This is a genomic window from Saccharothrix sp. DSM 118769 (genome assembly GCF_052936295.1).
Window position 1 is genome coordinate 564,865 of the sequence record NZ_CP193627.1, and the last position, 110,993, is coordinate 675,857.

108 protein-coding genes, 2 tRNA genes and 1 riboswitch (2 of these 111 only partly in view) are annotated in these 110,993 nt (G+C 73.8%); of the genes, 57 read left to right on the forward strand and 53 right to left on the reverse strand.

What is annotated here, in order from left to right:
• The 4 genes from ACRAKJ_RS02765 to ACRAKJ_RS02780 form a co-directional block, all read right to left on the reverse strand.
• Nucleotides 1-2,405: the 5' portion of an FtsK/SpoIIIE domain-containing protein gene (locus ACRAKJ_RS02765; RefSeq protein WP_438925554.1), read on the reverse strand. It extends 355 nt beyond the left edge of the window; only the first 2,405 of its 2,760 coding nucleotides appear in the window; the start codon lies at nt 2,403-2,405; its stop codon lies beyond the left edge, outside the window.
• Between the two features lies 1 nt (nt 2,406).
• Nucleotides 2,407-2,649 (reverse strand): hypothetical protein, encoded by a 243-nt coding sequence (locus ACRAKJ_RS02770; RefSeq protein WP_438925553.1) that lies wholly within the window; start codon nt 2,647-2,649, stop codon nt 2,407-2,409.
• A gap of 10 nt (nt 2,650-2,659) precedes the next feature.
• Entirely contained in the window at nt 2,660-2,920 is a 261-nt protein-coding gene (locus ACRAKJ_RS02775; protein WP_438925552.1) for a hypothetical protein, read from the reverse strand.
• A 138-nt stretch (nt 2,921-3,058) separates the two neighbouring features.
• Nucleotides 3,059-3,853: a hypothetical protein gene (locus ACRAKJ_RS02780; RefSeq protein WP_438925551.1), complete on the reverse strand. Its 795-nt coding sequence runs from the start codon at nt 3,851-3,853 to the stop codon at nt 3,059-3,061.
• Between the two features lie 218 nt (nt 3,854-4,071).
• Between ACRAKJ_RS02780 and ACRAKJ_RS02785 the strand changes: the two genes are divergently transcribed.
• On the forward strand, nt 4,072-4,449 hold the full coding sequence (locus ACRAKJ_RS02785; protein WP_438925550.1) for a hypothetical protein: 378 nt from the start codon (nt 4,072-4,074) through the stop codon (nt 4,447-4,449).
• 94 nt (nt 4,450-4,543) lie between these two features.
• On the opposite strand, the gene ACRAKJ_RS02790 is transcribed toward ACRAKJ_RS02785, so the two are convergent.
• The 4 genes from ACRAKJ_RS02790 to ACRAKJ_RS02805 all read right to left on the reverse strand — a co-directional run bounded on the left by ACRAKJ_RS02790 (nt 4,544) and on the right by ACRAKJ_RS02805 (nt 7,585).
• Nucleotides 4,544-5,329 (reverse strand): alpha/beta fold hydrolase, encoded by a 786-nt coding sequence (locus tag ACRAKJ_RS02790; protein WP_438925549.1) that lies wholly within the window; start codon nt 5,327-5,329, stop codon nt 4,544-4,546.
• Nucleotides 5,330-5,977, reverse strand: coding sequence for a DUF4232 domain-containing protein (locus ACRAKJ_RS02795; protein ID WP_438925548.1), 648 nt, complete (start codon nt 5,975-5,977; stop codon nt 5,330-5,332).
• A 98-nt stretch (nt 5,978-6,075) separates the two neighbouring features.
• The gene (locus tag ACRAKJ_RS02800; protein ID WP_447008864.1) at nt 6,076-7,077 is read right to left on the reverse strand and encodes a gamma-glutamylcyclotransferase; all 1,002 of its coding nucleotides are present in this window, start codon (nt 7,075-7,077) and stop codon (nt 6,076-6,078) included.
• Between the two features lie 133 nt (nt 7,078-7,210).
• Nucleotides 7,211-7,585 (reverse strand): winged helix-turn-helix transcriptional regulator, encoded by a 375-nt coding sequence (locus tag ACRAKJ_RS02805; protein WP_438925546.1) that lies wholly within the window; start codon nt 7,583-7,585, stop codon nt 7,211-7,213.
• Between the two features lie 95 nt (nt 7,586-7,680).
• Between ACRAKJ_RS02805 and ACRAKJ_RS02810 the strand changes: the two genes are divergently transcribed.
• A complete protein-coding gene (locus tag ACRAKJ_RS02810) occupies nt 7,681-8,475 on the forward strand; it encodes an NAD(P)H-binding protein (RefSeq protein ID WP_438925545.1) in 795 nt (264 codons plus the stop codon).
• 208 nt (nt 8,476-8,683) lie between these two features.
• Here the strand turns inward: ACRAKJ_RS02810 and ACRAKJ_RS02815 are convergent, their stop codons facing one another.
• Entirely contained in the window at nt 8,684-9,670 is a 987-nt protein-coding gene (locus ACRAKJ_RS02815) for a LysR substrate-binding domain-containing protein (protein WP_438925544.1), read from the reverse strand.
• Nucleotides 9,671-9,888: 218 nt separating this feature from the next.
• Between ACRAKJ_RS02815 and ACRAKJ_RS02820 the strand changes: the two genes are divergently transcribed.
• Nucleotides 9,889-10,314, forward strand: a complete 426-nt coding sequence (locus ACRAKJ_RS02820; RefSeq protein WP_438925543.1) for a nitroreductase family deazaflavin-dependent oxidoreductase — start codon at nt 9,889-9,891, stop codon at nt 10,312-10,314.
• Between the two features lie 16 nt (nt 10,315-10,330).
• Here the strand turns inward: ACRAKJ_RS02820 and ACRAKJ_RS02825 are convergent, their stop codons facing one another.
• Nucleotides 10,331-11,146: a PhzF family phenazine biosynthesis isomerase gene (locus ACRAKJ_RS02825; protein ID WP_438925542.1), complete on the reverse strand. Its 816-nt coding sequence runs from the start codon at nt 11,144-11,146 to the stop codon at nt 10,331-10,333.
• A gap of 76 nt (nt 11,147-11,222) precedes the next feature.
• Between ACRAKJ_RS02825 and ACRAKJ_RS02830 the strand changes: the two genes are divergently transcribed.
• Nucleotides 11,223-12,041 carry a LysR substrate-binding domain-containing protein gene (locus tag ACRAKJ_RS02830; protein WP_438925541.1) on the forward strand — a complete coding sequence of 273 codons (819 nt, stop codon included), beginning with the start codon at nt 11,223-11,225 and terminating at the stop codon, nt 12,039-12,041.
• A 104-nt stretch (nt 12,042-12,145) separates the two neighbouring features.
• Here the strand turns inward: ACRAKJ_RS02830 and ACRAKJ_RS02835 are convergent, their stop codons facing one another.
• From ACRAKJ_RS02835 to ACRAKJ_RS02845, 3 genes are all read right to left on the reverse strand, one after another.
• Nucleotides 12,146-13,528: a GTPase domain-containing protein gene (locus ACRAKJ_RS02835; protein WP_447008865.1), complete on the reverse strand. Its 1,383-nt coding sequence runs from the start codon at nt 13,526-13,528 to the stop codon at nt 12,146-12,148.
• Nucleotides 13,525-15,327, reverse strand: a complete 1,803-nt coding sequence (locus tag ACRAKJ_RS02840; protein WP_438923100.1) for a dynamin family protein — start codon at nt 15,325-15,327, stop codon at nt 13,525-13,527. Before ACRAKJ_RS02840 ends, ACRAKJ_RS02835 begins: the two co-directional genes overlap by 4 nt.
• 95 nt (nt 15,328-15,422) lie before the next feature.
• Nucleotides 15,423-16,340: an IniB N-terminal domain-containing protein gene (locus ACRAKJ_RS02845; RefSeq protein ID WP_438923099.1), complete on the reverse strand. Its 918-nt coding sequence runs from the start codon at nt 16,338-16,340 to the stop codon at nt 15,423-15,425.
• A 269-nt stretch (nt 16,341-16,609) separates the two neighbouring features.
• Here ACRAKJ_RS02845 and ACRAKJ_RS02850 point away from each other — a divergent pair, with 269 nt between their 5' ends.
• Together ACRAKJ_RS02850 and ACRAKJ_RS02855 are read left to right on the forward strand one after the other, a co-directional pair.
• The gene (locus ACRAKJ_RS02850; RefSeq protein WP_438923098.1) at nt 16,610-17,929 is read left to right on the forward strand and encodes an Hsp70 family protein; all 1,320 of its coding nucleotides are present in this window, start codon (nt 16,610-16,612) and stop codon (nt 17,927-17,929) included.
• Nucleotides 17,926-20,295: a LuxR C-terminal-related transcriptional regulator gene (locus ACRAKJ_RS02855; RefSeq protein WP_438923097.1), complete on the forward strand. Its 2,370-nt coding sequence runs from the start codon at nt 17,926-17,928 to the stop codon at nt 20,293-20,295. Before ACRAKJ_RS02850 ends, ACRAKJ_RS02855 begins: the two co-directional genes overlap by 4 nt.
• A 61-nt stretch (nt 20,296-20,356) precedes the next feature.
• Here ACRAKJ_RS02855 and ACRAKJ_RS02860 read toward each other — a convergent pair whose 3' ends face one another.
• From ACRAKJ_RS02860 to ACRAKJ_RS02870, 3 genes are all read right to left on the reverse strand, one after another.
• Entirely contained in the window at nt 20,357-20,893 is a 537-nt protein-coding gene (locus ACRAKJ_RS02860; protein ID WP_438923096.1) for a DUF2165 domain-containing protein, read from the reverse strand.
• Nucleotides 20,894-21,061: 168 nt separating this feature from the next.
• Nucleotides 21,062-25,123: an nSTAND1 domain-containing NTPase gene (locus ACRAKJ_RS02865; RefSeq protein WP_438923095.1), complete on the reverse strand. Its 4,062-nt coding sequence runs from the start codon at nt 25,121-25,123 to the stop codon at nt 21,062-21,064.
• Between the two features lie 664 nt (nt 25,124-25,787).
• Nucleotides 25,788-26,507, reverse strand: coding sequence for a DUF2306 domain-containing protein (locus ACRAKJ_RS02870; RefSeq protein WP_438923094.1), 720 nt, complete (start codon nt 26,505-26,507; stop codon nt 25,788-25,790).
• 132 nt (nt 26,508-26,639) lie between these two features.
• Between ACRAKJ_RS02870 and ACRAKJ_RS02875 the strand changes: the two genes are divergently transcribed.
• The 3 genes from ACRAKJ_RS02875 to ACRAKJ_RS02885 are packed head-to-tail and all read left to right on the forward strand — an operon-like array spanning nt 26,640 to nt 28,758.
• On the forward strand, nt 26,640-27,224 hold the full coding sequence (locus ACRAKJ_RS02875) for a helix-turn-helix domain-containing protein (protein WP_438923093.1): 585 nt from the start codon (nt 26,640-26,642) through the stop codon (nt 27,222-27,224).
• Between the two features lie 2 nt (nt 27,225-27,226).
• Nucleotides 27,227-27,943 (forward strand): SRPBCC family protein, encoded by a 717-nt coding sequence (locus ACRAKJ_RS02880; protein WP_438923092.1) that lies wholly within the window; start codon nt 27,227-27,229, stop codon nt 27,941-27,943.
• The gene (locus ACRAKJ_RS02885) at nt 27,940-28,758 is read left to right on the forward strand and encodes an alpha/beta fold hydrolase (RefSeq protein ID WP_438923091.1); all 819 of its coding nucleotides are present in this window, start codon (nt 27,940-27,942) and stop codon (nt 28,756-28,758) included. The genes ACRAKJ_RS02880 and ACRAKJ_RS02885 overlap by 4 nt, the downstream gene beginning before the upstream one ends.
• A 131-nt stretch (nt 28,759-28,889) precedes the next feature.
• On the opposite strand, the gene ACRAKJ_RS02890 is transcribed toward ACRAKJ_RS02885, so the two are convergent.
• Complete coding sequence (locus ACRAKJ_RS02890; protein ID WP_438923090.1) at nt 28,890-29,723, reverse strand: SAM-dependent methyltransferase; 834 nt, start codon at nt 29,721-29,723, stop codon at nt 28,890-28,892.
• Nucleotides 29,724-29,939: 216 nt separating this feature from the next.
• Between ACRAKJ_RS02890 and ACRAKJ_RS02895 the strand changes: the two genes are divergently transcribed.
• The 3 genes from ACRAKJ_RS02895 (at nt 29,940) to ACRAKJ_RS02905 (ending at nt 31,475) form a co-directional block, all read left to right on the forward strand.
• On the forward strand, nt 29,940-30,815 hold the full coding sequence (locus ACRAKJ_RS02895) for a Scr1 family TA system antitoxin-like transcriptional regulator (protein WP_438923089.1): 876 nt from the start codon (nt 29,940-29,942) through the stop codon (nt 30,813-30,815).
• Between the two features lie 131 nt (nt 30,816-30,946).
• Nucleotides 30,947-31,186, forward strand: coding sequence for a DUF397 domain-containing protein (locus ACRAKJ_RS02900; protein ID WP_438923088.1), 240 nt, complete (start codon nt 30,947-30,949; stop codon nt 31,184-31,186).
• Nucleotides 31,170-31,475 (forward strand): hypothetical protein, encoded by a 306-nt coding sequence (locus ACRAKJ_RS02905; RefSeq protein WP_438923087.1) that lies wholly within the window; start codon nt 31,170-31,172, stop codon nt 31,473-31,475. Before ACRAKJ_RS02900 ends, ACRAKJ_RS02905 begins: the two co-directional genes overlap by 17 nt.
• A 237-nt stretch (nt 31,476-31,712) precedes the next feature.
• Here the strand turns inward: ACRAKJ_RS02905 and ACRAKJ_RS02910 are convergent, their stop codons facing one another.
• From ACRAKJ_RS02910 to ACRAKJ_RS02935, 6 genes are all read right to left on the reverse strand, one after another.
• Nucleotides 31,713-32,321 carry a TetR/AcrR family transcriptional regulator C-terminal domain-containing protein gene (locus ACRAKJ_RS02910; RefSeq protein WP_438923086.1) on the reverse strand — a complete coding sequence of 203 codons (609 nt, stop codon included), beginning with the start codon at nt 32,319-32,321 and terminating at the stop codon, nt 31,713-31,715.
• A gap of 611 nt (nt 32,322-32,932) precedes the next feature.
• Nucleotides 32,933-35,713 carry an AAA family ATPase gene (locus tag ACRAKJ_RS02915; RefSeq protein ID WP_438923085.1) on the reverse strand — a complete coding sequence of 927 codons (2,781 nt, stop codon included), beginning with the start codon at nt 35,711-35,713 and terminating at the stop codon, nt 32,933-32,935.
• A complete protein-coding gene (locus ACRAKJ_RS02920; protein WP_438923084.1) occupies nt 35,710-36,339 on the reverse strand; it encodes an MBL fold metallo-hydrolase in 630 nt (209 codons plus the stop codon). Before ACRAKJ_RS02920 ends, ACRAKJ_RS02915 begins: the two co-directional genes overlap by 4 nt.
• A gap of 69 nt (nt 36,340-36,408) precedes the next feature.
• Entirely contained in the window at nt 36,409-37,584 is a 1,176-nt protein-coding gene (locus tag ACRAKJ_RS02925; protein WP_438923083.1) for a cytochrome P450, read from the reverse strand.
• 92 nt (nt 37,585-37,676) lie between these two features.
• Nucleotides 37,677-38,516 (reverse strand): DUF4097 family beta strand repeat-containing protein, encoded by an 840-nt coding sequence (locus ACRAKJ_RS02930; RefSeq protein ID WP_438923082.1) that lies wholly within the window; start codon nt 38,514-38,516, stop codon nt 37,677-37,679.
• Between the two features lie 46 nt (nt 38,517-38,562).
• Complete coding sequence (locus tag ACRAKJ_RS02935; protein WP_438923081.1) at nt 38,563-39,081, reverse strand: toxin-antitoxin system HicB family antitoxin; 519 nt, start codon at nt 39,079-39,081, stop codon at nt 38,563-38,565.
• 404 nt (nt 39,082-39,485) lie between these two features.
• Here ACRAKJ_RS02935 and ACRAKJ_RS02940 point away from each other — a divergent pair, with 404 nt between their 5' ends.
• Entirely contained in the window at nt 39,486-40,724 is a 1,239-nt protein-coding gene (locus ACRAKJ_RS02940; protein ID WP_438923080.1) for a Fic family protein, read from the forward strand.
• Nucleotides 40,725-40,816: 92 nt separating this feature from the next.
• On the opposite strand, the gene ACRAKJ_RS02945 is transcribed toward ACRAKJ_RS02940, so the two are convergent.
• Both ACRAKJ_RS02945 and ACRAKJ_RS02950 read right to left on the reverse strand, forming a co-directional pair.
• A complete protein-coding gene (locus ACRAKJ_RS02945) occupies nt 40,817-41,686 on the reverse strand; it encodes a hypothetical protein (RefSeq protein ID WP_438923079.1) in 870 nt (289 codons plus the stop codon).
• A 173-nt stretch (nt 41,687-41,859) separates the two neighbouring features.
• A complete protein-coding gene (locus tag ACRAKJ_RS02950; RefSeq protein ID WP_438923078.1) occupies nt 41,860-42,105 on the reverse strand; it encodes a helix-turn-helix domain-containing protein in 246 nt (81 codons plus the stop codon).
• 160 nt (nt 42,106-42,265) lie between these two features.
• On the opposite strand from ACRAKJ_RS02950, the gene ACRAKJ_RS02955 reads away from it, so the two are divergent.
• Entirely contained in the window at nt 42,266-42,574 is a 309-nt protein-coding gene (locus ACRAKJ_RS02955) for a helix-turn-helix domain-containing protein (protein WP_438923077.1), read from the forward strand.
• 152 nt (nt 42,575-42,726) lie between these two features.
• On the opposite strand, the gene ACRAKJ_RS02960 is transcribed toward ACRAKJ_RS02955, so the two are convergent.
• Nucleotides 42,727-42,799, reverse strand: a tRNA-Arg gene (locus tag ACRAKJ_RS02960).
• A gap of 199 nt (nt 42,800-42,998) precedes the next feature.
• On the opposite strand from ACRAKJ_RS02960, the gene ACRAKJ_RS02965 reads away from it, so the two are divergent.
• Together ACRAKJ_RS02965 and ACRAKJ_RS02970 are read left to right on the forward strand one after the other, a co-directional pair.
• Nucleotides 42,999-43,937, forward strand: a complete 939-nt coding sequence (locus ACRAKJ_RS02965; RefSeq protein WP_438923076.1) for a hypothetical protein — start codon at nt 42,999-43,001, stop codon at nt 43,935-43,937.
• Between the two features lie 32 nt (nt 43,938-43,969).
• On the forward strand, nt 43,970-44,731 hold the full coding sequence (locus ACRAKJ_RS02970) for an FkbM family methyltransferase (protein ID WP_438923075.1): 762 nt from the start codon (nt 43,970-43,972) through the stop codon (nt 44,729-44,731).
• A 122-nt stretch (nt 44,732-44,853) separates the two neighbouring features.
• On the opposite strand, the gene ACRAKJ_RS02975 is transcribed toward ACRAKJ_RS02970, so the two are convergent.
• A complete protein-coding gene (locus ACRAKJ_RS02975) occupies nt 44,854-48,093 on the reverse strand; it encodes a penicillin acylase family protein (protein WP_438923074.1) in 3,240 nt (1,079 codons plus the stop codon).
• Nucleotides 48,094-48,233: 140 nt separating this feature from the next.
• Between ACRAKJ_RS02975 and ACRAKJ_RS02980 the strand changes: the two genes are divergently transcribed.
• On the forward strand, nt 48,234-48,914 hold the full coding sequence (locus ACRAKJ_RS02980) for an N-acetylmuramoyl-L-alanine amidase (RefSeq protein ID WP_438923073.1): 681 nt from the start codon (nt 48,234-48,236) through the stop codon (nt 48,912-48,914).
• A gap of 153 nt (nt 48,915-49,067) precedes the next feature.
• Nucleotides 49,068-49,715: a response regulator gene (locus ACRAKJ_RS02985; RefSeq protein WP_438923072.1), complete on the forward strand. Its 648-nt coding sequence runs from the start codon at nt 49,068-49,070 to the stop codon at nt 49,713-49,715.
• Between the two features lie 22 nt (nt 49,716-49,737).
• Here ACRAKJ_RS02985 and ACRAKJ_RS02990 read toward each other — a convergent pair whose 3' ends face one another.
• From ACRAKJ_RS02990 to ACRAKJ_RS03000, 3 genes are all read right to left on the reverse strand, one after another.
• The gene (locus tag ACRAKJ_RS02990) at nt 49,738-51,273 is read right to left on the reverse strand and encodes a diguanylate cyclase (protein WP_438923071.1); all 1,536 of its coding nucleotides are present in this window, start codon (nt 51,271-51,273) and stop codon (nt 49,738-49,740) included.
• Between the two features lie 74 nt (nt 51,274-51,347).
• Complete coding sequence (gene bluB, locus ACRAKJ_RS02995; protein WP_438923070.1) at nt 51,348-51,980, reverse strand: 5,6-dimethylbenzimidazole synthase; 633 nt, start codon at nt 51,978-51,980, stop codon at nt 51,348-51,350.
• Nucleotides 51,981-52,248: 268 nt separating this feature from the next.
• Nucleotides 52,249-52,896 (reverse strand): histidine phosphatase family protein, encoded by a 648-nt coding sequence (locus ACRAKJ_RS03000; RefSeq protein WP_438923069.1) that lies wholly within the window; start codon nt 52,894-52,896, stop codon nt 52,249-52,251.
• A gap of 54 nt (nt 52,897-52,950) precedes the next feature.
• On the opposite strand from ACRAKJ_RS03000, the gene ACRAKJ_RS03005 reads away from it, so the two are divergent.
• Genes ACRAKJ_RS03005 through ACRAKJ_RS03030 form a run of 6 tightly spaced genes read left to right on the forward strand, consistent with a single transcriptional unit; the run spans nt 52,951 to nt 58,090 of the window.
• Nucleotides 52,951-53,280 carry an EthD family reductase gene (locus ACRAKJ_RS03005; protein ID WP_438923068.1) on the forward strand — a complete coding sequence of 110 codons (330 nt, stop codon included), beginning with the start codon at nt 52,951-52,953 and terminating at the stop codon, nt 53,278-53,280.
• Entirely contained in the window at nt 53,277-54,098 is an 822-nt protein-coding gene (locus ACRAKJ_RS03010) for a 3-hydroxyacyl-CoA dehydrogenase NAD-binding domain-containing protein (RefSeq protein WP_438923067.1), read from the forward strand. The genes ACRAKJ_RS03005 and ACRAKJ_RS03010 overlap by 4 nt, the downstream gene beginning before the upstream one ends.
• 31 nt (nt 54,099-54,129) lie before the next feature.
• Entirely contained in the window at nt 54,130-55,257 is a 1,128-nt protein-coding gene (locus tag ACRAKJ_RS03015) for a GNAT family N-acetyltransferase (protein ID WP_438923066.1), read from the forward strand.
• A gap of 11 nt (nt 55,258-55,268) precedes the next feature.
• Complete coding sequence (locus tag ACRAKJ_RS03020) at nt 55,269-55,898, forward strand: TRIC cation channel family protein (RefSeq protein ID WP_438923065.1); 630 nt, start codon at nt 55,269-55,271, stop codon at nt 55,896-55,898.
• A 51-nt stretch (nt 55,899-55,949) separates the two neighbouring features.
• A complete protein-coding gene (locus ACRAKJ_RS03025) occupies nt 55,950-56,642 on the forward strand; it encodes a response regulator (protein WP_438923064.1) in 693 nt (230 codons plus the stop codon).
• 20 nt (nt 56,643-56,662) lie between these two features.
• Nucleotides 56,663-58,090, forward strand: a complete 1,428-nt coding sequence (locus ACRAKJ_RS03030) for an ATP-binding protein (RefSeq protein WP_438923102.1) — start codon at nt 56,663-56,665, stop codon at nt 58,088-58,090.
• Here the strand turns inward: ACRAKJ_RS03030 and ACRAKJ_RS03035 are convergent.
• From ACRAKJ_RS03035 to ACRAKJ_RS03045, 3 genes are read right to left on the reverse strand one after another with little or no spacing between them, the layout of a single operon-like run.
• Complete coding sequence (locus ACRAKJ_RS03035; RefSeq protein ID WP_438923063.1) at nt 58,065-58,922, reverse strand: ABC transporter permease subunit; 858 nt, start codon at nt 58,920-58,922, stop codon at nt 58,065-58,067. The two genes, ACRAKJ_RS03030 and ACRAKJ_RS03035, sit on opposite strands and share 26 nt — an antisense overlap.
• Entirely contained in the window at nt 58,919-59,881 is a 963-nt protein-coding gene (locus ACRAKJ_RS03040) for a carbohydrate ABC transporter permease (protein ID WP_447008866.1), read from the reverse strand. Before ACRAKJ_RS03040 ends, ACRAKJ_RS03035 begins: the two co-directional genes overlap by 4 nt.
• A 4-nt stretch (nt 59,882-59,885) precedes the next feature.
• Nucleotides 59,886-61,175, reverse strand: a complete 1,290-nt coding sequence (locus tag ACRAKJ_RS03045; RefSeq protein WP_438921134.1) for an extracellular solute-binding protein — start codon at nt 61,173-61,175, stop codon at nt 59,886-59,888.
• 158 nt (nt 61,176-61,333) lie between these two features.
• On the opposite strand from ACRAKJ_RS03045, the gene ACRAKJ_RS03050 reads away from it, so the two are divergent.
• From ACRAKJ_RS03050 to galT, 3 genes are read left to right on the forward strand one after another with little or no spacing between them, the layout of a single operon-like run.
• The gene (locus ACRAKJ_RS03050; protein WP_438921135.1) at nt 61,334-63,331 is read left to right on the forward strand and encodes a beta-galactosidase; all 1,998 of its coding nucleotides are present in this window, start codon (nt 61,334-61,336) and stop codon (nt 63,329-63,331) included.
• A 2-nt stretch (nt 63,332-63,333) separates the two neighbouring features.
• On the forward strand, nt 63,334-64,131 hold the full coding sequence (locus ACRAKJ_RS03055) for a DeoR family transcriptional regulator (protein WP_438921194.1): 798 nt from the start codon (nt 63,334-63,336) through the stop codon (nt 64,129-64,131).
• On the forward strand, nt 64,128-65,210 hold the full coding sequence (galT, locus tag ACRAKJ_RS03060) for a galactose-1-phosphate uridylyltransferase (protein ID WP_438921136.1): 1,083 nt from the start codon (nt 64,128-64,130) through the stop codon (nt 65,208-65,210). Before ACRAKJ_RS03055 ends, galT begins: the two co-directional genes overlap by 4 nt.
• A 96-nt stretch (nt 65,211-65,306) precedes the next feature.
• Here the strand turns inward: galT and ACRAKJ_RS03065 are convergent, their stop codons facing one another.
• Nucleotides 65,307-65,912, reverse strand: a complete 606-nt coding sequence (locus tag ACRAKJ_RS03065) for a proteophosphoglycan 5 (protein WP_438921137.1) — start codon at nt 65,910-65,912, stop codon at nt 65,307-65,309.
• A 171-nt stretch (nt 65,913-66,083) separates the two neighbouring features.
• Here ACRAKJ_RS03065 and ACRAKJ_RS03070 point away from each other — a divergent pair, with 171 nt between their 5' ends.
• The gene (locus ACRAKJ_RS03070; RefSeq protein ID WP_438921138.1) at nt 66,084-67,889 is read left to right on the forward strand and encodes a trypsin-like peptidase domain-containing protein; all 1,806 of its coding nucleotides are present in this window, start codon (nt 66,084-66,086) and stop codon (nt 67,887-67,889) included.
• A 98-nt stretch (nt 67,890-67,987) separates the two neighbouring features.
• Here ACRAKJ_RS03070 and ACRAKJ_RS03075 read toward each other — a convergent pair whose 3' ends face one another.
• From ACRAKJ_RS03075 to ACRAKJ_RS03095, 5 genes are all read right to left on the reverse strand, one after another.
• The gene (locus ACRAKJ_RS03075) at nt 67,988-68,407 is read right to left on the reverse strand and encodes a hypothetical protein (RefSeq protein WP_438921139.1); all 420 of its coding nucleotides are present in this window, start codon (nt 68,405-68,407) and stop codon (nt 67,988-67,990) included.
• Nucleotides 68,404-69,483: a molybdopterin-dependent oxidoreductase gene (locus ACRAKJ_RS03080; protein ID WP_438921195.1), complete on the reverse strand. Its 1,080-nt coding sequence runs from the start codon at nt 69,481-69,483 to the stop codon at nt 68,404-68,406. The genes ACRAKJ_RS03075 and ACRAKJ_RS03080 overlap by 4 nt, the downstream gene beginning before the upstream one ends.
• A 463-nt stretch (nt 69,484-69,946) precedes the next feature.
• Entirely contained in the window at nt 69,947-70,552 is a 606-nt protein-coding gene (locus ACRAKJ_RS03085; RefSeq protein ID WP_447008867.1) for a class I SAM-dependent methyltransferase, read from the reverse strand.
• 38 nt (nt 70,553-70,590) lie between these two features.
• Complete coding sequence (locus ACRAKJ_RS03090; RefSeq protein WP_438921141.1) at nt 70,591-71,250, reverse strand: DUF2064 domain-containing protein; 660 nt, start codon at nt 71,248-71,250, stop codon at nt 70,591-70,593.
• Nucleotides 71,247-71,882 carry a glycosyltransferase gene (locus ACRAKJ_RS03095; RefSeq protein ID WP_438921196.1) on the reverse strand — a complete coding sequence of 212 codons (636 nt, stop codon included), beginning with the start codon at nt 71,880-71,882 and terminating at the stop codon, nt 71,247-71,249. Before ACRAKJ_RS03095 ends, ACRAKJ_RS03090 begins: the two co-directional genes overlap by 4 nt.
• Before the next feature lie 151 nt (nt 71,883-72,033).
• Between ACRAKJ_RS03095 and ACRAKJ_RS03100 the strand changes: the two genes are divergently transcribed.
• The 3 genes from ACRAKJ_RS03100 to ACRAKJ_RS03110 are packed head-to-tail and all read left to right on the forward strand — an operon-like array spanning nt 72,034 to nt 74,958.
• The gene (locus tag ACRAKJ_RS03100; protein ID WP_438921142.1) at nt 72,034-73,254 is read left to right on the forward strand and encodes a hypothetical protein; all 1,221 of its coding nucleotides are present in this window, start codon (nt 72,034-72,036) and stop codon (nt 73,252-73,254) included.
• A 7-nt stretch (nt 73,255-73,261) separates the two neighbouring features.
• The gene (locus ACRAKJ_RS03105; RefSeq protein ID WP_438921143.1) at nt 73,262-73,945 is read left to right on the forward strand and encodes a response regulator; all 684 of its coding nucleotides are present in this window, start codon (nt 73,262-73,264) and stop codon (nt 73,943-73,945) included.
• Nucleotides 73,945-74,958: an ATP-binding protein gene (locus ACRAKJ_RS03110; protein WP_438921197.1), complete on the forward strand. Its 1,014-nt coding sequence runs from the start codon at nt 73,945-73,947 to the stop codon at nt 74,956-74,958. Before ACRAKJ_RS03105 ends, ACRAKJ_RS03110 begins: the two co-directional genes overlap by 1 nt.
• Nucleotides 74,959-75,069: 111 nt before the next feature.
• On the opposite strand, the gene ACRAKJ_RS03115 is transcribed toward ACRAKJ_RS03110, so the two are convergent.
• From ACRAKJ_RS03115 to ACRAKJ_RS03125, 3 genes are all read right to left on the reverse strand, one after another.
• Nucleotides 75,070-76,221, reverse strand: coding sequence for a DUF6596 domain-containing protein (locus ACRAKJ_RS03115; RefSeq protein ID WP_438921198.1), 1,152 nt, complete (start codon nt 76,219-76,221; stop codon nt 75,070-75,072).
• Nucleotides 76,222-76,229: 8 nt separating this feature from the next.
• Nucleotides 76,230-76,637 carry a YciI family protein gene (locus ACRAKJ_RS03120; RefSeq protein WP_438921144.1) on the reverse strand — a complete coding sequence of 136 codons (408 nt, stop codon included), beginning with the start codon at nt 76,635-76,637 and terminating at the stop codon, nt 76,230-76,232.
• 126 nt (nt 76,638-76,763) lie between these two features.
• Complete coding sequence (locus ACRAKJ_RS03125; RefSeq protein WP_438921145.1) at nt 76,764-77,783, reverse strand: NAD-dependent epimerase/dehydratase family protein; 1,020 nt, start codon at nt 77,781-77,783, stop codon at nt 76,764-76,766.
• Nucleotides 77,784-77,878: 95 nt separating this feature from the next.
• On the opposite strand from ACRAKJ_RS03125, the gene ACRAKJ_RS03130 reads away from it, so the two are divergent.
• Nucleotides 77,879-78,379: a molybdenum cofactor synthesis domain-containing protein gene (locus tag ACRAKJ_RS03130; protein ID WP_438921146.1), complete on the forward strand. Its 501-nt coding sequence runs from the start codon at nt 77,879-77,881 to the stop codon at nt 78,377-78,379.
• Complete coding sequence (locus tag ACRAKJ_RS03135) at nt 78,376-78,555, forward strand: hypothetical protein (protein WP_438921147.1); 180 nt, start codon at nt 78,376-78,378, stop codon at nt 78,553-78,555. The genes ACRAKJ_RS03130 and ACRAKJ_RS03135 overlap by 4 nt, the downstream gene beginning before the upstream one ends.
• 76 nt (nt 78,556-78,631) lie before the next feature.
• Here ACRAKJ_RS03135 and mscL read toward each other — a convergent pair whose 3' ends face one another.
• From mscL to ACRAKJ_RS03155, 4 genes are all read right to left on the reverse strand, one after another.
• Nucleotides 78,632-79,060, reverse strand: coding sequence for a large conductance mechanosensitive channel protein MscL (gene mscL, locus ACRAKJ_RS03140; RefSeq protein WP_438921148.1), 429 nt, complete (start codon nt 79,058-79,060; stop codon nt 78,632-78,634).
• A 301-nt stretch (nt 79,061-79,361) separates the two neighbouring features.
• Complete coding sequence (locus ACRAKJ_RS03145) at nt 79,362-79,868, reverse strand: SAF domain-containing protein (RefSeq protein WP_438921149.1); 507 nt, start codon at nt 79,866-79,868, stop codon at nt 79,362-79,364.
• 85 nt (nt 79,869-79,953) lie between these two features.
• Complete coding sequence (locus ACRAKJ_RS03150; RefSeq protein WP_438921199.1) at nt 79,954-80,277, reverse strand: FmdB family zinc ribbon protein; 324 nt, start codon at nt 80,275-80,277, stop codon at nt 79,954-79,956.
• A gap of 100 nt (nt 80,278-80,377) precedes the next feature.
• On the reverse strand, nt 80,378-80,968 hold the full coding sequence (locus tag ACRAKJ_RS03155) for a 5-formyltetrahydrofolate cyclo-ligase (protein WP_438921150.1): 591 nt from the start codon (nt 80,966-80,968) through the stop codon (nt 80,378-80,380).
• A gap of 38 nt (nt 80,969-81,006) precedes the next feature.
• On the opposite strand from ACRAKJ_RS03155, the gene ACRAKJ_RS03160 reads away from it, so the two are divergent.
• From ACRAKJ_RS03160 to ACRAKJ_RS03180, 5 genes are all read left to right on the forward strand, one after another.
• Nucleotides 81,007-81,888 carry a sugar phosphate nucleotidyltransferase gene (locus ACRAKJ_RS03160; RefSeq protein WP_438921151.1) on the forward strand — a complete coding sequence of 294 codons (882 nt, stop codon included), beginning with the start codon at nt 81,007-81,009 and terminating at the stop codon, nt 81,886-81,888.
• A 12-nt stretch (nt 81,889-81,900) separates the two neighbouring features.
• On the forward strand, nt 81,901-83,124 hold the full coding sequence (gene glp, locus ACRAKJ_RS03165; RefSeq protein WP_438921152.1) for a molybdotransferase-like divisome protein Glp: 1,224 nt from the start codon (nt 81,901-81,903) through the stop codon (nt 83,122-83,124).
• The gene (locus ACRAKJ_RS03170; RefSeq protein ID WP_438921153.1) at nt 83,125-83,781 is read left to right on the forward strand and encodes a GNAT family N-acetyltransferase; all 657 of its coding nucleotides are present in this window, start codon (nt 83,125-83,127) and stop codon (nt 83,779-83,781) included. It begins immediately after the preceding gene.
• 158 nt (nt 83,782-83,939) lie between these two features.
• Nucleotides 83,940-84,650, forward strand: coding sequence for a divisome protein SepX/GlpR (gene sepX / locus ACRAKJ_RS03175; protein WP_438921154.1), 711 nt, complete (start codon nt 83,940-83,942; stop codon nt 84,648-84,650).
• A gap of 62 nt (nt 84,651-84,712) precedes the next feature.
• Nucleotides 84,713-84,785: transfer RNA gene (locus ACRAKJ_RS03180), tRNA-Ala, on the forward strand.
• Nucleotides 84,786-84,947: 162 nt separating this feature from the next.
• On the opposite strand, the gene ACRAKJ_RS03185 is transcribed toward ACRAKJ_RS03180, so the two are convergent.
• On the reverse strand, nt 84,948-85,868 hold the full coding sequence (locus ACRAKJ_RS03185) for an excalibur calcium-binding domain-containing protein (protein ID WP_438921155.1): 921 nt from the start codon (nt 85,866-85,868) through the stop codon (nt 84,948-84,950).
• A 222-nt stretch (nt 85,869-86,090) separates the two neighbouring features.
• Entirely contained in the window at nt 86,091-86,711 is a 621-nt protein-coding gene (locus tag ACRAKJ_RS03190; protein ID WP_438921156.1) for a TetR family transcriptional regulator C-terminal domain-containing protein, read from the reverse strand.
• Nucleotides 86,712-86,797: 86 nt separating this feature from the next.
• Between ACRAKJ_RS03190 and ACRAKJ_RS03195 the strand changes: the two genes are divergently transcribed.
• Nucleotides 86,798-87,001: a hypothetical protein gene (locus tag ACRAKJ_RS03195; RefSeq protein ID WP_438921157.1), complete on the forward strand. Its 204-nt coding sequence runs from the start codon at nt 86,798-86,800 to the stop codon at nt 86,999-87,001.
• A 26-nt stretch (nt 87,002-87,027) separates the two neighbouring features.
• Here the strand turns inward: ACRAKJ_RS03195 and ACRAKJ_RS03200 are convergent, their stop codons facing one another.
• Nucleotides 87,028-87,879 carry an imine reductase family protein gene (locus ACRAKJ_RS03200; protein WP_438921158.1) on the reverse strand — a complete coding sequence of 284 codons (852 nt, stop codon included), beginning with the start codon at nt 87,877-87,879 and terminating at the stop codon, nt 87,028-87,030.
• A gap of 97 nt (nt 87,880-87,976) precedes the next feature.
• Here ACRAKJ_RS03200 and ACRAKJ_RS03205 point away from each other — a divergent pair, with 97 nt between their 5' ends.
• From ACRAKJ_RS03205 to ACRAKJ_RS03225, 5 genes are all read left to right on the forward strand, one after another.
• Entirely contained in the window at nt 87,977-88,315 is a 339-nt protein-coding gene (locus ACRAKJ_RS03205) for a winged helix-turn-helix transcriptional regulator (protein ID WP_438921159.1), read from the forward strand.
• A 213-nt stretch (nt 88,316-88,528) separates the two neighbouring features.
• Nucleotides 88,529-89,239: a cyclic nucleotide-binding domain-containing protein gene (locus tag ACRAKJ_RS03210; RefSeq protein ID WP_438921160.1), complete on the forward strand. Its 711-nt coding sequence runs from the start codon at nt 88,529-88,531 to the stop codon at nt 89,237-89,239.
• A 57-nt stretch (nt 89,240-89,296) separates the two neighbouring features.
• A complete protein-coding gene (locus ACRAKJ_RS03215) occupies nt 89,297-89,893 on the forward strand; it encodes a hypothetical protein (RefSeq protein ID WP_438921161.1) in 597 nt (198 codons plus the stop codon).
• A 13-nt stretch (nt 89,894-89,906) separates the two neighbouring features.
• On the forward strand, nt 89,907-92,918 hold the full coding sequence (locus tag ACRAKJ_RS03220) for a UvrD-helicase domain-containing protein (protein ID WP_438921162.1): 3,012 nt from the start codon (nt 89,907-89,909) through the stop codon (nt 92,916-92,918).
• A gap of 195 nt (nt 92,919-93,113) precedes the next feature.
• Complete coding sequence (locus tag ACRAKJ_RS03225) at nt 93,114-95,135, forward strand: protein kinase domain-containing protein (RefSeq protein WP_438921200.1); 2,022 nt, start codon at nt 93,114-93,116, stop codon at nt 95,133-95,135.
• A 66-nt stretch (nt 95,136-95,201) separates the two neighbouring features.
• On the opposite strand, the gene ACRAKJ_RS03230 is transcribed toward ACRAKJ_RS03225, so the two are convergent.
• Nucleotides 95,202-95,594, reverse strand: a complete 393-nt coding sequence (locus ACRAKJ_RS03230; RefSeq protein ID WP_438921163.1) for a DUF2000 domain-containing protein — start codon at nt 95,592-95,594, stop codon at nt 95,202-95,204.
• A gap of 103 nt (nt 95,595-95,697) precedes the next feature.
• Here ACRAKJ_RS03230 and ACRAKJ_RS03235 point away from each other — a divergent pair, with 103 nt between their 5' ends.
• Nucleotides 95,698-96,156, forward strand: coding sequence for a winged helix-turn-helix transcriptional regulator (locus tag ACRAKJ_RS03235; protein ID WP_438921164.1), 459 nt, complete (start codon nt 95,698-95,700; stop codon nt 96,154-96,156).
• Between the two features lie 12 nt (nt 96,157-96,168).
• Here ACRAKJ_RS03235 and ACRAKJ_RS03240 read toward each other — a convergent pair whose 3' ends face one another.
• Complete coding sequence (locus ACRAKJ_RS03240; RefSeq protein ID WP_438921165.1) at nt 96,169-97,740, reverse strand: phospholipid carrier-dependent glycosyltransferase; 1,572 nt, start codon at nt 97,738-97,740, stop codon at nt 96,169-96,171.
• 15 nt (nt 97,741-97,755) lie between these two features.
• Between ACRAKJ_RS03240 and rsmI the strand changes: the two genes are divergently transcribed.
• On the forward strand, nt 97,756-98,610 hold the full coding sequence (rsmI, locus tag ACRAKJ_RS03245; protein ID WP_438921166.1) for a 16S rRNA (cytidine(1402)-2'-O)-methyltransferase: 855 nt from the start codon (nt 97,756-97,758) through the stop codon (nt 98,608-98,610).
• Here the strand turns inward: rsmI and ACRAKJ_RS03250 are convergent.
• A complete protein-coding gene (locus ACRAKJ_RS03250; protein WP_438921167.1) occupies nt 98,583-98,843 on the reverse strand; it encodes a hypothetical protein in 261 nt (86 codons plus the stop codon). The genes rsmI and ACRAKJ_RS03250 overlap by 28 nt on opposite strands.
• Before the next feature lie 89 nt (nt 98,844-98,932).
• Here ACRAKJ_RS03250 and ACRAKJ_RS03255 point away from each other — a divergent pair, with 89 nt between their 5' ends.
• The 10 genes from ACRAKJ_RS03255 to ACRAKJ_RS03300 all read left to right on the forward strand — a co-directional run bounded on the left by ACRAKJ_RS03255 (nt 98,933) and on the right by ACRAKJ_RS03300 (nt 109,257).
• Nucleotides 98,933-99,775, forward strand: coding sequence for a Scr1 family TA system antitoxin-like transcriptional regulator (locus tag ACRAKJ_RS03255; protein ID WP_438921168.1), 843 nt, complete (start codon nt 98,933-98,935; stop codon nt 99,773-99,775).
• A gap of 13 nt (nt 99,776-99,788) precedes the next feature.
• Entirely contained in the window at nt 99,789-99,959 is a 171-nt protein-coding gene (locus ACRAKJ_RS03260; RefSeq protein WP_438921169.1) for a DUF397 domain-containing protein, read from the forward strand.
• A 51-nt stretch (nt 99,960-100,010) separates the two neighbouring features.
• Nucleotides 100,011-101,801 (forward strand): methionine--tRNA ligase, encoded by a 1,791-nt coding sequence (gene metG, locus ACRAKJ_RS03265; protein ID WP_438921170.1) that lies wholly within the window; start codon nt 100,011-100,013, stop codon nt 101,799-101,801.
• On the forward strand, nt 101,798-102,634 hold the full coding sequence (locus ACRAKJ_RS03270; protein WP_438921171.1) for a YchF/TatD family DNA exonuclease: 837 nt from the start codon (nt 101,798-101,800) through the stop codon (nt 102,632-102,634). Before metG ends, ACRAKJ_RS03270 begins: the two co-directional genes overlap by 4 nt.
• 278 nt (nt 102,635-102,912) lie before the next feature.
• Nucleotides 102,913-104,367, forward strand: coding sequence for a transglycosylase family protein (locus tag ACRAKJ_RS03275; RefSeq protein ID WP_438921172.1), 1,455 nt, complete (start codon nt 102,913-102,915; stop codon nt 104,365-104,367).
• A 10-nt stretch (nt 104,368-104,377) separates the two neighbouring features.
• Entirely contained in the window at nt 104,378-105,256 is an 879-nt protein-coding gene (gene rsmA / locus ACRAKJ_RS03280; protein ID WP_438921173.1) for a 16S rRNA (adenine(1518)-N(6)/adenine(1519)-N(6))-dimethyltransferase RsmA, read from the forward strand.
• Between the two features lie 87 nt (nt 105,257-105,343).
• Nucleotides 105,344-105,436: riboswitch (SAM riboswitch) on the forward strand.
• A 218-nt stretch (nt 105,437-105,654) separates the two neighbouring features.
• Nucleotides 105,655-106,665, forward strand: coding sequence for an ATP-binding cassette domain-containing protein (locus tag ACRAKJ_RS03285; RefSeq protein WP_438921174.1), 1,011 nt, complete (start codon nt 105,655-105,657; stop codon nt 106,663-106,665).
• A complete protein-coding gene (locus tag ACRAKJ_RS03290) occupies nt 106,662-107,345 on the forward strand; it encodes an ABC transporter permease subunit (protein WP_438921175.1) in 684 nt (227 codons plus the stop codon). Before ACRAKJ_RS03285 ends, ACRAKJ_RS03290 begins: the two co-directional genes overlap by 4 nt.
• Before the next feature lie 38 nt (nt 107,346-107,383).
• On the forward strand, nt 107,384-108,190 hold the full coding sequence (locus tag ACRAKJ_RS03295; RefSeq protein WP_438921176.1) for a MetQ/NlpA family ABC transporter substrate-binding protein: 807 nt from the start codon (nt 107,384-107,386) through the stop codon (nt 108,188-108,190).
• 101 nt (nt 108,191-108,291) lie between these two features.
• A complete protein-coding gene (locus ACRAKJ_RS03300; RefSeq protein WP_438921177.1) occupies nt 108,292-109,257 on the forward strand; it encodes a 4-(cytidine 5'-diphospho)-2-C-methyl-D-erythritol kinase in 966 nt (321 codons plus the stop codon).
• Nucleotides 109,258-109,260: 3 nt separating this feature from the next.
• Here ACRAKJ_RS03300 and ACRAKJ_RS03305 read toward each other — a convergent pair whose 3' ends face one another.
• On the reverse strand, nt 109,261-109,605 hold the full coding sequence (locus tag ACRAKJ_RS03305) for a hypothetical protein (RefSeq protein WP_438921178.1): 345 nt from the start codon (nt 109,603-109,605) through the stop codon (nt 109,261-109,263).
• Between the two features lie 108 nt (nt 109,606-109,713).
• Here ACRAKJ_RS03305 and ACRAKJ_RS03310 point away from each other — a divergent pair, with 108 nt between their 5' ends.
• Nucleotides 109,714-110,993 carry the 5' portion of an ATP-binding cassette domain-containing protein gene (locus tag ACRAKJ_RS03310; RefSeq protein WP_438921179.1) on the forward strand. Its footprint extends 493 nt past the window's final position, so the window shows 1,280 of its 1,773 coding nt (coding positions 1-1,280); it begins with the start codon at nt 109,714-109,716; the stop codon falls past the right edge of the window.

The window sequence follows — 110,993 nt, forward strand, 5'->3', positions numbered from 1 at the left end:
TAGTGGGGGAGCGGCGGGGCGGGCGTCCGGTCGGTGGTCCGCGCCGCGATGCCCCCGGCCGTCTCGACGAGGAGGTCCTGCACGTCGTTGAGGTCCTTCAGGGACGCCTCGTGGCCCACGTCGTGCAGCTGCTTGCACAGCTCCTCGGCGAACGGCTTCGCGTCCTCGACCAGCCACACCACGCTGAACCGGGCGGCGCCGGGCTCGTGCTGGCGGGCCAGGGACAGCGCCGCGCCGTTCAGCACGGCCGCCGCCTCCTGGACGATCGAGCCGAGCACCGCGACGTTGCGGCCCGGCGTGCGGGCCAGGCGCACCTTGGCCGCGCTGCCCGCCACGTCGATGACCTGGCCCAGCAGCACGGTCGGGTTGCCGTCGCTCGGCCGCAGCGCCCGGAAGTCCGGCAGCGTGGCCAGCACGGGCACCTTGCTGCCGTCGAACAGGATCGGTTCGGCCAGGTCGGCCGGCCGGCGGCGGTGCAGCTCGCCCTGGAGGGCGTCGATCGTGCCCCGGGCGGTGGCGTCCGGGATGCGCGCCACCTCGTTGCCCGGCCGCACGCCCGACTCGTGGTTGACCACCGCGTGCCAGCGGGGCAGCTCCGCGGCGGCGTCGTTCAGGTCGGCCAGCACGCGGCGCGACTTGGGCAGCGCGATGCGCACGGTGAACTGCTCGAAGATCGCCGACCGGCCCCAGAACGCCTGGATGCTCGACACGTCCTGGCTCGACAGCACCAGGTGGATGCCCTGCGACCGGCCGCGCCGGGCCACGTCCTCCAGCAGCTGGGTGGCCTGGGCGGTGACCGGGTCGCGCTCGCCGAACATGTACTGGAACTCGTCGATCACGGCCACGATCCGCGGCCAGTGCCCGGCCGGGTCCTCCTCGCGCAGCTGCTCCAGCTTGGTGACCTCGTGCCGCTTCGCCGCGTCGGCCCGCCGGCGCATCTCGTCGGACAGGAACGCCAGCAGCGCCACGCCGAACTCGCGGTCGGTGTTGACGTTGACGCCGACCAGCCGGGCGTGCGGCAGCCACGTCGGGTCCTTGCGGCCCGGCGCGAACTGCGCGAACGACACGCCCTCCTTGAAGTCGAGCAGGTACAGCTCCAGCTCGTCGGGCGAGTACCGGGCGGCGAGGCTGCCCAGCATGGCGTAGAGGAAGTTCGTCTTGCCCGAGCCGCTGGGACCGCCGATCAGCGCGTGCGGCGAGGTGTCGCCCAGGCCCACCAGCACCGGTTCGCCGTCCTGGTGGCCGACGGGCGCGGCGACGCCGGCCGCCGAGGACTCGCGCCACAGCTGCTCGGGCAGCAGGTCGGCGAACGTGCTCTGCCGCGTGCGGCGCGCCTCCCGCTCGTCCGCGATGGCCGCGCAGGCCCGTGGCACGGCGGCGCGCGGGAACGGCGGGTCGAGCGCCACGGTGACGTGCTCGCCGGTCATCGTGCAGGTGGCGGTCTGGTCGGCGGCGACCACCACGGTCTCGATCGGCGAGTTCACCGTGATCGGGATGTCGACGATGACCAGCTCGACGCGCGCGGCGAGGCCGTTGCGGGCCACCCGCTGCAACTGCTGCTGGTGCTCCTCCCGCAGCGCCCGCCGGTTGCCGAACAGCACGGCCACCCGCCACGGCTCGGTGCGCCGCCCGCCCGCCGCCCGCACCGACTGGTGGCCCTCCACCAGCACGTCGGTGTGCACGCGGCGGATGTGGTCGGACAGCTCGTCGAGCAGCTCGTGCAGCCGGGACGGGTCGTGCACGGTCAGCAGGCCCGCCCTGGTCAGCGGGTACAGGCCGGGCAGCGAGCCGGTCAGCGCGTTGACGTCCCACACGTGGACGTGCACCAGGCCCGGCTGGAAGTGGCTGAGCACCCGCAGCAGCAGGTTCTCCACCAGCCCCTCGGCGGCGTGGCGGCTCTCGTGCGTGGACGAGACGTGCAGGTGCGCGTGGTCGAGCAGCGGGACCGCCACCGGGAACCGCCGGGGCTCCGGGGCGCTGCGCACCACGCCCGTGCCGACGCGCCACAGCTCCGGCACGGGCTCGCCGCCGTCCGCGTTGCCGGGCCGCCCCAGCCACGACTCGTGCGGCCACGACGCCGGGCCCTCGGCGACCGCGTCGACCAGGGCGGCCAGCTGGTCCGGGCCCTGCTCGGACCACTCGCGGAACGCCTCGACCCGGTCGACGAGCGCCCGCGCGAGCTGCTGGGAGAACAGCGGGTTCGCCAGCGCCCCGGCCAGCAGCGGGTCCTCCAGCGCCCGGTCGACGCCGTCGCCGCGCAGCATCACCTCGAACATGTCGCGGGCGCGCTCGTCGGCCAGGAGGCGGTGCTCGCGCGAGGCGTTGCCCAGCGCGGCGGCGACCGCCGCGCGGAACTCCTCGAAGGCGGCCTCGATCCTCCTGCGGCGCTCGTCACGCCTGCTCACGTCACAGCTCCCCGGACACTCGTTGGACCAGCTCGATGCTGCCGACGATCAGCTCCAGCTCGTCGGCGAACATCTCACCCGCCTTGGTGAACTCCGGCGGCACGAGGGACTCCGGGTGGTGGGCGCTCGCGGCGGACAGCAGGCCGACGGCCTCGTCCAGCGCGTCGCGCGCCTCCCGGACGCAGCGGTAGGCGTCGCGGAGGAACTCGCAGCTCTGGTCGAGCGCGACCCTGATCTCGCCCACCGTCGCCACGTCAGAGCCCTGAGTTGTAGCTCTCGGCCTGGTTGATACCGGCCCGGAGCTGGTTCTGGAGGTCGGTCACACCACCCGCGACCTCGGCGAAGTGCGCGTTGGCCTGCTCGACCTCGGACTGGCCGCTGCCCTGCGTGGTCTGGCTGAGCAGGGCCTGGGCGTCCTCGGCGAGGTCGGCGGCCTGTTGCAGGGCGTTGATGCTGTCGTTCGCCTTGCTGACGGCCTGGGCGATCGCCGTGCGAACTTCTTCGACGGTGGCCATGTCCGGTACCGACCCCTCCTGGGCGCTCGCTGGTGTTCCTATAGTTGAAAGTAGTACCTAAAGTTTCGTGTTTCACAAGCAAGATCGGCTGACCGGGTGGAATGGCAAATCCACTCGTTCGGTTCAGCGAAGTGGATCTCAGCCGGGCACCGTCCACACGAATGCCGATGCGGGCGTCGCTGTGAGTTCCAGGGCTGCGATCCCACTCGGTGGGACGGTTGTGGCTGACCAGCGCGTGGTCCCGGACTCGCCGACCCACTCCACGGACGTCCACCCCGAACGGCCCAGCGACGCGGCGGCGTCCTGTAGCGCGACCGTGGCCGAAGTAACTTTCAGACCAAGATCGATGTGCACGCTCTGCAGGTGCCCGAGAGGAGCCACTCGGGTGATCTTGCCATTCCCCGCGACCCGGCTCGCTACCGCCCGTGCCTGCCACTCGGCCCGCTCGGGGCGGTCGGTGTGCACGTCGACGCGCAGCAGCAGGCGGGTGCCCGTGCCCACCTCGGGCGCGGCCGGCTCCCCGGGCCCGTCCGGCACCTCCCCGCGGTGCGCCGGGTCGCCGCCGACCCACGCCTCCACCAGCAGCCGCTCCCCGCCCGGCAGCAGGCCGTCGAGCCGGTCCGGGTCGTCCAGCACCGTCCACGCCGTCGGCGGCTCGCACGCCACCCGCGGCACCGGCAGGTCGTCGCCCAGCAGCCGCACGAACGACCGCACGGCGCGGGCCAGCGCGGCGGCCACGTTCCGCGCCACCCGCTCGCCGCTCGGCCGGCTGATCGTCACCGACCAGCAGCCCGGCTCCTCGTCGGAGCAGTCGGTGGCCCGCACGACCCGCCCGCCCAGGCGCAGCAGGCCGGCGCAGGCGTCGCGCGCCTGCCGCTCGTCGTCGGCCGCCACCACCGCGGTGATCAGCAGCTCCAGGTCTTGTCCCACCATGTCGGGACGGAATTGTCCACGACACGGTCGGGGGGTGTCAGCGGCCCTTTGCCGTCACCCACAAGCAGTGCCCTTCGAGCACCCCTCGTGATGACCCCTGATCAGCGCGTTTTGGCGGGCTGAAACAGCGCATCACACGATGTGGTCGGCGGCGGGCGGTGGTGCGTCGCCGAGACGACGATGACTCGCGCATGGTCACAAACACTCAGGAGGTTCCCATGCGCACTGTCATCCGGTTCATCGCCGCGAGCGCGGTCTCGCTGCCGCTGCTGATCGGGGCCGCGGGCATCGCCTCGGCCGATCCCGGCACCCACACGGAGCACGAGAACTACACCGTGGCCGCCTCGTCGGAGGGCTCGTTCGTCCACGAGGTCGAGGCCGGTGCGTACGACGACGACGTGGCGTACTTCCACGAGGGCTTCGTGGGCGCCGGGTCCGAGGGCGCGGGCTACTACGAGGTGAGCGCGGTGTCCTACCCCGGTGGTGCGCACTACGAGGACGAGTACGCCTTCGCGGGTCCGCACGGCGCGGTCGTGGGCGGTGCGGAGAGCAGCGCCGACAGCGGTGACTGGGACGACGAGGGCTGGGACGACTGACCCGGTCCCGACCCGACCCCCGGCCCCGGGCGCGCGTCACGCCGCCCGGGGCCGGGGGTCACCCACCCGACCCGGGCGCCACCCGGCCCCGTGATCAGCCCAGGTCCAGCACCCGCCGGACGAACGCCACCACGTCGGCCAGCACCTCGGCCGAGTTGGTCTCGTTGAACACCTCGTGCCGGGCGCCGGGGTAGACGCGCTCCTCGAACAGCAGGCCGCGCAGGCGGTCGGTGCCGGTGCGGGTGTCCGCGAGCGGCACGAGGTCGTCGGCGTCGCCGTGCAGCCAGAGGGTCGGCAGGTCCTCCAGGGACGGGCCGTAGTTGACCTCGTCCAGGGCCCGTTCCAGGGCCTCCAGGGTCGGTCGCTTGAACGGGCCGTGCCAGACCAGGGGATCTGCGGCGTACCGCTTGCCGACCTCCGGGTCGCGGGACAGGGCGGCCGGGTCGATCGGCGTGTCCGGCACCTCCGCCGGGGACAGCATGTCGAGCCCCTGCCAGGTGCCCAGGACGGGCGCGGAGAGCACCAGGGCGGCCGGCGGGTGCAGCTGCGCGTACCGGGCGGCGACCAGGCCGCCCACCGAGTGCCCGACCAGCACGAGGGGCAGGTCGGACGCGGCCGAGTCGACCGCCGCGCCCACGTCGGCGACCAGGCCCTCGAAGTCGGTGATCAGCGCCCGTTCGCCGTCCGAGCCGCCGTGCCCGACGTGGTCGGCGGCCACCACCAGGGCGCCCGCCTCGACCAGGGCCTCCGCGACGTGCCCGTACCGGCCGCCGTGCTCGCCGTACCCGTGCACGAGCACGGCGAGCCAGGAGGCGTCCAGGTTGGGCCAGGTGCGGACGGCGAGTTCCCCGGCGTGACCGGGGACGTTGGACTGGATCACCTAGGCAGCGTAGAACGCGCTGATGACGATCCGACCGCCGGCGCACACCGGGCCGAAGTTCCAGGCCAGGCTCATCGGCTGGGTCTCGTCCGGCGGGATGGCCACCGCCTGGGTCGCCTCCGGCTCGCACGGCCGGTCGACCGGCTCGGCGTCGGTGGCCACGACGGTCCAGTGCAGGTTCGCCGCGGCCCGCGCCTTCGGCGGCAGGACCACCGGTGACGGCCCCGGGTCGGCGTCGCGCTCCAGGGCCGTCGGCACGGGCTGCCCGCCGGCGTCGAGCAGCTGGAGGCCGCTGTAGCCGTTGAGCGTGCACGGCGCCGTGCCGTTGTTGGTCACCACGAGCTTGGCGTAGCGGTTGCCGGTGGCCGCGTCGGTCGGCTGGACCTCGCCCGCGAGCACGGCCGCCGAGCAGCGGCCCGAGGCCGGGGCGGCGCTCGCCGCCGGCGAGGTCGGCGGCACGGGCGCTGCGCTGTCCGGTGCGGCGCTGTCCGGTGCGGAGCTGCCGGGTGCGGCGCCCGAGGACGTCGCCACCACGATGCCCGACTGGTCGGCCGCCGGTCGGGCCTCGCCGCCGCTGCCGCCGCCGCACGCGGACAGCACGACCGCGAGGGCGCCGAACGCCGCGCTCGCCGCGAGTGGTCGCCTCATGTCCACCTCCTGGTCCGGTGAGTGGTCCTCACTGGGAGGACGTACCCAGCGGGCAGGTGGTTGGGTCGGTCTGCCAACAATTCACCGTATTGGGCGTGTCACGCGTTGCTCCCCACCCAACCGTCGGGCAGCTCGGGCATGTCGCCCAGCTCGGCCGTCCACAGGTAGGTCCAGCACACCAGGCCGTCGGGGAGCGTGACGCGCACGCGGGTGTACTCGTCGCCCTCGTACTCGTCGAGCACCGGCAGGGCGTCCTCGGGGTGCTCCAGCCGCAGCACGTGGCCGGGCACGCCGGGACCGGCGTCGTCCACGGCGCGGGGGCGCAGGGCGGGGTAGCCGCGACCGGTGTCGTGCAGCGTGCCGGGCAGGCGGGCGGGCACCGGGTCGCCGCTGGTCAGCGGTTCCACGAGGGGCCACGCGGCCATGCCGGGCCGGAGCGTGCCGTAGGTGAAGAGGCGGTCGGGCCAGTCGTCGGGGGACGGGTCGCCGTGCACGGGCACCACGTCCAGGCCGTCGGTCGCGGCGGGCCACCCGCCCAGCCGCGCCGCGCCGGCCTGGTCCACGTCGGCGCAGCGCACCGGCCGCCCGTTGACCAGCAGCGGCATCCGCCTCGACCCGGCGCCGGTGTAGGCGAGCACGGAGTCGACGACGCCGCCGTCGAACAGGGTCACGCGGCCGGTGCGCACGCGCACGAGGCGGTAGCGCAGCCCCCGGCCCTCGCAGCGGTCGAGCACCCGGAGCTGCTCCGCGGTGGCGAACCACACCGCGTGCTCCTCCTCGACGCCCGGCACCGCGGCGAGCGTCGCCGGCCGCTGCCCGTCGACCTTGCGCAGCCCGGCCGCCCAGACGGCGGCGAGCCCCTCGCAGCGGGCGCGCAGGACGACCGCCGGGCCGGTCAGGCCGAGTTCCTCGCGCAGCCAGGTCACCTTGGCGGGGTTGGCGTTGGAGCCGTAGGCGAGCACCGGCATCCGGCCCGCCAGCGGCGGTTCGCCGTGCCCGGCCAGCCACTCGTCGAGGTCCCGGCCGTCCGGGGCCACGCGCCACCCGGAGTCGGCGCCCCGGTCGGGGGTGACCGGCCAGCCGGCGCCGTCGAGGTGCACGAAGCAGTGTCCCGGCCGAGCGCCCGGATAGGGCTCGGCCGGGTGACTATCGTCCGTGAAGGGCTGCGTCATGAATCCCATTCTGGCAAGGCCCACCTGGAATTCACCCGTTGTCGCGTTCGGTTGAGCGCTGTCACACGCTCCCGTCCCGCCGCGCGTCGTAGGCGCGCTGGGCCGCCACCAGCTCCGGCAGGTTCTCCTCGATCCACCCGAACAACCCCCTGATCCGCTCCGCGACGTGGGTACCCGCGGGGGTGAGCGAGTAGTCCACGCGCGGGGGGATCACGGGGTGGACCTCGCGGTGCACCAGCCCGTCCCGCTCCAGCGCCTGCAACGTCTGGGCCAGCATCTTCTCGCTCACCCCGGCCACCGCGCGGCGCAGCTCGCCGAAGCGCAGCGTGCCGTCCAGCAACTTGCCCAGCACCAGGCTGCCCCACTGGCTCGTGGCGTGGCCGACGATCAGGCGGGACGGGCAGTTGCGGTCGTAGACATCACCATCCGGCTTCACGACGACGACGCTACCTGCGAGCTTTCCCAAACGTAAGTACCGTACGGAGAAGTGGGTACTGCCGAAAAGTTAGTGTCCTGCCTACCGTCGTCGCCATGACGATCCTGATCACCGGCGCGACCGGCCACCTCGGCTCCCTGATCCTCCGGCACACCCTCGACCGCGTGCCGGCCGGCGAGGTCGTGGCGTCGGCGCGCGACCCGCGCGAGGTGGACGTCCCCGGCGTGGAGGTCCGGCCGGGCGACTTCGCGGGCGACCTGTCGGCGACGTTCGCGGGCGTCGACCGGCTCGTGCTGGTCTCCGCCGACGGCCCCGAGCGGCTCGACCTGCACCGGGCGGCGGTGCGGGCGGCGGTGGACGCGGGCGTGCGGCACGTCTTCTACACGTCGGTCACCGACGCCGACACCTCGCCGCTGGCGCTGGCCGCCGACCACGCCGCCACCGAGCGGCTCCTCCGCGACAGCGGCCTCGCGTTCACGTTCCTGCGCAACGGCATGTACCACGAGAACTACCTGAACCCGGGCCCCGTCGTGACCGCCGCGGGCGACGGGCGGATCGCCTCGGCGTCCCGGGACGACCTGGCGCTGGCCGCCGCCGTCGCGGTCACCACCGACGGCCACGAGGGCGTCGTGCACGAGCTGACCGGGCCGCGCGCGTGGAGCTTCGACGAGCTGGCCGCGCTGCGCGGCACCACGCACACCCCGGTCACCGCCGAGGAGCGCGTGGCGGGCCTCACGGGCTTCGGCCTGCCGCCCTTCGTGGCCGAGCTGCTCACCGACATCGAGGTCTGCATCGGCCGCGGCGCGCTCGCCGGGGTGCGGCCCGACCTGGAGAAGCTGATCGGCCGCGCGCCCACGACCATCGAGGACGCGGTGCGCGCCGCCGCGTGACCGGGGGAGGGGGAGGTGGAGGGGCGTGGGAGAGCACCCCTCCACCCGGTGCCGGCACGGCCCGGGGGCCGGCGGCTGGCTCTCGCGCGGGGTCGTCGCACCACCGTGGCAGCGGGTGGCCCGGCCGCACGAGGGTGCGAACCGGCGAACCGCGTCTCGAAAACCCGCCTGGGCGCGGGCGGAACGGCTGGTACCGGCGGTCCGGGGGTCAGTCGAGCGCCAGGGCCGCGTCGATCTCGCGGTGCGCCTCGGGGTGCTCCGCCCACCACTTCGCGTAGCCCGGGTTGCGGGGCAGCAGCGCCCGGTAGGCCCGCGCGGCGGCGGCGAACACGTCGTGCGCCCGCCCGGCGGCCGGTCCCTCGCGCCGCGTGGCGAGCATCAGGTCCACCATCAGCGGCGCGCCGCGCAGGGGCCGCACGAGGATGCCGTCGCCGCCGCGCGACTGCGGCAGGGCGAACGACACCGCGCCGTTGGCGACCAGGCCGCGCGCGGTGCCCGCCTCGTTCACGTGGTGCGTGAACCGGGGCGTGAACCCGGCCGCCGCGCACACCGCGGAGACCTGGATGCGGTTGCCGACCAGCTCGTCCGGCCGGCACACCCAGTCGCGGTCGGCGAGCTGCGCCAGGTCCACCTCGTCCTGCTCGCCCAGCGGGTCCCACTCCGGCAGCGCCACGAACTGCGGCTCGCTGACCAGCCGCCGCACCTCCAGGCCGCGCAGCTCCCGGCGTTCCATCCCCTCGAACCGGTCGAGCACGCCGAGGTGCACCTGACCGGACACCAGCATCTCCAGCAGGTCCGAGGCGCCCGGCGTGATCTCGGTGCGCACCTCCGAGCAGGGGACCGCGCGGCGCAGCTCCTCCACGAAGTGCCCGAAGAACAGCGTGGGCACGCCGCCGACGAGCAGGGGGCCGCCGGGCGCGCCGCCGCGGGCGCTCTCGCGGGCCAGCGACACCAGCTGGTCGACCTCGTCCAGCACCAGCCGCGCCGTGCCGACGACCTGCCTGCCGAGGTCCGTCGGCGACGACCCGCCGGGCGTGCGGTCGAACAGCCGTCCGCCGACGATCCGCTCCACCGTCCGCAGCTGGGCGCTCATCGCGGGCTGCGTGAGGCCCAGGCGGGTCGCCGCCTTCGTGAGGCTGCCCTCGTCGGCGATCGCGCAGACCGCCCTGAGGTGGCGCAGTTCGAGCTCGGGCATAACGCCCTTCTATCCCCCTTTCGCATGACCCGCCAGCCCCCGTGCCGGTCATAGTGGGCGGAGGGCCCGTGCGACGGCCCGTGACGGAGGAGAACAGATGAAGCTCGCCTGCCAGATCTACTGAGGGCCGCTCCGCCCCGCCGAGGGCCGCGCCACCGGGGTCGGGCGGCCCCCGAACCGTTCGGCGGGGCCCGCCCGACCTCGGTAGCGTCGGGGGCATGTCAGTAGTGGACAGCCCCGTCGACTGGGTCAACGAGCACATCCGGCGGTACGTCGAGACGAACGGCGCCGAGGGCCACGAGTGGCGCCCCGGCGTCTTCACCCTCCTCCTCACCACGACCGGCCGGAAGTCCGGCGTGCCGCGCCGCACCGCGCTGATCTACCAGCCGCACGGCGACGCGTACGTGGTGGTCGCCTCCTCCGGCGGCGCGCCCGACCACCCGGCCTGGTTCAAGAACATCGCCGAGGACGACGCGGTCGAGGTCCAGGTCGCGGCGGACGTGTTCCGCGCGCGGGCCCGGGTGGCGACCCCGGAGGAGCGGCCCGGGTTGTGGGCGCTCATGACCGAGGTGTGGCCGGCCTACGACGAGTACGCGACCAAGACCGACCGCGAGATCCCCCTCGTGGTGCTGGAACGGGTGTAGCCCCCCTCGGCCGCCCTCAGATCCGGACGGCCGCGCCGGTCACGGTGATCCGCGGGTCGTCCGGCGAGACGTGGACGGTGAGCGTGCTCGGCCGGCCCATGTCCACGCCCTGGTGCACGGTCAGCACCCGCGGCGCGGTCACCAGGCCGAGCGCGCGCAGGTAGCCGCCGAACGCCGCGGCCGCCGCCCCCGTGGCGGGGTCCTCGACGACGCCGCCCACCGGGAACGGGTCGCGCGCGTCGAAGGTGTCGTCGTCGCGCTGGTGCACCAGGTGCGCGGTGACCGCGTCGTTCGCGCGGAGCAGGTCGCCCAGCGCGTCGAAGTCGTAGTCGAGCGCGGCCAGCCGGGCCCGGTCGCGCACCGCGAGCACGAGGTGCCGCGCGCCGCCGGACGCCCAGTGCGCCGGGTAGCGCGGGTCGAGGTCGGCGGCGTCCCAGCCCAGGGCCGCGAGCGCGGCGGCGACGTCCGCGCCGGGCGCGGGCGCGGAGGACGTGGGGACGCTGGTCAGGCTCGCCGTGCGGCCGTCGGTGGTGATCTCCACCAGCCCGGCCGGCGTGTGGAACCGCAGCGTGCCCGTGCGGCCGAGGGCGACGGCGGTGGCGACCGTCGCGTGCCCGCAGAACGGGATCTCCACCAGTGGGCTGAAGTAGCGGACGTCGTAGTCGCCGTCGGTGTCGCGGGGGACGGCGAAGGCGGTCTCGGAGTAGCCGACCTCGGCGGCGATCCGCAGCATGGCGGCGTCGTCGAGGCCGGTGGCGTCGAGCACCACACCGGCGGGGTTGCCGCCCTCGGGGTCGGTCGTGAAGGCGGTGTAGCGGAGGACCTCGGTCATGGGCCGAGCATCCATCACGTCCCCTCATCGAGTCCAACGATTCCCAGCGATGGTGTCCATCGCTATTCTCGATTCGGTGGACACCCGTCTCCTGCGCACCCTCCTGGTGCTCGCGCGCACGAGCAGCTTCACCGCCACGGCGGCCGAGCTGCACCTCGTGCAATCCACGGTGACCAGCCAGGTCAAGGCCCTGGAGCGGCACCTCGGCGCGCGGCTGTTCGACCGGCTGCCCACCGGCGCCCGGCTCACCGAGGCCGGTCGGCAGGCCGTCGAGCACGCGCGGGAGGTGCTGACCGCCGAGCAGCGGCTGCGGGACGCGGTGCGCGGCGGCACCGCCGTCGAGGGGGACGTGCGGATAGCGGCGCCGGAGTCCGTGTGCGCGTACCGCCTGCCGCAGCGGGTGGCCGACGTGGCGCTGCGGTACCCGGGCATCACCGTGCACCTGTCGCCCGCCGGCACCAGGCAGGCGATCGCCGGCGTGCGCAACGGCACGCTCGACCTCGCGCTGGTGCTGGAGGACGCGGTCGTCGCGCCGGGGCTGAGGGTGACGGCGGTGGGCGTGGAGCCGATCGAGCTGGTGTGCGCGCCCGGTGTCGTGCTCGACGAGCGGTACTTCCTGCTGGAGGAGGGCTGCTCGTACAGCGACCGGTTCGTGCGCGAGCTGTCGGCGACGTCGAGCATCACCCGGTTCGGCAGCATCGAGGCCGTGCGGTCGTGCGTGGTCGCGGGCCTGGGCTGGGCCGTGCTGCCGCGCGTGGCGGTGGCCGAGCAGCTCGACGCGGGCACCCTCCACCGCGCCCGGGACCTGCCCGACAGCACCCTCTTCCTGGTCACCGACCCGCGCCGGACCCCGACCGCCGCAGTCCAGGCCGTGGCCGCCGCCGCCACCGCCTGACCCGACCGCAGAACTCACGGGTCCCGGACGTACGACTCTCGGGGCCCGGGTGTTGGACTCTCGCGAGAGTCCAACACCCGGGTCGGGTGAGTTCTGCGTTCGGGTCAGGGGAGGGTGGTCAGCATGGCCTCGCAGGTCCTGACGACCACGGCGGCGGCCTGGCGCTGGGCGTGGTCCAGGGTCGGGTCGGCGGTGTGGTCGCGCCAGCGGTTGAGGGTGTCGAGGACGACGTGGCGCAGTTCGGCGGCGGTGGGCTCGTACTCCATGCCCAGGCGGGTCGGCAGGTCGGTGCCGAGGCCGCCGACCAGGCGGGACGCCTCGGCCTCCAGGGACTCGGGCAGGCGGGTGCGGCCACCCTGGAGGGCGGCCAGCAGGCGCAGCTCGCGGAAGTCGTGGGCCGAGGCGAGGACGCGTTCCGCGGCGGCGGCCAGGGCGGCCGAGCCGGGCCGGGGCTCGGCCCGCAGCACGACGTCCAGGCCGAGCAGCGCGGACCGCGCCTTGAGCACGTCGCGCCGCTCGGTGAAGTACACGCCGATCGAGTCGCGCAGCTCGCCCAGGCCGCTGCGCTGCACGAGCTGACCGGTCAACTTGACCTGCGTGTCGAACCCCTGGCGGATCAACGTGGTGGTCAGCCGCACGCCGAACACGCCGAACCGGTCGACCAGGCCGCGCCGCACGGCCGGGTCCAGCCGCACGGGGAAGTCGTCGCCCACGAACCGGTCCGCGGACAGCAGGTGGTCCTCCAGCTCGGTGCGGGCCAGCGACGCCAGCGCCGACAGCGCGGCGAACTCCTCGGGGCGGGTGGTGCGCCCGGCGACCGCGAGCAGCCCGGCGACCGCGACCACGTTCTGGCACAGCGGTTTCACGGCCGCCTCGCGCCGGTAGCGGCGGGCGATCTGCTTGGCCGAGGACAGCGCGTCGATCCGGCCGCCGCCGATCTCGTCGGCGCGGGCCAGCACCAGCACGGTGTTCACCGGCGCGGCCCGCGCCACCGGGTGGTCGTGCGCGGTGCGCAGGAACCGCACGTCGTCGGTGTGCAGGTGCCGGGTCAGGTACAGCACGGCGTCGGCCTCGCCGTACACCTGCTCGACGGGCGCGCCGCCGGGCGTGTCGATCAGGGTGACGTCCCGCAGCGACCGCGACGGCCACTCGACCACGACCCGCTCGGCGTCCGGCGCGTCGACGAACGCCCGCCCGTCGCGCCGCACGACGGGCACCTCGTGCTGCCCGGCCCACGCCCGCGGCTGCTGCCCGTCGTGGTACCAGGTGGTCGCCCCGGTGGACGCGAACTCCTCGCCGATCAGCGCCCCGACCACGGTCGACTTGCCGGACCGCGGTGCGCCCGCCACCGCCACCCGCACCGGCTCGGTGAACCGCTGCCGGTGCCCGCGCAGCCACGCCACCGCGCGCGGGCTGTCCCGGTACAGGGCCAGCGCGTCCTCCAGCAGCGCCCACACCTCGTCGGCGAGCGAGACGGCACCGGTCACGCGCTGATCCCCAGCGGCGGGGCCTGGCCGCCCGCCAGCGCCTGCACGCGCTGGTAGAGCGTCACCAGGGCGTCCAGCTCGCGCTTGGCCTCGCGGTTGCGGCGCTCGCGCTCCGACGTGTCGTCCTGCACGGCGCGGCGCGCGCTGCGGGCCGACTCCAGCAGCGTCTCCTGCATCTCCTCGGCCAGCCGGGAGAAGTGGTTGCGCAGGTTGCGCTGCACGAGCCGGGTCGCGTCGCGGCAGTCCTTGCCGAACTTGATGAAGAAGTCGTCGACGTGCCGGGCGGCGGCGGCCTTGGCGGCGGCCTGGCGGCGGCGCAGCCGCTGGTCGCCCTCGTCCAGGATCGACTTCCCGCCGAACAGCGCGCCCGCGCCCAGCGAGATCGCGTTGATCAGCGGCATCCCGGCGAGGCTGGTGGCGAGGCCGAACATCAGCACGCCGCCGTAGGACCCCTTCAGGCCGGTGAACGCCTTCTGCGCCAGGCTGAACTCCTCGATCAGCGGCTTGTCCATCGGCGACACGCGGTCGAGCACGTCGTCCGGGAACAGCGACCCGGGCAGCAGGTCGTCGCGCGGCACGGGGAAGCTCTTGGCGACCTTCCCGGCCACCCACTCGGAGCGCTCCAGCAGCCAGGCGAAGTTCGCGGTGGCGGCCTCGGTGAGGTTGTCCTCCAGCCACTCCTCGAACTTCTCCCAGCCGAGCGACGGGTCGGCGGTCTCGAACGTCCGCTCGACCTCGCGCAGGATGCGCCGGGTCCGGTCGCGCAGGTCGTGCTCGACGTCCGAGAGCAGGTCGGCCATCTCGTCGGCCAGCACGGTCTGCCAGCGCGCGGACCGGCGGCGCAGCTCGTCGATGCGGCGCTGAGCCTCGTTCAGCGCGGCCAGGGTGTCCTCGGCGCGGCGCGAGCCCTGCGCGGACAGCTCCTCGCGGACCGGGGTGACGAGCTGCTTGATCGCGGACGCGGCGGTGACCGCGACGGACCGGCGGGCCAGCACGTCGGCGGCGGCCACGATGTCCTGCTGCACGCACGCCAGCAGCTCGGGGAACCCGGACTCGGCGTTGAGCGCCTTGTCGCCGGTCTTGGCGGCGCGCAGCCGCAGCGCGGCGGACACCGGGACGAGCTTCACGGCCACGCCCGCGCGGGCCAGGTGCGCCCGGTTGCGCTCCGCGACCCGTCGCCAGTGCGGCGTGATGTCGATCTTGGTCAGCACCACGGTGACGTTCGGGCACGACGTCATGACCTGCCTGAGCAGCTCCACCTCGGAGCTGGTCAGCTCGGCCGTCGCGTCGGACACCATGAGCACCGCGTCGGCCTGGAGCAGGGCGGCGAACGTGCTGGCGGTGTGCGCGGGCCGCAGGTCGCCGACGCCCGGCGTGTCGATCAGCACGAGGCCGGAGCCGAGCAGGGCGCGCGGGATGCCGACCTCGGCGCGCACCACGTCGCCGCCGAGGCCCCGGGCGGCGCTGCCCAGCTCGTCCAGCGGCACGGGGATGCGCTCGGTGGGGGTGTTCGCGATGGTCGCGCCCCGCACGAGCGCCGCGGACGGCGTCTCCGCGTGCTGCACGAACGTGGGCACGGCGGTCGTGTCGTCGTCGCCGACCGCGCACACCGGGGCGTTCACCATCGCGTTGACCAGCTGGCTCTTGCCCTGCTTGGGCTCGCCCAGGACGAGCACCCGGAGCTTCGGGTCCAGCTGGCGGGCGCGCTTCTCGCGCAACCGTTCGGCCAGGTCGGGCCGGTTGTGCGCGGCGCAAGCCCGGATCGTGTCGTCGAGCACGTCGAGCCAGGGCGCGGACATCACCCGGAAGAGTGTGCCGCCACTCGGGGGCGGAGCGAAAGCGAGGGCCGGCCCCGTCCCTCGGACGGAGCCGGCCCCCGGGTCCCGGATCGGCGTCAGAACAGCAGGTCGTCCACGCCGAGCGAGTCCACGACCGGCAGGTCGAGCCCGCCGACCGCGCCGTGGACCGTGCCGGTGACGTTGCTCACCACGTCCTCGACACCGGTCGTGTGCGCGACGGCACCCACCGTGTCGTGGACGGCGGTCAGCGGGGCGTCGCCGTCGAAGGAGTGGTGCTGCCCCAGGCCCTGGAAGGAGGCGTCCAGGTCGAGGGTGTCGTGCAGGCCGCTCGTGGGCAGCGAGCTGGTGAGGCCACCGGTCACGTCGCCGACCACGCCGTGCAGCGTGTCGAGCGAGCCGAACGCGGTGCTGGTCAGGCTGTCCGCGCCGGGCAGCGAGCCGGTGACCCCACCCGCGGTGGCGACGGCGCCGTCGAGGCCGCCGGTCGCCGTGGAGGTCAGGTCGGCGACCTGACCGTGAGCGGTGTGCAGCGTGCCGTCCAGGGTGCCGGTCACGTCGTTCACCGCGGAGAAGTCGCCCTGCACCGTCAGCTCGGCCGAGCCCGAGGCGTCGAGCAGGTCCCAGCTGGACACGCCGCCGAAGACGGTGAGGCCGTCGGCGTCCGCGCTGAGGGTGCCCGCCACGGCGGCCTTGACGTCACCGGCGCCGGTCGCGCCCGACAGCGCGATCTGGTCGGTGACGGCCTTGAGCCGGAAGATGGCGCCCGCGTGCCCGGCGTCGGCCAGGTCCAGCGGCAGGTCCTCCAGCAGCGGGCCGTCGAGAGCGGGCAGGCTCCCGGTCGGCACGTAGTCGAGGACCAGCGGGATGACTTCCTGCACGTCCAGGGCACTGATGTCGCCCAGGCCCGCCTTCGCCAGGGTGCCCGCCGCGTCGGCCTGGAAGTCGGCCAGCGCGGTCGGGTCGCTCAGCAGGTCGAGGACGAAGTCGTGCAGCGTGGTGGGGCTGGTGCCCATGTCTCTGTGCTCCAGGTCGGGGTGACGGGCGTCGGGGTGCGAGCGCCGGGTGCGGGCGTCGGGGTGGCGACCGCGGGGAGCGCGGGCCGGCAGGGGGAGCCCGGCGCCGGGGACGACGCTACGACCGGGGGGATCACCGGCCATCGGGGATTACTCCCAGTAGATACCGCATCCACGATGGGGTGATAGTCGTTCACTCCCTAGGGGATTAGGGGATGCGGTTGTGACCTCCTCGTGATCCCTGTAGGTGTTGCTCTTATCCCGATCGGGTGAGCAGAGGAGGCTCCGAGTTGCCGTACGTCCTCGGGGTCGACGTGGGCACGACGCGCACCGCGGCGGCCGTGTGCAGGTTGACCGGAGCCGGGCGGGCCGAACCCGAGCCGGTGGGCCTGGGCGGTCCGGGCGGCGGCGTGGCCTCGGTCCTCCAGCTCACCCCGCGGGGCGCGTTCGCCGTCGGCGAGCCGGGCGACCCGCGCTGCACCGCCACCGGGTTCGCCCGCCGGGTCGGCGACACCGTGCCCGTGGTCCTCGGCGGTGAGCCGTGCACGCCCGAGGAGCTGACCGCGCTGCTGGTCCGCTGGGTGGTCGACCAGGTCGCGGCCCGCGAGGGCGAACCGCCCGAGCACGTCGTGCTCGCCCACCCCGTCGGGTGGGGCCCGCACGCCAGGGGGCTCGCGCACCGGGCCCTGCGGGCGCTCGGCGTGGACGCCTCCCTGGTCCCCGAACCGGTCGCCGCCGCGCACAACCACGCGTTCGCCGGGCCGCGCGCCGGCGGGCCGGACGCGTTCCCGCACGGCCCGACCCCGCTGGGCGTGTTCAGCCTGGGCAGCCACGGTTCCGCCGCCGCCGTCGTGGGCCGGGACTTCGAGCTGGTGGCCGCGCTCGACGGCGTCGAGCAGCCCGCCGGCGCCGATTTCGACGACGCCGTGTTCGCGCACGTCCGGGCCTCCCTCGGGCGCGAGCTGGACGAGCTGGACGCCGACGACCCGCGCACCCGCGGCCTGTTCGCCCGGCTGCGGCGCGACTGCGAGGCGGCCAAGCGGCTGCTGTCCGGCACGGTGGAGACGTCGATCCCCGTGCACCTGCCGTCCGGGCGGGTCGACGTGCCGCTGACCCGGGCCCGGTTCGAGGAGCTGGTCCGGCCCGCGGTGGAGCAGGCCGCGGCGGCGTACGCGCGGCTCGTGGCGGGCGCCGGCGGCGTCGGGACGACCGTGCTGGTCGGCGGCAGCGCCCGCATCCCGCTGGTCGCGGCGGCCGTGCCGGGCCGGGTCGTGCTGGAGGCCGCCCCGGAGACCTCGGTGGTCAAGGGCGCGGCGCTGGCGGCCCGGCGGCTCGTCGTCGGCCCCGAGGTGGAGCCCGAACCCCTCGAGACGTCGGTGATGGTGCGGGACGACGACCCGCTGCTGCGCTTCCCCGTGGGCGGCCCGGACGCGGCGGACGCGGACGTCGCCGCGCCGCCACCGCCCCGCCCACCCGTCGACATCACGCCGCTGGACCTGCCGGAACGCCGCACGGTGAAGCGCGTCGTGCGCGCCCTCGCGGCCACCGGCGGCCGGCGTCGTGCCCGTGACCACGAGGACGGTCGTTGAGCCAGATCATGATCGCGCACCCGGTGTTGTCCGAGCAGGTCTCGGGGGTGCTGGACGCCGTCGCGGCCGGCGCGGCCCCCTGCCTGGGGATCGTCGCGCCCGGCGGGTACGGCAAGACGACCGTGCTGCGGGAGGTGGTGCGGGCGTGCGAGGACGCCGGCCTGGCGGTCACCGCCGCGGACGACGCCCACCTGCTGCCCGACGCCGAGCTGCTCGCCCTGCGCGCCCGCGTGGAGCGCGGTGACGACGCGGTGGTCGTGGCCTACCGGCCGTGGCCCCGGTCGCGGGCGCTGTCCGCGCTGGCCGAGTCGCTCGGCCGGGTCCGGCCCGCGCTGGCGCTGGAACCGCTCACCCGCGACCAGGTGCGGGGCGTGCTGCCCGCGCCGGCCCGCGGGTTCGCCGACTTCGTGCACCGGCAGACCGGGGGCGTGCCGCGGTTCGTGCGGCGCTTCGCCGGGATCACCGCGCCCGAGGTCACGCCGGAGGTCGTGGCGTCCTTCCGGGCCGACCTGGACTGGCTCGACGCCGACGTGCAGAAGTTCCTGCTGGCCGCCGAGGCGGGCGCGGCGCTGCGGCTCGACCTGCTCGGCGGGCTGCTCGGCGGCGACGTGGACGCGGTCGGCGACGTGATCGAGGCGGGCCGCGCCACCGGGCTGCTCGCGCCCGACGGCACGCTGCTGCCGGTCGCCCGGCTGGCCGTGGCCGCGCTGAGCCGCACCGACCGGCGCATCGCCGTGCGGCAGCGGCTCGCGGAGCTCCAGCTGCGCTCCGGCGGGCCGGTGCTGGAGCTGGTGCGGCCCCTGCTCGGGGTGGCCGGGCCGGAGATGGGCGCGGCGTTCCAGGCGGCGGCGGCCGAGGCGCTGCCGACCGACCCCGCGCTGGCCGCCCGGCTGCTCGCCGCCGTCGGCTCGCCGTCCGCGGAGGTGGCCGTGCGGCGCGCGGTGGCCTCCGCGATGGCGGGCGACCTCGACGCCGCGCTGCGGCTCGCCGACCAGGTCATCTCGTCCGACCCGGCGCACCGGGGCCCGGCGGCCGAGGTCGCGGCCATCGCCCTGGCCCACCGCGGCCAGCTGGCCCGCGCCACGGAGCTGCACCGCTGGTCGCCCAGCTCGACGTCCACCGCGTTCGCGGTGATCGGCGAGGTCGGCACGGGCCGGCTGCCGGCCGAACCCCTGCCGGTCGCGCCGCCCACGATGCTCGACGGCGGCGCGTCGCTGATGGCGCAGGGCGTCGTGGAGTCCGTCACCGGGGCCACCACCACCGCGCTGTCCACGCTGGTCCGCGCGGCCGGGCTGCTGGAACCGGCGGGGCGCGCCGTGCTGCTGCCGGACTCGCCCGCCGCGCTGGCCGCGCTCGTCGCGCTGCACGGCGGCGAGCTGCCGGTCGCCGAGTCCGTGCTGGACCGGGCGGTGGCCACCTCGCTCGGCGGCGCGCTGATGGGCGTGCGGCACCGGCTGCTGCGGGCGTGGGTGGCGATGCTGCGCGGCAACCTGACCCAGGCCAGGGAGACCCTGGTGGCGCTGCGCAAGGCCGGTCGCCCGCTGGAGCCGCGCGACTGGGTCTTCGCGGTGGCGCTGGAGGTCGGCATCGCCCGGCGCAACAGCGACCTCGCCACGCTGCGGCGCACGTGGGAGCAGGCGTGCGAGGCCGTGCTGCGGCACCCGGTGGACCTGTTCACGTTCCTGCCGCTCGGCGAGTTCGCGGCGGCGGCGGCCCGGATGCGCGACCAGCACCGGCTGGCGCCGCACCTGGCCGAGGCCCGGCGGCTGCTGCACGCGCTCGGCGACCCGCCGCTGTGGGGCGTGCCGCTGCACTGGAGCGCGCTGCACGCCGCCGTCACCGCCGAGGAGACGCCCGCCGCCGAGGAGCACGCCGCGTCGCTGGCCGCGGTCAAGGACCGCAGCCGCTACGCCGGGGTGGTGTCGTCGGCGGCGGACAGCTGGCTCGACGTCCTCGCGGGCCGGGTCGACGCCGACCGGGTCGAGGACGCGGCGCGCGGCCTGCACGCGGTCGGCCACTGGTGGGACGCGGCCCGGCTGGCCGGGCAGGCGGCGATCCGCACGTCCGACCGGGCGGCGATGGTGCGGCTGCTGGACTGCGCCCGCCTGCTCCAGGGCCGCCCGGCCGGCGGCACGACCCGCGCCAAGGCCCCCGAGCCGGTGGTCGAGCACGACGGCGGCAAGCTGAGCGACCGCGAGCGCGAGGTGGCCGAGCTGGTCGTGCGGGGCATGACCTACAAGCAGGTCGGCGACCGGCTGTTCATCTCGGCGAAGACCGTCGAGCACCACGTGGCCCGCATCCGGCAGCGCCTGGGCTGCGGGAGCCGGGCGGAGCTGCTGGACCAGCTCCGCCAGATCGTCGGCTGACCCCGCGGGTCCCGCCCCGGTCGTGCCCGGGTCGGTCGTGCCCCGGTCAGTCGTGCCCCGGTCAGTCGTGCCCGGGTCGGTCGTGCGGCGTGCGGGCGCGGTCGTCCGGGGCGGTCCGGGCCGAGTGCAGCAGGACCAGGCCGAGGCCGGCGACCACGAAGTTCTGGAACGCCGGGGCCAGGCCGTTCCAGTCCTTCGACTGCCACATCACGAACCACTCGCCGCCGATCGCGATGAAGCCCGCGCCGAACAGCAGCGCCTGCATCACCCAGCCCGTCGACGACAGCTGCCGGGCCACCGCGTCCCGCCGGCGCAGCCACATCACCAGCGCGGCCACCATCACCAGGGCGACCACCACCTCCCACGCGATGATCAGCACGTAGGCGATGGTGACGAGGGTCGGGCTGGTGATGGCGCGCCACGACGTCCTGGGCGAGCCGAACGTGGTGTCCATGGCGAACACGTGCTGCACGAACGCGTGGTTGGTCTCGTAGTCGGTGATGTTCCCGAACGCGACGAGGACCATGTAGAGCGCGGTGACGCCGGTCAAGGCCGCGATCGCCGCCCGGGGGCTCCCCACCCTGGAAAGAAGACGCATGTCCGGCAACCTAGTCACAACCCGGGGGAAGTCCACGAAAACCGGTGCCCGCCGGCGGGCTTCCGTGCGGTCCGGCCCCGCGCGGGTTCGGGGTCCCCGCCGGCAGCGGGCCGACCGGGGCGGTCAGGTGCGGGGCAGTCGGGGGGCCGGGCGTCGGGGGGCCGGCCGTCAGGGGCAGGGCGGCTCGTAGTCCAGCTGCGGCAGGTGCTCGCGCCACTCGTCCTCCGGCAGCACCCCCTGCGTCGTCGCGCAGATCCGGTCCTCCGCGTGCCCCGGGTCCAGGTCCCAGACCCGGATCGTGCTGTCCGTGCTGCTGGAGCCCAGCCGCGTGCCGTCCGGGAAGAACTCCAGGTCGCGCAGCGCGCCGTCGTGCCCGGTCACCGTCTCGCCCAGCGGCGCGGGCCGCAGCGGGGTGCGCACGTCCCACAGCCGGATCGTGCGGTCGCCGCCGCCGGAGGCGAGGGTCCGCCCGTCCGGGCTGAACTCGACCGCCACCACGCTCTCCACGTGCCCGGTGATCGGCGACCCGATCTGCCGCACCCGGTTCGGCGCGCTCAGGTCCCACAGCCGGATCGAGCTGTCGTCCCCGGCGGTCACCAGCGTCCGGCCGTCCGGGCTGATGTCGCCCGCGCGCACCGCGCCCGAGTGCCCGGTCAGCGGCTGCCCCAGCGGCTGCGCGCCGGCCGGGTCGGCGGTGCTCCACAGCCGCACGGTCTGGTCCGCGCCCGCCGTGACCAGCGTCCGGTCGTCCGGCGTGAACCCGGCGTAGTAGACGTACCCCTCGTGCCCGACGAGGGGTTGCCCGAGCCGCACCGGGTGCTCCCGGTCGGCGATGTCCCACAGCTGCACGGTCTCGTCGTCGTGCCCGGTGAGCAGCACCCGGCCGCTGTGGCTGAACGCCACCGGCGAGCTGTACCGGGTGCCCGGCTCGATCGACCCGCCCAGCGGTCGCGGCGCCGCCGGGTCGGCGAGGTCCCACAGCCGCACGACCTTGTCGCTCACGGTGGCGAGCGTGCGGCCGTCGTCGCTGAGCGCCGTCGCCCACACCGGCGCGCCGTGGTCCGCGCTCCAGACCGGGACCGGCCCGCCCGCCGCGGTCGTGTCCCACACCCGCACCAGCCGGTCCTCGCCCGCCGACACCAGGTGCCGCCCGCCGGGCAGGACGAGGGGCCCGGTGGTGCGCGCCGCGTGGCCCACGAGCACGTCCCGCGGCAGGGACCACAACCGCACCGCGGCGTCGTTGCCGCCGGTGGCCAGGGTGAGCCCGTCCGGGCTGAACGACACCGCGTACACGGGGCCGCTGCGGCTGCTCAGGGGCCGGCCGAGCTGGAGCGGGTGCGTCGGGTCGGTGACGTTCCACAGCCGGGTCGTGCCGTCGTGGCTGGCCGAGGCCAGCACCCGCCCGTCCGGGCTGAACGCCACCGACCACACGCCGCTGGTGTGCTCGGTCATCGGCCTGCCCAGCGAGCGCGGCACCGCCGGTTCGGCCACGTCGTACAGCCGCACGGACCAGTCCTCGCTGCCCGCCGCCAGCACCCGCCCGTCCGGGCTGAACGCGAGCGAGCGCACGATCCCGTCGAACCCGGTGATCGTCCCGCCGAGCTGCCTCGGTCGCGCCGGGTCGCGCACGTCGAAGATCACCGCGGTCCGGTCGTCGCCGCCGGTGGCCAGCAGCGAGCCGTCCGGGCTGAACGCCACCGAGCGCACCTGCCCGGTGTGCCCGCCCAGGGGGTCGCCGAGCCGCGCCGGCCGCGCCGGGTCGGTCACGTCCCACAGCCGGGCCGTGTGGTCGGCGTTCGCCGTGACCAGCGTCCGCGAGTCCGGCGTGAACGCGAGCAGGTAGACCGTGCCGTTCCCGCCCGCCAGCGGCTGCCCCAGCGAGCGCGGGTTCGCCGGGTCGGTCACGTCCCACAGCCGCACGGTCGCGTCGTCGCCCGCGGTGGCCAGCGTGCGGCCGTCGGGGGAGAACACCGCCGAGGTCACCCAGCTGCGGTGGCCGACCAGGGGCGAGCCGAGGGGTTTCGGGTGGTCCGGGTCCCGCAGGTCCCACAGCCGCACGGTGTCGTCGTAGCTGGCCGACGCCAGCGTCCTGCCGTCCGGGGAGAACGAGGTCAGGTAGACCGCGCCGGTGTGGCCCTCCAGCGGGGCGGACAGCGGCGAGCCCTGCGTGGACAGCAGCCGCGTGCGCACGTCCGGGTCGTCCGGGCGCATCCGGTGCGCCACCAGGTCGAGCTGCGCGGACAGCGACGGGTCGCTCTCCCGCAGCCGGTCGGCCTCGGCGACGACCTGCCGGAACACCGCGTCGTCGCGCTGCCGCACGGCCAGCACGGCGGCGGTGCCCGCGATGACCGCGAGCACGACGACGCACGCCACCGCCGCCCGCCTGGCCCACGCGGCGCGCCTGCGGTGCTGCGTCGAGACGGCCAGGAAGTCCTGCGCGGTGCCGGTCAGGCCCTCCGGCCCGGCCGCGTCCGCCCAGTGCCGCGCCGTCTCCAGCCGCGCGCCCCGGTACAGCAGCGACGAGTCGCGGTCCTGGGCCGCCCACGTCGCCGCGTCCTCCTCCAGCCGCTGGCGCAGCAGCTGGCCCTCGCGGTCCTGGTCGATCCAGCTGCGCAGCCGGGGCCACGCCTGGAGCAGCGCCTCGTGCGTGATCTCCACCGAGCCGGCGTCCAGCGTCACGAGCCGGGCGCGGGCCAGCACCTCCAGCGCCTCCTCGCCGGCCGCCCGGTCCGCGGCCTGGTCGACCAGCTCGTGCCGGGTGGAGCGGCGGCGCGTGTCCTGGGTGTCCTCGCCGACGCGGACCAGCCGCAGCAGCAGCGGGCGCGCCGCCAGCTGCGCGCCCGGCGCGAGGTCCGCCCACGCCCGTTCCGCGGTGGCCGCCACCGCGCCCTGGATGCCGCCCGCCGCCCGGTAGCCCGCGATGGTGAGCTTCCCCGACTGCCGCCGCTGCCACGTCGCCAGCAGCGCGTGCGACAGCAGCGGCAGCGCGCCCGCGTCGTAGGCGCCCTGGCCGCCGCGGGTCTGCGCCCGCCCGCTGCGCACGCCCAGGTCGCGCAGCATCAGCTCGACCAGGCCGGGTTCCAGCTGGAGCCCGGCGGCCTTCGCCGGCCGGGACACGGCCTCGCGCAGCTCCGCCGACGTCATCGGGCCGAGCACCATCTGCCGGTCCTGGAGGGCGTCGGCCAGCTCCGGGAACGCCAGGCACCGGCCGTAGAAGTCGGCCCGCACGCCCACCAGCACCAGCGCGGGGGGCGTGCCGCCGGGGGTCGCGGGCGTGCACGCCACGGTGAGCGCCTGCACCAGCACCTGCACCCGGAGCTCGTCCCGGGACAGCGTGAACGCCTCCTCGAACTGGTCGACCACCACCACGACCCGGTCGGCGCCGTGCCGCGCCGCGTACGCCGCGAAGGCCGCCCGGATCTGCGCGGCGAACCGCAGCACGCCCATCAGCGCCTGCCCGAGGTAGGTGTCCACCCCGCCCTGGCCGAACGCGGGCACCTCGGCGTCCATGCCCTCCAGGCCGATCGCCACGTCCAGCACGCCGGTCAGCTCCGGCACCGCGCGGACCAGCTCCTCCACCGGGTCCGCGCCGGGCGTGACGACGACCGTCGGCCATTTCTCGGAATTCGGCACCGCGAGCGCGCCGTCGCGGATGGCCGGTATCACGCCGGCGCGCACCACGGACGATTTCCCGGCGCCCGAAGCGCCGACCAGCATCACTATTCCGCCGGTTTCCGCGGCGCTCCCCAATCGGGACACGAGAGCGGCCGTGCTGCGTTCCCGGCCGAAGAACCAGTTCGAGTCCTCCGCCTGGAAAGCGGCCAGTCCCCGATAGGGGCAGACGCCGATTTCCCCGGAACTGGGCGGCTCCTCGTCCGCGCCCGTCGACACCGGGCTCGCCAGCGCCTCCTCCCACAGCGCGCGCCACGCGTCCAGGTCGTACAACCCGGCCACGGGGGGCTGCGGGCGGGCCTTGCGGGCCTCGCCGATGAGGACTTCCAGGACTACCGAGAGTGCCGAGAACCGGGCCGGGACGTTGCGCCCGCGCCGCCAGTCGCTGACCCGCTGGGCGGTCGCCCGGACCGGTCTGCCGCGCTCGTCGGTGCGCCGGGCGCGGGTCGCGGACTCGGTCACCCGCTTCAGCGGGGGGTCGCCCGCCTCGGCGTAGAGCAGCGCGAACCGCTCGGCGAAGACGGTGCGGGGACCCGACCCCTGACCGGAACCAGCCATCCGCGGCGTGCCTCCTCGGGTCCGGTCTTCCGGACCGGAAAACCAGGTGTGAGCGCGTGAACAGGTCGTTCGTGGACCGGTGGTGCTCCAGGAAGTCCACCCTAACGACTTGTGCTGACAAGCTGTCGAAGACGTTCCGGTGGCGTCGTCGAGTTGTGCGGAGGGACCGGTCCAAGTGGTTTCGCAGACAACCAACGGAAGTGGCGGCAGATTCCCCGCTGAGGGGTCCTGGGGGTCTTCTCAGCGGACGGCGCCGAACGCGCCGGGTCGGTGGAACGGTTCAGCGACCTGTCGTGCCGACCTCGACCGCGGCTGACCCGATCGGCGTCGCGCCGGTCACGGCCCGTGAGGACCGGGATGTCACCGGTGGAGCACGGGTCCGCCCGATCCCGCGGACCGTCCTCGACGGCCACCGGCGGGATCGGGCCGGGGCGGGGCCGGCGCCGCTCGCCGGGACCACCGCCCCGACCTCGGTCTAGTCCCGTGTGAGGGGGAGTCCGGCGCGGGGGTGTTCCGGCGCCGGGACGGTTCTCGGGCGTGTCTGTTCCTACCGGCGCGTTCCCGCCGGCGAGTTCGCGCCACACCGGTCGGAAAACGGGCCGCCGTTCGAGCGCGACGGCCCGACGAGCGGGATTCCGGGTGTGCGCGGAATGCCGCGCCGTTCTCACCCGGCGACCACCTCCGGTTCCGGCTTCGGTTCCGGCTTCGCCCGCGGACCGCGACCGCGCCCGCGTGCCCGGTCCCGTTCCAACCACCACTCGACGGCCAGCAGCGGCACGAGCATCCCCAGCCACCCGGACAGCCCGGAGATCGCCTGGGCCAGCGCCACCTCGCTGCCGCCGAACGCCGTGTCCAGCTCGGCGGGCAGCGTGAGCGAGAACAGGACCGCCCAGAACCGGTTCGAGATGATCGCGACGGTGAGCGCGAAGCTGCGCAGCGCCCACCGCCGGTGGTCGGCGACCCGCCGCTGCCGCGCCATCCGCACGGCCGCCACCGTGAACGCGAGCCACAGCACCGCCTGGAGCACGTTGCCCACCCGGTTGACCGGGCCGAACGGCGTCACCGCGCCGATGGCCAGCGCCAGCACCCCGGCGGGCAGCACGCCCGCGAAGACGTAGGTGCGGCCGAGCCGCCGGTGCCACGCCGGGTACCGCCGCCGGAACGCGGGCCACACCTGGAACACGCAGGTCAGGATGGCCACCGAGCCGAAGACGACGTGCACGGCGAGCGCCGGGTAGTACCAGGCGTGCCGCTCCGGCACCGGGACCCGCGACAGCGCCGGGTCGAAGGTCAGGTAGGGCGGCAGCGAGAACGCCACGAACGCCACCACCAGGAACCCGAGCGGCCCGACCCAGGGCCGCCGGTACCACGTTGCTTTCCCCATGGGCCCACCGTGGCGGGTGCCGCTGACGGGCCGCGCACCGTTCGCGCACCGACCCCCGTCAGCGGCGCACCGGGGTCCACCGACAAACTTCTTTGTCTTGACAGCTCAAGTTGTCGGTGGGAGGGTTCCCCCATGCTCGACGTAGCGGTGATCGAGGACCCGGCCACGGCCGAGGTGACGCTGGACCCGGTGCGGGTGAGGCTGCTGGCCGAACTGGTCGAGCCGAACTCGGCGACCACGCTGGCGGCCAAGGTGGGGCTGCCCCGGCAGAAGGTCAACTACCACCTGCGCACGCTGGAGCAGCACGGGCTGGTGGAGCTCGCGGAGGAGCGCCGCCGGGGCAACATGACCGAGCGGGTCATGCGCGCCACGGCCGCGTCCTACGTGATCTCGCCGGTCGCGCTGGCCGCCGTGCAGCCCGACCCGGAGCGCGCGCCCGACCGGCTCTCGGCCCGCTGGCTGCTGGCCGTCGCGGCCCGCCTGGTCCGCGACGTCGGCAACCTGCTCACCGGGTCCGCCAAGGCCGGCAAGCGGGTCGCGACCTTCGCCCTCGACGGCGAGGTCCGCTTCGCCTCCGCGGCCGACCGCGCGGCGTTCGCCGAGGAGCTGGCGGTCGCCGTCACCGGCCTGGTCGCCAAGTACCACGACGAGGACGCCGGGGGCGGTCGCCCGCACCGCGTCGTCGTCGCCGTCCACCCCAGCATCCCGAAGGAGTGACCGTGGGTCACGCGTTCAAGGCCGTCGACGAGGCGGACCTCCCCGGCGTCACGCCCGAGCAGGTGTGGGAGGCCGTCGCGACCGGCCCCGGCATCGACTCGTGGTTCATGGGGACCAACGAGGTCGAGCCCGGCGTCGCGGTGAGGCAGGCGTTCGGCGGGTACCGGCCGACCCACCCGGTCACCGCGTGGGAGCCCGGCGAGCGCCTCGCCTACGGCGGCGAGGAGGAGCCCGACGGGCGGTTCGTCGCCTACGAGTTCCTGATCGAGGGGCGGGACCGGGGCAGCACCGTGCTGCGCGTGGTCACCAGCGGCTTCCTGCCCGGCGACGACTGGGCGGACGAGTTCGAGGCCATGTCGGCGGGCGGGGAGATGTTCCGGCGGACCCTCGTCGCCTACCTGCGGCACTTCGCCGGGCGCGCGGCCCGGCCGGTCACCGCGTTCGGGCCCGCCGTCGACGACTGGCCTGCCTTCCGCACGGCCCTGGGCCGGCGGCTCGGCCTGGACCGGGCGGCGCGGACCGGCGACGAGGTCGTGCTCGACGGCATGCCCGGCGTCGTGTACTTCGCGAACGGGCAGACCGTCGGCATCCGCACCGACGGCGCCCTCTACCGCTTCTTCCGGGGCATGCCCGCCTCGGTGACGGCGATGCACCACGTGTTCACCGACGACCACCGCGACGAGCGGACCTGGTCGGCCTGGCTGGGGGAGACGGCATGACCACGACCGCGGGCACGACCACGGGCACGGTCCACTCGGAGGACGGCACCGCCATCGCGTACAGCCGCACCGGCTCCGGCCCGGCGCTGGTCGTCGTGGACGGCGCGCTGTGCCACCGCGGGTTCGGGCCGTCGCGGGCGCTCGCCGAGGCGCTCGCCGGCCACTTCACCGTCTACACCTACGACCGGCGCGGCCGGGGCGGGAGCGGCGGCGGGGCGGAGCGCGACGTGCGGCGGGAGGTGGAGGACATCGCGGCCCTGGTCGAGGAGGCGGGCGGGTCGGCGCACCTGTTCGGCATGTCCTCCGGCGGCACGCTGGTCGCCGAGGCCGCGCACCGGGGCGTCGCGGCGCGGCGGATCGCGGTCTACGAGTCGCCGATGGTGGTCGACGGCTCGCGCGCGCCGATGGACCCCGACCTGCCGGCGAGGGTGGAGCGGGCGGTGGCCGAGGGGCGCCGGGGCGAGGCGGTCGCGCTGTTCATGCGCTACGTCGGCACGCCGCGCCTCGTGGTCGCGCTGTTCCCGCTGCTGCCGCCGTGGAGGAAGCTCAAGGCCGTCGCGCACACGCTGCCGAACGACTTTGCGCTCGTCGGCGAGTTCCAGCGCGGCACCCCGCCGGCCGCGGACCGCTGGGCGGGCGCCCGGGTGCCGGCGCTGGTGATCGCGGGCGGCAAGAGCCCGGAGTACCTGCGCACCGCGCAGCGGCACCTGGCCGACGCCCTGCCGCACGGCGAGCTGACCGTCCTGCCCGGACAGACGCACATGGTGAAAGCCGCCGCCACCGCGCCGGTCCTGGTGGAGTTCTTCACCCGCTGACAGCGCCCGCACCCCGTCGGTCCACAGCAGACTTGTCCACTGTGGACCGATCGTGCACGTCAACGGCCGCGCCCGTGCCCACCGCCCCGGAGGCGCGCGGGCGCGGCCGTCGTCGAGCTGCGGCCGTCGGGCTACGGCTTGCGCCCCACCCCGCCCGCGATGCAGTAGCTCACCGCGTCCAGCTCCTTGAGCCGCGGGCCGTCCGGCCACCAGTCGGCGCAGATGGCGATGCCGGGGTCGACCATCTCCAGGCCGCGGAACAGCCCGTGCAGCTCGCCCATGGTGGCGAACCGGCCGCTGCCCATCGGCGAGTGCAGGAAGGTCTCCTCCATCCGCCGCGCGATCGCCGAGTGCTCCTCGGTCTCCGGGTCCAGGAAGTGCGAGATGCCGACGAAGGAGCCGGACGGCAGGGCGTCGACGTACTCGGCCATGATCTCGGCCGTGGTCGGCGACGTGCCGTTGTAGTGGTGCAGCGTGCCCATCTGGAAGAACGCGATCGGCTCGGAGAAGTCGATGTGCTTGCGCACCACCGGGTCGTTCAGGATCTCCTGGGGCTTGAAGATGTCGGCCGCCGAGAAGTGCGTCTGGTCGTTCTCCTCCAGCAGTGCGCGCCCGTGGGCCAGCACCACCGGGTCGTTGTCGACGTAGACGACTCGTGCGTCCGGGTTGATGCGCTGGGCCACCTGGTGGGTGTTCTCGGCGGTGGGCAGGCCCGAGCCGCAGTCGAGGAACTGGGTGATGCCCGTCTGGCTCGCGACGAACCGGGTGGCGCGGATGAGGAAGCTGCGGTTGTCCACGGCCAGCGTGGCCGCTTCGGGCGCCACCTGCTGCACCTGGCGCAGCACTTGGCGATCGATCTCGTAGTTGTCCTTGCCATTGAGGAAGGCGTCGTAAACCCTGGCGATACTGGCCTTGGTGGTGTCGATGTAGACCGGGGCGGCGGCGTCCGAGGACGTACCCGACATTGTGTTGACCTCGCATTACGGGGGGAGAAGGGGCGATGTTGTGTGCACCGCGTCACAGTCCGCTCGGCGTAAGGGTATGGGCTCGACGAGTGAGCGGGCCTCGGGTACGCGTGACGGCGAGATCGGGGGTGTACGTTCAGTGACGATGCGAGTTCGCCCACCTCGCGCGCAACCGCTGTTCGGGTGGACGGGGCACGACGGTCGGGAGGAGTGGCGATGGTGACGGTAGAGCCGACGCCCGAACGGGACAGCGGTCCGACCGCGCTGCGCATCGTGCTCGGCGCCCAACTGCGCAGGTTGCGCGAGGCGGCCGAGATCACCCGCGCGGACGCCGGGTACGCGATCCGGGGCTCGGAGTCGAAGATCAGCCGGATGGAGCTGGGCCGCGTCGGGCTCAAGGAGCGCGACGTCCAGGACCTGCTGACCATGTACGGCGTCACCGACGAGGACGCCCGCGCGAAGTTCCTGGGGATGGTGCGGCGGTCGAACTCGCCGGGCTGGTGGCACCGCTACTCGGACCTGCTGCCGGACTGGTTCCAGGACTACGTGGGCCTGGAGGAGGCGGCGGTGCGCATCCTCACCTACGAGACCCAGTTCGTGCCGGGCCTGCTCCAGACCGAGGAGTACGCGACGGCGGTCGTGAGCAGCGGTCGGCCGGAGCTGGCCGGGCCGGCGGCGAAGCGCCGGGTGTCGCTGCGCATGCAGCGGCAGCGCATCCTGGCCCGACCGGGCGCTCCCCGGGTGTGGGCGGTGATCGACGAGTCGGTGGTGCGCCGGCCCATCGGCGGCCGGGCGGTGATGCTCCGGCAGCTCGACCACTTGCTGTCGGTGACCAAAGAGGGTCCGGTCACCCTCCAGATCGTTCCGTACCAGCTCAGCGGTTACGCAGCGGAGGGTCCGTTCACGATGCTGCGGTTCGGTGAGGCCGACCTGCCGGACATCGTGTACCTGGAGCACCTCGCGGGTGCGCTGTACCTCGACAAGCTGGAAGAACTGGAGATCTACAGCCGGGTCTTCGACCGGCTGACGGTCGACGCGGAGACGCCCGACCGCAGCCGCCAGTTCCTCGCGAAGGTCCGAGCGGAGCTGTAGGGGGTCCTCCGTCCGGGGGAGATTTCACCCTGCATCTGCACGTGCATTTACCCGTGCGTGGCTCACTGCTACCGTCTGTGCACAGCCAGGTGCACGTGCAGATGCACCACTTCTCGTGGAGGGTGGCGTCGATGGTCGGCAGAGTCCACAACGGCATGTCCGCGGCCGAGCTCGTCAACGTGTCGTGGCGCAAGAGCGCCCGCAGCGGCAAGCTGGGCAACTGCGTGGAACTCGCCAGGCTCGGCGACGGCGACATCGCCATGCGCAACTCCCGCTTCCCCGACGGCCCGGCGCTGGTCTACACCCGTGCCGAGATCGCGGCTTTCGTTGCGGGAGCGAGGGACGGGGAGTTCGATGACCTCCTCGACTGACCACCCCTCCCGCACGACCTTCCAGCTGCGCGAGCTGATCGCGCGCGGTTTCCAGTTCCTCCACCCGCGGGACGCCAGGGGAGAGCTCGCGGCCGTGGTCGGGGTGCGGGCGCACCACGCCGTCATCGACGTCGTCCGCCTGCACACCGAGGACGACGCGGTGGCCATGAGGATGCCCGCCGACGAGGTGAACGTCCTGTCCCCCAGTCGTTTCTCCTGGCGCAGGCGAGGTCCGGCGACGAGCGTGCTGGAGGAGCTGCTCGAACTGCCCGACGACCGGATCGCCTGACGGACCACCCGTCCGCGCCGCGGTGGCGGACGGGCCGAGGGGTGCCCCCCAGGCCCCTCACCGGCGAACCTGACCTGGAGACGCAGCGGGAGTCGACTCCGCGCCCGATGTCGACGCCACGCTCGGAGCGCAACTCCGTGTTCGTCGCGATCGGCGCGGGGACCGAGGTCGGCTTCGGTCCCCGCGTCGCTGTCACCCCGCCCCGCTGTCACCCGCCCCGCGCGGCCGGTTTCCCGGTCAGGGGCGGCGCAGCCCGGCCAGCACGACCATCAGCCCGCGCCGGAACTCGTCGACCGGCGGCACCGCCCGCGCGGCGTTCGCGGTCTCGGCCAGCAGCGGGTGCTCCGCGGCCACCGCGTCCACCGCCCCCGCACCCGTTCCCGGCGGGCTCCGGTGCTCCAGCTCGACCGCGCCGATGAGGTAGCCGAGCAGGGCGCGTCCCGCGATCGCCCGCTCCACGCCGCCGAAACCGGCCCCGGTGAGCACCTCCAGCACGGCCTCGCCCCAGCGCAGCGCGCTCGGGGAGCGGTGCCGGTGCGCCAGGACGAGCGGCACGGCGTCCGGGTGCCCGCCCACGGCCTCGCGGAGCCGTTCGAACAGGACCGAGACCTGCTTGTCCCACAGCGCGTTGCGCGGCGGCACGACGTCCACGCCGGACAGCACCAGCTCGACGACGAGGGCCTCCAGCTCGGCGCGGTCGGCGACGTACCGGTACAGCGACATGGTGCCCAGGCCCAGCTCGGCGGCGACCGCGCGCATGGACAGCGCGCCCAGGCCGTCGCGGTCGACGACGGCCAGCGCGGCGGCGGCGAGGGCGGCCGGGGTGAACGACTTGGAGCGGGGCATCGCCGCGAAAGCGTACAGGATACGCGCATGACTCCACCGATGGGCGTACATCGCACGCCGATGGAAGGGGATCGGTGGACCGCGGCCGACCCGACCGGCTGTGCACAGACCCTGACCAGGTGAGATCAAGTTGTCCACAGGCTTGTCCCCAGGTGTGGACGGATCGAACGCGTGTTCGATGTGGCGCGTGGGGCACGAGGTGCGCGGAAAGCCGGCCCGGGGAGGCGGGGCTGTCGCGAGCGGGTCGTCAGCCGACCGGCGGGGAACCGGTCGACGTCGCCGACGTCGCACTGGCGGACCTCGAAGTCCGGCCCGGTGACGTCGGTGAGCTTCGCGCAGGGCTGGGGCGTCCCGAGGACGGGGTCGGCCGAGGCGACGCCCGGCAGGGACAGCACGGTCCACCTCCCGTGGAGCGGGCCACCTCCCTGCGGCCCGTTCGTAGCACGAGGTCGACCTGCGAAAACGGTGAAGTCATGAGGGGTGGACCCGCAACGTCCGCCCGCCCGGACTCGGGTGTACCGGGACCGCCCCGGGCGACTCCTCCTCCGATCGGGGTCGGCTCGGGCCGAGTCGGTACGCGGCCCGGGTCGCGGCTCAGGTCAGGACGCGGGTCAGGTCAGGACGCGGGTCAGGTCGCGGCGACCGCTGATGCCGAGCTTCGTGTAGATCCGGCCCAGGTGGTTCTCCACCGTTTTGGGCGTCACGAACAGCTCCTGCGCGATCTCCCGGTTGGCCCGGCCGCGCGCCGCCAGCTCCGCGACCCGCCGCTCGCTCGCGGTCAGCGCCCCCGCGCCCGGCACCACCACCCGGCGCGGCCGGTCGCCCAGCGCCTCCAACCCCTCGACCGCCCGCGCCCGCAGCGCGGTCGACCCGCACGCGTCGGCCAGGTCCAGGCCCCGGTGCAGCGGTTCCCGCGCCTCGGCGCGCCGCCGGCCGACGCGCAGCGCCTCGCCCAGGTCCACCAGCGAACGGGCCAGCGCCAGGCGCGAGGGCGAGCCCTCCAGCACCCGCACCGACTCCGCGAGCAGGTCGGCGCGGCGGTCCGGGTCGGCGTGCGCCAGCAGCCGCAGGGCGGTGCCCACCTCCGTGGCCGCACCCCACCGGCGGGCCAGCACCACCTGCTCCCCGGCCAGCTCCAGGGCCTCGGCGGTGTCGCCGAGCAGCAGCGCCGCCCGCACCGCCGGGTCGCGCCACGGGATCGTCGGCGGGTCCACCTCGGCGGCGGCCATCGCGTCGCGCTGCCGGTGCGCCTCGGCGCGGGCCGACCCCGGGTCGCCCTGGGCGAGGGCCACCAGCGCGCGCGGCTCGTGCAGCCAGATCGTCGGCATGATCTGCGGCGCCTCGGTGTGCTCCGCGTCGAACCGGGCCAGCAGCGCGCCCGCGCCCGCCGCGTCGCCGCGCTCGAACGCGCCGTAGGTCAGGAAGTGCGTGGCCGTGGCGCGCAGCGCGACCACGTGCGGCACCGGGTCCTCGTCCCGCACGGCCGCCAGCGCGCCCTCCGACTCGGCCGTCATCCGGTCGACGTCGCCCGTGCGCCAGTGCAGGAACGAGGCGGCGTTGGCGACCATCGCGAACTCCACGGGCGAGCCGTGCGCCCGCACCCGCCGCCGGGCCCGGTCGACCTCCGGCGCGGCCTCGGCCACGCCGTCCGCGGCCATCAGCGCGATCAGCGCCACCAGCCACGCCACCATCGCCTCCGTGCTGCCGGTGGCGTCGTCGAAGTACGCGCCGCGCGACAGCGCCCGCAGCGACGTGGCCGCCACCTCCTCGGCGGGCCACACCTCGTACCGCCCGGTCTGGGCGAGCAGGCCGAGCAGGGTCCGCTCGTCCGGGGTGCGCCCGGCGAGCCGGGCGTAGCCGCCCAGGTGCTCGGACGCGGTCCGCCGGTGCCGGGGCGAGAACGACCGCAGCACCGCCAGCCGCGCCTCCAGGTGCAGCCTGCCCGCGTCCGGGCCCCGGGCCGCGACGGCGTCGGACAGCTCGGCGATCGCCGCCTCCGGCCCGTCCACGACGGCGGTCGCGGACGCGGCGGCGGCCAGCAGCTCGGCGTCCGGCAGCTCGGCGGCGGCCGTGCGCAGCTCCCGGCGCGCCCGCTCGGCGTCACCGGTGCGCAGCAGCGCCCGACCCAGCTCCGCGCGCAGCCCCGGGTCGTCCGGGTGCTCCTCCACGGCCCGCCGCAGGTGCGAGGCCGCCGTGTCCGGGTCGCCCGCCGCCAGCAGCGCCGCCGCCGCCGTCCGCAGCACCTCCGCGGCCTGCGGGAGGGTGCCGCGCGGCGCGTGCGCCAGGTGCGCGGCGACCCGGTCCGCGGGCGCCTTCGCCTCCCACAGCCGCCGCGCCGCCGCCGCGTGCAGCCCCGCCCGCGCCACGGTGCCCAGTTCCGCCAGCACGGCCTCGCGCACCACCGGGTGCACGAACACCAGCTCGTCGCCGGTCAGCACGTTCGCCGCGACCAGCGCCTCCACCGCCCCCGGCAGGGCGTCACCGGGCAGGTCGGCGACCGCGCCCGCGAGCCACGGGTCGCCGCCCGTGCCCAGCACCGCCGCCGCCCCGGCCAACCGCACCGCCTCGGCGGGCAGCCGGCCGAACGCCGCGCGGAACACCGTGCTCGGCCCCAGGCCCGCCACCCGCTCCGCGGTGCCCGGCCCGTCCACCGGCAGCGCCAGCGCGTCCAGCTCGTCCACCAGCACCCCGACCAGGAACGGGTTGCCCGCCGACGCCTCGTGCAGGGCCGCCACCACCCCGGGCGACGGCCGCGCCCCCCGTGCCGCGACCAGCTCGCCGAGCGCGCCCGGCGACAGCGGCCGGGGCAGCAGCCGCTCGGCCTGCTTCGCCACGCTGAGCTGCGCCAGCGGACCCGTGCTGCCGTCGGGCGGCCGGGTGGCCACGACCAGCGCGATCGGCAGGTCCGCGACCCGCCGGGACAGGTAGGCCAGGAACCGCAGCGACGGCGGGTCCGCCCAGTGCGCGTCGTCCACCGTGATCAGCAGCGGCCGGGACGCGGACAGGTCGATCGCCACCCACCACAGCGCGTGCAGCGTGCGGGCCAGCTCCGCCTCGCTCGGGTCGGCCGCCGCCGCGTCGAGCGCGGCCAGCGCGTCGCCCGACGGCCCGGCCAGGATCTTCTCCAGCACCTCGCCCCGGTAGCGGGACACCGAGCGCTCCACCATCTGCCGCACCACGCCCCACGGCATCGCGCTCTCCAGCGCGTCGCCGACCGCCTGGAGCCGGCCGAACCCCCGCTGCTTGGCCAGGTCCCGGGTGTCCTGCACGAGCCGGGTCTTGCCGATGCCCGCCCGCCCCTCGACCACGACGACCCGGCCGTCGCCCCGCGCCGCCGAGTCCAGCGCCGCGGTGATCCGCCCCAGTTCCCGGTCCCGCTCCAGGGTGTTCATCCGACCAGGCGCCCCAGGCGGTCGGGGTCGCGCAGCGGGCGGCCGTGGCCGAACAGGACGAGCTTCGGGCGCAGCTCCGCGAGCCGGCGCATCGACTCGCGGTTGCGCTCGTCGTCGTGGGTGAGGAACTTCGGCGGCCCCGACAGCCGCAGCACGTTGAAGAACACGTCACCGCAGATCAGCACGCCGTCGTGGTCGCGCCACAGGGAGATGTGGCCGGGGGAGTGGCCGGGCGAGTCCAGCACGGTGAACCCGGCGACCTCGTCGCCCTCCCGCAGCCCCCGGGCGACCGGGTGCGCGTCGGGCATCTTCATCCTCGCGAGCAGCGAGGGCAGGAAACCGGGGGCGGGCACCGGGCTGGCCGTCTCGATCGCCTCCGCGTCCCGCCGGCCCGCCCACAGCGGCACGTCGTACCGCTCGCACACCGCGTGGCTCGACCCGAAGTGGTCGGGGTGGGCGTGCGTCACGACGTGCGCGGCGAGGGCGCGGCCGTCGAGCTGGCGGGTGATGCGCTTGGCGGCGGCGGGGGTGCCCGCGTCCACGAGCACGTCCTCCACCAGGTAGGCGTTCATCATGTGGGGCGGTCGTCCGAGCAGCTGGTGGACTCCGGGAGCCAGTGGGCGCACCTGCGGGATCGTAGCGTCTTCGCAGCTCAGCGTGACTGCTTCACCCGGTCGCCGCTCTCCTTCACCCGGTCAACGACCCCCGTCGACGAGCAGGTGCAGCGACCGCACGCCCACCATGTTCGGCGACGGCATGAACCCGGGCCGCCGGTCCGGGTCCGCGCGCAGGTGCGGGAACCGGTCCAGCAGGACGTTGAGCGCGACCCGCCCCTCCAGGCGGGCCAGCGGCGCGCCGAGGCAGAAGTGCACGCCCCGGCCGAAGCCCAGGTGCGGGTTCGGGTCGCGCCGGACGTCGAAGGCGTGCGGGTCGGCGAACCGGCGCTCGTCCCGGTTGGCGGCGGCCGGCCACAGCACGACCACCTGGTCCGCCGGGATCTCCACGCCGCCCAGGGTCGTGGCCACCGTCGTCGCCCGCGCCACCGAGGCGAACGGGGTGAGGTAGCGCAGCGACTCCTCCACGGCGGCCGGCACGAGGGCGCGGTCCTCCCGCACGGCGCGCAGCTGGTCGGGGTGCGCGTCCAGGCACAGCACCGTGTTGCCGAGCAGCATGGTGGTCGTGATGTGGCCCGCGACCAGCAGCACGCTCGCGAAGTTGACCACCTCGGTGTCGGACAGCCGCTCACCGTCCACTTCGGCCCGCACCAGCGCGGTCAGCAGGTCCTCGCGCGGCCGGGTGCGCCGCTCCGCCGCGTGCCCGCGCAGGTAGTCCAGCATCGGCGCGAGCCGCTCGACGGTGCCCCGCAGCTCCTCGCCCTGCTTCTCGGCGTCGGTGAGGGAGAACTGGTCGTCGCCCTCGAACAGCTGGTCGACCCAGCCCCTGAACAGGTCGCGGTCGCCGCTCGGCACGCCCAGCAGCTCGGCGATCACGATGACCGGCAGCGGGTAGGCCAGGTCCTCGACCAGGTCGAAGTCGCCGTCCACGCGGTCGAGCAGCTCGTGCGTCAGCCGGGCGATGCGCGGTTCGAGGTCGGCGACGACCTTCGGCGTGAACGCGCCGCTCACCAGCCGCCGCAGCTTGTCGTGCACCGGCGGGTCCAGCTGGACCAGGTTGCCCTCGGTGAGCGCGGGGTCCGGCTCGCCCGGGAACAGCCGCAGCACCTCGGACGAGAACCGGCCGTGGTCGGCCAGCGCCTCGACGACCTCCGGGTGGCCGTACGCGTCCCAGAGGCCCAGCTCCTCGTCGAACCCGACGACCCGCTCCGGTCGTTCCCCGCGCAGCCAGAACTGCCGCGGGTGCGTGTCCCACATGTCTTCTCCCCCATGGTCTTCGGTTGTCGCGCGGTGGTGCGCGCTCGTGCGCTCGTGCGCTCGTGCGGTGGTGCGCTCGTGGCGGTGCCCGGTCAGGCGCGCCGGACGAGGATGTCGCCGAGGGTGGTCCGGCCGCGCACCTCGACCCGCTCGTCCGTCCCACCGGGACCGTCCGAGGTGGTCAGCTCGTTGCGCACGCGGCCGGCGGTGGAGCGCACGTCCAACCAGGCGGCCGTGCCCTCGCGGACGCCGACCTCCAGCTCGCCGGCCGTGGTCTCCAGCGTCACCGAGCCGCGCGCGACGTCGTGGACGCGGATGTGGCCGTTGGCGCTCCTGGCGACCACGTCGCCGTGCGCGCGGTCGATGACGACCTCGCCGTTGGCCGCGTTGACCCGCACCTCGCCGGTGACCTCGCCCAGGCGGGTGGCGCCGTTGGAGTTCTTGACCGTGCCCGACCCGTCGATCGCGCCGATGCGCACCTCGCCGGAACCGGTCCGCACCTCCACCCGGCCGGTCGCCCGCGCCACCGCGACGTCGCCGCTGGAGGTCTCCAGGTCCAGCGCGCCGGTGTCCTGCAACCGGATGTGGCCGGCGGAGGTCTTGACGCGGCACTCGCCGAGCCGGCCCTCGCCGGTGAAGCTCGCGAGCTGGCCGCGCGCCGTGACGGCGGAGCCCGCGGGCAGTTCGACGACCAGGTCGATCGAGCCGGGCTTGCTGAAGACGAGGGTGCTCCTGCGGGTGCGGACGGTCAGCCGGCCGTCCCGGAACTCGACGGTCGTGGTGTCGGCGGCCTTGACGTCCTTGTCGTCGCCCGGGTCGCTGGGCCGGACCTCGACGGTGGTCCGCGTGCTGTCGCCCGCGGTGATCCAGGTGCTGCCGTAGACGATGTCGAGGTCGACCTCGACGGGTCCGGGCGTGTCGAAAACGGGCATGGCTGTCCCCTCTGAGTGAGTCGTGCGACTGTTTACGCAGGTGGGGCTAGCGAACCCACCCCGTGTAGCTCTGGCCGGCCCCCCTGGACCGCCCACCCCCGCTGTTCCCCCTGCCGCCCCCGCCGTGCCCCCCGCTCCCGCCGAGCCCGGCCGCGGCGGCCCGGACGAGCCACGCGTTGACCGACACCCCCTCCCGCGCGGCGGCCTCCTCGACCCGCGCCTTGAGGTGCTCGGGCAGGCGCAGGTTGATCCGCGTCACGGGCCCCTCGTCGGCCACCACCGGCGGCACCACGGTGGCATCACCCCGGTCCTCGGTGGCACCATCCGGCACGGAGACGACGAAGTGCGGGTCACGCCCCCGCAACCGCACGTCGACGCTGCCGGGCGCCAGGTCCCGGGTGATCTCGTCGGCGGCGGCGGACAGCGCTTCGAGCAGCGTCAACCGGGCGGCCGACTCCAGCGGGAGCACCAACCGCTCGGCCAGCGCCCGTGCCTCCGCGCCACCGGTCTCGGCGGCGACGGCGAGTTCCCGGCGGAGGTTGTCGACGTAGGGCGTCAGGTCCATGGCACCACTATGGCACCACAGTGCTGCCAAAGCAACCGGCCGTGGTGTCACGCCCCTGTCCGCAGGCGTCCGACCGGTGCTGTCGAGGCGTTTTCACCCTTTCGGGTAATTACCCTCTAATGCGCCCCGGTGGGGCGGTGTGCGCCCCGATGGGGCGTCCCGGTTCCACGGCTTGGAATAGTCCAGGTAGGCGGGAAATTTCCCGTCGATCTCCGCGGTCGACTCCCCGGCGGGCTTGACAGGTGGCCTGAGCTGTACGTATGCCCGGCAACGTGAGCTGTCCGCAGTAATGCGGTAAATCGGGACAGGTTTAACGCTAATGGCCTAGCGGGGCCGTGGGCGCAGCTCTCCGATGTGGAGAACGGAACTAGGCAAATCGTTCTCCGGCCTGCTACACCTTCCCCGTGCACGACGACGAAGACCCTGTCGACCCGGACGCAGGACGGCTCCCGCCGGGGCAGCGCGTGCCGGTCACCGGCCTGCCGGGGGTGCCGGCCGCGCTGCTCCGGGAAGGCGCCTACCTGCCGTCCCCCCTGCCGTCCGGCCTCGTGCTCCCGCCCTCGACGTACCGGCTGTGCGCCGAGGCCGAGCACGCCCTGGGCCGGCTCGACGAAGCCGCCGAGCGGTTCGGGAGGCGTGCCGCCCTGGTCCGCGCCACGCAGGTGCGCGACGCCCGCAGCTCCGCCGGGCTCTCCGGGCTGGCCATCCCGCTGCGCGAGGCGTTCGTGGTCGAACTGCTCGCCGCGCAGGGCGAGCGGCCACCCGGTGGCACCGGCTCGACCTGGGCGCTGGAGCCGTACCTGAGGGCCTACGACCACGGGTTGGCGCGCGTCCGGGACGGCACGCCGGTGGACGCGGACCTGGTGGGGGAGATGAGCGCGATCATGACGGGCGGCGACGCGCACGACGTGCTGCGCACAGCGCCGGGGTGGCTCGGCCTCGACCGCAGGCGCGCCTACCTGCTCACCGCCACCGGCGCGCACCTGGTCGCCCTGCTGGAGCAGTGGTCCACCTGGGTGGGCGAGGAGTGCCGGCAGCCCCGGGTCGCCAAGGCCGCGTTGGCGCACTACCAGCTCGAAGTGCTGCAACCGTTCCCCACGGCCAACGGCCACGTCGCACGCGCGTTCTCGACGTTGGAGCTGGTGCGCAGCGGCCTGGTGCGCGACCAGGTCGTGCCGCTGTCGGTGTGGCTCAACGGGGCGCTCGGCGAGTACCAGCGCCAGATCCGCGCGGTCGTGCGCACCGGGCTCGTGCACCGGTGGGTCGAGTTCTACGCGACCGCCGTGCGCGACCAGGCGCTGCACCAGCTGGACCTGATCGCGCGCCTGCGCCTGCTGGCCGACGACCACGCCCGGCTGCTGCCGCGCGCCGGCACGCTGCCGCTCGTGGCCGCCGACCTCGTCGGCTACCCCGTGGTGAACCACCGCGCGGTGTGCGACCGGTTCGGCGTCACGCCCCGCGCCGCGTCGGGGTTCACCCGCCGCCTGGTCGAGCTGGGTGTCCTGGTGCCCTGGAAGACCCGCAACCACGGCAACGCGTTCGTGTGCTGGAAGGTCCTGCGCCTGCTGGCCCGCAACCCGCGCGACCACGGCCGGCCCCCGTCCCCGTCCCCCCGACCGGAGAGCACTCCACGAGGATCATGAGCACCTCCCCCGACCTGCCCCCCGACGAGTGCCGTCGTCCCGGCTGCCGCCGCGCCGACTGCGACCTCCGCCGCCACCGCCGCGCCGCCGCCTCAGGGCTCCCGCCGTGGCTCCGCCTCTTCGCCGGCGCCCTCATCCAGGTGGTGCTGACCGCCCTCTTCCGCGAGTGAGGGGGGCTGGGCGACGAGGTCGCGCACCCGCCTCGCCGCCCCGTCGTCCAGCTTCATCGCCAGCGCCAGCGCCCGGTTGTGCGCGCGGTGCGCCGCGACCTCCTCCCCGGACCGCTGCCACGCCCAACCGAGCAGGGCCAGGCACTCGGCGTGCCGGACGGGGTCGGGCGCGTCCTCGAACGCGCGGTCCGCGCGGGCCAGGTGGTCGGTCGCCACGCCGGGCCGCCCGGCCTCCAGCATCAGGGTGCCCAGGGCGAGGAGGGTGCGCGCGACGCCGTCCGCGCGACCGTGGCGCTGGTAGGTCTCCAGCGCCTCGTCGAGGCAGTCCGCGACCTCGTGCAGGAGCCCCTGCTCCCGGTAGGTGACCGCCAGGTCGGCCAGCGCGTCGGCCACGGCGTCCGGGTCGTCGTCGCGCTCGCGGTGCACGGCCAGTTCGAACACGCCCTGAGCGGTGGCGAGCCGGTGGTCGCCGCGCGCGCGGAACCACGCGGCCCCCCGGCGGAACGCCGAGGTGAGCACGGGGGAGGTGGGCAGCGCGGCGGACAGGTCGGCGCCGAGGCGGTGCACCTCCTCGGCCCACGTCCCGCTCGCGTCGAGCGGGACGACCGGCCAGAGCGCGTCGAGCAGGTCCGCCGCCGACTCCGCGTCCGGGTCCCGCAGCGCCGCGAGCACGTCATCCCCCCGTGCGTCGAACCAGGCGCGCGCGGCGGGGGAGGGGGGCGGTTCGCCGTCGAGCGCGCGCCGCAGGTCCCGGACCAACCCGGCCGCCCCGTGCCCTGACTCGTCGTCCACCTGTTGCCATCCCTCCGCCGTCGGACAGACCTGTCGTCGCGCGTTGGCCACTGGTCACATCGAGTTGCCCCGTCCCGGTGCTTCTGATGATCAAGGTTGTCACGCTTTCGGATGAACAACCACCGCCGCGCGTGCCGTCTTGTCGTGACAGCGGGTATTTATCTACCCCTTTGTCAGTACCCACGGTGAGCACCTTTGGTGGTGACGACCTCGAAGAGGTCGTCGAACTGCATCGGCGCCAGGACCGCGAGCGCGCCCGCGATGAAGCCGGACCCCGGTCGCAGGGCGCCGCTCACCACCCTGCTGATCGTCGAGCGGTTGACGCCCATCGCCTCGGCGAGCGCGTAGTCGGACCGGTAGCCCGCCAACCTCACGGCCTTCGTGAAGGTGTCGGTGCGGAGTGTGATGATGTGCGGCATGGGCGCCCCGTGTGGTTCCGACGCAACGTATGTTGTGTTGGGACAACAGTAGTTCAGTTCGGTGTCGCAACGCCGTTTTCCGTTGGGGTGCAACGACTTCGCACATCCAGCCCCGGCCCGGGCGTGGCTGGCGTTGCCGTGGCGCACGTACGATCCACCGGTGACCACACGTTGGTGGGATTACGTGGAGACCAACCTCCGCAACCGCGGCCTGACGACGGGCGACCTGGCGCGGCGGACCGGTGTGGACCGCAGCCGCATCAGCGAGTGGAAGAGGGGCAAGGGCGTCAGCATCGAGACGGCCCGCTCGGTGGCCCGCCTGTTCGAGGCGAGCCCCCTCGAAGCCTGGGTGGCCGCCGAACTCATCACCGCCGAAGAAGCCCGCCTCCACCGCACCCGCCCGAACCCGGCGGACCTCACGGACCAGGAGCTGATCGCCGAACTGGCCCGCCGCCTGGCCCGGGGTTGACCCCGTTGTCCCCACGCGCGCCGCACCCCGGCTGTTGCCGCCGGACAACGCCCCCCACCGGGGCGCGGGCGTGCGGCTGGGACTGGCGGAAAAGATCAGGCCCCGAGCGCGTAGACGCAGCTCAGGGCCTGATTCACCCGGCGAAAGGTGAGTGCCCCCGGCAGGATTCGAACCTGCGACACACGGTTTAGGAAACCGATGCTCTATCCCCTGAGCTACGAGGGCGCGTGCGGCAGCCTACCCGGTGGCCGGCGGGCCGGGGACGGGTGGGTTGTCACTCGGGTGGGGGTAGGGCGGTGCACCGGGGGTGAGGGGGCGGGCCCGGGTGCTGCGGCTGTCCGGGGGAAGTGGCGCACCCCATCTTCTCCGGATCGGTTCCGTGAGGTACAGAAGGGGCTATCTCCCCTCTGACGAAAGCCACCCCATGACCAGTCGACCCTGGCCTGACTTCCGTCCCGGCCCCCTGGACTCCGCCCGTTCCTGGTGGCGGCGGCTGCGTGCCAAGCCGGACGCCGAGGCTTACACGTTCGTGCCCTCCTCGACGTCGCACCAGCACCCGTTCGAGACGCCGCTGCCCAGCGCCGTCTACGGGCTGGACTTCCACGCGAAGATGACGATCCACTGGCGGGTCGACCTGACGACCGGCGCCCGCCACAACGCCCCGCGCAGCGCGGCGATCAACGACGTCGTCAACCGCGCCAAGGCGCTGACCGAGCGGGCGATGCTGGTGCACCACGCCCCGCTCCAGCACCAGCTCGGGGACGAGCTGGCCGCCGAGCGGCAGGTCGAGGGCACGCACGTGTGGGCGCGCGCCGAGGGCGTCGTGCTCACCGTCGCGGAGACCGACCTCCAGATGGCCCGCAAGCACATCGAGCTGCTCCAGACCACCACGATGCGCCAGGCCGAACGGGACGCCGAGCGCGCCGAGATCAAGTACCTGCGCGACGAGGTGCTGACGGACCTGTCGAGCGCCACGATCTGGTGGCTCGTCCGGAACGGCTACCAGGTGGAGCAGGCCGTGCAGCTGAGCCGCCACCTGGCGGAGCTGGTGGAGATCGCCGCCAACCGCCGCGACCAGCACTGGGCGGACACGCTCGTCACGAGCTTCGAGAGCGCCCTCCCGCGCCTGGACGACGGGCACCGCGCGGACGTCCGCCTGCACCTGGCGAAGGCGCTCGGCATCTACGGCGGCACGTCGGTGGCCGCCGAGTTCGCCGAGCAGGTGGGCCTGCCACCGGACACCCCGGCGAGCCTGCCCGCGCACGACGCCCCCGTGCGGCTCCCGCAGCAGCCCCACGGCCCCCACGGCCCCCACGGCCTGCCCGCGCCCAACGGGCACAACGGGCACCGGCCGCTGCCGTGATCCGCCGAGCCGCGATTACCTAACCTGGACGGGTGACCCACAACCTGACCGAGGTGCGTGGCGCGGCGGTCGCCGGCGCGCTGCGCGTCCTCGCCCGGATGACGCCGTTCGTCGAACCCGAGCTGATCGGTCTGCGCGACGTGGTGCGCCCCGGTGACGTCTGCCTCGACATCGGCGCCGCCCTCGGCCTCTACACCGTGACGCTGTCCCGCCTGGTCGGTCCACACGGGACCGTCCACAGCGTGGAGCCGCTGCTGTTCGCGCACCCCGCGCTGTCGTACCTGCTGCGCCCGCGCGAGGGTCGGAACGTCGTGCGGCACCCCGTCGCGCTGGGCACGAGCGAGGGGCGGCACGTGATGAGCGTGCCGGTCCGCCACGGCACGCCGGTCACCGGCCGCTCGTTCCTCACCGCGGGCGCGGACGGGCTGGGTTCGAACGCGGAGTTCGCCGAGCACGTCGAGGTCCTCGTCCGCACGGACACGCTCGACCGGTTCTGCCGGGTCCACGGCATCGACCGGCTGGACTTCGTGAAGGCCGACGTGGAGGGTGCGGAGCTGCGGGTCCTGGAGGGCGGCGCGGGGACGATCGACCGGCTGCGGCCGAAGCTGCTGCTGGAGGTCGAGGAGCGGCACGTGCGGCGCTTCGGCTACCGGGCGCGCGACGTGCAGGACTGGCTCGCCCGCCGGGGTTACTCGATGCACACCTGGCAGCACGGGGCGTGGCGCCGGGCCGACCGCGTCGACGACCGGGTGCGCAACTACCTGTTCACGCCCGACCGCCCGGTCACGCCCTGAGCCCGACCACAGCGGCACGAGCGGCAAGGGCGGGCAAGGCGGCGAAAGCGGCACGAGCGCAAAAGGCGGAAGACCCCGGTCCCTGGGGGTGGACCGGGGTCTTCCTGTGGACCGGTCTACGACTAGGAGACGTAGACCTCAAGCTCGTGAACCGAGTATCCGTAACCCGTGGCCCGTTGGATACCCGTCATTCGTACGAATCGTGCCCCAGAAGGTGTGAACGGCACAAGGTCCTGGCCACCATCACTAGTAGAAGTCGTATGAACGGTGCGCCATCGGGCACCGTCGGACGACAGCTCTATGCGATACCCCTTGGCATACGCGGCTTCCCAGGACAGCAGGACGCGCCCCACGGTGCGCTCGGACCCCAGGTCCACCTGCAACCACTGGTCGTCGGACCAGTCGCTGGCCCAGCGCGTGTCCGCCCGGCCGTCCACGGCGTGCGCGGGCGGCGACTCGTGCCACCCGCGCTCGTGGCTGCTCGCGGTCGCCACCGACCCGGCGGCGAGGTTCGCCACGGCCGTCCCGCGGCGGGAGGGGAACTGCACGACCTGCTGGTACGTGGGCCGGTTCTGCCAGTTCACCTTCTCCTGCGTGATGCCGCCCATGGCGCGGTGCTGGACGGTGTCCGCGCACCACTGGTCGCCGGCCGCGCACGAGGCGTCACCGGGGTACACGGCGGTGGCGGGCAGGGCCGCGGCGGCGCGCAGGCTGTCCAGCAGCACCTGGCGGCACGCCGACACCGCCCCGCCTCCGCAGTAGCGCTGGTCGAGCGCGCCGTCCACCCGGTCGCCGAGGACCGCGCGCAGGTCCTTGTCCACGTAGCTCCACCAGCCGGTCTGGAACGACGAGCCCTTGTGCGGCGCGGTGCCGCGGGCGTCCGACGGCGCTTCGTCGACCTGCGCGGCCCGGGTCAGCCGCTCGTACAGCGCGTCGCCGAGGCCGGGCTTGAACTGGGCCTCCACCAGTCGCGGCCACCACGCGTCGAGCACGCGGATCGCGTCGGCGTGGGCGTAGGCCCTGCTGCCGCGCGCGGTCTCCTTGCGCAGCGACCCCGACTGGAGCCATGTCCGCAGCGACGCCACGGTGGGCGCGAGGGCCGGGTCGGTGACGGCGGCGGTGTCGATGACCCGCAGCAGGTCGGGCAGCACCTGCTCGGCCCGCAGGTCCGCCACGCCCGCCTCGGCCGTCACCTTCGTCAGCCCGGCGCGGGTGACGGGTCCGCGCGCGATCAGCGCCCGCACGCGGTCGTCGAGCAGGTCGCCGCGGTGCACGGACCCCATGGCGTAGCCGGACGCCGAGTAGTCCGGCGCCTGCTTGTTGTTCCAGCTGATGTAGTAGTCCTGGTTGACCGAGTTCGGGTGCTGCGCGAACGGCGTGTACGACGCGGTGTTGTCGTCCGGGTTCCAGCCCTCCCACTCGTGGGCGGGGTCGGCGCGGACCGGCAGGTGCGGGTCCACGACGGCCTTGCGCACCGGGTTCGAGCCCGAGTTGAAGTACGCGGTGTCGCGCGAGTCCGCGTAGAACCAGTTGAACGCGTACCCGACGTGCTCGGCGGCGCGCTGGAAGTCGGCCGCCGACCTGATCGCGTCGGGGTCGTTGAACGCCTGGAACCCGATGATCGAGTCGACCTCGTGCAGGTACGTCGAGCGCAGCGAGGTGTAGGCGACGAACGCGCCGCCCACCTTCGCCCGGCTCTGCACCAGCCCGTACTTGGTCCGGTACGCCCGCAGCGTGTACGACCCGGCGGGCGTGGGGTCGGCCACGGTGGGCTTCCACGCGTTCCGCCGCTCCAGCCGCTCCATCGGCAGGCACTGGCCGCGGAAGCGGTAGTGGACCGAGGTCGCGGTGGGCGCGGCACCGTCCGGTTCGCACAGCTCCACGGCGTAGGTGTCGGTGATGTCCTGCGAGGCGGACGTGGCGCTCCACGAGTAGTCGACGCCCCGGCCCAGCTGGACGTACATCGACACGCCCGCGAACGACACGCCGCGCGCCCGCAGGCCCGGCCCGTTGAGCTCCTGGAGCATCAGCAGCTGCGGCGCGAAGTACCCGGTCTGCGGCCCCCACACGGCGATCGGGTTGCCGCTGTCGGTGTGCGCGCCGGACACGACGAGGGCGTTGGACATGCCCTGCTTGCGGGTCAGCAGGTCGCGCGGCAGCACGCCGTCGGCGAACAACCCCGCCAGGGCTTCGTGCTCCTCCGGGACTTCCACAGTGGACTGTCCGGACGAGACCTGGTCGTGCACCACGGGTTCCGGTGTCACGACGCCGCCGTCGGGCAGCGCCACGCCCTGCGGCGACTCGGGGGTCGTGCCGTACGGGAAGCGCTGCCCGTCGTGCAGGGTGAGCACGGCCTCGGGGTCGTTCTGCTCGCGGAACGACCGCCACACGCGGTCGCCGACCTCGGGGCCGTAGCGGTTCTGCGCGGCGAGCTTCACCAGCGCGTTCTGCACCTCGCCGCCGCCGCCCGCGCCGAACAGCCCGCCGACCACGGCGGCGATGGCGACCAGGTCGGTCGGCTGGAACGGCTGGATGTCGTTCCGGTTGGTGATGGCGTCGGCGTGCCCGGTCAGCACGTACTCGCCGGGGAAGGTGCGCGCGTTCACCGACGCCGTGATGTAGGCGTTGATGCCCGCGACGTAGTCCTCCACGTCCCGCAGCGCCTGCGCGCCGCGCGCGCCCTTGGCGGCGACCGAGTCGATCTGGGCCCGGAGGTCGGCCTCGGTGTAGGGGATCTGGGTGTAGAAGCTCTGCTCCAGCGCCCGGTTGCCCTCCGCGCCGCCCGCGAAGCCGGACAGCTGCCCGCGCCCGAGGTGGCGGAACAGGTCCATCAGCCACAGCCGGTCCTGCGCGGCGGCGTACCCGGCGCCGAACTCCGTGCCGGACCGGGTGGTGCCGGTGATGTGGGGGACGCCGGTCGCCTTGTCGCGCACGATGGTGACGTCCGCGCGCGGACGGATCGTGCTCTCGACCTGCCCGGCCGGGACGCCGAACGAGGCGTCGTTGAAGAAGGCGCCCAGCTGCTCGTTGGTCAGCCCGCCGTACCCGGACGCCAGGGCGTCGTACCTGCCGAGCTGGTCGGCGGAGTGCGCCGGGCGGGTGCCGAGGACCTGGTGGGCGAGGATGTCGGTGAGCGTGGCGTTGCCGTTCTGGCCCGGCGGCAGCACGTCGTGGCACTGGCCGAGGCAGTGGTCGTCCGGGGCGAACGCGCTGGTCCCCGCCTCGGCCGGGGGAGCGGCGGCGGGGTGGGCTGCGGTCGGGGGAGCGGCGGCCGGGGGAGCGGCGGTGGCGGTGGCGGGGACGGTCACGGCGGCCGCGGCCAGCAGGACGACCACGGCGAGCGATCGGGCGGCTCTCCGCATGACGCGAAGCTCCTTCCGGACGGGAATCGTGTGACGCACGTTACTGTTGGGTACCTATTCGCGAAAGTACTTCGCGTTTGATTCGGCCGTCCGGGTGTGAGGTGTTGACGATTCATCATCACATTGGGAAAACAGTTCACATGACGTCGCGCCGAACGCTGATCAGCGGCCTCGCCGGTCTCGCCGGGGCCGGGGTGCTGGGCGCGCTGCCCGGGGCGACGGCCGCCGCCTCGCCGGGTCCCCCCTCCGCCGCCCCCTCCGCCGCCGCCTCGCCCGTGCTGCCCGTCCGCGGCTGCGCCGACTGGGGCGCCCGCCCGCCGTCCGCGCCGACGACCACCGTCCGCGTGCGCCCGGTGCGCATCCTCGTCCACCACACGGCGTCGGCGAACTCCACCGACTTCTCCGAGGCGCACGCCTACGAGCACGCCCGCTGGATCCAGGACCTGCACATGGACACCAACGGCTGGATCGACTCCGGCCAGCACTTCACCAACAGCCGCGGCGGGTTCCTGATGGAGGGCAGGCACGGCAGCCTGGCGGCGCTGCGCGCGGGCGACCGCGTCGTCGAAGGCGCGCACTGCCCCGGCCAGAACACCGCGGCCATCGGCATCGAGAACGAGGGCACCTACCTCACCGCCGAACCCACGGTGTTGCAGTGGGACACGCTGGTGTCCTTCTGCGTCTACACCTGCGCCCAGTACGGGATCGCTCCCGGTGAGATCAAGGGGCACCGCGACTACCGCGACACCCTGTGCCCCGGCGACCGGCTCTACGCCCTCCTACCGCGACTGCGCGCGGAAGTCGCGGCCGTGCTGGGGTGATCCCACCGGCTGACCTCGGCTTCCCCTGGCAATTGTGAACAGGCGGCTACGCGCTGTTCCCGTGGTGAGATAACGATGAATTAACGTCAGCTTGCGTGTTCGTGCGCGAGGCTGGGCGAGTACGAACACGAAACGCCAACGCGGGGAGGCGTCGTGATCAAGGTGATGCTGGCCGACGACGAAGACCTCGTCCGGTCCGGTCTTCGCATGATCCTCGGCAGCGCCGGCGACATCGAGGTCGTGGCCGAGTGCGACGACGGGCACCTGGTGGCCGACCTGGCCCGCCAGCACCGCCCGCACGTCGTGCTGCTGGACATCCGGATGCGGTCGTCCGACGGGTTGATGGCGCTGCGCAGGCTGCGCGCCGTGCCCGACCCGCCGAAGATCGCCATGCTCACCACGTTCGACGTGGACGAGTACGTGTCCGAGGCGCTCCGGCTGGGCGCGTCGGGCTTCCTGCTCAAGGACACCGAACCGGAGCAGCTGGTCAGGGCGGTGCGCGACCTCGCGGTCGGCGGCGCCGTGCTCGACCCGGGCGTGGCGGCGCGGGTGCTGGCCGCGGTGGCCGACGGCGAACGGGCCGCCGAGCCCGCGCGCAGGCTGCTCGCCTCGCTGTCCGAGCGCGAGCGCGAGGTGCTCGTCCTCATCGGACAGGGCATGTCGAACGCCGAGATCGGCGGCACGCTGCACCTGTCCGAGGCGACCGTCAAGGGCTACGTGTCGTCCGTGCTGGGCAAGATCGGCGCGGTCAACCGCGTGCAGGCGGCGCTGGTCGCCTTCCGCGGCGGCCTGATCGCCTGAGCACCGCCCGGGGACCGGCCCGCTAGACCCTGGGACGTGCGTCCTGCTGGGACCCCTGGGACTCCTGCGGCTGGGACCCCTGGGACCCGGCGCGGGGTTCCACCTCGACCCGGTTGCGGCCCTGGCGCTTCGCCCGGTAGAGCGCCATGTCCGCCGCCGCGAACAGCTGGTCCAGCTTGGCCGGTCCGGCCGCCACGCCGATGCTCACGGTGGGGCGCCGGGCCGAGCCGAGCACCACGGTCCAGTCGTGGCCGTCCACCGCGGCGCGGACGCGCTCGGCCACCGCCGGCCCCGCGTCGCGCGCGCCGCCGCCCGCGTCGCCCAGCAGCACCACGAACTCGTCGCCCGCCCAGCGGGCCACCAGGTCCGCCGCCCGGCACTCGCGGCGCAGCAGCTGGGCGATCTCGCGCAGCGTCGCGTCGCCCGCCGCGTGGCCCGCGTCGTCGTTCACGCCCTTGAACCGGTCCACGTCGACGAGCACCAGCCACGGCACGCGGCCCTGCCCGGCGGTGCCCTCCAGCAGGCCGGCCGCCGCGCGCTCCAGCCCGAGGCGGTTCGCCAGGCCCGTCAGCGGGTCGCGGGCCGCGGCCTCCTGCGCCGCCACGGCCAGCCGCTGCGCCTGCACGGCCACCCGGCGCTGCTCCAGCGCCTGGCCCAGGCCCTCCTGCAACGTCTCCGTCGCCGTCTTGCCCGCCGCGACCGAGCAGCGCAGCGCCGCCGCCTCGCCCACGTGGTCACCCATCCGGGCGCAGATGTCGGCGAGGTCCAGCGAGAAGCGCAGCAGCAGCGACGGGTCGTTGATGACCTCCGACGCGGCGACGGCCCGGCTGGCCAGCGTGCGGGCCTCCACCAGGTCGTCCTGCTCGCGCCGCACGACGGCCAGCACCCAGTTGGACACCGCCGCCGCCCACTTGTCGTCCGCCTCGCGGGACTGGCGCAGCGTCTCCCGGGCGTGCTCCTCGGCCTGCTCCAGCTCGCCCACGCCGGCCAGCGAGCGGCTGTACGCGCCGAGCAGGGCGCGCCTCATCTGCTCGTCCTTGGCCAGCTCCAGGCCCTCCTTGAGGCACCGGCGGGCCTCCTCGAAGATCGAGGGCGCCAGCTCGGGCGGCGAGGAGATCGCGCGGAAGTTCAGCGTGCCGCCGAGGCCCTGGAGGCAGTGGCCGAGCACCTCGGGCACGTCCGCCCGCCGGGCCACCTCCACCGACATCCGCAGCATGTCCACCGCGGCGCGGCGGTTGCCGATGCCCTCCAGCAGGTAGGCCAGCGCGTGCATGGCCTGGGCGGCGGCCGGGTGGTCGCTCTGCTCGCCGTCCAGGTCGGTCCAGCCCTCGGCGGCCAGTTCCAGCGCCAGCGGGATGCGGCCCAGCCGCCAGGCCAGCTTGGCGCGGTTGACCAGCACGAACGAGCGCAGCCAGCGGTCGGCGCCCGGCGGCGTCCGGCTCACGAGCTGGTCGAACAGGGTGTTGGCCTCCGGCAGGCGGCCAGCGTTCAGCAACGCCTTGACCTCGTGGTCGTGCTCCGGCACCTGCCCCGCTACCAGCGGCTCTCGCTGCTCCACTCGCGCTGACACTCCATTCCGACTCGGTGAGGCGGGTACGCGGTCCCCCTCACCGCCGGCACGGCCCCCACAGGCTACCGGCCGGAACGCCGTGTGTACCGCTCCTCGTGGAGGACTTCCTCCAAGGGCAACCGGTTGCGCCAACCGTGCCGCTCCAGGTCGGGCGTGTCGGGCAGCGACGCGACCGGCCCGACGCACAGCCACGCCACCGGCCGCACCGGCTGGGGCACGTCGAGCAGCCTGCGCAGCACGTCCTCGCGGTAGAAGCTCACCCAGCCGACGCCCAGGCCCTCGGCGGTCGCCGCGAGCCACAGGTTCTGGATGGCCAGGCACACCGAGTACAGGCCCGCGTCGGCGATGGCGTGCCTGCCCAGGACGGCGGGCGAGCCGCGCTCGGGGTCGTAGGTGACGACCACGCCGAGCGTGGACTCCAGGATGCCCTCCACCTTGATGCGCGAGAAGACCTCCGCGCGCTCGCCGTCCAGCTCGGCGGCGAACACGCTGCGCTCGGCCTGCACGTGGTCGCGGAAGGCCCGGCGGGTGTGCTCGTCGCGCACCAGGACGAAGTCCCACGGCTGGGTCAGGCCCACGCTGGGTGCGGCGTGCGCCGCGGTGAGCACCCGGCGCAGCACGTCGGGCGGGATCGGGGCGCCGGTGAACTCACCCCTGGTGTCCCTCCGGCGGTGCAGGACGTCGTAGAAGCTCATTCGGACGATCGTGCCTCACGCGATGAGGTGAACCCGCCGCCGGAGGGGTGGCGTCCGTCTCACCAGGCGCGTCACCCGCCCACCCTTCCGTCCACAGTGGTCCCGCGAGTCCTACCTCCACGACCCGCGAGTCATGCGCCGGCGACCCGCGAGTCATGCGCTCATGACGCACACCGTGGGGCGCGAACGCAGGACACGAGGGCCGCGAGCGTTGGACTCGCGGGTCGTGAACGCATGACTCGCGGGGCGTGAGCGTAGGACTCGCGGGTCAGGGGAGTTGGGTCTCGCCGTCGGGGGAGGGGCGCCACTGCTCGAACGGGCGGTCGATGCGCCAGGTCGTGCCCTCGCGGATCAGGACCCGGTCCTCGCACGTGTTCGGGTTCGACAGCGACTCGAACAGCTCGATGCTCCACCCGAACAGGCGACGGCACAGCAGGCGGATGGTCAGGCCGTGCGACACGACCAGCGCCGTCGCCGGGTGGTCCGGGTGTTCCATCCGGGTCTCCAGGTCGGTCAGGAACGCGGCCAGGCGGTCGTCCACGTCCGCGCCCGACTCGCCGTTGGGCAGCCGGAAGAAGAAGTGCCCGAACGCGTGCCGCTGGTGCTTGAGCACCTCCTGCTGCACGGGGTCCTGGAGGTTGCCCCAGTCCTGCTCGCGCAGCCGGGGTTCGGCGACCACGCGCTCGGCCTGCGCGCCCAGCGCCAGGTTGCGCAGCGTCGACCGGGTCCGCACGTACGGGCTCACGTACACGGCGACCGGCTCGCCGCCGAGCAGCCGCTTGACCCTCGGTCCGGCGTCCCGGGCCTCCCGCTCGCCGACGGGGGTCAGCGGCAGGGCGTGGTCCGGGATGCGGCAGTAGGCCGACTCGTCGACGTTGCCGAGGCTCTGTCCGTGGCGCAGCAGGATGATCCGCACCCGTCCATCGTGCCGGTGTTACATTGCGACGCGAAACCGGCCGGAAGGTGTCACATGATCAAGTACATCGCGCTGTACCGGAAGCCCGCCGATCCCGACGCCTTCGACCAGGCGTACTTCGAGTCCCACCTGCCGGTCGTCGCCCGCACGCCCGGCCTGCTGCGCACCGAGGTCGCCCGGGTGACCGACGTCTACCACCCCGGTTTCCTCGGCGAGACCGAACCGCACATCGTCGCCGAGATGTACTTCGAGTCCGCCGACACCATGAAGGCCGCGTTCCGCTCGCCCGAGTGGCAGTCCGCCGGGGCCAACCTGACCGAGATCGGCGGCGTCGAGCTGGTCGCCATGTTCGCGGCCGAGGTCACCGAGGTCGCGGCCCGGTGATCGCCGTCGTGATCGGCGGCGGCACGATGGGTGCCGGCATCGCCCACCTGCTCCTCGCCGGCGGCCACGACGTGGTCGTCCTGGACGCCCCCGACCGCGTCGACGCCGCCCGCGCGGCGGTCGCGGGGTCCCTCGCCAAGGCCGCCGAGCGCGGCAAGCTCATCGCCGGCCCGGACGAGCTGCTGGCCCGCCTCACCGTCGTCGACCGCCTCGACCCCGTCCCGGCGGAGCTGGTCGTCGAGGCCGTCCCCGAGGACGTCGGGCTCAAGCGCCGCGTCCTGGCCGCCGCCGCCGACGCGTGCCCGGACGCCGTGCTGGCCTCCAACACCTCCTCGCTGTCGATCACCGCGCTCGCCGCCGGCCTGCCCGGCGACCGCGTCCTCGGCATGCACTTCTTCAACCCCGTGCCGGTCCAGCAGCTGGTCGAGCTGGTCCTGCACGACGGTGTCGCGCCCGAGGTGGTGACCAGGGCCCGCGGCTGGGCCGAGGAGCTGGGCAAGACCGTGATCGAGGTGCGGGACGCCCCGGGCTTCGCCACCTCCCGGCTCGGCGTCGCGGTGGGCATGGAGGCGATCCGGATGCTGGAGGAGGGCGTGGCGAGCGCCGAGGACATCGACACGGGGATGCGCCTGGGCTACGGCTGGCCGATGGGCCCGCTGCGGCTGACCGACCTCGTCGGCCTGGACGTGCGGCTCGCCATCGCCGAGCACCTGGACGCCGAGCTGGGACCGCGCTTCGCGCCGCCGGACCTGCTGCGCGCGAAGGTCGCCGCCGGCGAGCTGGGCCGCAAGACCGGCCGGGGCTTCTTCACCTGGTAGGCGGGGCGTCCCACCTGGTAGGCAGGACGTCGTGCTGATCAGGGAGCTGACCGAGCGGGACCTCGACGCCACGACCCGGTTGCGCCGGATCGCCTTCGGGCAGGCCGACCGGCCCGCGCTGCGCCCCGGCCGGCGCGGGCTGGGCGCGGACCTGGACGGCCGCCTCGCCGCCATGCTCACCATCACCGACTTCCACCAGTTCTGGGGCGGCCGGACGGTGCCGATGGGCGGGGTGGGCGCGGTGGTGGTGGACCCGCACGCGCGCGGCCGGGGCGTGGCGAGCGCCCTGCTCGACGCGGCCCTGCGCGACCTGCGCGAGCACGGGCAGCCGCTGGCCGCGCTGTACCCGACCGTGCCCGCGCTGTACCGGTCGCGCGGCTGGGAGCGGGCCGGCGTGCACGAGTGGCTGGAGCTGCCCTTCGACCGGCTCCCCGCCGGTCCCCGATTGGCGCTGCGCGCGGCCGGCGAGGGCGACCCGGCCGCCCTGCACGCCTGCTACACCGAGCTGGCGTCCACGGTGAACGGCCTGGTCGACCGCGCCGCGCCCGCCGTCGACCCGGGCGCGGTGCTCGACCTGGACGTCGCCTCGGTGCTCCCGGGCCACGACGGCGAGGTCCGCGGCTACCTCACCGCCGAGCGCTCCCGGCACGAGCTGCGGGTGTTCGACCTGGTCGGCAGGGACGCCGCCGCCCAGGCGGCCCTGCTGGGCGCGCTGCGCAGCTGGGCCGGCCTCCTCGACCGGGTGAAGCTGCGCGTCGTGGACCCCGCCGTGACCGGCCTGCTCACCGACCAGGGCGTCGAGTTCACCACCACCGCGTCGCACTGGATGCTGCGCGTGGTGGACCTGCCCGCCGCCGTCGCCGCCCGCGGCTGGCCCGCCGCCGAGGGGGTCACCGCGTCCGTCGACCTGGAGGTCGTCGACCGGCACGCGCCGTGGCACGCGGGCCGGCGCCGCCTGGTGGTGGAGGACGGCGCGGTGCGCGTCGAACCCGGCGGCACGGGCGCGGTCACCGTGCACGCCCGCGCGCTCGGCCCGTGGTTCGCCGGGATGCAGGACGGCCACGCCCTGCGCCGCGCGGGCCTCCTCGACGGCGACGCCCGGCTGCTCGACCGGCTGGTCGGCGCACCCGGCGTCCCGCGCCTGGCGGATTTCTTCTAGCCTGGGCGGCCGTGCTGCTCGCCGCGCTGGAACTGCTCGGGATCGCCGCGTTCGCCGCCTCCGGGGCGCTCGCCGCGGTCCGCGCGCGGCTGGACGTGTTCGGCGTGACCGTCCTCGCCCTCACCACCGCGCTGGGCGGCGGCATCGTCCGCGACGTGCTGCTCGGCGTGCACCCGGTCACGGCGCTGGTGACGTGGCCCTGGTTGGCCGTCGCCGGCGTCACCGGACTGGTGGTCTTCCGGTTTCACCCGACCGTGGCGAAGCTGCGGAGGGCCGTGCTGCTGCTCGACGCGCTCGGCCTCGGCCTGTTCGTCACCGCGGGCACCACGACGGCCCTCGACCTCGGCGCCCCGCCGTACGCGGCGTGCCTGGTGGGCCTGACCACCGGCATCGGCGGCGGCGCGCTGCGCGACGTGCTGCTGAGGGAGATCCCGCTGGTCCTGCGCCGGGAGATCTACGCGGTGGCGGCCCTGGCCGGCGCCGTGGTGGTGGCCGCGGGCGACGCGCTGGGCCTGCCCGCGGCGCCCGTCGCGCTGGTCGGCTCGGCGATCGTGGTGGGGGTGCGGCTGCTCGCGCTGTGGCGGCACTGGAACGCGCCGGTGGCCCGGACGCCGGACGGCTCCCCGGAACTTGACGGCTAGCTCACACGCGCTTCTCAGGCGGCTCTCAGGACCGCGGGCGAAACTGAGCCCATGCGCATCCTCGTTGTCGACGACGACAGGGCCGTGCGTGAGTCGCTACGCCGCTCACTGCAGTTCAACGGCTACCAGGTGGACCTGGCCGGCGACGGCCGGCAGGCCCTCGAATCCGTCGTCTCCCAGCGCCCCGACGCCATGGTGCTGGACGTGATGATGCCCAGGCTGGACGGGCTGGAGGTCTGCCGCAGGCTGCGCAGCACCGGCGACGACCTGCCGATCCTCGTGCTGACCGCGCGCGACGCGGTGTCCGACCGGGTGTCCGGGCTGGACGCGGGCGCGGACGACTACCTGCCCAAGCCCTTCGCGCTGGAGGAGCTGCTGGCCCGGCTGCGCGCGCTGCTGCGGCGGGCCACCACCGACACCGGCGAGGAGCCCGCGGGCGCCGTGCTGCGGTTCGCCGACCTGGAGCTGGACCCGGGCACGCGGGACGTGCGGCGCGGCGAGCGGCCGATCAGCCTGACCCGCACCGAGTTCGCCCTGCTGGAGCTGTTCCTGGCGCACCCCAAGCAGGTGCTGACCCGGGGCCGCATCCTGGAGGACGTCTGGGGCTACGACTTCCCGACCTCGGGCAACGCCCTGGAGGTCTACGTCGGCTACCTGCGCCGCAAGACCGAGGCCGAGGGCGAGCCCCGGCTGCTGCACACCGTGCGCGGCGTCGGCTACGTGCTGCGGGAGACGCCCCCGTGATCGGTGACCGGGGCAGCTCGATGCTCGACGCGGCGAACGGGCGCCTCCAGCGGGTCTCGCTGCGCGCCCGCGTCACCCTCCTCGCGGCGTTCTGCGTCGCGGGCGTCGTGGCCGTGGTGTCCCTCGGCGCGTACATGACGGTGAGCAGCAACCTGCACACCCAGCTGGAGGAGAACCTCCGCCAGCGCGCGCAGGCCGCGGTGACCGCGCCCAAGGTCAACAACGACGTCACCGAGATCCCCGGCGCGTTCCTCGCGGCGGGCGACATCCGGATCGGCGTGCTGGACGTGGACGGCCGCATCTCGTACCCGAAGGGCACGGTCGCGCCGCCGATCCAGCCCGCCGACCTCGACGTGGCGCGCGGGCTGAGGACCGAGAACTTCTGGACCGACACGCGCACCGGCTTCCAGGTGCTCACGCTGCCCTACGGCGACGGCCAGGCGATGCTGATCGCCCAGTCCACGAAGGGCCTGAACACCACCCTGGGCAAGCTGTCGGTGGTGCTGTTCGTCATCTCCGGCCTGGGCGTGCTGGTCGCGGCGGCGGCGGGCACGGCGGTCGCGCGCACCGGGCTGCGGCCCGTGCAGCGGCTCACCGAGGCCACCGAGCGGGTCGCCAACACCGGTGACCTGCGGCCGATCCCGGTGTCCGGCGACGACGAGCTGGCGCTGCTGTCCCAGCGGTTCAACTCGATGCTCGGCGCGCTCGCCGAGTCGCGGGAGCGGCAGCGCAGGCTGGTCGCCGACGCGGGCCACGAGCTGCGCACGCCGCTGACGTCCATGCGCACCAACCTGGAGCTGCTGCTGGCCTCCGAGCGGCCCGGCTCGCCCACGCTGTCCGACGAGGACAAGGCCGAGATCAACGCCGACGTGCGGGCGCAGCTCGACGAGCTGACCACGCTCATCGGCGACCTGGTCGAGCTGGCCCGCGAGGACGCGCCGCAGTTCGTGCACGAACCGGTGGACCTCGTGGAGGTCGTGGAACGGGCGCTGGACCGGGCGAGGCGGCGGGCCACCGAGGCCGTGGACTTCCGCGTGCGGCTCCAGCCGTGGTCGCTGCTGGGCGACTCGTCGGCGCTGGAGCGCGCGGTGCTGAACCTGCTGGACAACGCGGTGAAGTTCAGCCCGGCCGGCGGCGTCGTGCGGCTGGACCTCGCGCAGCTGGGCGACGGCAGCGCGGTGATCGAGGTCGCCGACTCCGGTCCCGGCATCGCCGACGACGACCTGCCGCTCGTCTTCGACCGCTTCTACCGCTCGCAGGAGGCGCGCACGCTGCCCGGCTCCGGGCTGGGCCTGGCGATCGTGAAGCAGGTCGCCGAGCGCCACGGCGGCGCGGCCTACGCGGGCCGCGCGCCGGAGGGCGGGGCGCTGTTCACCCTCCGCCTCCCCGGCCGCCCGGCCCCGCTGCCCCAGCCGAACCAGGTCAGCCCTTCGTCGACCCCAGCGTGAGGCCGCCGACGAACTGGCGCTGGAGCACGAAGAACACGACGAGCGTGGGCAGCGCCACGAGCAGCGAGCCGGCCGCGACGAGGTTGTTGTCCACGAAGAACGTGCCCCTCAGGTTCTGCAGCGCCGACGTGATCGGCATCTTCTCGCCGGTCTGGATCAGCACCAGCGCCCACAGGAAGTCGTTGTAGATCCAGGTGAACTCCAGCGTCGCCAGGGCGGCGAGCGCGGGCCGGCACAGCGGCAGGATCACCTGCCAGTACTGGCGGAACACCCCCGCGCCGTCGACCCGGGCGGCCTCGCCCAGCTCGCGCGGGATCGTCCTCATGTAGTTGCTGAGCACGAACACGCAGAACCCGGACTGGAACGCCACGTGGATCAGCACCAGGCCGAACTGCGAGTCGAGCAGCAGCCCGCTGTCGCTGACCCACCCCGGCACCGGCGTGAGCAGGTACAGCCGGTACAGCGGGGTGACGACCACCTGCTGCGGCAGCAGGTTGCCCGCGGTGAACAGCACGAGCAGCGCGACGTTGAAGCGGAAGCCGAACCGGGACACCCCGTAGGCGACCATCGAGCTGAGCAGCAGCACGACCACCACCGCGGGCAGGGTCACCACCAGCGTGTTCAGGTAGTAGTGGGGCAGGTCGGCCCGGGTCCACGCGGTGCCGAAGTTCTCCAGGGTCAGGCTCTCGGCGACCGAGAAGTAGCCGTTGCGCGCGGTGTCGTCGTAGGTGCGCAGCGAGGCGTACAGCGCCCACAGCAGCGGGGCGAGCGTGGCCAGGCAGGTCAGCGCCAGGAACGCGTGCAGGGCGATCCGGGCCGGTCTCGCGGTCACGTCCGGTCCTCCTCGCGGAACACCTGGAACAGGTAGGTGACGATGAAGCCGAGGGAGATCACCAGCAGCACCACGGCCAGCGCCGAGCCCCACCCGATGCGGCTGGACTCGCCGATGACGTTGTCGGTGACCAGCACGGACAGCAGCTCCAGGCCGTTGCGGCCCTTGTTGATCACGTACACGATGTCGAACGCCCGCAGGCCCTCGATGACGGTGACCACGAGCACCACCACGTTGACCGGCTTGAGCACCGGGAACGTGACGCGGGAGAACGCCTGCCAGGCGTTCGCGCCGTCCAGCGCGGCGGCCTCCTTGAGCGCCGGGTCGACCGCCTTCAGCCCGGCCAGGTACAGCAGCATGACGTAGCCGGTGTGCCGCCAGCCGGCGGCGACGAGCACCGCGTAGAGGTTGATGTCCGGGTCGCCGAGCCAGTTGACCGGGTCGGTGGCCGCGGTGCCCAGGACGTTGTTCAGCAGACCTTGTTCGGGCTGGTAGACGAGCTGCCAGATGAAACCGACCAGGGCCAGCGACAGCACCATCGGCAGGTACAGCACGCTCTGGTAGAGCCGCCCGAACCGCAGCTGCCGGTCCAGCAGCACGGCCAGCAGCAGCCCGGCGGTGGTCGGCACGACGAGCAGGAACAGCAGCCACACCAGGTTGTTGCGCACCGCGGGCCAGAACCGCGGGTAGCTGGTGACGATGTCGACGTAGTTCGAGAACCCGACCCACCGGATGTCGCCGAACCCGCCGATGCCGTCCCACGAGGAGAACGACAGGGCGACGGAGCCGAGCGCGGGCACCCACACGAGGGCGACGTGCAGCAGGGACGGGACGCCGAGCATGAGGCCCAGCACGAGCTTCTCGCGCCCGGCGAGGGCGGTGGCGCGGCGGCGCCGGGACGGCGGGCGAGGGGCGCCCGCCGTCCCGGCCTCCCGCGGCGGGGTCTGCAACGCGGTCACCCCGTCACCCCGTGAAGATCGTCTTCGCCTGGTCGGCCATGCCCTTCAGCACGGAGTCGACGTCGTCGGGGTCCTGGATGAACGCGTTGAGGCCGTTCGTCGCGGCGTCGGAGGCGAACCGGGGGTCGGTGTCGCGGTCGAGGAACTGGGTGATGTGCGCGGCCTCCTCGATGACCTGCGCGGCCTTGAGCTGGAGCGCGTTGTAGCCCGACGTGTCGGCCTCGCCGGAGGTGGCGATCGCGGTCGGGTCGGCCTTGAGGTAGGCCAGCTGCGCGGCGGGCGTGGCCAGGAACTCCAGCAGCTTGCGCGCGCCCGCGGCGTTGCCGGGCTCGCGGGACATCATGTAGCCGTCGATCGGGGCCTCGACGGTGTCCTGGCCGTGCTCGGGGTTGATCTCCGGGTACGGGAAGAAGTCGAGGTCGTCGGCGTCGGGCCCGGTGAACTGCTGGGCGACGAACGAGCCGAGCAGGTACATGCCGGCCTTGCCCTGCTGGAGGCCCTGCGCGGCCTCCTGCCACTCGCGGCCGAGCGCGTTCTCCTGGTGGAACGGCAGCAGCCGCTTCCAGGTGTCGAACACCTCGCGGACCTTCGGCCCCTGCCAGTCCTCCCTGCCCGCCATGAGGTCCACGTGGAACCGGTAACCGTTGACGCGGAAGTTCAGCTGGTCGAACGTGCCCATGCCGGGCCAGCCCTGCTTCTGCGCGAACGCGATGGGCACGAGGCCGTCGGACTTCATCCTCGTGGCCAGGGCGACGAACTCGTCGAGCGTCTTCGGCACCTCGTAGCCGCGCTGCAGCCACACGCTCTTGCGGTGGAACACGCCCCACGGGTACTGGGTGAACGGGATCAGGTACTGCTTGCCGTCCGAGGCGGTGGACGCCTCCTTGAGCGCGGGCCCGTACCCGGCGGAGACCGTCGACCACACCTCGGACAGGTCGCCGGTCAGGCCCTTCTCGGCGAAGAACCGCATCCGGTAGCCCGCGAACCAGGCCAGCACGTCGTCCGGCCTGCCCTGGAGGTAGTTGCTGATCTGCTCCTGGTACTGCTCGTGCTGCTTGGTGTTGACCGCGACCTTGAGCCCGGACCCCTCCTCGAAGGACCTGAGCACGGCGGTGATCGCGTCCTTGGGCACCTGGTCGGACTGGTTGTTGCCGAACGACACCGTGTCCGCCGAGGACCCGCTGCCGCCGGAGCCGCACGCGGCCAGTCCCGGCACGGCCGCCGCGCCCGCACCCGCGAGGAGCAGCCGTAACAGGGCCCGGCGGTTGGGCTTCGGTGCGTAGAACGTCGTCATTGTCGCTCCTACGGGTGACACTCGGCGGTGGTTAAACGAACAGAGAGTCAACAGAAGTACGCACAATGTGGTGGGCGCCACACGCCCTGTCAAGGCTTTCCGAGTGCTGTTGTTTGACTGTGTTGACGTTCGCGTGCAACGTCGAGCACTCTTGTGGCATGACGACTTGGCCCACCGGTATCGCCGGCCCGGCTTGGGGCGCCGACTACAACCCCGAGCAGTGGCCCGAGGCCGTGTGGGCCGACGACGTCGCGCTGATGCGCCGGGCCGGGGTGAACCTGGTGAGCGTCGCGATCTTCTCGTGGGCCCTGCTGGAAGTGGAAGAGGGGCGCTACGAGTTCGGCTGGTTGGACCGCGTCCTGGACCGTTTGCACGAGGCCGGCGTGCGGGTCGACCTCGCCACCGCGACCGCCTCGCCGCCGCCGTGGCTCACCGCCGCGCACGCCGACGAGGTGCTGCCGGTGACCGCCGACGGCACCCGCCTCTCGCACGGCTCGCGCCAGGCGTACTGCCCCAGCTCGACCGTGTACCGGGAGAAGGCCGTCGCGCTGGCCCGCGCCCTGGCCGAGCGGTACCGCGACCACCCCGCGCTGGCCGCCTGGCACGTCAACAACGAGTACGGCTGCCACGTGTCCCGCTGCTGGTGCGACCGGTGCGCGGTCGCCTTCCGGGCGTGGCTGCGGGAGCGGCACGGCACGCTCGACGCGCTCAACGAGGCGTGGGGCACCGCGTTCTGGAGCCAGCGCTACACCTCGTGGGAGCAGGTCCTGCCGCCGCGCGCCACGCCGTCGTTCGGCAACCCCGGCCAGCTGCTCGACTTCGACCGGTTCTCCTCCGACGCCCTGCTGGAGCTGTTCAAGGCCGAGCGGGACGTGCTGCGCGAGGTCACCCCGGGCGTGCCGGTGACGACGAACTTCATGGTGACGTGGACGTTCGGCGCGCTGGACTACTGGAAGTGGGCCGCCGAGGTCGACTTCGTGTCCAACGACCACTACACGCGCGCCGAGGACGACGAGCGGCACGTCGAGCTGGCGTTCTCCGCCGACCTGGCGCGCGGGCTCGCGGGCGGCGCGCCGTGGCTGCTCATGGAGCACTCGACGTCGGCGGTGAACTGGCAGGCCCGCAACGTCGCCAAGCTGCCCGGCGAGCTGCGGCGCAACTCGTTCCAGCACCTCGCGCGCGGCGCGGACGGCACGCTGTTCTTCCAGTGGCGGCAGTCGCGGGCGGGCGCGGAGCGCTACCACTCGGCGATGGTCCCGCACGCCGGCCCGGAGACGCGGGTGTTCCGCGAGGTCGAACGGGTCGGCGCGGAGTACGGCCGCCTCGCCGAGCTGCTCGGCTCCCGGGTCGAGGCGTCCGTGGCGCTGGTCCACGACTGGGAGTCGGGCTGGGCGCTGGCCCAGCCCGCCCACCCGACGTCCGACTTCGACCACCGGGCGAACGCGCTGGCGCTGTACCGGTCGCTGTGGCGCGCGGGCGCGACCGTCGACTTCGTGCCGCCCGGCGCCGACCTGTCCGGGTACGCCCTGGTCGTGCTGCCCGCCCTGCACCTGGTGGACGACGCGTCGCCGTACGAGCGGTACGCCTCCGGCGGCGGGCACCTGCTGGTCACCTACCTGACCGGCACCACCGACCGGCGCGGCCACGTGCACCTCGGCGGCTACCCCGGCCCGTTCCGCGAGCTGCTGGGCGTGCGCACCGAGGAGTTCCACCCGCTGCGCGCCGGGCAGGTCGTCGCGCTGGACGACGGCTCGACCGCCGGGGTGTGGACCGAGCACCTCCGCGTCGAGGGCGCGGAGGCCGTGGCCTCGTACGTCGACGGTCCGCTGCCGGGCGTGCCCGCCGTGACCCGCCACGCGTACGGCGCCGGCGTCGCGCGCTACCTCGCGTGCGGCCTGACCGGCGACGGGCTCGACCGGCTGGTGCGGACCGCCCTGGCCGACGCGGGCGTGCCGGCCGGCGTGCCGGGCGTCGAGGTCGTGCGCCGGCGCGGTGAGGTGTCCGGGACGCCCGTATCGTGGCTGATCGCGGTCAACCACGGCGACTCCGACGCGGAGCTGCCCGCCGCGGGGGTCGAGCTGCTCACGGGCGCACGCGCGTCCGGGCGCCTGGTCGTCCCCGCCGGCGACGTGGTCGTGGTCAGGGAAGAGGTGTGACGGTGCTGGCGCGGCAACGACAAGCGGTGATCCTGGAAGAGGTACGCCGCACGGGCGCGGTCCGGGTGAGCGACCTGGTCGTGCGGCTGGGCGTCTCGGACATGACCGTGCGGCGCGACCTCGACGTGCTCGCCGTGCGCGGCCTCGTGGAGAAGGTGTACGGCGGGGCCACGTCCGTGGTCGGCCGCAGCACCGACGAACCGGGCTTCGAGGCCAAGTCCGTGCGCCAGCTGCCGGAGAAGGAGGCCATCGCCGCGCACGCCGCGGGCCTGGTGCGCCCCGGCACGGCGATCGGGCTGTCCGCGGGCACCACCACGTGGACGCTCGCGCGGTTCCTCGACGACATCCCGGACCTGACCGTGGTGACCAACTCGATCCGGGTCGCCGACGTGCTCCAGCAGAGCGGGCGCACCGACCGCACGGTGGTGCTGACCGGCGGGGTGCGCACGCCGTCCGACGCGCTGGTCGGGCCGGTGGCCGTGCAGGCGCTGAGATCGCTGCACCTGGACGTGGTGTTCCTGGGCGTGCACGGCATGGCCGAGCGCTCCGGCTTCACCACGCCCAACCTGAACGAGAGCGAGACCGACCGCGCCCTGGTGGACGCGGCGGGACGCGTGGTGGTGGTCGCCGACCACACCAAGTGGGGCACCGTCGGCATCTCCACGATCGCCGGGCTGGACGAGGCGGACGTGCTGGTGACGGACGAGGGGTTGGCCGAGCCCGCGCGCGCGGTGCTCGGGGAGCAGGTCGGGGAACTGGTCCTGGCGCACGTGCCGGGGCGCGGAGAGGAACTGGCGTGAGGCGCACGGCGGGGAAACTTGCCGATGGTCGGGAGATCATCTACTTCGACGACACACCGGACGCGCCGCCGCGGCACGCGGTGGACACCCGGGACCTGCCGAGGACGCAGCCGCTGTCGGAGGTGCGGCGCGACCCGCTGACCGGCGAGTGGGTGGCGATGGCCGCGCACCGGCAGACCCGGACGTACAAGCCGCCGGCGGACCTGTGCCCGCTGTGCCCGTCCACACCGGACAAGCCGACCGAGGTCCCCGAGTCGTCCTACGACGTGGCGGTGTTCGAGAACCGGTTCCCGTCGTTCGCGCAGGGCGTGCCGGACCTGCCGTCCACCGTGGACGGGATGCCGATGGTGGCGCGCGCGCCGGGGCGCGGCCGGGCCGAGGTCGTGTGCTTCACCTCGGACCACAACACGTCGTTCGGGCAGCTGCCGGTGTCCCGGGTGCGCACCGTCGTGGACGTGTGGGCCGACCGCACCGCCGCGCTCGGCGGGATGCCGGGCGTGGAGCAGGTCTTCCCGTTCGAGAACCGGGGCGAGGAGATCGGCGTCACCCTGCACCACCCGCACGGCCAGGTCTACGGCTACCCGTTCGTGACGCCGAAGACCGAGCGGATGCTGTCGGTGGCCGCCGACTACCGCGCCGCCCACGGCCGTCCCCTGATGGGCGACGTGCTGGCGGCGGAGCGCGCCGTCGGCACCCGCGTGGTCGCCGAGGGCGCGCACTGGACCGCGTTCGTCCCGGCCGCCGCGCGCTGGCCGGTCGAGGTCCACCTGGTGCCGCACCGCCAGGTCCCCGACCTGCCCGCCCTGACCGACGCCGAGCGGGACGACTTCGCGGCGCTGTACCTGACCGTCCTGCACCGCCTGGACGCCCTCTACGACCGGCCGCTGCCCTACATCGCCGCCTGGCACCAGGCCCCGGTCCGCACCGGCCGCGACCTGGCGTGGCTGCACCTGGAGGTCTTCTCCGTGCTGCGCACCGCCGACAAGCTCAAGTACCTGGCGGGCTCCGAGTCCGGCATGGGCGTCTGGGTCAACGACGCCACCCCCGAGCAGATCGCCGACCGCCTCCGCCCCGCCTGACCCGCGAGTCCAACGCTCACGACCCGCGAGTCATGCGCTCACGACCCGTGAGTCATGCGCTCACGACCCGTGAGTCATGCGCTCGCGACCCGCGGGTCAGAGGAAGCGGCGGGCGGCGGCGGTGCCGGCCGCCGGGTCCCAGCCCGGTCGGGCGCCCACCACGGCGGTCACGAGGTCCTCCGTCACGTCGGCGTCGGCGGCGATCAGCGCGTCCACCGCCTCGGGGCCGGCGTGGTCCTCGGTGAAGTGGGTGATCAGCTCGCGGCACCGCACGTCGTCGGCGAACGGCGGGGCCAACGAGTCGAACCCGTCGTCGAGGTCGTAGTCCGCCCGCCGCCACGCGCCGTCCTCGAAGCCGTACGCGAAGCCCACCCACAGGCCGGCGGCCTGGGCCTCGTCCACGGGCCCCGCCCACCACCCGGGCGCGTCGGCCAGGAGGTCGGTCTCCTCCTCCTGGAAGTACTCGGCGGCACGGCCGTGGTACGTGTCGGAGTACTCGTGGTCGTGCCCCAGCAGCAGGGCCCGGCCCCCGTCGAACCGGTGCAGCTCGGCCCAGTTGCCGCCGCCGTCGTCGTAGTGCCACACCGCGCCGTCCGCCCGGCAGCCGTCGCCCCAGCCGCGCGCGGCGCGCACCGCGGCGAACGCCGCCCACCGCGCCCGCATCCACGTCGGGTCCGGCAGCTCCACCTCGACCAGTGCCACGTCCGCCTCCTCGCAGGGTCGGCGCACATCGTCGCAGCTCCCGCGCGGTCACCGGCCGTGACCCCGGCTCAGCGGGTCACCCGATCCAGGCGGGCCACCCCGGAGGAGTTCACAACTGATGCCCAGTTTCGTTTAAGGCTCCTCTCAGGCGGGCAACGCAGAGTGGTGGACATGACCGAGAGCGAGCAGCCGCGCCAGCCGCAGGAGCCCCAGCAGCACAGCCCCTGGGCCCGCGGCGCCGAGCACGGTCACGAGTACGCCGGCGACCAGCAGCAGGGTGCTGGGCAGCCGGGTCCCGACGGGTCGGCGGCAGGGGTCGACCGGTCGGACGCGGGATCGGCCGGCGCTGTGCAGGGCAGCGCCGGCCGCCCCCGGAACGACGACTTCGGCTCACCGGTCCCCACCGGCGAGCCCGCCCCCGGGACGTCGGCGCACACGAGCGCCGGCCACCCGGCGGACGTCGACCCGCCGGCGGCTGCCGGTCGGTCGAACCCCGGTGAGGCGGGTGCCGTGCAGGGCGGCGCCGGCCAGGCCGGGCAGGGTGTGGCCGGTGCCGTGCAGGGCGGCGCCGGTCGGACCGACGGCGGGGTGGGTGCCGTGCAGGGCGGCCCCCACCCCACCGCAGGCCAGGCCGGGACGGGTGGGTTCGGCGCCGCGCAGGGCGGCGCCGGGTTCCCCGCGACCGGTCCGGGCACCGGGGCGGGAGCCTGGCAGGGAGGCTTCCAGCGCCCGGAGCACACCGGCCCGTACGGCGCCGCGCAGACCGCCGTGCAGGGCCACCCCGGCTCGTCCGCCCCCTCCCCTTCGGGTGCGGCGCAGCCGGACGGGCCCGGCGCGCCGGGGGTCTTCCCCGGCCAGTCGGGCCCCTACTACGCACCGCCCGGATCGGTCGTCACCGCACCCCCGCGACGGGGTCGGGGCAAGGTGGTCGCCGGGGTCGCCGCGCTCGTGCTCGCCGTCGGAGGAGTGGCGGGCGGGGTCGGCGGCTACGTCGGCTACGAGGCGGCGGACCGGTCCGGGCCGGTCGCCAACGCGCTCAACCAGGCCCCACCCGCGCAGCGGACCGGCGCGGCGGCCGAGGGCTCGATCGAGCAGGTCGCCCAGAAGGTGCTGCCCACCGTCGTGCAGGTGCAGGTGAGCGGCGGCGCCGGGTCCGGGTTCGTGCTCAGCTCCGACGGCCTCGTGCTGACCAACAACCACGTGGTCGAGTCGGCCGCGGGCGGCGGCCCCATCAAGGTGCAGCTCCAGGACGGCCGCTCGTTCGACGCGCGGATCGTCGGCCGCGACCCGACGTCCGACCTGGCCGTGGTGAAGGCCGAGGACGTCGACGACCTGCCCGTGGCCGAGCTGGGCAACTCCTCGGACCTGCGCATCGGCCAGCAGGTCGTGGCCGTCGGGTCGCCGTTCGACCTCAACGGCACGGTGACGTCCGGCATCGTCAGCTCCCTCAACCGCCCCGTGCGGGCGGGCGGCGAGCAGGGCACCCAGGCCACGGTGCTCAACGCCATCCAGACCGACGCGGCGATCAACCCCGGCAACTCCGGCGGCCCGCTGGTGAACATGCAGGGCCAGGTCGTCGGCATCAACTCCGCCATCTACAGCCCGAACTCCGGCCAGTCGGCGCAGGGCGGTTCGGTCGGCATCGGCTTCGCCATCCCGGTCGACCAGGCCCGGCGGACGGCGAAGGAGCTGTCCGAGACCGGCAAGGCCACGCAGACCGTGCTGGGCGTCTCGGTCGGCGACGACGAGGACGGCGGCGCGCTGGTCCGCGAGGTCACGGCGGGTGGCGCGGCCGAGGCGGCAGGCGTGAAGGCCGGCGACGTGATCACCAGGTTCGGCGACCGCCCGATCGACAGCTCCGACGCCCTGGTGGCGGCCGTCCGGTCCCGCGCACCGGGCGAGAAGGTGCAGCTGACCATCGGCCGCGACCGGACCGTCGAGGTGACGCTGGGCAGCCAGCCCGTCGAGGTCAGGTAACCCGAGGCTCCACCGGCCCGACGTGCCCCGGGCCGGTGGTGGAACCCGGCTCGCGTGCCCCCGAGCCGGAGACGAGGCCGCATCCCGGCGAGTACCCCTCACCCGCCGGAGTGCGGCCCTTTCCTTTCCCGGACCAGGCCCCTCACGAGGCCGGTCACGAGCACGCCGAGCCAGATCGCGGCGACGGCCGCCAGCAGCCACGGCCCGTGGGCGCGGTCGTGCAGGCCGGGGTTGGCCGGTCCCGCGTGCGGCCGCCACAGCAGCGGCACGGCGAGCAGCACGAGCACCCCGGACAGCACCCCGCCGACCACCACCGGCACCCGCCACGGCGCGGCCACCCACCGCGCGACCGCCAACCCGACGCCGCCGACGAGCGGTGCCAGCAGCAGGTCGTGCGCCACCGGACCGCCGAGGAACCACACCAGCAGGTCAACGTCCAGCAGGGGGAGCAGCAGCACCGCGCCCCACAGCCCGGCGGCGACGCCGAGCGCGCCGAGCACCCACCTGAACGCCCTCACGTCGCCGGCCCCAGCTTCACGACCCACTTGGTCTGGAGCACCCCGGGGCGGTTCGGCGCGACGAGCCGGCACGGGTGGCCGTGGTCGAGCGGCAGGGGAGCGCCGTCGAGGCGCAGCGCCAGCAGCGTCAGCGGGTCGCGGACGTGCGCGGCGGGCAGCGTCGAGGTCCGGTAGAGCCCGTCGCGCTCCAGCGACTCGACCACGACGTCGGTGGGGTCCAGCCCGGCCAGCGCCAGCAGGTCCCGCACGGGCACGCCGGTCCACGTGGCCGACGCGCTCCACCCCTCGACGCACGCGATCGGCAGCTCGGCCGTCGTCTGCGGCAACGCCCCCAGCTCGGCCAGGCCGAACCGCCGGCCGCCCACGGTGAGCCGCCAGTCGTCGCCCACGGGTTCCACGCCGGCCGCCCGCGCCGTGCGGTTGACCGGCAGCCGGGTGGAGCGCGCGCCGAGCACCGACACCTGCCGCAGCCACGGCACCGTGCCGCCCGCCGTGGCCAGCACCGCGAGCGCCACCGCCCCGCCGGTGGTGAGCAGGAACCCGCGCCGCGACAACGTCCCGCGCCGGACTTCCTCCGTTGGTGGCGGGGTGCGGAACAGCGGCATCTTCACGGCGACGTGCACGAGCAGCGCGCCGACCGCGACCCAGGCGACCGCGTAGTGGGCCGGGGGGAAGAAGAAGCCCCACGGGTAGTTCTGGGCGGCGTTGAACAACCCGGTGACCAGTTCGAAGAACGCCGCGCCCAGCAGGACGAGGACGGAGCCGCGCTCCAGGGCGTGCGGGACGTTCCGCACGAGCGGGCGACCGAACAGCTTCGGGTAGACCGTCCACAGCTTGGCCAGCAGCAGCGGGATCGCCGCCACGCCCGAGGTGACGTGCACGCCCTGCGTGACCCGGTACAGCCAGACCGGCCTGGTGGGCCACGCGAACCACCCCGGCGGGTGCTGGATGGCGTGACTGAGCAGGCCGGTCACGAAGCACAGCCCGAATGCCACCCCCAACCAAGCGCCGATTCTGGTGGCGGTGTGCGGACTCGATTCCCGACGCACTCGCGGCACTCTCACAACCGCTCCAATTCCCACACCCGACAATCCCCTCGTTCAACAATCCAACAGACCCGCAACTGCACTGCACCAAGCCGACAATCCCCTCGTCCAACAATCCAACAGACCCGCAACTGCACTGCACCAAGCCGGCAATCCCCTTGTTCAACAATCCGGCGATCCGACCAAGCGTCGCGCCGCCCTGTAGACGCAAGCGTTTGCGCGCTGATCACCGCCCTGCTTGCCGCTCTAGTCACTGCCCTGATCGCCGCGCTGGTTGCCGCCCTGGTCGCCGAGTTGGTTGCCGCGCTGGTTGCCGCGCTGGGCGCCGCTCTGGTTGCCAAGCTGATTGCCGGCTGGTTGCCGCGCTGGCCCACGCGCCGGGTTGCGCGCAGGCGCAGGCGGTTGCCGTCATGAATTCGGCTCGGTTTGTGCGGCGGCTTTCGGGCGGCTTTCGGGCGGGCGTCGGTTGCCGCTGGGCTGCGGCCGCGGTGGGTCAGGATCGTTCTAGTTCTACGAAGCAGCGATTCTTTTGTTCAACAATCCGACGGGGTGACAATCCGGCGTGTTCGGCCGCCGCTGTGAGGGCTTGGGCGTCCACTCGGGCCCAGGGGAACCAGGCGCCGCCGTTGATCCGGGCTGGGCCACGCCACAGACCGCAGCCGGGGGGTTCGGTTTCGACCAGGACGGTGCCGTGGCGGTGCAGCAGGCGGCGGGTGCGGCGGAGGAGGGCTGTCGGGTCGCCGCCGATGCCGATGTTGCCGTCGGCCAGCAGCGCGTGCCGCCACCGTCCGGTACCGGGCAGCCGTCCGAACACGTCGCGCCGCAACGCGGGCCCGCCCCGCGCCCTGGTCAACGCCACCGCGAGCGGCGACTTGTCCACCCCCAGCACGGTGACGCCCCGCCTCGCCAACGCCGCGACCAGCCGCCCCGGGCCGCACCCGAGGTCGATGGTCGCGCCTCGGCAGGCGTCGAGCAGCACCGCGTCGCCGTTCGCAGCGTCGCCAGCCGCGGCGTCGCCAGCCGCAGCGCCGCTGCCCGTTGCGTCGTCGTGCCACCGCGCGACCGGCAGCACCTGCGAACCGCCGTCGCCGAACTCCAACCGGCACTCCGCACCGCCCAGCCCCACGTCGAACGCGGTCACCTCGCCACCCCCAGCCGCGCGAACGCCTCGGCGAACCGCGTCCCCGGCGCCGCGTCCGCGACCTCCCGGGCCGCCACCACGTCGTCCACATCGGACAGTGCCGGCGCGGTCCCCACCGCGCGGTCCCGGAAGGCGAGCACCGTGCGCACCCCCGTGTCGTCGCGCGACATCGGCACGTCCGCCAACCGCCGCGCCAGGGCGGGCTCCCGCAGACCGAGCGCCCACCAGCCGCCGTCCAGCGCGGGACCCACCACCACGTCGTGCCCGTCGAGCAGCCCGATCGCCCCGCCGAGCAGCGCGGGCGTGACCTGCGGCGTGTCCATGCCGATCTGGAACACCGGCAGGCCGTGCGCCCGGTGCGCGTCGGCGTGCGCGTTGGCCAACCGCTCGCCGAACCCGTCACCCCGCTGCGGGACGACGACGCAGTGCCGCAGCGCCGCCCGCACCTCGTCCTCGCGCCGGGCCGCGCCCAGGTCCCCGGTCAACGCCACCACCGGCCGCGCGCCCGGCGTCCGCAGCACCGCGTCCAGCGTGTCCAGCAGCGCGGCGGCGGCCAGGTCGGCCGCCTCCTCCGGCGACGCGGGCGGGCACAGCCGCGTCTTCGCCAACCCCGGCACCGGGGCCTTGGCGACCACCAGCAGGCTGACCGGCGTCACCGCAGCACCCCCGCCATGTCGCGCACCGCGCGCACCGTGCCGCGCACCGAACCCGACACCTTCGACCTCGTCCCGGCCGCGCGCGGGCCGTAGGGCACGTCCCGCTCCACCACCCGCCACCCCGCCGCGCCCGCGCGCAGCAGCAGTTCGAGCGGGTAGCCGAACGCCCGGTCGCGCACCCCCAGGTCGAGCAGGTCGCGGCGGCGGAACGCGCGCACCGGGGCGATGTCGCGCACCGGCAGGCCGCGCCGCCGCAGCAGGGCCGCCAGCACCGCGTTGCCCGCCCGCGCGTGCCACGGCCAACTCCCCGCCGACGGCACCCGCCGCCCGACCGCCAGGTCCGCGCCCGCCAGCAGCGCCACGAGCGCCGGCAGGTCGCCGGGGTCGAGCGAGCCGTCCGCGTCGAGCACGCACACCACCTCCGACCGCGCCCGCTCCACGCCCGCGTGCACCGCCGCGCCGTACCCGGGCCGGGGTTCGTGCACCACCTCCGCGCCGAGCGAGCGCGCGACATCGGGCGACCCGTCGCGCGATCCGTTGTCCACCACCAGGGGCCGGTAGCCGGCGGGCATCGCGCCGAGCACCAGCGGGAGCGCCGCCGCCTCGTCCAGGCAGGGGAGCACCACGTCGATTTCGTCCACACCCCGAGCATCGGTCCACCGTGGAGGGTGCAGAACCCTTGCGGTGCTTACCGAATCCTGACGTGCGGCCCACTCCTTACGGACCGCTGACGGATGCTGCCGCACGCCCTCCGCCGGCCCCCGGACGCCCTACGGTGGGCGCGTGCCCCGTGTCCTGGCCGCCGCGGCCCTGGTCGTCCTCGCCGCCGTGGTCGGTGCGGGCCTCGACCCCGACCTGACGTTCGCGGGCGCGCCGCCGCTGTTCGCCACGTGGCTGCCGCACGTCGGCGTCGGCACGCCCCTCGCGGTCCTGGTGGCCGTCGCCGTCGTCGCGCGCGGCCCGGACCTGGCGGCGCGGCTGCCGTGGCGGGCGGCCCTCGGCGCGACCTGGGTGGCGACGGTGGCGTGGACGACCTCCCTCGCCCTGGTGGACGGCTGGGAACGCGGCTTCGCGGGCAGGCTCACCACGTCCGACGAGTACCTGCACGAGGTGCCGGGCGTCACCGACGTGCCCGGCCTGCTGCGCGGGTTCGCCGACCGCGTCCTCGACTTCCAGCCCGACTCGTGGACCACGCACGTGTCCGGGCACCCGCCGGGCGCGCTGCTGGTGTACGTCGGCCTGGACCGGGTCGGGCTGGCCGGCGGCGCGTGGGCGTCGGCGTTCACCGTGCTGGTCGGCGCGCTGGTGGCGGTGGCCGTGCCGGTGACCGTGCGGGCGGTGGTGTCCGAGGGGCACGCCCGCGCGGTGCTGCCGTTCGTGGCGCTGTTCCCCGGCGCGGTGTGGTTCGGGGTGTCGGCGGACGGGCTGTTCGCGGGCGTCGCGGCGTGCGGGGTGGCGCTGCTCGCGGTCGGCCGGCCGCTGCTCGGCGGGGTCGTGCTCGGGTTCGCGCTGTTCCTGTCCTACGGGCTGGTGCTGCTGGGCGTGCTCGCGCTGGCCGTGCTGTGGCGGCGCGGGGCCGCGCGGTGGCGGGAGGTCGGCGTGGCCGTGCTGGGCGCGGCGGTGGTGGTGGCGGTGTTCGCGGCCCTCGGGTTCTGGTGGCTCGACGGCTACCACCTGGTCGTGGAGCGGTACCACCAGGGCATAGCCTCGTCCCGCTGGTACGGCTACTGGGTGTGGGCGAACCTCGCGGCGGCGGTCTTGGCCTGCGGGTTCGCCCCGTTCGCGGCGCGGTGGCGCGGCCCGGCGCTGGTGCTCGCGGGCGCGGCGGCGGCCACGGTCCTGCTGGCCGACGCGTCGGGGCTGAGCAAGGCCGAGGTCGAGCGCATCTGGCTGCCGTTCACGGTGTGGCTGGTGGTGCTGGTGCCCGACCGGCGACGACCATGGCTCGTGGTGCAAGCGGTGACCGCGCTCGCGGTCAACCACCTCCTGCTGACCAACTGGTGAGGCTGCTGTGGACAGGGTGCTCGTCGTGGACGACGACGTGGTGGTGCGGGACGTGGTCCGCCGCTACCTGGAGCTGGCCGGGCACGAGGTCGAGCTGGTCGGCGACGGCGAGACCGCGCTGCGCCGGTTCGCCGAGCGGGAACCGGACCTCGTGGTGCTCGACCTGATGCTGCCCGGCGTGGACGGCCTGGAGGTGTGCCGGCTGCTGCGGCGGCGCAGCGCCGTGCCCGTGGTGATGCTGACCGCGCTCGGCCAGGAGGAGGACCGCATCGCCGGCCTCCAGCTCGGCGCGGACGACTACGTGACCAAGCCGTTCAGCCCGCGCGAGCTGGCGCTGCGCGTCACGTCCGTGCTGCGGCGGTCGAGGGCGGCGGCGGTGCGGTCGCCCTCGGTGCTGGAGGACCGAGGGCTGCGCGTGGACGTGGGCGCGCGATCGGCGGAGCTGGGCGGGGCGGAGCTGGCGCTCACCACCCGCGAGTTCGACCTGCTGGTGTTCTTCCTGACCCACCGGGGCACCGCGTTCTCCCGCGCCGACCTGCTGGCGCGGGTGTGGGGCTGGGAGTTCGGCGACCAGTCCACCGTGACCGTCCACGTGCGGCGGCTGCGGGAGAAGGTCGAGGCCGACCCGGCGCGGCCGGTGCGCATCGCGACCGTGTGGGGCGTCGGCTACCGGTACGACGGGGGCGCGTGATGCTGGTCGAGGTCGGGCACGTCCTCCCGTACGCGGTGCTGTTCTCGCTGCCGCTGGCGCTGATCGGCGTGCTCGTGCTGCGGCGGTCGACGGACGGCTCGCTGGCGCGCGCGATGACCGTGCTGGCGATCGTGCCGGTGGTGGCGACCATCGGCGGGGTGCTCGCGGTGAGCGGGTTCATGTTCACCCCGATCCTGATGACGACGCTGCTGGTGTGCGTGCTGGTGGCCCTGGTGACGGTGCCGGCCGCGGTGCTGTCGGGGCGGGCGCTGGCGCGGCGCAGCGTGTGGGAGCGGGAGGCGCGGGCCCGGGAGCGCGCGGCCGAGGCGTCGCGGCGCGAGCTGGTGGCGTGGATCAGCCACGACCTGCGCACGCCGCTGGCGGGCATCCGGGCGATGGCCGAGGCGCTCGCGGACGGCGTCGTCGCGCGGCCGGACGAGGTCACCGACTACGCGGGGCGCATCTCGGCGGAGGCCGAGGCGCTGTCCGGGATGGTCGACGACCTGTTCGAGCTGTCCCGCATCACCGCCGGCGCGCTCCGGCTGACCCTCTCCGACGTGCCGCTGGCGGACGTGGTGAGCGAGGTCGTGGCGGCCGAGTCGCCGGTGGCGTCCCGCAAGGGCGTGGTGCTGCGGGCGGACGCCGCGACGTGGCCCGTGGTGCCGGGCAGCGACCCGGAGCTGGCGCGCGTCGTGCGCAACCTGCTGTCCAACGCGATCCGGCACACCCCGCCGGACGGCACGGTGGCCGTGCGGGTCGACGTGGACGGCCCCTCGGCGCTGCTGCGCGTGGACGACGCGTGCGGCGGCATCCCGGACACCGACCTGCCGCGCGTGTTCGACGTGGCCTTCCGCGGCGCCCCGCACCGCCGTCCCGTGGGCGGCGGCCTGGGCCTGGCCATCGCGCGCGGCCTGGTCGAGGCGCACCGCGGCACGATCACCGCCCGCAACCACGGCCCCGGCTGCCGCTTCGAGGTCCGCCTCCCCCTGGTCGCGGCCGACGGCCCCGCCTGACGCGCGGGGTCGCCCACTCCCGCACGCGTCAGGCGGCCGTCACCGCCGTCCGTCACCGCCGTCCGTCATCGGCGGGTGCCACTGGCGGCTGTCGGTGGCGGCTGTCGGGTATCACTCCCCGACGCCGGGACGGGCGTTGAGGCGGGCGGCCTGGCGGGTCAGGTGGACGTGCTCGGCGAGCGTGGTCGCCCGGCGGGCCGCCTCGGCGTACAGGCGCGCCGCCGTCACCGGGTCGCCGTCGCGCTCGTGCAGGTACGCCGCCACCGCCGTGTGGCGCGGCAGCGAGTCGTCCAGCTCCGCGAGCGCCGCCAGCCCCGCGCGCGGCCCGTCCGCCTCGCCCACGGCCACCGCGCGGTTGAGCCGGACGACCGGGCTGTCGGTCAGGCGCGCCAGCTCGTCGTACCACTCCACCACCTGCACCCAGTCGGTCTCCCCGGCGGTGGGCGCGTCGGCGTGCAGCGCGGCGATGGCGGCCTGGGCCTGGAACTCGCCCAGCCGGTCGCGGGCGAGGGCCGCCTGGAGGATGCCGACCCCCTCGGCGATCGCCCCCGTGTCCCACAGCCCGCGGTCCTGCTCGGCGAGCGGCACCAGGCTGCCGTCCGGCGCGGTCCGGCTCGCGCGCCGGGCGTGGTGCAGCAGCATGAGGGCGAGCAGCCCCGCCACCTCCGGGTGGTCGATCGACGCCGCGAGCTGCCGGGTGAGCCGGACGGCCTCGGCGGCGAGGTCGACGTCGCCGGAGTAGCCCTCGTTGAACACCAGGTAGAGGACGCGCAGCACGGTGGCGACGTCGCCGGGCCGGTCGAACCGCACGTCGGCGACGGTGCGCTTGGCGCGGCTGATCCGCTGCGCCATCGTCGCCTCGGGCACCAGGTAGGCCCGGGCGATCTGGCGGGTGGTCAGCCCGCCGACGGCGCGCAGCGTGAGCGCGACCGCCGACGACGGCGTCAGCGACGGGTGGGCGCACAGGAAGTAGAGCTGGAGCGTGTCGTCCACCGCGGGCGCGGGTCCGGGCGGCGGCTCCTCGTCGAGCGCGTCCTCCCGCCGGCGGCGGGCGGCGTCCGCCCTGGTCGCGTCGAGGAACCGGCGCCAGGCCACCGTGACCAGCCAGCCCTTCGGGTCGCGCGGCGGGTCGTCGGACCAGGTGCGGACCGCCTCGACCAGCGCGTCCTGCACGGCGTCCTCGGCCGCCGCGAAATCCACCCCGCGGCGGACGAGGACCCCGAGCACGCCGGGCGTGAGGCTCCGGATCAGGGCCTCGTCCATGCCGGTGGTCACTCCGTGATCGTGGGCGGCGCCGACAGGAACGGGCGCAGTTCGAGCCACTCGTGGATCGGCTTCCCGCCCGCCCCCGGCGCGGCCGACAGCTCACCGGCCAGCTCGACGGCGCGCTCGTAGCTGTCGACGTCGATCACCATCCAGCCCGCGATGAGGTCCTTGGTCTCGGCGAACGGGCCGTCGGTGACCGGCGGTCGCCCCTCGCCGTCGTACCGGACGAACGTCCCCTCGGGGGCGAGCGCCTGGCCGTCGACGAACTCGCCGGTCTTCTCCAGCCGGTCCGCGAAGTCCCGCATGTACGCGACGTGCGCCGTGATCTCCTCCGGCGCCCACTGGTCCATGGGGACGTCGTTGACCGCCGCCGGCGCGCCGCGGTAGTGCTTGAGCAGCAGGTACTTGGCCATCGTGGTTCTCCTCGGTGCGGGCCGACCCAGTGTGGTCGCGTTCATCCGGGGGACGCGGCCGGGTACGGGTTCTCGACATCGCCGGCGAGGATTCCCGCGAAATTTTTTGACGCTCCCCCGAACCGCTCAGCGCAGCGGGTCGGTGGCGAACCGCTCGACGCCCTCGGCGAACGACGTGCGGGCACGGAAGCCGAGCAGGTCACGGGCCCGGCCCGGGTCGGCCACCACGTGCCGCACGTCCGCCGCCCGCGCCCCGCCGACGACCCGCGGCGCGGGCCCGCCGCACGCCCGCGCCAGGTGCCCGGCCAGCTCGCCGACCGTGCGCGGCTCGCCCGAGCAGATGTTCACCGGCGTGAGGGCCCCCGCCTCGCCCTCCCGCTCCACCGCCGCCAGGTTGGCCCGCGCCACGTCCGAGACGTGCACGAAGTCCCGCCGCTGCCGCCCGTCCTCCAGCACGGTCGGGGCCTCGCCGCGCTCCAGCGCCGACCGGAACAGGCTCGCCACGCCCGCGTACGGCGTGTCCCGGGGCATCCGCGGCCCGTAGGCGTTGTGGTAGCGCAACGCCCACACGTGCCCGCCGGTCTGCCGCGCCCACGCCGCCGCGTAGTGCTCCTGGGCGAGCTTGCTCGCGGCGTACGTGCTGCGCGGGTCGAGCGGCGCGTCCTCGGGCACCAGGCGCGGCTCCAGCGGTTCACCGCACCGGGGGCACGGCGGCTCGTAGCGGCCCCCGTCCACGTCGGCCTGCCGGCGCGGCGCGGCCCGCACCACGCCGTGCTCGGCGCACTCGTAGCGGCCCTCGCCGTAGACCACCACGGACGACGCCAGCACCAGCCGCCCCACCCCGGCCCGGTGCATCGCGGCCAGCAGCACGGCCGTGCCCAGGTCGTTGTTGCGGGCGTACAGCGGGGCGTCGGCCGGGTCGAGCCCGTGCCCGACGACCGCCGCCTGGTGGCACACGACGTCCACACCGGCCAGCAGCCGGCGGACCGCGTCGAGGTCGGTCACGTCGTGCGCCGGCCCGGTCGGCGTCGGGTGCGCCTGGGGCAGGTAGGCGTCGAGGACGACCACCTCGTGCCCGGACAGCCGCGCCCGGTCGGCGATGTGTGACCCGATGAACCCGGCTCCGCCGGTGAGGAGAACGCGCACGTCACCGACGTTAGGGGCGCGACGACCGGAACACGCGGGCCCACAGCGTCATGTCACGGAACCGTCAGATCCGGTGATTGGCTACGGTTGCCCGCATGGAACGCAGCGCGCAGCGCCTGGGACGCGCCCTCGTCGTGATCGTGGACGACAGGGTGGCGCACGGGGAGCACGACGACAGCACGGGTCCGCTGGTCACCGAGCTGCTGGAAGAAGCGGGGTTCATCGTCGACGGCACCGTCGCGGTGGAGGGCGAGATCGTGGACATCCGCGCCGCCCTCAACACCGCGGTGATCGGCGGTGTCGACCTGGTCGTCACCGTCGGCGGCACGGGCGTGTCGCCGCGCGACGTCACACCGGACGCCACGCAGGGCGTCCTCGACCGGCCGATCAGCGGCATCGCGGAGGCGCTGCGCGCCTCGGGCCTGGCGGCGGGCGCCGTGGACGCCGGCATCTCCCGCGGCCTGGTGGGCATCTCCGGCAGCACCCTCGTGGTCAACCTCGCGGGTTCCCGCTCGGCGGTCCGCGACGGCATGGCGACCCTCTCGGCCCTCGTGCCCTACGTGATCGACCAGATCTCGGGCCTAGAAGAGTCGTGACGACCCCGCAGGACGACGACGCCGCGACCGCCCGCGCACGCGAGGCGGCCCGGCGTCGCCGCCTGGCCGAGGTCTTCGGCGACGTCCTCCCGGACGGCACCTCGGACGACCCGCGCCCCACTCCCCGGGACGAGGACTGGTACCGGGAGAACCGCCCCCCGCACCACGGCGGCTGACGCCCGAACCCGATCGCCCGGACCCGACCGGCCTGAACTGACCGGCCGGTCCGGCCGCCCCGCCCCTCCGGCGGGCTCAGGCGTCGTCGTCGTAGCGGCGCTGCAAGGGCGTCTGGGTCTTCTGCTGGGCCGCCATCAGGTCGCGGATCTCCTTGAGCAGCTCGACGTCGGTCGGCTCGTGCGGACCGGCCTCCTCGCCCCGCTTGCGACGATCCTTGATCTTGTTCATCGGCAGCACGAAGATGAAGTAGACGACCGCCGCCACGATCATGAAGTTGATGATCGACGTGATGATCGCGCCGAAGTCCATGACGGTCTTCTCGTTGTCGCCGAGCTGCACCGCGAGCCCGTTGACGTTGGCGCCGCCGAACGACGCGATGATCGGGTTGATCAGGTAGGACGTGAACGCCTTCACGATGTCGTTGAACGCGGCGCCGATGACCACGGCCACGGCCAGGTCGATGACGTTGCCGCGCATCAGGAAGTCCTTGAAGCCCTTGATCACTGCTGACTCCTCCGTCCGGGGGTGCTGGGCGAGCGGAGGGTAACGGCTCGGGCCGCACCGGGTGCCCGCGAGCCGGACGTGGTGCTCTCCGCGATCACCCGTCCCCTACCCGCGGACGCCGGACCCGAACGCACCGGACGGCCGAAACCGGTGGCGTTGGCGGTGGCGGCACGGTTCCGGCGCGGCCCCGGCGCGCGTGGCCCGCCGGGCTCGCCCGCCGGACGTGCCAGGCGTGCGGGAACCTGCCGGGTGCCAGGCGTGCGGGAGCGCGCCGGGCGGGGGTGTGGAACGCGGCCGGTGGTCAGCGGAGGGTGAGGGCGACCGGGTTGGCCAGGGACTCGGCGGCCACCCGCCGGGCCGTCGCGCGGTCCACCGAGATCACCACCACCTCACCGTCCCGCACCGCCACCACGGACGCGTCCGACGCCAGCACGCGCGCCTCCGCGCCCACCACGTCGACCCGGCTCCCCGGTCTCAGCAGCCCGGCCACGCCGGCGTCGGCCAGCCGCACCGCCACCGAGGACGCACCGGGGGTCGCCGACGCCAGCCGGGCGTCCGTCAACGGCTCGCCCGACCTCGCCGCGCTGACCAGCGCACGCCCCACCGCGTCCGCCCGCGCCACCGCGCCCGACGGCACCAGCGGCGGCGGCAGCGACGCCACCCGGACGTCGTCCTCCGTCAGCGGCACGTCGGGGGGCAGGTCGCGCGCCGCCACGACCACCTCGACCGAGGGGCCCGCCGGCAGCACGGCCAGGACGACCGCCACCAGCGCCAGCACACCCGCCAAGATCCTTCTGATGAGCACCATGGGATCGACGGTAGGGGCGGGCGGGAGGTGGGGACAGCACGAGTCCCGGAGCTGTGGACAACTCCGGGACCTGTGGACAACTACCTCAGGACGCGGCCGCGGCGGGCGTCGACGACGAGGAAGAGGAGGAGGAAGAGGACGGGGTCGAGGCCGGCGTCGACGAGGTCGACTCGCTCTTCGACTCGCCCTTCGACTCGCCCTTGGCCGCCGGCGCGGACGGGGACGCGGAGGAGGACCGGCTGTCGTTGCGGTAGAAGCCGCTGCCCTTGAACACCACGCCCACCGCGCCGTAGAGCTTGCGCAGCCTGCCCGCGCACTCGGGGCAGTCGGTCAGCGCGTTGTCGGTGAAGGCCTGCACCGCCTCGAACCGGTGGTCGCACTCGGTGCAGGCGTACTGGTAGGTCGGCACGGTCAACCCTCCAACGAGTCCTTTGGCACTCGGACGTCACGAGTGCCAACCACGATGATGCGGCATCCATTCCACGTGGCGCAAACACCACAGGTCAACGTCACAGCGGCGGGCCCGCCGGCGGCACCCCCGGCGGCACCTCCAGCGGCAGGCGGACCAGGCCCGACGGCGTCAGCACCGCGTCCACCCGGACGTCGTGCGGCTCGGCCGGCAGGACCGGCACGAACTCCTCGTCCCGCACCACCGCCACCTTCGGCGCCGCCCACGACCCCAGCACCCGGTCGTAGTACCCGCCGCCCTTGCCCAGCCGCACGCCCGCGTGGTCCACCGCCAGCGCCGGCACCAGCACCAACGCCGCCCCGGACGCGTCCACCGGCGCGCCCACCGGCTCCGGCAGGCCGAACGCCCCCGGCCGCAGCCGGCCGTCGTACCGGGCCCACGCCAGCCCGTCCCCGACGACCACCGGCAGCAGCACCCGCAGCCCCGCGCCGACCAGCGCGTCCAGCATCGCCACCGACCCCGGCTCGCGTGCCGACGCCGCGTAGGCGCACACCGCCTGACCTGGCCGGACGGCGAACGCCGCGACGGTCGTCAGCACCTCGGACGCCATCGACGGCATCACCGCGGCGCGCCGCAGGGACCGCAGCCGTGTGCGGAGAGTCGCCTTCCGGTCACGTTCACCGGACGTCATCGCGGATCACCCCGAGCACGCCGTTACCCTCGCATTTCATGAGCGCCTTCCAGACAGCAATCGTGCCCGCGGCGGGGTTGGGCACGCGCTTCCTCCCGACCACCAAGGCGGTGCCCAAGGAGCTGCTGCCGGTCGTCGACACCCCCGGCATCGAGTACGTCGCCGCCGAGGCCGCCGAGGCCGGCGCGACCAGGCTCGTGATCGTGACCTCGCCGGGCAAGGACGCGGTGGCCGAGTACTTCCGACCGCAGCCCGAACTGGAACAGACGCTCGAGGCCCGGGGCAAGTCGGACCTGCTCGACAAGGTCCGCCGCGCGCCGAACCTGCTCACCGTGGAGACCGCGGTCCAGGACAAGGCCCTGGGCCTGGGCCACGCCGTCGGCTGCGCCGAGGGCAACCTGACCGGCGACGACGAAGCCGTGGCCGTCCTCCTCCCGGACGACCTCGTGCTGCCCACCGGCGTGCTGGCGAAGATGGCCGCGGTCCGCGAGGAGCACGGCGGCACCGTGCTGTGCGCCTTCGACATCCCGCGCGAGCAGATCTCCGCCTACGGCGTCTTCGCCGTCGAGGAGATCGGCGACGACGACGTGAAGCGGGTCGTCGGCATGGTGGAGAAGCCCAAGGCCGAGGACGCGCCGTCCACGTTCGCCGCGGCCGGCCGCTACCTCCTCGACCGGGCGATCTTCGACGCGCTCAAGCGGATCACGCCGGGCGCGGGCGGCGAGCTCCAGCTCACCGACGCCATCGCGCTGCTGATCAACGAGGGTCACCCCGTGCACGTGGTCGTCCACCGGGGTGGGCGACACGACCTGGGCAATCCCGGGGGATTCCTCAAGGCTGCGGTTGACTTCGCGCTTGAGCACCCCGACTACGGCCCCGACCTGCGGGAGTGGTTGCGGGAACGCCTCGGCAACTCCTGAACGAGGACACACATGAGGTCAGTGGAAGAGCAGCTCGCCCGGGTCGTGGCCGCCGCCGTGCGGCCCGCCCCGGTGCGGGTGGCGATCTCCGAGTCGCAGGGCCTGCTCTGCGCTGAGGAGGTCGTCGCGGAGCGCGCGTTGCCCGGGTTCGACCAGGCGGCCGTCGACGGCTACGCGGTGCGCAGCGTCGACGTGCAGGCCGCCAACGAGGAACCGGTGCAGCTGCCGGTGGTCGGTGAGATCCCCGCCGGGTCGCGCCAGCCCAGACGGTTGCAGCCCGGTCAGGCGGTCCGGGTGGCGACCGGCGCGCCCCTGCCCACGCTGGCCGACGCCGTCGTGCCGCTCGGCTACACCGACGGGCACGCGGCGAAGGTGACGGTGCAGCGGTCCGTGCCGTCGGCGGCGTTCGTCCGCCGCACCGGCGAGGACGTGCAGACCGGTGACGTCGCGGTCCGGCGCGGCGCGGTCATCGGCGCGGCCCAGGTCGGCCTGCTGGCCGCCGTCGGCCGCAACAAGGTGCTGGTCCACCCCCGGCCGCGGGTGTCGGTGGTCTCCGTCGGCGAGGAGCTCGTCGACGTCGACCGCACGCCCGGCCAGGGGCAGGTCTACGACGTGAACAGCTACGCGCTCGCCGCGGCGGCCCGGGACGCGGGCGCCGAGGTGAGCCGGGTCGGCATCCAGTCCGCCGACCCGCGCCGGCTGCGCGAGGTCGTCGAGGGCAGGCTGCTGCTGTCCGAGATCGTGGTCGTCGCGGGTGGCGTCGGGGGCGTCATCGGCGACGAGGTCCGCGCGGCCCTGGCCGACCTCGGCGACGTCGACGTGACGCGGGTGGCGATGCACCCCGGTTCGGTGCAGGGCTTCGGCCGGCTCGGGCCGGACGCCGTGCCCACGTTCCTGCTGCCGGCGAACCCGATGAGCGCGCTCGTCGTGTTCGAGGTGCTGGTGCGCCCGCTGATCCGCGCCGCGCTCGGCAAGCGCAACCCGTACCGCCGGGCCGTCACCGCGCGCCTGCTGTCGCCGTTGACCTCCACGAAGGGGCGGCGCGGGTTCCTGCGCGGCCAGCTGCTGCGCGACGCGGACAGCGGCGAGTACCTGGTGCAGCCGCTCGGCACGTCCGGGTCGCACCTGCTGGCGTCCCTGGCCGAGGCGAACTGCCTGGTCATGGTGGACGAGGACGTGACGGACGTGGCGGTCGGCGAAGAGGTCGTGGTCAGCTTCCTGGCGCAGAGGGGATAGATGAGCCTGGCGTGGGAAGGCGGTCGCCATCCCGGCTGGCCCGCGCTGCTCGGGCCGCTGCGGGTGGACGCGGGGCTCGTGGCGCTGCGCCCGCCCAGGCTGTTCGACGCCGCCGCGTGGTCCAGGACCCGGCTGCGCGACCAGGCGTACCTGGAGGACTGGGAGCCCACCGCGGTCGACGGCTGGCAGGAGCGCAACGCCGTGCTCGCGTGGCCCGCGCAGTGGTCGTCGCTGAAGTCGATGGCCCGCCGCGGCCACGCCCTGCCGTTCACGATCACGGTGGACGGCGAGCTGGCCGGCCAGATCACCGTCGGCAACATCGTGCGCGGCTCGCTGCGCTCGGCGTGGGTCGGCTACTGGGTGGCCGCGGACCGGGCGCGCGGCGGCGTGGCCACGGCGGCGCTGGCGCTCGTCGTGGACCACTCCTTCGGCGAGGGCGGCCTGCACCGGTTGGAGGCGACCGTGCGGCCGGAGAACGCCGCGTCGATGCGCGTGCTCGCCAAGGCCGGGTTCCGCCAGGAGGGCCTGTTCCGGCGGTACCTCGACGTGGCCGGCGACTGGCGCGACCACCTCTGCTTCGCGATGACGGCGGAGGAAACATCACCGGAAGGGCTCGTCCGCCGATTGGTTGCACAGGGGTACGCCCGAACCGCCTGATCAGGACGCTGAACGGCTTATTCGTATCCCCCGAAAGTGGGTGATAGACCACACTTTGGTACGTATGCCGGTCGGCGAGCCTCCGACACTGGTGTGACTGTTGTGACTAGCGTGGCGTTCGCACCGAGCGCGCCGCGGGGTAGGGGGAGGTGACGGGGATGCCGAGCTCGCTGATCGTCGTGGGACTGGTCGTGGCCTGGTTGGTCGTCCTCGTCCCGATGGTCGCGCGCAAGCGCGCCGACGCGTCGCGCGGCAGCGCGGAGGAGGAGTACGACACCGTGCCCGACGCCGACGTGGAGCCCGAGGGCGAGTTCGACGACTTCGAGGACGACGACGAGTACGACGAGCCGGACGTCGACTTCGCCCCGCACCGCCCGTACCGCCCCGGCCGGGGCGGCTTCGACCCGGAGACCGCGGCGGTCGTGGCGCAGGCCAAGTACGCGTTCCGCCGCCGCGTCGTCGGCGCCCTGTTCCTGACCGCGGTGGTGACCGGCGTCCTCGCCGGCGTCCTCTACCCGCCCGTGTGGTGGGGGCACGCCGCCGTCGACGTGACGCTCGTCTCGTACCTCGTGTACCTGCGCATCCAGGTGCGCATCGAGGAGGACGTCCGGGCGCGCCGCCAGGCCCGCCTCGCCCCGTCCCGCCGCCGTCCCGCGCGGCACCCCGACGAGGTCGGCGAGCGCGGCGCCGCGCACCACCCGCACGACGACGCCGAGGTCACCGACCAGCACGGACTGTCCCCGCAGCCCCGCTTCCAGCACCACGTCCGCCCCGGCACCGTCGTGGTGGACGCCGACGACGAGGACCCGGTGTTCGTCGAGCTCGACGGCCCGGACGCCCTGCCGTACCGACGGGCGGTCGGCGAGTAGAGGGGGGTGGCGGAAGCGCCCCCCGACTACTGATATGCTTCCCCCGCACGACAACAGAACACGGGGCTGTAGCGCAGTTGGTAGCGCGACTCGTTCGCATCGAGTAGGTCAGGGGTTCGATTCCCCTCAGCTCCACAGTGTCGCGAGGGCGGCAACCGGTGAACCGGTTGCCGCCCTTCGTCGTCGGTGGCCCCGGTGTCGTCGCCGCGGGTGTCGCCGTGTTCGGGACCGCGAACCGTCCACGTAGAACGGCCCCCACCCGGTGTCGGGTGAGGGCCGTCGGGCGACACCGTCCTGCTACGGCAGGGCTTCGCACGCCCGTCCGTCGTTGTCGTCGTCGAGCAGCGCGACGTCCCCGTAGTACGGGTAGTAGGTGTCGAACCACGTCTGCGCGGCGCGCTGGGTGGCGAAGTCCGAGCAGTTCACGCTGTTGCCGGGGTTTGCCGGGGCTGTGGGCGCTCCCCGGACCTCCGGCGTCGGGAAGCCCGCGCCGCTCCACTCGCCGTAGCTGATGGCCCGGTGGAACGCGGGGCCCTGGTAGTAGATCGTCGAGCTGTTGTGCCACTTGTAGAAGTGGTCACCGACGACCCGCTGCACGACCTGCGGCGTCGGGAACGCCTCGGCGCTCCACTCCGCGTAGTCGATCGGGTAGCCGTAGCCGGTCGCCAGGTTGGGCATCCGCGTGATGGTCGACGCCCAGGAGAGCTTCATGAAGCCCTCGTTGGAGCGGCGGTCGAATGCGCGGTAGCCGGAGGCGGCCCACTCGGACGGGGTGAGCTTGTGGTTCACGCCGTCCGGTCCCTCGACGAAGATCTCGCCGGACGTGCCCCACTGGTAGTAGTAGCTGCCCGCGATCCAGCCCGCGTTGCGGGGGGCGGGGGTGCCGGCCGCCCGCCACTGGGCTTCGGTGAGCCGGTCCCAGTCCCACGTCGGGTCCTGGTCACCCCAGAACGTGACCGCGTAGATGGTGGGAGACCACGGGTATTTCACGTAGTCCGTCGGCGAGGCCGAGGGCACGGGGAAACCGGCGTTGGACCACTCGCCGTAGCTGATGGCGCGGGCGTGGCCGCTGTCGACGCGCCACACCGTCGAGTCGAAGGGCTGCTTGTAGTAGCCGTCGGCCACCGCCGCGCTCGCGGGCGTCGCCACGGCGACGGCCAGGCCCAGCGCCACTCCCATGCCGGTCAGCGCCGCCGCGACCCGTGTGATCGTCTTCAAATGACTTGCCTTCCGTCCGTCCCCGAACCTGATGTTCGATGGGACTTTCGGCATTCGGCCTCAGTTGTTACACACAGGAGTCGAGAGCGGTTGCAGTTAACCTGATTGGGCTAAGGGTAGAGGTAATTCAAGGGGGCGTAGTAACTGAGTGTCGAGATCTCGTAGCGCAATCGGATCTTGTGGCGACCGAAAAGATTCGTGAGAAATTGACAACGTCGGCGCTCAGGATTTCCCGGCGGCGGGTGTCCCGGCGAACACGCGGTCGAGTTGGCGGTCGACCAGGGCGACGGCCTCGTCCGCCGTGCGCTGTCCCAGCAGGACGCTCGCCTGGAGACCCGCGCTGCCCGCCAGCAGGAACGCGGCCTCGGCGGGCGCGTTGACGTCCGCCGGCACCTGGCCCAGCTCGCGCGCCCGCGCGATCAGGTCGGCCACCAGTTCCTCCAGCGCGAACGGCGACTCGCGGGCCGCCGCGTTCAGGGTCGGCTCGACGAGGAACGGGATGAAATAGGCCCCGTGCACCAGGTGTCGGGTGCGCCTCTCCTCGTCCAGCGGCAGGAACTCCAGCAGCACCTCGCGCACGACGGCGCGCGGTCCGGGGTCGTCGCCCAGTGCGGCCAACCGCTCGCGCACCTGCCGCTCGGCGTCGGCGTTGAGGATCTCCAGCGCGCCCAGCAGGAGTTGGTCCCGGGTGCCGAAGTAGTACTGGAGCAGCCGCGCGGACAGCCCGGCCTCGGTGGCGACCTGCCGCAGCGTGACCTGCTCCAGCCCGCCCCGCGTGGCCAGCCGCCACACCGCCTCCGCGATCTGGCGGCGGCGCAGGTCGTGGTCCACGTGCTTCGGCATGGTGTCCGTTCCCCAGGGACGTTTCGTGGTGCGATCGTACCAACACCTGTTATGGTTCGATCGCACCATGAAACGAAGGAGTGCGCATGAGGAACACGGCGGTCCTGGTGATCGGCATGGTCCTGCTGGTGGTGGGCGCGCAGGGTGCGGTCCGCCTGCTGGTGGACCACGGGAACGCGGGCCTCCTGGACTGGCTGCCGGGCGGGTTCGCGGTGCGGCTGTCCTGCTACGCCGTGCTCGCCGTCGCGGGCCTGCTCCTCGCCGGCCGGGGCAGCCGCCGGGAGTCCTGACGGCCGCGGGTCGGGTCGGCCGCGGGTCAGGTCAGCAGCAGGTCGACCAGGCCGCTGGTGTCCTCGGCGCCGTGGCCGTCGGCCAGGCGGCGTTCCATCAGGGCCGCGAACGGGAGCAGCAGCTCGGTGCTCACACCCTGTTCCTCGGCGGTGCGCAGCAGCGTGGTGTTGCCCGCCACCTGCATGGCGAGGTTCGAACCGACGCCCGTGGTGTGGTCGCCGCTCTCCAGGCGGGCCGCGGTGCCGTGGACGGCGCCCGTCATGGCGGTGAGCCAGTCCGCGAGCAGCGGCGCGAGGGCGGTCGGCGCGATGGCCTCCTTCCTGATCAGGGCGAACGCGTGCGTGATGCCCGCGAACATGGTTTCCATGGCGCTGAGCAGCGCCACGTCGTGCAGGGCGGCGAAGCCGGGGTCCTCGCCGACGTACAGCGTCCCGGCGGGCACGGCCAGGGTCTCGCGGTGCTCGTCGAACAGCGCGCGCGAACCGCTGTAGAAGACGTAGGCGCCCGAGCCCGGCACGCCGATCATCGGCGGGACCGCCATGACGCCGCCGTCGAGGAAGCGCGCACCGCGCCCCCGCGCCCACTCGGCCCGCGCGCGGGCCCGCGCAGGGGTGCCGGTGGTGAGGTTGACCAGGTCCTTGCCGGTGAGGTCCACGTCGGCGAGCGCGTCGTCGACCGAGTCGTCGTCGAGCAGGCAGACGACGACGAGCCGGCTCGCGGCCACCGCGTCGGCGGCGGTCGGGGCGGTGACGACGCCGGTGAGCCCGTCGGCGCGGCCGGGGGTGCGGTTCCAGGCGGTCGTGCGGTGGCCCGCGGCGAGCCAGGTGCGGGCCAGGGCCGTGCCCATGGCGCCGAGGCCGAGGAGGGAGATGTTCATGCGCACCAGCCTGGGGCGACGCTCACCCCATGATCAAGTACGTACTTCAGGGTGCGTGGTTACCCTGGGGCGAGGGAACAGGTGGGAGGGGTGGGGGATGGCTGTCTCACGCAGGCCGGGCGCGCACCACTGCGGCACCGACGCGGCCATGGACGTGATCGGCGGCAAGTGGAAGGTGGTGATCCTCTGGGCGCTGGACCAGCGCCCGTGCCGCTTCGGCGAACTGCGCCGCGAGCTGGGCGGGGTGAGCGAGAAGGTCCTCGCCGCGCAGCTGCGCGAGCTGGAGGAGGACGGCGTGGTGCGCCGCGAGGTGTTCGACGAGGTGCCGCCCCGCGTCGAGTACTCCCTGACGCCGCGGGGCCTTTCGCTGAACGCGGCGCTCGCCCCGCTCGGCGAGTGGGGACGGGAGAACGTCCTGGAGACCGCCTCCCGCTGACGGGCGCCCGCCTCCGTCCGCACCGCCGCTCGGCGACTCCGTGGGCCCATCTGTCCGTTCGACTGGCGATTCCATGATCCTCCGGGCACAGTGTCACTCCACCGAGTTTCACTCGAAGGAGTTCCTTGATCGGGTGGAATGGAAAAGCTTTCACATTCGAAGGTGAGGGCATATGTCCGTCCAGGTGAATGGGAGTCGGGGAGTCGGCGGGGAATGAGCAGCTTCTTGGGGCAACTGAACGATCACCAGCGAAGTGAGTTGTACCGGTCCGGCACGAAGGTCAAATACCGGCCGGGTGACTACCTCATGCGCGAGGGTGAACGTGGCGACTACGTCTTGTTGATCGACCGCGGCGGCGTCCAGGTGACGAAGAACGACGCGGGCGGCACCGAGCAGGTGCTGAACTTCTGCCGCGAGGGCGACCTCCTCGGGGAGATCGCGTGCGTCCGCCCCGGGGGACGCCGCTCCGCCTCGGTCATCGCCCAGGAGGTGGTGGCCGCGATCCGGGTCACCCGGGACGTGTTCATCGACTTCCTCAACCGGCACCCCGCCCTGTGGCTCCGGATCGTCGAGCGCATGGCCGGGCTGCTCGTGCGCGCCGAGGGGCAAGTGGACAAGAAGGCCGACCGGGTCCTGCTCGCGCTGCTCTCGCAGGCCGAGCAGCAGAGCGGCGGGGCGAGGAGCGCGGAGGTCCGCCTCACCCAGGCCCTGCTGGCCAAGGTCGCGCACGTGTCGTTCCCGACCGCGCAGCGCGTCCTGGGCGGCCTCAAGGCGGCCAACCTGGCCTACTCGCTGCACGGCCGGATCGTCGTGCCGTGCGTCCCGTGCCTGCGCGCCGCTGCCGCCGCCGACAGTTCGTCAAGGCAAAATTACGGCTTCGACATCATCGGATGTAGCACGATCGGCGACTGTCCCCGAGGCTGAGGCCCAACAGCGGTCCACCTCAGACAGGACGCCGGAGACGCCGTGCTCTCACTCCCCTTGCCCTACATCGTTCTGCGCATCGACATCGTCCGGTCCAGCGCCGAGGGCCCCGGCCGTCAGACCTTCCTGGACCAGCAGCTCAAGGTCGTCGTGGACAAGGCGGTCGTGGTGCTGCACGTGCTCTTCCCCGGCGCGGCGGTGCACATCCGCCCGGACGGGGACAGCATGACCGTCCTGATCGGCCCCGACGTGCCGAAGGCGTGGTTGCTCGCCGACTTCGTCCTGCGGGAACTGGTCATCGCGCTGCACGACGCCAACCGCCGCACGGACGACGAGCACCGGCTCCGGGTGCGGTGCGCCCTCGACCACGGCGAGACCGTGGTCGACGCACCCCACCTGGGCGGGTCGGCGGTGGTCGCCACCGCGCGGCTGGTCGACGCGCGGCCGCTGCGCGACCTCGTCGGGTCCGACACCCGGCACGACCTCTGCCTGATCATCTCCGACCGGTTCTACCGGGACGTCGTGACGAGCGGCGAACGCGGGCTCGACCGGGTGCTGTTCGAGGCGGTGGACGTGGACGTCAAGGAGTTCCACGGGATCGGCTGGCTCTTCCTGCCGGTGGCCGCTCGGGCGAAGCTCCACCCGTTGGTGTGACTAGAATCGCGCGGTGCGCTTTGTGGCGGATCTCCACATCCACTCCAAGTACTCCCGGGCGTGCAGCCGCGACTGCGACCTCGAACACCTGACGTGGTGGGCTCGCCGCAAGGGGATCTCGCTGGTCGGCACGGGCGACTTCACGCACCCGGCCTGGTACGACCACCTCACCGAGAGCCTGGTCGAGGCGGGACCCGGGCTGTTCCGGCTGCGCGACGACCTGGACCGCGACATCGACCGCACGTTGGCGCCGTCGCTGGCCGGCGCGCCCGTCAGGTTCATGCTGTCGGTGGAGATCTCCACGATCTACAAGCGCGACGGGCACACGCGCAAGGTGCACCACCTGATCTACATGCCGGACCTGGAGTCGGCGGCGCGGTTCAACGCGCGGTTGGCGAAGATCGGCAACCTCGGGTCGGACGGGCGGCCGATCCTCGGGCTGGACTCGCGCGACCTGCTGGAGATCACGCTGGAGTGCGGCGGCTACCTGGTGCCCGCGCACGTGTGGACGCCGTGGTTCGCCGTCCTCGGCTCCAAGTCCGGGTTCGACGCCGTCGACGACTGCTACGCCGACCTCGCGCCGCACGTCTTCGCCGTGGAGACCGGGCTGTCCTCCGACCCGGAGATGAACTGGCGGGTGTCCGGCCTGGACCGGTTCCGGCTGGTCAGCAACTCGGACGCGCACTCGCCGCCCGCCCTCGGGCGCGAGGCCACGCTGTTCGACACCGATCTCGACTACCACGCCGTGCGGCGGGCGCTGGAGACCGGCGACGGGTTCGCCGGGTCGCTGGAGTTCTTCCCCGAGGAGGGCAAGTACCACGTCGACGGCCACCGCAAGTGCGGTGTGCGCATGGAGCCGCGGGAGACGTTGGCGCACAACGGGATCTGCCCCGAGTGCGGCAAGCCGATGACGGTGGGCGTGCTCAGCCGCGTGGAGGCGCTGGCCGACCGGCCGTCGGGTTCGCGCCCCGAGGGCGCCGCCGGGTTCACCAACCTCGTGCCGCTGCCGGAGATCGTGAGCGAGATCGTCGGCACCGGGCCGAAGAGCAAGAAGGTGCTCGCGGAGGTCGACCGGTTGACCGCCGCCCTCGGGCCGGAGCTGGTGATCCTGCGCGACGTGCCGGTGGACGACATCGCCGCCCACTCGCCGCTGCTGGGCGAGGCGGTGACCCGGCTGCGGCGCGGCCAGGTGGTGCGCGACTCCGGGTACGACGGCGAGTACGGCGTGATCCGGGTGTTCGAGGCGGGGGAGCTGGCGCGGCGCGACGCGGCGTTCGCGCTGTTCGACGCCGCGCCCGAGCCGTCCACTGTGGAGCGCCCGGCTCCCCGGCCGGCACCGGCCGCCCCCGCCGCGCCCGACCCCGCCCCCTCCGCGCCCGAACCCGCGCCCGCCGCGGCTCCCGACGGCCCGGGGCCGGGCTCGTCGCTGCTCGACGGGCTGGACCCGGAGCAGCGCGCGGCGGCGGCGGTCGAGTCCGGGCCGCTGCTCGTCGTCGCCGGTCCGGGCACCGGCAAGACGCGGACGCTGACGCACCGCGTGGCGGACCTCGTGACCGCGCGCGGCGTGCCCGCGACGGAGTGCCTCGCGATCACGTTCACCCGGCGCGCGGCGGAGGAGATGGCCGACCGGCTGGCCGTGCTCGCGCCCGACCACGTGGCCGCGCTGACGATCGCCACGTTCCACTCGCTCGGCGTGCTCATCCTGCGCGAACACCACTCGTCGGTGGGGTTGTCGGCCGCGTTCGGGGTGGCGGACCCCGAGCAGCAGCTCACCGTCGCCCGCACCGTCGTCGACGACGAGAAGGCCGCCCGGGCCCTTGTCGCGGCCGGTGACGACCGGTACAAGGAGGCGCTGCGGGCGCGGGACCTGGTCGACTTCGACGACCTGATCACCCTGCCGCTCGCGCTGCTGGAGGGCTCGCCCGACCTCGTCGACGCCTACCGCGCCCGGTGGCGCTGGGTGTCGGTCGACGAGTACCAGGACGTGGACGAGCAGCAGTACCGCCTGCTGCGGCTGCTCGTGCCCGCCGACGGCAACCTGACCGCGATCGGCGACCCCGACCAGGCCATCTACCGCTTCCGGGGCGCCGACGTCGGGTTCTTCCTGCGCTTCCGGGAGGACTTCCCGACCGCGCGGACCGTGCACCTGACCCGCAACTACCGCTCGTCCGCCGCCGTGGTGACCGGGGCGCTCGACGTCATCGCGCCGTCGTCGCTGGTGCCGGGCCGCGAGCTGCGCCCGATGGTCGACCACGGGGCCGCGCCCGTCGGCGTGCACCACGCGGCGTCCGAGTCGGCCGAGGCGGCGTTCGTGGCGCGGACCGTCGAACAGGTGCTGGGCGGCGCGTCGTTCCACGCGTTCGACAGCGGCCGGGTGTCGTCGGACGGCACCGCCAACCTCGGGTTCTCCGACTTCGCCGTGCTCTACCGCACCGATCGCCAGTCCAAAGCGCTCGTGGACGCGCTGACCACGGCGGGCCTGCCATTCCAGAAGCGCTCGCACGACCGGCTGGCCGACCGGCCCGGCGTGGCGCGGATCGCGGCGGAACTGCGCGCGGCGACGGGCGCGACGGTGCTGGAGCGCGTGCGCGCGGTGGCGGGCGAGGACCACACGGCGTACGAGCTCCTCAAGCCGCTGGCCGCCGAGTGCGGGGACGACTTCGAGCGGTTCCACACCTCGCTCGCGCTGGGCGTGGAGGTCGACACCTGGGACCCGCGCGCCGACCGCGTCTCGCTGCTCACGCTCCACGCGTCGAAGGGGCTGGAGTTCCCGGTGGTGTTCATCGTCGGCTGCGAGGACGGGCTGCTGCCGATGCGCCGGCCGGGCGACGACGACCCCGAGGCGGTCGAGGAGGAGCGCCGCCTGCTGTTCGTCGGCATGACCCGGGCGCAGCGGCACCTGTTCCTCAGCCACACCACGGCGCGGCCCCGGTCGCCCTTCCTGGCGGACCTCACGAACTTCGAGCAGATCGGCGCGCCGCAGCCGAAGCGCAGGAAGAAGGGCACGCAGCTGAGCCTCATGTGAGGGGCGTGCGCCGACCCCGCTCACGCGGCGTGGCGGTTCGACCACGGACGAGGAGCGCCGGGGGCGCGACCCGCGAGCCCGCCGTTCGGGGGAGCCGCCCGCCACGCCGCCGTACCGGGAGAAGCAGCCGGACACCGCCGGCGGCGGGGGCCGCACCCGTACCCTGAGAGGCGACGAGAAGGGGCGGTGCGCGTCGTGGAGCTGGCCAGTTCGCTGTTGGCGTGGCTGCACGGCTGGGCGGACCTGCCCCTCTGCCCGGGCGACTGGGCGTGGACGACCACCGCGTTCGGCGCGCTGGTCGGCGTGCTGCCCACGATCGCCGCGCTGCTGTCGATCGCCGTGCGCCGGGTCGTCGGCAACTCCTACGGGGCGGTCACCGGCGCGGTCTTCGCGGTGCTGGGCGTGACCAGCACGTTGGCGCTGCCGTGGGTGGCGTTCTCGGCGGTGTCCACGCTGCTGCGCTCCCGCGGGCTGCCGGGCGCGGCCTCGTTGGACGAGGCGCCGTGCGTGGCGTTCACGCAGTACGAGTACCTGGTGGGCGCGCCGTCGATCGTCGAGGCGTTCCGGGGCGGCGGCGGGTACGGCGTGGTCTACCTGGTCGCCGCGTGCGCGACGGCGCTGCTGGCGCTGCTGTGCCTGCTGTTCGTGATGCTCCAGGCCGGTTCGGCGTTCCGCCTGGGCCCGAACTGGCCGCGCCGGGTGTTCTGGCCCCCGTTCGCGGTGTTGTTGCTGGCCACGTCGGCGCTGCCGGTGACGCTGGTGGGGCACCTGCTGCTCGGGTTCTTCCCGGTCGCGCTCATCGGCTCCCTGGTGGTGCGGGTTTTCGGGTTGACTACCGCCATGCTCAACCGCCCCGGTCGCGATCGCGGGACCCCGAACCCGCAGCCCGCGGTGTCCCGGACGCCGCAGACGCCCCACCTGCCCGCCGGTCAGCCGTCGGGCCGCCAGGCTGCGAACCAGCAGTCGGCGAACCACCAGAGCCACCAGAGCCACCAGCCGTCCGGGCACCAGTCCTCGGGCCACCAGCCGTCCGGGCACCAGAACCACCAGCCGTCGGGCCACCAGCCGCCGAAGCCGCCGCCCTACCAGGTGGAGAAGCCGCCGCCCTACCAGCCGGCGCAGATCCCGCCCTACCAGCCGCACGGCGCGCCGCAGAAGCCGCCGCCGTACCGGCCGACCCCGCCGCAGCGGCAGTACCCGCCCACGCGGGTCGCCGAGGTGCCCCCGGAGCCGCCGAAGCCGACCCGCGTGGAGCAGCCCGCGCGGCTGGCCGACACGCCGGGCCCGCTGCCGTTCGGCCCCGGCGCGGCGTCCGCGTCGAACCCGGCCCCGGCGCAGGACTCGGGCAAGGTGTGGAACCCGGCGGGCGGCCGGTTCCGGCGCATCCGCCAGCTCGGCCGCGGCGGGTTCGGCACGGTGTGGCTGGCCGTGGACGAGCAGCTCGCGCGGACCGTCGCGGTGAAGCTCGCGCACGCCCCCGACAACGAGACCGAGCAGCGCATGGTGCGCGAGGCGCGCGCCCTGGCGGCCGTGCGGCACCCGAACTGCGTGCGCGTGTTCGACATCGTCCAGGACCCGGACGGCCTGGCGATCATCATGGAGTACATCGACGGCCAACCGCTGTCGGACGTGGTGCTCAAGAGCGGCCTGCTGGCCGACGCGCTCGCCGCGCGGCTGTGGGTGAACATGGCGGACGCGCTGGTCGCGGCGCACGAGCAGGGCGTGCTGCACCGCGACGTGAAGCCGTCGAACGTCATCGTCGACACCTCCGGCACGGCGCACCTCATCGACTTCGGCATCGCCCGCTCCAAGGGCGACAGCACGCTCACCGCGACCGGCATGATGGTCGGCACCCCGGACTTCCTCGCCCCGGAGACCGCGCGCGGCGAGGCGGCCAGCCCGGCGTCGGACGCCTGGCAGCTGGCCGCGACGGTCAGCTACGCGCTCACCGGCCACCCGCCGCGCGGGTCCCGGGAGAACCCGATCTCGTCGCTGATGGCCGCCGCGCAGGGCGAGCCGTGCGTGAAGCTGCCGCAGCGCAGCGCCCACACCCGCCTGCTCACCAGCGCGCTGGACACCGACCCGGCCAAGCGCCCGTCGCTGGCCGCGGTCCGGGCCGAGCTGAACACGTGGATGTCGCAGGCGGGCCTGAGCAAGGAGGGTCCGGTCACGCGGATGATCGACCGCCCGGAGCCGCCGACCCGCCCCGTCCGCTGACACCACCCGGCTTCGCGCGAGCAGCCGGTCCCACGCCGGCAGCCGGTCTCACGCGAGCAGCCGGTCTCACGCGAGCAGCCGCAGCCTGCGGGTCAGCCGGCTGACCTCGGTGCGCGGGCCGTACAGGGCGACGGCGGTGAACTCCGGGTCCGGCGTCACGGCCAGCGCTTCGAGGTACTCGGGGTAGGTGCGGGACGCGCGGGCGACCTCGGTGAACCCGACCTTCAGCACGCCCTCGGCCCGGTGCAGGGCCTTGAGCTGCTCGGGAGGCGCCACCAGCACCGGCACGGGGTGGGTGTTCAGGCCCAGGTGGACGGTGCCGTCGGCGTCCTTCGCGTCCTCGCCGAGCAGGTCGGGCAGGCGGGCGCCGAGGGTGAGGCCGAGGACGGCGGCGGCGTTGGCGGCGAGGTTGCGCGGCAGGTCGTCACGCAGGACCAGGGCGAGTTTCGTGGGCAGCACTTCGCGTCCGTTCGTTCGGTGTAGTGCTGTCGAAACTATTCACCTGAACGCTGTTGTCCAGCGATACCGAACTTCGTTCGGTGCGGTTTGGCATGATCGCGCCGTGGACGAACTTGATTCGGCGATCATCAGGAACCTGCAACTGGATGCGCGGCTGACGAACCGCGAGCTGGCCAGGCGGCTGGGCGTGGCGCCGTCGACCTGCCTGGAGCGGGTGCGGGCGCTGCGCGAGCGCGGCGTCGTCAAGGGCTACCACGCGGACGTGGACCTGACCGCCCTGAACCGGCCCGTGCAGGCGTTCGTGGCGGCCAGGCTGCGCCCGATGAGCCGCCCGGTGATCGCCGCGTTCAAGGCGGCGATCGGCGGGCTGCCCGAGGTGACGGCGATGTTCGTGGTGGCGGGGGACGACGATTTCCTCATCCACGTCGCCGTGCAGGACCTGGAGCACCTGCACGCGTTCCTCATCGACCACCTCAGCGTGCGGCGGGAGGTGATCAGCTTCCGCAGTTCGGTGATCTACGAGGCGCTGCGCAACCCCGTGCTCACCGAACTGCCGCGGTGACCGGTCACGGCGTCAGTTCCAGGACGGCAGCCACTTCTGGGCGTCCCAGACCTCCGGCGTGATCGGCAGGCCGTTGAGGATCGGCCACAGCCACACGAAGTTCGCGACCACCAGGCCCACGTAGAGGGCCACCGCGAGGCGACCCGTGCCGCGGCGCTCGGCGCCGTCCGTGCTGCGGCCCAGGACCTCGCCCAGGGCCAGCGCGATGCCGAGCACCAGGAACGGGGCCATCGGCGTCACGTAGAAGAAGTACATCTGCCGGTCGACGTTGGTGAACCACGGCAGGAAGCCCGCGCCGTAGCCGACGAGCACGGCGGCGTAGCGCCAGTCGAGCCTCGTGATGGCCTGCCACAGCGCCCAGGCCAGGACGGGGAACGCCAGCCACCACATGGCGGGGGTGCCGATCAGCATGACCGCGCCCACGCACGTCGCCGCGCCGCAGCCGGCGACCGCGCCCTCGAAGTAGTAGAGCATCGGGCGCAGGCCCATCGGCCACGTCCACGGCTTCGACTCCCACGGGTGGGGGCTGTTCGCGGGCGTGACCAGCTTGGTGTGGAAGTCCAGCACGTTGCCGCTGTAGTACCAGAGCGCGCGCAGCGGCGCGGGGACCCAGCCGTCCTCGGGGATCTTCACGCCCGCCACGTGCCGGTCGATCGCGGTCTCGGAGGCGAACCACGACCACCACGTGGCCAGGTACGCCAGCAGCGGGACGGCCAGGAGCGCGAACAGCGACGGCGCCAGGTCCTTCACGGCCGCGCCCAGCCAGGGCCGCTCCACGCCCGCCGCGCGCCGGGCCGTCGCGCTCCACAGCACCGACATCACGCCGAAGAACGCGATGTACCAGACGCCGGACCACTTCACGCCGCACGCGAGGCCGAGCGCGATGCCGCCCGCGAACCGCCACCAGCGGAAACCCAGCCACGGGCCGTACGGGGACGCGGTCGCCCACCCCTCGCGCACCGCGACCGCCATCCGGGCGCGCACCTGGTCGCGGTCCGCGACCAGGCAGGCGAACGCCACCACCACGAACAGCGCCAGGAAGATGTCGAGCATCCCCATCCGCGACTGCACGTGGCTCACGCCGTCCGCGATCAGCAGCACGCCCGCGACGGCGCCGATCAGGTCCGAGCGGGTCAGGCGGCGCGCGATGCGCACCACCAGCAGGATCGTGATCGTGCCCGCGACCGCCGAGGCGAACCGCCAGCCCACGCCGTCGTAGCCGAACAGCCACTCGCCGAGCGCGATGAGCTGCTTGCCCAGCGGCGGGTGCACGATCAGCTCGTACCCCGGGTTGTCCTCGTAGCCGCCGTTGCGCAGCACCTGCGCCGCCTGCGGCACGTAGTGCTTCTCGTCGAAGACCGGGGTGCCCTTGTCGGTCGGGAACCCGAGGTTCCAGAACCGGACCACGCCACCGATCAGCGCGACGGTCAGCGTGACGAGCCAGCCGCGCAGCGGGCTGCTCAGCGGGCCGGGGTCGAGCTGGCGCGCCCGCGTCTCGCGGTCGTTGCCCGGTGGCGGGCTCGCCGGCGGGACCTCGCCGGCGGTGACCACGTCGTCTGCGGACTGCGGTGCGATCAGGCTCACGGGGCCGATCGTAGGGTGAGGGGCGTGAGTCCTGTATCTGGATCAGGCCGTTTGGTTCTCGCGGCTACTCCGCTCGGCGACGTCCGAGACGCCTCGCCTCGGCTGGTCGACGCCTTGGCCACCGCCGACGTCATCGCGGCCGAGGACACGCGGCGGCTGCGGTCGCTGGCCTCGGCGCTGGACGTGACGCCCACCGGTCGGGTCGTCAGCTTCTACGACCAGGTGGAGACGTCGCGCCTGCCCGGGTTGCTGGAGGCGTTGCACGAGGGGCGCACCGTGCTGCTCGTGACCGACGCCGGCATGCCCAGCGTGTCCGACCCCGGCTACCGGTTGGTGGCGGCGTGCGTGGCGGAGGACATCCGCGTCACCTGCCTGCCCGGCCCGTCGGCGGTGACGACGGCGCTGGCCGTGTCGGGCCTGCCGTCCGACCGGTTCGCGTTCGACGGCTTCCCGCCCCGGAAGGGCGGCGAGCGGCAGCGTTGGTTCGCTGGATTGTTGAACGATCCTCGCACCGTGGTCTTCTTCGAGTCACCCCACCGGCTCGCGGCCACCCTGGCGGACGCGGTGGCGGTGCTCGGGTCGGACCGGCGGGCGGCGGTGTGCCGGGAGCTGACCAAGACCTACGAGGAGGTGCGGCGGGGGACGCTGGCCGAGCTGGTGGAGTGGGCCGAGGGGGGCGTGCGGGGCGAGGTCACGGTGGTGCTGGCGCCCGGCGAGCCGAGCGCGGCACCGTCGGTCGAGTCGCTGGTGGCCGAGGTGAAGCAGCGGGTGGCCGACGGCGAACGCCTCAAGTCGGCGGCGGCCGAGGTGGCGGAGGCGGCGGGCGTGAGCAAGAAGGCGCTCTACGACGCCGTGGTCAGCAAGGGCTGATCGAGCCAGACCAGCTCGGTGTCGCCGAACGCCCGGTGCGCCTCGGCGATCTGCTCGGCGGAGTCCCCGATGTGGGTGCCGGTGGTGCCCCACAGGTACGCCTTGTCCAGGCCGGCGAGCTGGACGCCCCAGCCGACGAAGGTCACGGCGGGCTCGCGCCGGAACGCGCCGTAGAGGGCGAACATCCGGGGCTGGGCGGCCACGACCTGCTCGCGGAGGTGGTTCTTGGTCATGCCGCGAACGCTAAGGCGAGAAAGCTAGCGCGCATAAGTACACCTTCGAGTGATCGTCCCGGCGGGCGGGGTCGGCCAGGATCTCCGGCATGACCCGGAACGACCCGTCCGCCCTGCGCTGGCTCGTGGGCGTCGAACTCGCGCACTACCGGAAGCTCAGCGGGGTGACCCTGGCCAGGGCCGCGGCGGCGGCCGGCATCACGCGGGCCAAGGTCGGCCACATGGAGACCGGCCGCTACCAGCAGTTCCCCGACGACGTCGCCAAGCTGGTGGAGGTCTACGGGGCGGACCGGAAGGACGTCGACCGGCTCGCCGCGCTGGCGGGCAGCTCGACCGGCCGGAGCTGGTGGGCGCCCTGGTCCCACCTGGTGCCGGACTGGTTCAAGACCTTCGTCGGCCTGGAGGGGCTGGCGACCGCCGAGTTCTGCTTCGAGCCGATGGTGCTGCCGGGCCTGCTCCAGACCGAGGACTACGCGCAGGCGATCACCGAGGCGACCGGGTTCGTGCGCCGCGACCACAACGAGCGCTTCGCCTCCTTCCGGATGGCGCGGGCCAGGCGGCTGACCGAGGACCGGCCGCTGGCGCTGCACGCGGTGATCGGCGAGGCGGCTCTTCGGCTCGACGTCGGCACGCCCGAGGTGCGGCGGGCGCAGTACCGGCACCTGGTGGACATGAGCGGGTTGGACAACGTGACCATCCAGCTGATCAGGCCGGAGGACGGGCCGCACGCGGCTACCAGCGGCAGCTTCTTCGTCCTCGACTTCGCACAGGCGCAGTCCGTGGTCTACGCCGAACGCCTCGACGGTGCCGTCTACGTGCAGGACCAAGACGACGTGCGGTCTTATAAGATGGCGGTGGACAACCTGCGTTCGACGGCGTTGTCCGCCCAGCAGTCGCTCACGTTGATCCGGTCGTTGGTCGACGGTGGATGACCGAGGAGGCTCCATGTCCGAGCCGCAGTGGTTCAAGAGCAGTCGCAGCGCCAACAACGGGGCCTGCGTGGAGGTGGCGTTCACCGAGGACAGGGTTCTCGCGCGGGACTCGAAGAACCCCCGCGCCGGGCACCTGAGCTTCCCCGCCACCGCCTGGGTGAGGCTGCTCCGCACGACCGGGTAGCGCACGCCCACCCGGCAGAATCCGCCAGCGGGGCCTCCGTAGGCTTAGCACATGAGTGCCTCCGTGTTGACCGCGGTGGCGTGGCCGTACGCCAACGGCCCCCGCCACATCGGTCACGTCTCCGGTTTCGGTGTCCCCTCCGACGTGTTCTCCCGCTTCATGCGCATGTCGGGGAACCGGGTGCTCATGGTCTCCGGCTCCGACGAGCACGGCACCCCCATCTCCGTCCAGGCGGAGAAGGAGGGGCTGACCACGCGCGAACTCGTCGACAAGTACCACCGCGTCATCGCGGACGACCTGCACGGCCTGGGCCTCTCCTACGACCTGTTCACCCGCACCACCACGGGCAACCACTACAAGGTGGTCCAGGAGCTGTTCCTGGCCCTGTGGCGCAACGGCTACGTCATCCCCAAGACCGAGATGGGCGCGATCAGCCCCTCGACGGGCCGCACGCTGCCCGACCGCTACATCGAGGGCACGTGCCCGATCTGCGGCTACGACGGCGCGCGCGGCGACCAGTGCGACAACTGCGGCAACCAGCTCGACCCGGTCGACCTGAAGAACCCGCGCTCCCGCATCAACGGGGAGACGCCGAAGTTCGTCGAGACCGAGCACCTGTTCCTGGACCTGCCGCAGTTCATCGACGCGCTGGGGTCGTGGCTCCAGACGCGCACCGAGTGGCGGCCGAACGTGCTCAAGTTCAGCCAGAACCTGATCGGCGACCTGCGCCCGCGCGCCATCACCCGCGACCTGGACTGGGGCATCCCCATCCCGCTCGACGGGTGGAGCGAGCAGCCGATGAAGCGGTTCTACGTGTGGTTCGACGCGGTGATCGGCTACCTCAGCGCGAGCGTCGAGTGGGCCCGCCGCAGCGGGGACGACGACGCCTGGAAGGAGTTCTGGACGGGTGACGCCCAGGGCTACTACTTCATGGGCAAGGACAACATCGTCTTCCACTCGCTGATCTGGCCGTCGCTGCTGCTGGGCCAGAACGGCCAGGGCGCGAAGGGCGGGCAGCCGGGCGCGTTCGGCGCGCTCAACCTGCCCACCGAGGTGGTGTCCTCCGAGTTCCTCACCATGAGCGGCTCGAAGTTCTCGACCTCGCGCGGCACGGTCATCTACGTCACGGACTTCCTGAAGCAGTTCGGGCCGGACGCGCTGCGCTACTTCATCTCGGTCGCGGGACCGGAGAACCAGGACACCGACTTCACCTGGGAGGAGTTCGTCCGCCGGACGAACTTCGAGCTGGCCAACGAGTGGGGCAACCTGGTCAACCGGTCGATCTCCATGGCGCACAAGAACGTGGGCGCGGTGCCGAGGCCGACCAAGCCGACCGCCGCCGACCACGAGCTGCTGCTGCTGTCGAACAAGGCGTTCGACGTGGTCGGCGCGCACCTGCGCCGCTCGCGGTTCAAGCAGGCGTCCGGCGAGGCGATGAAGGTGGTCGCCGCGGCCAACCGGTACCTGTCGGACCAGGAGCCGTGGAAGCTCAAGGACGACCCGGAGCGCCGCGACACCGTGCTGCACACCGCGCTCCAGGTCGTACAGGACGCGAACACGCTGCTCACGCCGTTCCTGCCGCACTCGGCGCAGAAGGTGCACGAGGCGCTGGGCGGCACGGGCGTGTGGGCCGCGCAGCCGCAGCTGACCGAGGTCACCGACCTCGACGCGCCCGAGCGCGAGTACCCGGTGCTGACCGGTGACTACGCGTCCGAGCAGGCGACGTGGGGGTCCACGCCGATCGAGGTGGGACGGCCGCTGGTGAAGCCGAGCCCGCTGTTCGCCAAGCTCGACCCGGAACTGGGCGAGACCGGTCCGGAGTGGGCGCCGATCGTCACGTGAGCAAGCGCAGGGGCGAGCGACCGCCGGTGCCGGAGACCCTCCCGGCGCCGGTGGTCGACGCCCACACCCACCTCGACGCCTGCGGCGCCAAGACGCCGCAGGACGTCCGCGAGATGCTGGACCGGGCCAACGCGGCCGGGGTCGACCGCGTGGTCACGGTCGCCGACGACCTCGACGCCGCCCGCTGGGCCGCCGAGGCCGCCACGTGGGACGAGCGGGTCTTCGCGGCCGTCGCGCTGCACCCGACCCGCACGTCCGACTTCGGCGACGACGTGAAGGCCGAGCTGACCCGGCTGGCCGGGCTGCCCCGCGTCGTGGCGATCGGCGAGACCGGGCTCGACTACTACTGGGACTACGCGCCCAAGGACGCCCAGCACGAGGCGTTCCGGTGGCACGTCGAGCTGGCGAAGTCGGTCGGCAAGCCGCTGATGATCCACGACCGGGACGCGCACGAGGACGTCCTCGCCGTGCTGGACTCCGAAGGCGCGCCGGACTCGGTGGTGTTCCACTGCTTCTCCGGCGACCTGGCGTTCGCCGAGGCGTGCGTGGAGCGCGGGTTCGTCCTGTCCTTCGCGGGCACGACCACGTTCCGCAACGCCCACGCGCTGCGCGAGGCGGCCCGCTGGGTGCCCGACGACCACCTGCTCGTGGAGACGGACGCGCCGTTCCTGACGCCGCACCCCTTCCGGGGTCGCCCGAACGAACCGTACTGCGCCGCCTACACGCTCCGGGACATCGCGACGCTGCGTGAGCAGGACCCGGCCGAACTCGCCACCATGATCACCCGAACCGCCGAGCGGGTCTTCGGGCTTCGTGACGTGGCGGAGTCGTAATCGGTCTTACGACAAACGGCGGACGACTGTGCTCCGCCGGGGGAGTGAGCGAACTCACAAGCTCGGTAGGGGTGTTGGCACAACCCCCGTCCACCCGTTACGGTCCCGTGACCGTGCCCCACGTATCCACGGGGCGCACCCGCAGTCGGGGCGGGTCGACACACACCAGAAGCGATGAAGCACCGAACCGCACGGGAGTTGCCGGAGATCACTAGCTGACCACCGACACCGAACGTGCGCGTGGCTGGTCTTCGCGCCTTCAGGAGGTATGGAACCCCGTGAACTCGTTCAACGAGGACACCGACTGGTTTACGCCCGTGAACACCGCCCCGGCGGTGGCCACCTCGGTGGACGTCCTGGACAGACCGGGACCGCTCTACGACGTGGACAACTCGGGCTGGGAGACCGCCGTCTTCAGCATCACGCCCGACGACGTGCTGGACGTGCTGGGCCCCGAGGCCGACGAGCTGCTGGCGAACGCCAACGTCGACGTCGACGAGCTGATCCGGCTGATCAACGCCGAGACCACGCTCCTCCCCCCGATCATCATCCCCGACGAGGTCTCCCAGGACCGGGTCGCGGGCGGACCGGCCGCCGAGCGGCCCGACGCCCCGCCGGCCGCCCTGGTCGAAGCCGCGGGGAAGTGGAAGCGGCGCTTCCTCAAGGCCGCGGTCGCCACCGTGCTGGTGACCATCTCCGGTGGCGGCGCGACCGCCATCGCCCTGGACAAGTCCGTCACGGTCGACGTGGACGGCGAGGCCAAGACCGTGCGGACCTACGAGTCCACCGTCGGCGAGATCCTCGCGGACGAGGGCATCGTGGTGGGCGAGCACGACGCGCTGAGCCCGTCCCCCCAGGCCAAGGTCGGCGACGGCGGCAAGATCTCGCTGGACCGCGGTCGCCTGGTGAAGATGACCGTGGACGGCGAGCAGCGCGAGGGCTGGGTGCGCTCGGTCACCGTCGACGAGGCGCTCGACCAGATGCAGGTGCCGGACGAGGGCGCGTGGCTCTCGCACGACCGCGGCATGGACGTGCCGCTCCAGGGCCTGTCCCTGGAGGTCAAGAGCCTCAAGACCATCACGCTCTACGACGGCGGCAACCCGCCGAGGCAGCTGCGGACGACCGCTCTGACGGTCGACGAGATGCTCAAGAACGAGAACCTCTCCCTCGGCGCCGAGGACAAGCTCGAAACGGCGCCGGACCTGCGCATCACCAACGGCGCCGAGGTCCACATCACCCGCACCGGCGTGTCCGTGATCAACGCGACGGAGGCCATCCAGCCGCCCGTCGAGGAGGTCAAGGACGACACGATGATGAAGGGGCAGAAAGAGGTCCTGGAGCCGGGCGAGCCCGGCGAGCAGATCGTCACCTACCGCGTCACGCAGAAGAACGGCCAGGAGACCGGCCGCGAGAAGCTGGGCGTGAAGGTCACCAAGGAGCCGAAGGCCAAGAAGGTCAAGGTCGGCACCAAGCTCCCGCCCGACGGCGCGGTGTGGGACTCCCTCGCCCAGTGCGAGGCGACCGGCAACTGGGCCATCAACACCGGCAACGGCTACTACGGCGGCCTCCAGTTCAACAAGAGCACCTGGGACGCCTACGGCGGCGCGCAGTACGCCGCGTACCCGCACCAGGCGAGCCGCGAGCAGCAGATCGCCGTCGCCACGAAGCTGCGCGACGCCCGCGGCGGCTACTCGGCGTGGCCCCACTGTTCCTCGAAGCTGGGCCTGTCGTAAGAATGCACGGGTGACCAACGCTTCACCGTCGACCGACCCGGGGAGTTCGCTCCTCGGGCCGGCTGACGTTCGCCGGCTCGCCGCCGAGCTGGACGTCCGCCCCACCAAGAAGCTGGGGCAGAACTTCGTGCACGACCCGAACACGGTGCGCCGCATCGTGGCCGCGGCCGAGCTGACCGCCGACGACGTCGTGCTGGAGGTCGGGCCGGGCCTGGGGTCGCTGACGCTGGCGCTGCTGCCCGCGTGCCGGGCCGTGGTGGCCGTGGAGATCGACGGGAAGCTCGCCGAGCGGCTCCCGGCCACCGCCGCCGAGCGCGCCCCGCTGCTGGCCGACCGGCTCACCGTGGTGCACGAGGACGCGATGCGCGTCACCGCCGACCGGCTGCCGGTCGCGCCCACCGCCCTGGTGGCGAACCTGCCGTACAACATCGCCGTGCCCGTCGTGCTGCACCTGCTGGCCGAGCTGCCGTCGTTGCGCACCGGCCTGGTGATGGTGCAGTCCGAGGTGGCCGACCGGATGGCCGCGCCCCCCGGCAGCAAGGTCTACGGCGTGCCGAGCGTCAAGCTCGCCTGGTACGCCGACGCGCGCCGGGCCGGCCCGGTGTCGCGCGCGGTGTTCTGGCCGGTGCCCAACGTGGACTCCGCGCTGGTGGCGTTCACCCGCCGGGAGAGCCCGTCCTCTGTGGACCGCAAGGCGCTGTTCTCGTTGGTGGACGCGGCTTTCGCGCAGCGGCGCAAGATGCTGCGCGGCGCGCTGGCCGGCTGGGCCGGGTCGGCCGCGGCGGCGGAGCGGCTGCTCGTCGAGGCGGGCGTCGACCCCGCTGTCCGCGGCGAACAACTGGGGGTCGCCGACTTCGTCCGGATAGCCGAGGCCGCCTCCACTCGGTAGTCGTCGATCTTTCGGCCGAAAGTGTGATTTGCCGGACGATCCTGTTTCAGGCTTGCGTCGGGAGTGGGTCGTCGGGTGTACTCGGTGCTGCCATCCCGAGCGGCCGAGAGACCTGGCTCTACGACGCCGCAGCAACCACTCCTCCACAGGGGCAGGTGCTTCAGCCAGGACCGATGGAGGATCACGTGCCCAGGATGCTGCTCACGAGAAGGCGGGTCGTCGACCACGGCCGCCGCACGGCCTCCGGCTGTCGCAGCCTCTAGAAGAGCCCAGAGCCCGCTTACCGGGCCGCTTTTCGATCCTCGCCGTCCCCGTCGCGGGACACCTTCCTGAGCTGAGCCCGCCGGTCGACGCGCGCCACGAGCGCGCGCCGCCGCACGCCTTCGTGGAGCGAAAACGTGATCACTGTCGAGAACCTCACCAAGACCTTCCCCGGGAGTACCGGTCAGGTTCGCGCGCTGGACGGCGTGAACCTGGACGTCGCGGCCGGCACCGTCCTCGGCGTCGTCGGCCCGAGCGGCGCCGGCAAGTCCACCCTGGCCCGCTGCGTCGCCCTGCTGGAGCGCCCGGACAGCGGCGCGATCCGCGTCGACGGCACGGACCTCGTCTCCCTCGACGGCACCGCGCTGCGCGCCGCCCGCCGGCAGATCGGCGTCGTGCCGCAGGGCGACTCCCTGCTGCGCCAGCGCACCGCCGCCGGCAACGTCGCGCTGCCGCTGGAGGCCGCGGGCATCGCCGGCCCGCAGCGCCGCACCCGCGTCGCCGAGCTGCTCGACCTGGTGGGCCTCACCGACAAGGCCGGGTCGTACCCCGACCAGCTCTCCGGCGGCCAGCGCCAGCGCATCGCCGTGGCCCGCGCGCTCGCCGCGTCGCCGTCGGTGCTGCTGGCCGACGAGCCGACCTCGGCGCTCGACCCCGACACCACCGGCTCGGTGCTGACCGTGCTGGACCGGGCGCGCGCCGAGCTGGGCGTGACCGTCCTCGTCGTCACGCACGACATGGGCGTGGTCCGCCGGATCTGCGACGACGTCGCGGTGCTGGAGGGCGGCAAGGTCGTGGAGCACGGCAAGGTGCTCGACCTGGTGTCCGACGCGGCCAGCCGCACGGCCGCCTCGCTGCTGCCCGCCGTGGACCAGAACCCGGGCGCGGAGGCCGCGTTCGACCGGGTCGCGGACGTGGTGCTGGTCGGCTTCGCCGCCGTCGGCGCCCTGCTGCCCGAGGCGACCAGCCGGTTCGGCGTCGACCTGAACCTGCTGGGCGGCGGCCTGACCCGCCTGGGCGAGACCCCCGTCGCGCGGTTCCGCGTCGGGTTGAAGGGTGAGCGCGCCGACTCGGCGCTGGAGTGGATCTCCGAGGCCGGCGGCTCCGTGCGCCGGACCCTCGCGGGTCCGCAGGGAGTAGCTGCGTGAGGTCTGCAACACCCTGGTCGGAGGTCTTCGACCAACTGCTCGTCGCCACCGGTGAGACGCTCTACATGGTGGTGGTCTCCACCCTGATCGCGGTCCTGCTCGGCACCCCCGTCGGCATCTGGCTCCAGCTCACCGCACCCGGTGGGCTGAAGCCGCGCCCGGTGGTGCACAAGGTCCTCGGCTTCGTCGTCGACCTCGGCCGCTCCATGCCGTTCCTGGTCCTGCTGGTGGTGCTCACCTCGCTGACCAGGCTCCTGCTCAGCAGCACGATCGGGCCGACGGCGGCGATCGTGCCGCTGGCGGTGGGCGCCATCCCGTTCGTCGGCAGGCTGGTGCAGAACGTGCTGGCCGAGGTGCACGTGGCGGTGGTCGAGGCCGCCGTCACGACGGGCTCGTCCACGCTGCGGATCGTGCGCAGCGTGCTGCTCCGCGAGTCGCTGCCCGCCCTGGTCAACGCGGTCGGCGTGACCGCGATCGCCCTGCTCGGCTACTCGGCGATGGCCGGGGTCGTCGGCGGCGGCGGCCTCGGCGACCTCGCGGTGCGCATGGGCTACCAGCGGTTCAACGACCGGTACCTGTGGAGCACGGTCGTCGTGCTGGCGGTCATCGCCACCACGATCCAGGTCGTCACCAACGTCGTCGCGCGCCGCGTCGACCGCCGCCGCACCGCGTCGGTCTAGCCCCTCCCCACCTCACCACTTTTCCCAGAAGGAACGACATGCGTATTCGTGCTGCCCTCCTCGCCGTGCTGCTGACCGCGGTGGGCTGCGGGAGCGGCGACACCGGCGCCGCCTCGAACCCGGACGCGGCGCTCAAGGTCGGCGTGAGCCCCGTCCCGCACGCCCAGGTGCTGCGGTACGTCGCGGACAACCTCGCCGCGTCCAAGGGCCTCAAGGTCGAGGTCGTCGAGTTCACCGACTACGTGCAGCCGAACACCGCGCTGGTCGACGGTTCGCTGGACGCCAACTACTTCCAGACCGTGCCCTACCTGGACACCTTCAAGTCCGAGAGCGGCGCCGGCCTGGAGTGGATCGGCCCGGTGCACGTCGAGCCGCTGGGCGTGTACTCGAAGAAGCACCAGTCGCTCGCCGACCTGCCGGACGGCGCGAAGGTCGCCGTCGCCAACGACGCCACCAACGAGGCCCGCGGCCTCAAGCTGCTCCAGGACAACGGCCTGATCAAGGTCAAGGCCGGCAGCGAGAAGACGGCGACCATCCGGGACATCGCGGAGAACCCGAAGAACCTGGAGTTCGTCGAGCTGGAGGCCGCCCAGCTGCCCCGCTCGCTGGACGACACCGACGCGTCCGTGGTGAACGGCAACTACGCCATCGACGCCGGCCTCAAGCCCGCCGACGACGCCCTGGTGCTGGAGAAGGCGGAGGGCAACCCGAACGCCAACGGCCTCGTCACCCGCGCCGAGCTCAAGGACGACAAGCGGATCAAGGACCTGCTCGAACTGCTCCAGTCGCAGCAGGTGAAGGACTACATCAAGAACGAGTTCGCCGGGTCCGTCCTGGCCGTCTGACCGACCCCGCGAAGGCCGGGCGGGTAACCCCCGCCCGGTCTTTCGCCTGCTCAGGTGGTCTTTGGCGCGGGCGACCCGGAAACGCCCGTAGGCTTCACGGCGTGCTCGCAGTCGTCCCGCCCCCGGTCACCGTCCGCGTCCCGGCCAAGGTGAACCTGCACCTGGCCGTCGGCGATCCCCGCGCGGACGGGTACCACGACCTGGTGACCATCTTCCAGGCGCTGTCGCTCACCGACGAGGTCACCGTCGCCATCGCCGACGACCCCGGGGTGGAGGTGCACGGCGAGGGCGCCGACTCGGTGCCCACCGGCCCGTCCAACCTGGCGTGGAAGGCCGTGCGGGTGCTCGCCCGGCACGTCGGCCGCGACCCCGACGACCCGAAGGTCCGGGTGGTGATCCGCAAGGCCATCCCGGTCGCCGGCGGCATGGCGGGCGGCAGCGCGGACGCGGCGGCCACCCTCGTCGGCCTCGCCTCCCTGTGGCGGCTGGAGACCACCCGCGACGAACTGGCCGTCCTGGCCGGGACGATCGGCGCGGACGTCCCGTTCGCCCTCTACGGCGGCACGGCCCTGGGCACCGACCGGGGCGACCAGATCGTGCCCGTGCTGGCCCGGCACACGTTCCACTGGGTGCTGGCGTTCGACCGGCGCGGGCTGTCCACGCCCGAGGTGTTCGGCGAGCTGGACCGGCTGCGCGCGGACGGCGACCCGCCCCGCGTGGGCGACGCCGAGGCCGTCCTGGAGGGCCTGTCGTCCGGCGACCCGAGGCAGCTCGCGCTGCTGCTCGGCAACGACCTCCAGGCCGCCGCCGTGTCGCTGCGGCCCAACCTGCGGCGCACGCTGCGCGCGGGCGTGAACGCGGGCGCGCTGGCCGGCATGGTCTCCGGCTCCGGGCCGACCTGCGCGTTCCTGTGCACGGACGGTGACTCCGCGGTGCGCGTGGCGGCCGAGCTGGCGGGCGCGGGCGTGTGCCGCACGGTCCGCGTGGCCCAGGGCCCCGTGCACGGCGCGCGCGTCATCGGCACCGAGGAGGCGCCCCGCCCCGCGCCGCCCGAGGTGCACGCCTGAGGCTCACTCGCCGATCTTCTTCGCGGCGAGGGTGATGTCGGTGCCGCAGTCCACCACCTGCCCGCCGGGGACGCTCTGCGCCGTCGTGACCCAGTTCCGGTCCACCAGCACCATCCGGCCCTGACCGGTGGCGTCCTCCTCCAGCAGCCGGAACAGGCCCGCCGCCTGGAGGGCGTCCTGGGCCTCCTGGTGGACCATGCCCACGACCTGCGGCACGGTGCACGTGTCGGCGGCCCGCCCGCCGGGCGGCGTCGCCCCGCCCGACCCCTGGTCGTCGCCGTTCACGACGCCGATGACGAACAGGACGGCCAGGCCGCCCGCGATCCACACCCACTTCGGTTGCGCCACCACCCGATTACAGCGCGTGAGGTGGTCGCGGGCACACCGCCGTTCCGGGAGCGCCGGCTAGGCTGGAGTGTCGCTGTGTCCTCGCGTTCCCGATGAAGGTGCTGGTAGATGGCCAACTTGGTCAACTTGGAGAACGTCTCCAAGTCGTTCGGCGTTCGCCCGCTGCTCGACGGCGTGTCCCTGGGTGTCGGTGAGGGCGACCGCATCGGCGTCGTGGGCCTCAACGGCGGCGGCAAGACGACGCTGCTGGAGGTGCTGGCCGGGCTCGCCGAACCGGACGAGGGGCGGGTCAGCCAGAACCGCGGCCTGCGGATGGCCGTGGTCACCCAGCGCACCGAGCTGGGCGAGGGGTCGACGGTGCGCAACGCCGTGCTCGACCCGCTCGGGTACGGCGCCGACGACCACGAGTGGGCCGCCGACGCCCGCGTCCGGTCCATCCTCGACGGCCTCGGCATCACCGGCTTCGGCCTGGACTCGCCGGTCGCCACCATGTCCGGCGGCGAGCGGCGGCGGGTGGCCCTGGCGGCGGCGCTGGTGCAGGACCTCGACCTCGTGGTGCTGGACGAGCCCACCAACCACCTCGACGTGGAGGGCGTGCGCTGGCTGGCCGACCACCTGCTGACCCGGCGCACGGCGCTCGTCGTCGTCACCCACGACCGGTGGTTCCTGGACACCGTGTGCACCCGGACGTGGGAGGTCGTCGGCGGTCGCGTCGAGCAGTACGAGGGCGGGTACGCGGACTGGACGTTCGCCCGCGCCGAGCGCGGTCGCCTCGCCGACACCCTGGAGGAGAAGCGCCGCAACCTGGCCCGCAAGGAGCTGGCGTGGCTGCGCCGCGGCGCGCCGGCCCGCACGTCCAAGCCGCGCTACCGCATCGAGGCCGCCGAGGCCCTGATCTCCGACGTCCCGCCGCCGCGCGACTCGGTCGAGCTGCTGGCGTTCGCCAAGCGCCGCCTGGGCCGCACCGTGCTGGAGCTGGAGGACGCGACGCTCACCGTGCCCGACCGGGTGCTGGTGCGCGACCTGACGTGGCGCATCGGGCCCGGCGACCGGGTCGGCATCGTCGGCGTGAACGGGTCGGGCAAGACGACGCTGCTGCGCGCCCTGGCCGGTGAGCGCGAGCTGGAGTCCGGCAAGCGCGTGCAGGGCCAGACGGTGAAGCTCGCGCACCTCAGCCAGGAGCTGCACGACCTCGACCCGACGATGCGGGTGCTGGAGGCCGTGGAGGAGGTCGCCCGGCGGGTGGTGCTGGGCAAGCAGGAGATGTCGGCGTCGCAGCTCGCCGAGCGGTTCGGGTTCTCGTCGCAGAAGCAGTGGACGCCGGTCGGCGACCTGTCCGGCGGCGAGCGGCGGCGGTTGCAGCTGTGCCGGCTGCTGATGGCCGAGCC

What these genes read in the sequence shown, in the direction of transcription:
- ACRAKJ_RS02775 (WP_438925552.1), bottom strand. Translation starts at nt 2,920, where the DNA reads ATGGCCACCGTCGAAGAAGTTCGCACGGCGATCGCCCAGGCCGTCAGC.
- ACRAKJ_RS02780 (WP_438925551.1), bottom strand. Translation starts at nt 3,853, where the DNA reads ATGGTGGGACAAGACCTGGAGCTGCTGATCACCGCGGTGGTGGCGGCC.
- ACRAKJ_RS02785 (WP_438925550.1), top strand. Translation starts at nt 4,072, where the DNA reads ATGCGCACTGTCATCCGGTTCATCGCCGCGAGCGCGGTCTCGCTGCCG.
- ACRAKJ_RS02795 (WP_438925548.1), bottom strand. Translation starts at nt 5,977, where the DNA reads ATGAGGCGACCACTCGCGGCGAGCGCGGCGTTCGGCGCCCTCGCGGTC.
- ACRAKJ_RS02810 (WP_438925545.1), top strand. Translation starts at nt 7,681, where the DNA reads ATGACGATCCTGATCACCGGCGCGACCGGCCACCTCGGCTCCCTGATC.
- ACRAKJ_RS02815 (WP_438925544.1), bottom strand. Translation starts at nt 9,670, where the DNA reads ATGCCCGAGCTCGAACTGCGCCACCTCAGGGCGGTCTGCGCGATCGCC.
- ACRAKJ_RS02820 (WP_438925543.1), top strand. Translation starts at nt 9,889, where the DNA reads ATGTCAGTAGTGGACAGCCCCGTCGACTGGGTCAACGAGCACATCCGG.
- ACRAKJ_RS02825 (WP_438925542.1), bottom strand. Translation starts at nt 11,146, where the DNA reads ATGACCGAGGTCCTCCGCTACACCGCCTTCACGACCGACCCCGAGGGC.
- ACRAKJ_RS02840 (WP_438923100.1), bottom strand. Translation starts at nt 15,327, where the DNA reads ATGTCCGCGCCCTGGCTCGACGTGCTCGACGACACGATCCGGGCTTGC.
- ACRAKJ_RS02845 (WP_438923099.1), bottom strand. Translation starts at nt 16,340, where the DNA reads ATGGGCACCAGCCCCACCACGCTGCACGACTTCGTCCTCGACCTGCTG.
- ACRAKJ_RS02860 (WP_438923096.1), bottom strand. Translation starts at nt 20,893, where the DNA reads ATGCGTCTTCTTTCCAGGGTGGGGAGCCCCCGGGCGGCGATCGCGGCC.
- ACRAKJ_RS02865 (WP_438923095.1), bottom strand. Translation starts at nt 25,123, where the DNA reads ATGGCTGGTTCCGGTCAGGGGTCGGGTCCCCGCACCGTCTTCGCCGAG.
- ACRAKJ_RS02870 (WP_438923094.1), bottom strand. Translation starts at nt 26,507, where the DNA reads ATGGGGAAAGCAACGTGGTACCGGCGGCCCTGGGTCGGGCCGCTCGGG.
- ACRAKJ_RS02875 (WP_438923093.1), top strand. Translation starts at nt 26,640, where the DNA reads ATGCTCGACGTAGCGGTGATCGAGGACCCGGCCACGGCCGAGGTGACG.
- ACRAKJ_RS02885 (WP_438923091.1), top strand. Translation starts at nt 27,940, where the DNA reads ATGACCACGACCGCGGGCACGACCACGGGCACGGTCCACTCGGAGGAC.
- ACRAKJ_RS02890 (WP_438923090.1), bottom strand. Translation starts at nt 29,723, where the DNA reads ATGTCGGGTACGTCCTCGGACGCCGCCGCCCCGGTCTACATCGACACC.
- ACRAKJ_RS02895 (WP_438923089.1), top strand. Translation starts at nt 29,940, where the DNA reads ATGGTGACGGTAGAGCCGACGCCCGAACGGGACAGCGGTCCGACCGCG.
- ACRAKJ_RS02900 (WP_438923088.1), top strand. Translation starts at nt 30,947, where the DNA reads ATGGTCGGCAGAGTCCACAACGGCATGTCCGCGGCCGAGCTCGTCAAC.
- ACRAKJ_RS02905 (WP_438923087.1), top strand. Translation starts at nt 31,170, where the DNA reads ATGACCTCCTCGACTGACCACCCCTCCCGCACGACCTTCCAGCTGCGC.
- ACRAKJ_RS02910 (WP_438923086.1), bottom strand. Translation starts at nt 32,321, where the DNA reads ATGCCCCGCTCCAAGTCGTTCACCCCGGCCGCCCTCGCCGCCGCCGCG.
- ACRAKJ_RS02915 (WP_438923085.1), bottom strand. Translation starts at nt 35,713, where the DNA reads ATGAACACCCTGGAGCGGGACCGGGAACTGGGGCGGATCACCGCGGCG.
- ACRAKJ_RS02925 (WP_438923083.1), bottom strand. Translation starts at nt 37,584, where the DNA reads ATGTGGGACACGCACCCGCGGCAGTTCTGGCTGCGCGGGGAACGACCG.
- ACRAKJ_RS02930 (WP_438923082.1), bottom strand. Translation starts at nt 38,516, where the DNA reads ATGCCCGTTTTCGACACGCCCGGACCCGTCGAGGTCGACCTCGACATC.
- ACRAKJ_RS02935 (WP_438923081.1), bottom strand. Translation starts at nt 39,081, where the DNA reads ATGGACCTGACGCCCTACGTCGACAACCTCCGCCGGGAACTCGCCGTC.
- ACRAKJ_RS02950 (WP_438923078.1), bottom strand. Translation starts at nt 42,105, where the DNA reads ATGCCGCACATCATCACACTCCGCACCGACACCTTCACGAAGGCCGTG.
- ACRAKJ_RS02965 (WP_438923076.1), top strand. Translation starts at nt 42,999, where the DNA reads ATGACCAGTCGACCCTGGCCTGACTTCCGTCCCGGCCCCCTGGACTCC.
- ACRAKJ_RS02975 (WP_438923074.1), bottom strand. Translation starts at nt 48,093, where the DNA reads ATGCGGAGAGCCGCCCGATCGCTCGCCGTGGTCGTCCTGCTGGCCGCG.
- ACRAKJ_RS02980 (WP_438923073.1), top strand. Translation starts at nt 48,234, where the DNA reads ATGACGTCGCGCCGAACGCTGATCAGCGGCCTCGCCGGTCTCGCCGGG.
- bluB (WP_438923070.1), bottom strand. Translation starts at nt 51,980, where the DNA reads ATGAGCTTCTACGACGTCCTGCACCGCCGGAGGGACACCAGGGGTGAG.
- ACRAKJ_RS03005 (WP_438923068.1), top strand. Translation starts at nt 52,951, where the DNA reads ATGATCAAGTACATCGCGCTGTACCGGAAGCCCGCCGATCCCGACGCC.
- ACRAKJ_RS03025 (WP_438923064.1), top strand. Translation starts at nt 55,950, where the DNA reads ATGCGCATCCTCGTTGTCGACGACGACAGGGCCGTGCGTGAGTCGCTA.
- ACRAKJ_RS03030 (WP_438923102.1), top strand. Translation starts at nt 56,663, where the DNA reads ATGCTCGACGCGGCGAACGGGCGCCTCCAGCGGGTCTCGCTGCGCGCC.
- ACRAKJ_RS03045 (WP_438921134.1), bottom strand. Translation starts at nt 61,175, where the DNA reads ATGACGACGTTCTACGCACCGAAGCCCAACCGCCGGGCCCTGTTACGG.
- ACRAKJ_RS03050 (WP_438921135.1), top strand. Translation starts at nt 61,334, where the DNA reads ATGACGACTTGGCCCACCGGTATCGCCGGCCCGGCTTGGGGCGCCGAC.
- ACRAKJ_RS03070 (WP_438921138.1), top strand. Translation starts at nt 66,084, where the DNA reads ATGACCGAGAGCGAGCAGCCGCGCCAGCCGCAGGAGCCCCAGCAGCAC.
- ACRAKJ_RS03110 (WP_438921197.1), top strand. Translation starts at nt 73,945, where the DNA reads ATGCTGGTCGAGGTCGGGCACGTCCTCCCGTACGCGGTGCTGTTCTCG.
- ACRAKJ_RS03115 (WP_438921198.1), bottom strand. Translation starts at nt 76,221, where the DNA reads ATGGACGAGGCCCTGATCCGGAGCCTCACGCCCGGCGTGCTCGGGGTC.
- ACRAKJ_RS03120 (WP_438921144.1), bottom strand. Translation starts at nt 76,637, where the DNA reads ATGGCCAAGTACCTGCTGCTCAAGCACTACCGCGGCGCGCCGGCGGCG.
- ACRAKJ_RS03130 (WP_438921146.1), top strand. Translation starts at nt 77,879, where the DNA reads ATGGAACGCAGCGCGCAGCGCCTGGGACGCGCCCTCGTCGTGATCGTG.
- ACRAKJ_RS03145 (WP_438921149.1), bottom strand. Translation starts at nt 79,868, where the DNA reads ATGGTGCTCATCAGAAGGATCTTGGCGGGTGTGCTGGCGCTGGTGGCG.
- ACRAKJ_RS03155 (WP_438921150.1), bottom strand. Translation starts at nt 80,968, where the DNA reads ATGACGTCCGGTGAACGTGACCGGAAGGCGACTCTCCGCACACGGCTG.
- ACRAKJ_RS03160 (WP_438921151.1), top strand. Translation starts at nt 81,007, where the DNA reads ATGAGCGCCTTCCAGACAGCAATCGTGCCCGCGGCGGGGTTGGGCACG.
- glp (WP_438921152.1), top strand. Translation starts at nt 81,901, where the DNA reads ATGAGGTCAGTGGAAGAGCAGCTCGCCCGGGTCGTGGCCGCCGCCGTG.
- ACRAKJ_RS03170 (WP_438921153.1), top strand. Translation starts at nt 83,125, where the DNA reads ATGAGCCTGGCGTGGGAAGGCGGTCGCCATCCCGGCTGGCCCGCGCTG.
- sepX (WP_438921154.1), top strand. Translation starts at nt 83,940, where the DNA reads ATGCCGAGCTCGCTGATCGTCGTGGGACTGGTCGTGGCCTGGTTGGTC.
- ACRAKJ_RS03190 (WP_438921156.1), bottom strand. Translation starts at nt 86,711, where the DNA reads ATGCCGAAGCACGTGGACCACGACCTGCGCCGCCGCCAGATCGCGGAG.
- ACRAKJ_RS03195 (WP_438921157.1), top strand. Translation starts at nt 86,798, where the DNA reads ATGAGGAACACGGCGGTCCTGGTGATCGGCATGGTCCTGCTGGTGGTG.
- ACRAKJ_RS03200 (WP_438921158.1), bottom strand. Translation starts at nt 87,879, where the DNA reads ATGAACATCTCCCTCCTCGGCCTCGGCGCCATGGGCACGGCCCTGGCC.
- ACRAKJ_RS03205 (WP_438921159.1), top strand. Translation starts at nt 87,977, where the DNA reads ATGGCTGTCTCACGCAGGCCGGGCGCGCACCACTGCGGCACCGACGCG.
- ACRAKJ_RS03210 (WP_438921160.1), top strand. Translation starts at nt 88,529, where the DNA reads ATGAGCAGCTTCTTGGGGCAACTGAACGATCACCAGCGAAGTGAGTTG.
- ACRAKJ_RS03250 (WP_438921167.1), bottom strand. Translation starts at nt 98,843, where the DNA reads ATGACCAAGAACCACCTCCGCGAGCAGGTCGTGGCCGCCCAGCCCCGG.
- ACRAKJ_RS03255 (WP_438921168.1), top strand. Translation starts at nt 98,933, where the DNA reads ATGACCCGGAACGACCCGTCCGCCCTGCGCTGGCTCGTGGGCGTCGAA.
- ACRAKJ_RS03260 (WP_438921169.1), top strand. Translation starts at nt 99,789, where the DNA reads ATGTCCGAGCCGCAGTGGTTCAAGAGCAGTCGCAGCGCCAACAACGGG.
- metG (WP_438921170.1), top strand. Translation starts at nt 100,011, where the DNA reads ATGAGTGCCTCCGTGTTGACCGCGGTGGCGTGGCCGTACGCCAACGGC.
- ACRAKJ_RS03295 (WP_438921176.1), top strand. Translation starts at nt 107,384, where the DNA reads ATGCGTATTCGTGCTGCCCTCCTCGCCGTGCTGCTGACCGCGGTGGGC.